General features: G+C 67.2%; 83 protein-coding genes and 5 pseudogenes. 57 read left to right on the top strand and 31 right to left on the bottom strand.

Translation table 11 applies throughout. From position 1 onward, the window contains the following. Positions 1–198 precede the first annotated feature (198 nt). Entirely contained in the window at positions 199–2,496 is a 2,298-nt protein-coding gene (locus ACILR9_RS23435) for an ATP-dependent helicase (RefSeq protein WP_395712375.1), read from the bottom strand. Between the two features lie 205 nt (positions 2,497–2,701). On the opposite strand from ACILR9_RS23435, the gene ACILR9_RS23430 reads away from it, so the two are divergent. The 3 genes from ACILR9_RS23430 to ACILR9_RS23420 all read left to right on the top strand — a co-directional run bounded on the left by ACILR9_RS23430 (position 2,702) and on the right by ACILR9_RS23420 (position 5,254). Beyond that, positions 2,702–3,643, top strand: coding sequence for a S1C family serine protease (locus tag ACILR9_RS23430; protein WP_395712374.1), 942 nt, complete (start codon positions 2,702–2,704; stop codon positions 3,641–3,643). Positions 3,644–3,675: 32 nt separating this feature from the next. Then, a complete protein-coding gene (locus ACILR9_RS23425) occupies positions 3,676–4,632 on the top strand; it encodes an MBL fold metallo-hydrolase (protein WP_395712373.1) in 957 nt (318 codons plus the stop codon). A 139-nt stretch (positions 4,633–4,771) separates the two neighbouring features. After that, complete coding sequence (locus ACILR9_RS23420) at positions 4,772–5,254, top strand: GNAT family N-acetyltransferase (RefSeq protein ID WP_395712372.1); 483 nt, start codon at positions 4,772–4,774, stop codon at positions 5,252–5,254. Positions 5,255–5,438: 184 nt separating this feature from the next. Here ACILR9_RS23420 and ACILR9_RS23415 read toward each other — a convergent pair whose 3' ends face one another. From ACILR9_RS23415 to ACILR9_RS23395, 5 genes are all read right to left on the bottom strand, one after another. Continuing rightward, positions 5,439–5,951, bottom strand: coding sequence for a thioesterase family protein (locus tag ACILR9_RS23415; RefSeq protein WP_395712371.1), 513 nt, complete (start codon positions 5,949–5,951; stop codon positions 5,439–5,441). A gap of 3 nt (positions 5,952–5,954) precedes the next feature. Further along, the gene (locus ACILR9_RS23410; protein WP_395712370.1) at positions 5,955–6,470 is read right to left on the bottom strand and encodes a thioesterase family protein; all 516 of its coding nucleotides are present in this window, start codon (positions 6,468–6,470) and stop codon (positions 5,955–5,957) included. Between the two features lie 105 nt (positions 6,471–6,575). Beyond that, a complete protein-coding gene (locus ACILR9_RS23405) occupies positions 6,576–7,787 on the bottom strand; it encodes an MFS transporter (RefSeq protein WP_395712369.1) in 1,212 nt (403 codons plus the stop codon). 139 nt (positions 7,788–7,926) lie between these two features. After that, positions 7,927–8,298, bottom strand: a complete 372-nt coding sequence (locus ACILR9_RS23400) for a DUF4406 domain-containing protein (protein ID WP_395712368.1) — start codon at positions 8,296–8,298, stop codon at positions 7,927–7,929. Beyond that, positions 8,295–9,008, bottom strand: coding sequence for an alpha/beta fold hydrolase (locus ACILR9_RS23395; RefSeq protein WP_395712367.1), 714 nt, complete (start codon positions 9,006–9,008; stop codon positions 8,295–8,297). The genes ACILR9_RS23400 and ACILR9_RS23395 overlap by 4 nt, the downstream gene beginning before the upstream one ends. A 335-nt stretch (positions 9,009–9,343) precedes the next feature. Between ACILR9_RS23395 and ACILR9_RS23390 the strand changes: the two genes are divergently transcribed. Further along, a complete protein-coding gene (locus ACILR9_RS23390) occupies positions 9,344–12,700 on the top strand; it encodes a Calx-beta domain-containing protein (RefSeq protein WP_395712366.1) in 3,357 nt (1,118 codons plus the stop codon). Between the two features lie 31 nt (positions 12,701–12,731). Here ACILR9_RS23390 and ACILR9_RS23385 read toward each other — a convergent pair whose 3' ends face one another. Continuing rightward, complete coding sequence (locus tag ACILR9_RS23385; protein ID WP_395712365.1) at positions 12,732–13,310, bottom strand: HdeD family acid-resistance protein; 579 nt, start codon at positions 13,308–13,310, stop codon at positions 12,732–12,734. Positions 13,311–13,416: 106 nt separating this feature from the next. Between ACILR9_RS23385 and ACILR9_RS23380 the strand changes: the two genes are divergently transcribed. From ACILR9_RS23380 to ACILR9_RS23350, 7 genes are all read left to right on the top strand, one after another. After that, positions 13,417–14,280: an NUDIX hydrolase gene (locus ACILR9_RS23380; protein ID WP_395712364.1), complete on the top strand. Its 864-nt coding sequence runs from the start codon at positions 13,417–13,419 to the stop codon at positions 14,278–14,280. A 126-nt stretch (positions 14,281–14,406) separates the two neighbouring features. Next, complete coding sequence (locus tag ACILR9_RS23375; RefSeq protein WP_395712363.1) at positions 14,407–15,849, top strand: hydroxymethylglutaryl-CoA synthase family protein; 1,443 nt, start codon at positions 14,407–14,409, stop codon at positions 15,847–15,849. A gap of 99 nt (positions 15,850–15,948) precedes the next feature. After that, complete coding sequence (locus ACILR9_RS23370) at positions 15,949–17,148, top strand: acetyl-CoA acetyltransferase (RefSeq protein ID WP_395712362.1); 1,200 nt, start codon at positions 15,949–15,951, stop codon at positions 17,146–17,148. A gap of 168 nt (positions 17,149–17,316) precedes the next feature. After that, positions 17,317–17,778: a MaoC family dehydratase N-terminal domain-containing protein gene (locus ACILR9_RS23365; protein ID WP_395712361.1), complete on the top strand. Its 462-nt coding sequence runs from the start codon at positions 17,317–17,319 to the stop codon at positions 17,776–17,778. Between the two features lie 11 nt (positions 17,779–17,789). Continuing rightward, a complete protein-coding gene (locus tag ACILR9_RS23360; RefSeq protein ID WP_395712360.1) occupies positions 17,790–18,212 on the top strand; it encodes a MaoC family dehydratase in 423 nt (140 codons plus the stop codon). Positions 18,213–18,370: 158 nt separating this feature from the next. Then, a complete protein-coding gene (locus tag ACILR9_RS23355) occupies positions 18,371–19,195 on the top strand; it encodes an SDR family NAD(P)-dependent oxidoreductase (protein ID WP_395712359.1) in 825 nt (274 codons plus the stop codon). Positions 19,196–19,584: 389 nt separating this feature from the next. Then, positions 19,585–20,796, top strand: a complete 1,212-nt coding sequence (locus tag ACILR9_RS23350) for an FAD-dependent oxidoreductase (RefSeq protein ID WP_395712358.1) — start codon at positions 19,585–19,587, stop codon at positions 20,794–20,796. On the opposite strand, the gene ACILR9_RS23345 is transcribed toward ACILR9_RS23350, so the two are convergent. Next, entirely contained in the window at positions 20,793–21,647 is an 855-nt protein-coding gene (locus ACILR9_RS23345; protein ID WP_395712357.1) for an AraC family transcriptional regulator, read from the bottom strand. The genes ACILR9_RS23350 and ACILR9_RS23345 overlap by 4 nt on opposite strands. 29 nt (positions 21,648–21,676) lie before the next feature. Between ACILR9_RS23345 and ACILR9_RS23340 the strand changes: the two genes are divergently transcribed. Next, positions 21,677–22,105 carry a DUF2000 family protein gene (locus ACILR9_RS23340; RefSeq protein ID WP_395712356.1) on the top strand — a complete coding sequence of 143 codons (429 nt, stop codon included), beginning with the start codon at positions 21,677–21,679 and terminating at the stop codon, positions 22,103–22,105. Here ACILR9_RS23340 and ACILR9_RS23335 read toward each other — a convergent pair. The 6 genes from ACILR9_RS23335 to ACILR9_RS23310 all read right to left on the bottom strand — a co-directional run bounded on the left by ACILR9_RS23335 (position 22,089) and on the right by ACILR9_RS23310 (position 29,109). Continuing rightward, positions 22,089–23,309: an MFS transporter gene (locus ACILR9_RS23335; RefSeq protein ID WP_395712380.1), complete on the bottom strand. Its 1,221-nt coding sequence runs from the start codon at positions 23,307–23,309 to the stop codon at positions 22,089–22,091. The genes ACILR9_RS23340 and ACILR9_RS23335 overlap by 17 nt on opposite strands. 20 nt (positions 23,310–23,329) lie before the next feature. Then, positions 23,330–23,692, bottom strand: a complete 363-nt coding sequence (locus ACILR9_RS23330; RefSeq protein ID WP_395712355.1) for a nuclear transport factor 2 family protein — start codon at positions 23,690–23,692, stop codon at positions 23,330–23,332. Positions 23,693–23,764: 72 nt separating this feature from the next. Beyond that, on the bottom strand, positions 23,765–25,579 hold the full coding sequence (locus tag ACILR9_RS23325; protein ID WP_395712354.1) for a patatin-like phospholipase family protein: 1,815 nt from the start codon (positions 25,577–25,579) through the stop codon (positions 23,765–23,767). A 183-nt stretch (positions 25,580–25,762) separates the two neighbouring features. Next, complete coding sequence (locus ACILR9_RS23320) at positions 25,763–26,851, bottom strand: M14 family metallopeptidase (RefSeq protein WP_395712353.1); 1,089 nt, start codon at positions 26,849–26,851, stop codon at positions 25,763–25,765. A 216-nt stretch (positions 26,852–27,067) separates the two neighbouring features. Then, complete coding sequence (locus ACILR9_RS23315) at positions 27,068–27,595, bottom strand: adenine phosphoribosyltransferase (RefSeq protein WP_395712352.1); 528 nt, start codon at positions 27,593–27,595, stop codon at positions 27,068–27,070. Positions 27,596–27,651: 56 nt separating this feature from the next. Further along, positions 27,652–29,109, bottom strand: coding sequence for an amidase (locus ACILR9_RS23310; protein ID WP_395712351.1), 1,458 nt, complete (start codon positions 29,107–29,109; stop codon positions 27,652–27,654). Between the two features lie 254 nt (positions 29,110–29,363). Between ACILR9_RS23310 and ACILR9_RS23305 the strand changes: the two genes are divergently transcribed. Together ACILR9_RS23305 and ACILR9_RS23300 are read left to right on the top strand one after the other, a co-directional pair. Beyond that, positions 29,364–29,798 carry a cupin domain-containing protein gene (locus ACILR9_RS23305; RefSeq protein WP_395712350.1) on the top strand — a complete coding sequence of 145 codons (435 nt, stop codon included), beginning with the start codon at positions 29,364–29,366 and terminating at the stop codon, positions 29,796–29,798. Next, positions 29,768–30,148: a cupin domain-containing protein gene (locus tag ACILR9_RS23300; protein WP_395712379.1), complete on the top strand. Its 381-nt coding sequence runs from the start codon at positions 29,768–29,770 to the stop codon at positions 30,146–30,148. Before ACILR9_RS23305 ends, ACILR9_RS23300 begins: the two co-directional genes overlap by 31 nt. Before the next feature lie 122 nt (positions 30,149–30,270). On the opposite strand, the gene hrpB is transcribed toward ACILR9_RS23300, so the two are convergent. The 4 genes and pseudogenes from hrpB to ACILR9_RS23280 all read right to left on the bottom strand — a co-directional run. Beyond that, the gene (gene hrpB / locus ACILR9_RS23295) at positions 30,271–32,793 is read right to left on the bottom strand and encodes an ATP-dependent helicase HrpB (protein WP_395712349.1); all 2,523 of its coding nucleotides are present in this window, start codon (positions 32,791–32,793) and stop codon (positions 30,271–30,273) included. Between the two features lie 305 nt (positions 32,794–33,098). After that, positions 33,099–33,344: a hypothetical protein gene (locus ACILR9_RS23290; protein WP_395712348.1), complete on the bottom strand. Its 246-nt coding sequence runs from the start codon at positions 33,342–33,344 to the stop codon at positions 33,099–33,101. 250 nt (positions 33,345–33,594) lie between these two features. Further along, positions 33,595–33,999, bottom strand: a complete 405-nt coding sequence (locus tag ACILR9_RS23285; RefSeq protein WP_395712347.1) for an amidohydrolase family protein — start codon at positions 33,997–33,999, stop codon at positions 33,595–33,597. Positions 34,000–34,072: 73 nt separating this feature from the next. Then, positions 34,073–34,420, bottom strand: a pseudogene (locus ACILR9_RS23280) (amidohydrolase family protein); the annotation flags it as partial. Between the two features lie 499 nt (positions 34,421–34,919). Between ACILR9_RS23280 and ACILR9_RS23275 the strand changes: the two are divergent. From ACILR9_RS23275 to ACILR9_RS23255, 5 genes and pseudogenes are all read left to right on the top strand, one after another. Next, positions 34,920–35,300, top strand: a complete 381-nt coding sequence (locus ACILR9_RS23275) for a hypothetical protein (RefSeq protein ID WP_395712346.1) — start codon at positions 34,920–34,922, stop codon at positions 35,298–35,300. A 121-nt stretch (positions 35,301–35,421) separates the two neighbouring features. Beyond that, positions 35,422–35,907 carry a Fic family protein gene (locus ACILR9_RS23270; protein ID WP_395712345.1) on the top strand — a complete coding sequence of 162 codons (486 nt, stop codon included), beginning with the start codon at positions 35,422–35,424 and terminating at the stop codon, positions 35,905–35,907. A 290-nt stretch (positions 35,908–36,197) separates the two neighbouring features. Beyond that, entirely contained in the window at positions 36,198–37,826 is a 1,629-nt protein-coding gene (locus tag ACILR9_RS23265; protein ID WP_395712344.1) for an ABC-F family ATP-binding cassette domain-containing protein, read from the top strand. 275 nt (positions 37,827–38,101) lie between these two features. After that, a complete protein-coding gene (locus tag ACILR9_RS23260; protein WP_395712343.1) occupies positions 38,102–38,359 on the top strand; it encodes a type II toxin-antitoxin system Phd/YefM family antitoxin in 258 nt (85 codons plus the stop codon). 343 nt (positions 38,360–38,702) lie between these two features. Further along, positions 38,703–38,852 (top strand): annotated as a pseudogene (locus ACILR9_RS23255) (IS630 family transposase); the annotation flags it as partial. Between the two features lie 23 nt (positions 38,853–38,875). On the opposite strand, the pseudogene ACILR9_RS23250 reads toward ACILR9_RS23255, so the two are convergent. Continuing rightward, positions 38,876–38,977 (bottom strand): annotated as a pseudogene (locus ACILR9_RS23250) (transposase); the annotation flags it as partial. 122 nt (positions 38,978–39,099) lie between these two features. On the opposite strand from ACILR9_RS23250, the gene ACILR9_RS23245 reads away from it, so the two are divergent. The 7 genes from ACILR9_RS23245 (at position 39,100) to ACILR9_RS23215 (ending at position 48,977) form a co-directional block, all read left to right on the top strand. Beyond that, positions 39,100–41,463, top strand: a complete 2,364-nt coding sequence (locus ACILR9_RS23245) for a S8 family serine peptidase (RefSeq protein ID WP_395712342.1) — start codon at positions 39,100–39,102, stop codon at positions 41,461–41,463. Between the two features lie 334 nt (positions 41,464–41,797). After that, entirely contained in the window at positions 41,798–42,787 is a 990-nt protein-coding gene (locus tag ACILR9_RS23240; protein WP_395712341.1) for a Bug family tripartite tricarboxylate transporter substrate binding protein, read from the top strand. A gap of 36 nt (positions 42,788–42,823) precedes the next feature. Then, the gene (locus ACILR9_RS23235) at positions 42,824–43,075 is read left to right on the top strand and encodes an AbrB/MazE/SpoVT family DNA-binding domain-containing protein (protein ID WP_395712340.1); all 252 of its coding nucleotides are present in this window, start codon (positions 42,824–42,826) and stop codon (positions 43,073–43,075) included. Between the two features lie 940 nt (positions 43,076–44,015). Beyond that, complete coding sequence (locus ACILR9_RS23230) at positions 44,016–44,438, top strand: EthD domain-containing protein (protein WP_395712339.1); 423 nt, start codon at positions 44,016–44,018, stop codon at positions 44,436–44,438. A gap of 2 nt (positions 44,439–44,440) precedes the next feature. Beyond that, positions 44,441–45,406, top strand: a complete 966-nt coding sequence (locus ACILR9_RS23225) for a Bug family tripartite tricarboxylate transporter substrate binding protein (RefSeq protein ID WP_395712338.1) — start codon at positions 44,441–44,443, stop codon at positions 45,404–45,406. Between the two features lie 131 nt (positions 45,407–45,537). Then, the gene (locus ACILR9_RS23220; RefSeq protein WP_395712337.1) at positions 45,538–47,277 is read left to right on the top strand and encodes a thiamine pyrophosphate-requiring protein; all 1,740 of its coding nucleotides are present in this window, start codon (positions 45,538–45,540) and stop codon (positions 47,275–47,277) included. A 194-nt stretch (positions 47,278–47,471) separates the two neighbouring features. Next, complete coding sequence (locus tag ACILR9_RS23215; RefSeq protein ID WP_395712336.1) at positions 47,472–48,977, top strand: flavin-containing monooxygenase; 1,506 nt, start codon at positions 47,472–47,474, stop codon at positions 48,975–48,977. Between the two features lie 36 nt (positions 48,978–49,013). On the opposite strand, the gene ACILR9_RS23210 is transcribed toward ACILR9_RS23215, so the two are convergent. Together ACILR9_RS23210 and ACILR9_RS23205 are read right to left on the bottom strand one after the other, a co-directional pair. Then, on the bottom strand, positions 49,014–49,478 hold the full coding sequence (locus ACILR9_RS23210) for an aromatic-ring-hydroxylating dioxygenase subunit beta (RefSeq protein ID WP_395712335.1): 465 nt from the start codon (positions 49,476–49,478) through the stop codon (positions 49,014–49,016). A 233-nt stretch (positions 49,479–49,711) separates the two neighbouring features. Further along, complete coding sequence (locus ACILR9_RS23205; RefSeq protein ID WP_395712334.1) at positions 49,712–50,986, bottom strand: aromatic ring-hydroxylating dioxygenase subunit alpha; 1,275 nt, start codon at positions 50,984–50,986, stop codon at positions 49,712–49,714. Between the two features lie 49 nt (positions 50,987–51,035). Between ACILR9_RS23205 and putA the strand changes: the two genes are divergently transcribed. From putA to ACILR9_RS23175, 6 genes are all read left to right on the top strand, one after another. Continuing rightward, positions 51,036–54,359 (top strand): bifunctional proline dehydrogenase/L-glutamate gamma-semialdehyde dehydrogenase PutA, encoded by a 3,324-nt coding sequence (gene putA / locus ACILR9_RS23200; protein WP_395712333.1) that lies wholly within the window; start codon positions 51,036–51,038, stop codon positions 54,357–54,359. Between the two features lie 132 nt (positions 54,360–54,491). Then, a complete protein-coding gene (locus ACILR9_RS23195) occupies positions 54,492–55,475 on the top strand; it encodes a TIM44-like domain-containing protein (protein WP_395712332.1) in 984 nt (327 codons plus the stop codon). A 313-nt stretch (positions 55,476–55,788) separates the two neighbouring features. Further along, positions 55,789–56,934 (top strand): hypothetical protein, encoded by a 1,146-nt coding sequence (locus tag ACILR9_RS23190; protein ID WP_395712331.1) that lies wholly within the window; start codon positions 55,789–55,791, stop codon positions 56,932–56,934. Positions 56,935–56,960: 26 nt separating this feature from the next. Beyond that, the gene (locus ACILR9_RS23185) at positions 56,961–59,573 is read left to right on the top strand and encodes a beta strand repeat-containing protein (RefSeq protein WP_395712330.1); all 2,613 of its coding nucleotides are present in this window, start codon (positions 56,961–56,963) and stop codon (positions 59,571–59,573) included. Between the two features lie 30 nt (positions 59,574–59,603). Beyond that, the gene (locus ACILR9_RS23180; RefSeq protein ID WP_395712329.1) at positions 59,604–66,593 is read left to right on the top strand and encodes a Calx-beta domain-containing protein; all 6,990 of its coding nucleotides are present in this window, start codon (positions 59,604–59,606) and stop codon (positions 66,591–66,593) included. A 51-nt stretch (positions 66,594–66,644) separates the two neighbouring features. After that, positions 66,645–67,889: an MFS transporter gene (locus ACILR9_RS23175; protein WP_395712328.1), complete on the top strand. Its 1,245-nt coding sequence runs from the start codon at positions 66,645–66,647 to the stop codon at positions 67,887–67,889. Between the two features lie 8 nt (positions 67,890–67,897). On the opposite strand, the gene ACILR9_RS23170 is transcribed toward ACILR9_RS23175, so the two are convergent. Further along, positions 67,898–68,950 carry an EF-hand domain-containing protein gene (locus ACILR9_RS23170; protein ID WP_395712327.1) on the bottom strand — a complete coding sequence of 351 codons (1,053 nt, stop codon included), beginning with the start codon at positions 68,948–68,950 and terminating at the stop codon, positions 67,898–67,900. Between the two features lie 125 nt (positions 68,951–69,075). On the opposite strand from ACILR9_RS23170, the gene ACILR9_RS23165 reads away from it, so the two are divergent. The 5 genes from ACILR9_RS23165 (at position 69,076) to ACILR9_RS23145 (ending at position 75,144) form a co-directional block, all read left to right on the top strand. After that, positions 69,076–69,222 carry a hypothetical protein gene (locus ACILR9_RS23165; protein WP_395712326.1) on the top strand — a complete coding sequence of 49 codons (147 nt, stop codon included), beginning with the start codon at positions 69,076–69,078 and terminating at the stop codon, positions 69,220–69,222. Between the two features lie 122 nt (positions 69,223–69,344). Further along, entirely contained in the window at positions 69,345–70,484 is a 1,140-nt protein-coding gene (locus ACILR9_RS23160; protein ID WP_395712325.1) for an acyl-CoA dehydrogenase family protein, read from the top strand. Positions 70,485–70,604: 120 nt separating this feature from the next. Beyond that, positions 70,605–71,816: an acetyl-CoA C-acetyltransferase gene (locus ACILR9_RS23155; protein ID WP_395712324.1), complete on the top strand. Its 1,212-nt coding sequence runs from the start codon at positions 70,605–70,607 to the stop codon at positions 71,814–71,816. A gap of 146 nt (positions 71,817–71,962) precedes the next feature. After that, positions 71,963–74,212 (top strand): 3-hydroxyacyl-CoA dehydrogenase NAD-binding domain-containing protein, encoded by a 2,250-nt coding sequence (locus tag ACILR9_RS23150; RefSeq protein ID WP_395712323.1) that lies wholly within the window; start codon positions 71,963–71,965, stop codon positions 74,210–74,212. A gap of 143 nt (positions 74,213–74,355) precedes the next feature. Beyond that, positions 74,356–75,144, top strand: a complete 789-nt coding sequence (locus ACILR9_RS23145; protein ID WP_395712322.1) for a 2-keto-4-pentenoate hydratase — start codon at positions 74,356–74,358, stop codon at positions 75,142–75,144. A 105-nt stretch (positions 75,145–75,249) separates the two neighbouring features. Here the strand turns inward: ACILR9_RS23145 and ACILR9_RS23140 are convergent, their stop codons facing one another. The 4 genes from ACILR9_RS23140 to ACILR9_RS23125 all read right to left on the bottom strand — a co-directional run bounded on the left by ACILR9_RS23140 (position 75,250) and on the right by ACILR9_RS23125 (position 78,872). Next, complete coding sequence (locus ACILR9_RS23140; RefSeq protein WP_395712321.1) at positions 75,250–76,227, bottom strand: NADPH:quinone oxidoreductase family protein; 978 nt, start codon at positions 76,225–76,227, stop codon at positions 75,250–75,252. A gap of 10 nt (positions 76,228–76,237) precedes the next feature. Then, positions 76,238–77,215, bottom strand: a complete 978-nt coding sequence (locus ACILR9_RS23135; protein WP_395712320.1) for a Bug family tripartite tricarboxylate transporter substrate binding protein — start codon at positions 77,213–77,215, stop codon at positions 76,238–76,240. Positions 77,216–77,454: 239 nt separating this feature from the next. Next, positions 77,455–77,928 carry a PaaI family thioesterase gene (locus tag ACILR9_RS23130; RefSeq protein ID WP_395712319.1) on the bottom strand — a complete coding sequence of 158 codons (474 nt, stop codon included), beginning with the start codon at positions 77,926–77,928 and terminating at the stop codon, positions 77,455–77,457. Positions 77,929–77,948: 20 nt separating this feature from the next. Continuing rightward, positions 77,949–78,872 carry an IclR family transcriptional regulator gene (locus ACILR9_RS23125; protein WP_395712318.1) on the bottom strand — a complete coding sequence of 308 codons (924 nt, stop codon included), beginning with the start codon at positions 78,870–78,872 and terminating at the stop codon, positions 77,949–77,951. A 265-nt stretch (positions 78,873–79,137) separates the two neighbouring features. Here ACILR9_RS23125 and ACILR9_RS23120 point away from each other — a divergent pair, with 265 nt between their 5' ends. Genes ACILR9_RS23120 through dxs form a run of 3 tightly spaced genes read left to right on the top strand, consistent with a single transcriptional unit; the run spans position 79,138 to position 82,266 of the window. Further along, positions 79,138–79,392 carry an exodeoxyribonuclease VII small subunit gene (locus ACILR9_RS23120; protein WP_395712317.1) on the top strand — a complete coding sequence of 85 codons (255 nt, stop codon included), beginning with the start codon at positions 79,138–79,140 and terminating at the stop codon, positions 79,390–79,392. 9 nt (positions 79,393–79,401) lie between these two features. Continuing rightward, entirely contained in the window at positions 79,402–80,313 is a 912-nt protein-coding gene (locus ACILR9_RS23115) for a polyprenyl synthetase family protein (RefSeq protein ID WP_395712316.1), read from the top strand. Positions 80,314–80,340: 27 nt separating this feature from the next. Continuing rightward, positions 80,341–82,266 (top strand): 1-deoxy-D-xylulose-5-phosphate synthase, encoded by a 1,926-nt coding sequence (gene dxs, locus ACILR9_RS23110; RefSeq protein WP_395712315.1) that lies wholly within the window; start codon positions 80,341–80,343, stop codon positions 82,264–82,266. Positions 82,267–82,445: 179 nt separating this feature from the next. Here dxs and ACILR9_RS23105 read toward each other — a convergent pair whose 3' ends face one another. Next, positions 82,446–83,108: a peroxiredoxin gene (locus ACILR9_RS23105; RefSeq protein WP_395712314.1), complete on the bottom strand. Its 663-nt coding sequence runs from the start codon at positions 83,106–83,108 to the stop codon at positions 82,446–82,448. Positions 83,109–83,193: 85 nt separating this feature from the next. Continuing rightward, a pseudogene (locus tag ACILR9_RS23100) lies at positions 83,194–83,409 on the bottom strand (UbiD family decarboxylase domain-containing protein); the annotation flags it as partial. A 155-nt stretch (positions 83,410–83,564) separates the two neighbouring features. Between ACILR9_RS23100 and ACILR9_RS23095 the strand changes: the two are divergent. Beyond that, positions 83,565–84,320 (top strand): TlyA family RNA methyltransferase, encoded by a 756-nt coding sequence (locus ACILR9_RS23095; protein ID WP_395712313.1) that lies wholly within the window; start codon positions 83,565–83,567, stop codon positions 84,318–84,320. Between the two features lie 283 nt (positions 84,321–84,603). Here ACILR9_RS23095 and ACILR9_RS23090 read toward each other — a convergent pair whose 3' ends face one another. Both ACILR9_RS23090 and ACILR9_RS23085 read right to left on the bottom strand, forming a co-directional pair. Next, a complete protein-coding gene (locus tag ACILR9_RS23090) occupies positions 84,604–85,578 on the bottom strand; it encodes a class I SAM-dependent methyltransferase (RefSeq protein ID WP_395712312.1) in 975 nt (324 codons plus the stop codon). After that, positions 85,575–86,627 (bottom strand): alcohol dehydrogenase, encoded by a 1,053-nt coding sequence (locus ACILR9_RS23085; protein ID WP_395712311.1) that lies wholly within the window; start codon positions 86,625–86,627, stop codon positions 85,575–85,577. The genes ACILR9_RS23090 and ACILR9_RS23085 overlap by 4 nt, the downstream gene beginning before the upstream one ends. Before the next feature lie 252 nt (positions 86,628–86,879). Here ACILR9_RS23085 and ACILR9_RS23080 point away from each other — a divergent pair, with 252 nt between their 5' ends. From ACILR9_RS23080 to ACILR9_RS23015, 14 genes and pseudogenes are all read left to right on the top strand, one after another. Further along, positions 86,880–88,046, top strand: coding sequence for an ABC transporter substrate-binding protein (locus ACILR9_RS23080; RefSeq protein ID WP_395712310.1), 1,167 nt, complete (start codon positions 86,880–86,882; stop codon positions 88,044–88,046). A 197-nt stretch (positions 88,047–88,243) separates the two neighbouring features. Continuing rightward, complete coding sequence (locus tag ACILR9_RS23075; RefSeq protein ID WP_395712309.1) at positions 88,244–89,098, top strand: branched-chain amino acid ABC transporter permease; 855 nt, start codon at positions 88,244–88,246, stop codon at positions 89,096–89,098. Continuing rightward, positions 89,095–90,066 carry a branched-chain amino acid ABC transporter permease gene (locus ACILR9_RS23070; RefSeq protein ID WP_395712308.1) on the top strand — a complete coding sequence of 324 codons (972 nt, stop codon included), beginning with the start codon at positions 89,095–89,097 and terminating at the stop codon, positions 90,064–90,066. Before ACILR9_RS23075 ends, ACILR9_RS23070 begins: the two co-directional genes overlap by 4 nt. Further along, entirely contained in the window at positions 90,063–90,815 is a 753-nt protein-coding gene (locus ACILR9_RS23065; RefSeq protein WP_395712307.1) for an ABC transporter ATP-binding protein, read from the top strand. Before ACILR9_RS23070 ends, ACILR9_RS23065 begins: the two co-directional genes overlap by 4 nt. Beyond that, a complete protein-coding gene (locus ACILR9_RS23060; protein ID WP_395712306.1) occupies positions 90,808–91,524 on the top strand; it encodes an ABC transporter ATP-binding protein in 717 nt (238 codons plus the stop codon). Before ACILR9_RS23065 ends, ACILR9_RS23060 begins: the two co-directional genes overlap by 8 nt. A gap of 286 nt (positions 91,525–91,810) precedes the next feature. After that, a complete protein-coding gene (locus tag ACILR9_RS23055) occupies positions 91,811–93,076 on the top strand; it encodes an amino acid ABC transporter substrate-binding protein (protein ID WP_395712305.1) in 1,266 nt (421 codons plus the stop codon). Positions 93,077–93,083: 7 nt separating this feature from the next. Continuing rightward, positions 93,084–93,356 (top strand): annotated as a pseudogene (locus tag ACILR9_RS23050) (ABC transporter permease subunit); the annotation flags it as partial. Positions 93,357–93,450: 94 nt separating this feature from the next. Beyond that, a complete protein-coding gene (locus ACILR9_RS23045) occupies positions 93,451–93,798 on the top strand; it encodes an ABC transporter permease subunit (protein WP_395712378.1) in 348 nt (115 codons plus the stop codon). After that, positions 93,795–95,549 carry an ABC transporter permease subunit gene (locus ACILR9_RS23040; protein WP_395712377.1) on the top strand — a complete coding sequence of 585 codons (1,755 nt, stop codon included), beginning with the start codon at positions 93,795–93,797 and terminating at the stop codon, positions 95,547–95,549. The genes ACILR9_RS23045 and ACILR9_RS23040 overlap by 4 nt, the downstream gene beginning before the upstream one ends. Continuing rightward, positions 95,542–96,246 carry an ABC transporter ATP-binding protein gene (locus ACILR9_RS23035; RefSeq protein WP_395712376.1) on the top strand — a complete coding sequence of 235 codons (705 nt, stop codon included), beginning with the start codon at positions 95,542–95,544 and terminating at the stop codon, positions 96,244–96,246. The genes ACILR9_RS23040 and ACILR9_RS23035 overlap by 8 nt, the downstream gene beginning before the upstream one ends. Positions 96,247–96,256: 10 nt before the next feature. After that, the gene (locus tag ACILR9_RS23030; RefSeq protein ID WP_395712304.1) at positions 96,257–97,024 is read left to right on the top strand and encodes an FCD domain-containing protein; all 768 of its coding nucleotides are present in this window, start codon (positions 96,257–96,259) and stop codon (positions 97,022–97,024) included. A gap of 49 nt (positions 97,025–97,073) precedes the next feature. Continuing rightward, positions 97,074–98,315, top strand: a complete 1,242-nt coding sequence (locus tag ACILR9_RS23025; protein ID WP_395712303.1) for a VOC family protein — start codon at positions 97,074–97,076, stop codon at positions 98,313–98,315. A gap of 191 nt (positions 98,316–98,506) precedes the next feature. Beyond that, on the top strand, positions 98,507–100,846 hold the full coding sequence (locus ACILR9_RS23020) for a xanthine dehydrogenase family protein molybdopterin-binding subunit (protein ID WP_395712302.1): 2,340 nt from the start codon (positions 98,507–98,509) through the stop codon (positions 100,844–100,846). Between the two features lie 251 nt (positions 100,847–101,097). Then, the gene (locus tag ACILR9_RS23015; RefSeq protein WP_395712301.1) at positions 101,098–101,961 is read left to right on the top strand and encodes a fumarylacetoacetate hydrolase family protein; all 864 of its coding nucleotides are present in this window, start codon (positions 101,098–101,100) and stop codon (positions 101,959–101,961) included. Between the two features lie 193 nt (positions 101,962–102,154). Here ACILR9_RS23015 and ACILR9_RS23010 read toward each other — a convergent pair whose 3' ends face one another. Beyond that, the gene (locus tag ACILR9_RS23010) at positions 102,155–103,102 is read right to left on the bottom strand and encodes a hypothetical protein (protein WP_395712300.1); all 948 of its coding nucleotides are present in this window, start codon (positions 103,100–103,102) and stop codon (positions 102,155–102,157) included. Between the two features lie 106 nt (positions 103,103–103,208). On the opposite strand from ACILR9_RS23010, the gene ACILR9_RS23005 reads away from it, so the two are divergent. Next, complete coding sequence (locus ACILR9_RS23005) at positions 103,209–103,538, top strand: carboxymuconolactone decarboxylase family protein (RefSeq protein WP_395712299.1); 330 nt, start codon at positions 103,209–103,211, stop codon at positions 103,536–103,538. Further along, complete coding sequence (locus ACILR9_RS23000; RefSeq protein WP_395712298.1) at positions 103,535–104,464, top strand: fumarylacetoacetate hydrolase family protein; 930 nt, start codon at positions 103,535–103,537, stop codon at positions 104,462–104,464. Before ACILR9_RS23005 ends, ACILR9_RS23000 begins: the two co-directional genes overlap by 4 nt. Positions 104,465–104,772: the final 308 nt, after the last annotated feature.

Here is a 104,772-nt window from a genome sequence, read left to right as displayed (position 1 = left end):
GTGATGACGTCGTGACCGGTCGGCCTCGCCTGCCGGTCACCTCGCTCGCTGCCGCCCGCACTGCGCCTACAGTCCATCACTGTAGATTTCTTCATGCCTCTAAAACCCACGCCTGAAAAAGCACAGTTGCTCCGTCGCCGGAGACGGCGACACCTCCCCAACAGAGTTGGGGAGGAACATGAGAAGTGATGACGCACCTCACGCCGCCTCGATGAAGCTGTCCAAGACCTTCTTGGAGCCGGCCTTCTCGAACTCGATGTCGAGCTTGTTGCCATCGACGGCGACGATGCGGCCGTAGCCGAACTTCTGGTGGAACACGCGCAGTCCGACGCTGAGCTCGGGCCGGTCGCCCTCGACGGCGCGGCGGTCGTCGAAGGTCTCGTCGCGCCAGCGGGTGCGCCGGCCGGCCGAGGTGACGCCGAGACTCTCGTAGTCGAAGCCGCTCGCCTGGTCGCGCAGGCCACCGTGATGGCCGGCCGAGTAGGTTGCGTAGAGACCGGCGTCGCTGCTCTCGGCGAGATGGCCGTTCGGCAGCTCGCGCAGGAAGCGCGAGGGCAGCGCGGCCTGCCACTGGTTGAAGACGCGCCGGTTGGCGGCGAACGACACGTAGGCCCGCTTGCGCGCCCGCGTCAGGCCGACATAAGCCAGTCGACGCTCCTCCTCCAGCCCGGCAATTCCCTTGTCGTCGAGCGCGCGCTGGTTGGGGAACAGGCCTTCCTCCCAGCCGGGCAGGAACACGGTATCGAACTCGAGGCCCTTGGCGGCATGCAGGGTCATGATGCTGACCATGTCGCTGCCCGATCGCTCGGCATTGTCGGTGAGCAGGGCGACGTGCTCCAGGAAGGCGGGCAGGGTATCGAATTCCTGCAGGGCGTTGACGAATTCCTTCAGATTTTCAAGCCGGCCTTCCGCCTCCGGCGAGCGGTCGAGCCGCAGCATGTCGGTGTAGCCCGACTCGTCGAGCATGCTCTCGACCACCTCGATGTGGCTGATGCCGTCGAGCATGGAGCGCCAGCGCTCGAAATTGCGCACCAGATCGCCCAGCACCTTGCGCGGCCGTGCCTTGAGTTCGTCTGTCTCGAGCGCCCGCCGCGCCGCCTCGAACAGCGACACTTTCTGGGCTCGCTGGACGATTCGCAGGACGCGCAGCGCGGAGTCGCCGAGGCCGCGGCGTGGCGTGTTGAAAATCCGCTCGAACGCCAGATCGTCGTCGTGCTGCACGGTCACCCGGCAGTAGGCCAGCGCATCGCGGATCTCGGCGCGCTCGTAGAAGCGCGGTCCGCCGATCACCCGGTAGGGCAGGCCGAGGGTGATGAATCGCTCCTCGAACTCGCGCGTCTGGAAGCCGGCGCGCACCAGGATGGCGATCTGGCCAAGCGCATGCTTGTCGCGCTGCAGGGCCTCGATCTCCTCGCCGATCGTGCGCGCCTCCTCGTCGCCGTCCCACACGCCGCGCAACGAGATACGCTCGCCCTCCTTGAGATCTGTCCACAGGGTTTTCCCGAGTCGGCCCTCATTATGCGAAATCAGGTGCGAGGCGGCGGCCAGGATATGCGGGGTCGAGCGGTAGTTGCGCTCCAGGCGGACGATCGTGGCGCCCGGGAAATCCTTCTCGAAGCGCAGGATGTTGCCGACCTCGGCGCCGCGCCAGCCGTAGATCGACTGGTCGTCGTCGCCCACGCAGCAGACGTCGGGCGTGCCCTGCGCCAGCAGCCGCAGCCACAGATACTGGGCCACGTTGGTGTCCTGGTACTCGTCGACCAGGATGTGGCGGAAGCGGCGATGGTAGACGGCCAGGATGTCGGGGTGTTGCTGCCACAAGGTCACGCAGTGCATCACCAGGTCGCCGAAATCGACGGCGTTCACCTCGGCGAGGCGCTGCTGGTACTGGCGATAGATCTCGACCGACTTGCCGTTGGCGAAATCGCCGGCATCGTCGCGCGCGACCTTGTCGGGCGGCAGCGCGCGATCCTTCCAGCGCTGGATGATGCCCGACAGGATGCGCGCCGGCCATTTCTTGTCATCTATCCCCTCGGCTTGCAGCAGCTGCTTGATCAGCCGCGTCTGGTCGTCGGTGTCGAGGATGGTGAAATTGCTCTTGAGCCCGACCAGCTCGGCGTGACGGCGCAGCACGCGCACGCCGACCGAATGGAAGGTGCCGAGCCACATGCCGTCGGCGACGCCGCCGATCAGGCCGGCGACCCGATCGAGCATCTCGCGCGCCGCCTTGTTGGTGAAGGTGACGGCCAGGATCTGCGCCGGCCGGGCGCGCCCGGTGATCAACAGATGGGCGATCCGGGTGGTGAGCACGCGCGTCTTGCCGGTGCCGGCACCCGCCAGCACCAGCAAAGGCCCGGCGTCGTGCGTCACCGCCAGCCGTTGCTGCTCGTTCAGGCCCTCCAGGTGGGCGGAGGGCACGACGGCGCGCCGCGCCGGCTGCGGGTCGGAGGGCACCGGATCGTCGGTGATTTCAAACGGATCGGCGGGGGGCGCCATGCAGCGTCATATAGCAATCGGGGCAGCATACGCCTATCTTGGATGGACGGGGACCCGGCATGTCTTCCCGCGGTGACCGGGCGATTCCGTCGCCGTTGGGATAGGCAAGTACAATTATGGGAGTCTGGCCATGGCCCGAGGGTTGAACGGTTCATCGAACGGTGCGGGTCATCATCCGACGGGCCGGGAAGCGGTCGAGGCGCGGATGCCCGGGGTATCCAACCTGCCGGCGCCGATTGCCGCCGCGCTGCCCGCCGTGGTCGGCCTGCGCACGACCATCCCCAAGGATCGCCGCTCTGCCCAGACGCTCGGCACCGAGCGCGAGGGCCACGGCATCCTGATCGACGATCAGGGCCTGATCGTCACCATCGGCTACCTGATCATGGAAGCCAGCACGGTGACGATCACCGACATCGAGGGCAACGAGTGGCCGGCCTACATCGTCGGCTACGATTACGAGAGCGGCTTCGGCCTGGTGCGGACCGAGCAGCCGATGGGCTTCCGGCCGATGCGCTTCGGCGACTCCGATGTCCTGGAGCTGCGCAGCGAGGCCTTCGTCGCCGGCCTCGGCGGCGAGAAGGCGACGCTCAAGGTCAAGGTCGCCGGCCGCCGCGAGTTCGCCGGCTACTGGGAGTATCTGCTCGAGAATGCGATCTTCACCGTGCCCGCCTATCCGCTGTGGGGCGGCTCGGCGCTGATCGGCCAGGACGGCACCCTGCTCGGCGTCGGCTCGCTGCTGGTCCAGGAGGCGTTGGGGCCGGGCGCGCCTGCCTTCCCCGGCAACATGTACGTGCCTATCAACCGCCTCAGGCCGATCTTCCAGGAACTGGTCGGCACCGGGCGCCTGGCGACACCGGCGCGTCCGTGGCTCGGCCTTATTACCCTCGAGCACATGGGCAACCTCGTGGTCGGCGGCATCTCCGATGGCGGGCCGGCCGACCGCGCCGGCCTGCAGCGCGGCGACATCCTGCAGGCACTGAATGGCGAGGTGCTCGACGACGTCGCCGACTTCTATCGCAAGCTGTGGGCCAGCGGACCGGCGGGCACGACGGTGACCCTGCGCATGGAGCGCGACAGTGACTCCTTCGACGTGACCGTCCGCACCGGTGACCGCGCGCGCTACTACCACAGGTTCGGCTCCGACTGAGGCTGCGGCCGGCCAACGGCGGGGAGAGTTCGATGGCAAGGCCTTTCGCTTCACAGGCGGACACGGCGGAGCGACGCGTCACGTTCAGCCGCGTGTCGGAGAATGCCTACGCGTTCACCGCCGACGGCGATCCCAATACCGGCGTGGTGGTCGGCGACGATTCAGTGATGGTGGTCGACGCGCAGGCGACGCCACGCACTGCCGAATCGGTGATCGAGCATGTGCGCAGCGTCACCGACAAGCCGATAAAGTACGTGGTGCTGTCGAACTACCATGCCCTGCGGGCATTGGGCGCTACCGCCTTTGCGCCACAGCATGTCATCAGCAGCGAGGCGACGCGTGACCTGATCGTCGAGCGCGGTGCGCAGGACTTCAAGTCGGAAGCCCAGCGCTTCCCCCGTCTGTTCAAGTCGATGGACACGATCCCAGGGCTCACTTGGCCCACCATCACCTTTCGCGATCGCATGACGATCTGGCTGGGCAAGCTGCAGGTCGACATCCTCCATGCCGGGCGCGGCCATACCAAGGGCGACACGATCGTCTGGCTGCCTGAGGAGCGCACCTTGTTCAGCGGCGACCTGGTCGAGGCCGGCGCCACGCCCTACGCCGGAGACGGCCATCTCAAGGACTGGCCGCGGACGCTCGCTCGATTGCGCGAGCTCGCGCCGCAGGCCCTGGTGCCGGGGCGCGGCGATCCGTTGATCGGCGAGGACGCGGTCGGGCAGGGAATAGGCGACACGGAGATGTTCCTGGCCGATCTCTACGGTGCCGCATCGGCCAGCGCCGAGGCGGGCGAGACGCTGAAGCAGGCTTACGACAAGGCGATGGGGCTGTTGCAGCCGCGCTACGGTAAATGGGCGATCTTCGAGCACGTCATGCCGTTCGACGTGTCGCGCGCCTACGACGAGGCCAAGGGCCTCGACCATCCGCGCATCTGGACGGTCGAGCGCGACCGCGAGGTCTGGACGGCGCTGGAGGCCGACGATTGACCTTGATCGAAACAGTAACGCTGTCATCCCGAGCGCTGCGAGGGACCTTTGAGGCCGCAACAAGGGTCCCTCGCTACGCTCGGGATGACAGAAGTGACGTCACAAATGAAATGCCTTATCCGTTACTGGTCGCAATCTCATGACGACCGACCTGATCGTGCGTCCGGCGACGGTCGACGACGTCGACCTGCTGCATCGTTTCTCCGTCGATCTCGCGACCTACGAGGACGAGCCCGACGCCGTGCGTTCAAGTCCGCAGACGCTGGCGCGCGACGGCTTTGGCGACAATCCGCAGTTCGCCGCCCTGGTCGCCGAGCGCGCCGGCAAGCCGCTGGGCTTCGCGCTTTACACCTTCAACTACTCGGTCTGGACCGCGGCACGCGGCGTCTTCATCGAGGACATCTGGGTCGTGCCCGAGGAGCGTCGAGGCGGCGTCGCCCGCGCCCTGATGGGTGCATTGGCGAAGGAGTGCGTCGCCAAGGGCTACAAGCGCATCGACCTCAATGTGCTCGACTGGAATCCGGCGCGCGGGTTTTACGAGCGCCTCGGCTTCAGGTGGATCCGCAACTGGCTGCCCTATCGGCTGAGCGGCGAGGCGCTCGAGGCGCTGGCGCAGGAGTAGGGGCGGATAGCTCCCTCTCGCCACCCATCCACCTCATCCTGAGGAGCGCCCGAAGGGCGCGTCTCGAAGGATGGGCACCAACGACGGTCTCCGTCGCGCATCCTTCGAGACGCTCGCCGCGCTCGCTCCTCAGGATGAGGACGTTGTTGATCGATGCAGGAGGGCTTGAAGCCGCCCGGCGCGCCTACTTCTTCAGCCCCATCACTCGGCCGGCGTTGGCCGGCCGGGGCAGATGCCGGTGCGCCTGCCACAGCGTCTCCAGCCGCTCGGCCACCGGGGCAGGCCATGGCGCCGAGCGGCGGCTCACGTAGTCGATGTTCATCACGATCGCCTCGTTGGTCGCGGCGAGGTAGCCCTGCTCGGCGTGGTACATGTCGTGATAGAGGTGGACGCGCTTGGCGTCGCGCGCCAGCAGTTGGGTGACGAAGCGCATCGGGGCGCCGCCGCGCATCTCGCGATCGTAGGTGACGTGCGTCTCGAGCACGAACGTCATGCCGAGCTTGCCGTCGACGTAGCGGCGACCCAGCCCCATGTTGCGCATGAAGGCACCTGACGCCTGGTCGAAGGCCGATACGTAGAAGGCGACGTTCATATGGCCGTTCCAGTCGACCCACTCGGGCAGCACGACCGAGCGGTGGATGTCGAGCGGCGCCCGCGTCACCAGCTCGGGAAGCTCATACGGCAAGGAATCGAGCATCGATCAGCTCTTGCGCTTGATGCCGATGACGCGGCCGGCTTGCGGCGGCACGGGCAGGTCCTTGTGGGCGGCGGCCAGCCTGTGCAGCCGCTCCATGGCGAAGTCGGGCCACGGCGCGGAACGGCGGGTGGCGTAGTCGATGTTCATCAGCATCAGCTCGTTGGTGGCGGCGAGGTAGCCTTCGGTGGCGTGATACATGGCGTGGATGACGTGCAGGCGCTTGGCGTCGTAGTCGAGGACCTGCGTCGTGATACGCAGCGGGTCGCCCTCCTTGACCTCGCGGTCGTAGGTGACATGTGCTTCGAGCACGAAGGTCATGCCGATCTTCTCGCGCGTGTACTCCCAGCTGCAGCCGAACTGGGCGAACAGCGCGTCGGTCGCCTTGTCGAAGGCGACGACGTAGAACCCGACATTCATGTGCCCGTTCCAGTCGATCCACTCGGGCAGGACGGTGGCGCGATGGATGTCGAGTGGGGCGCCGAGATCGAGATCGGGCACGGGATAGGGTGGCGATTTCATGCGGCGGACCGTAGCCAAGCGCCGACGAATCGCAAGGCCCAGGTTCATGCTCTTTCGGACCGCGAGCGGCTCGGTCATGGCCGGGAGCGCGCCACTCCGTGGCGCTCATAGAGATAGAGGACGCGACATCAGCTCGATCGCCAGCCAGCTCAGGATCGCGCAGACGAGCAACGCGTTGAAGGCGTTCTGCCAGCCGATCTGCTCGACGATCAGAGCGAACACGGTTGGCGAGAAGGCATTGACCAGCAGGATCGGCGTGGCGATCAGCCCGAGCACCGCGCCATAGCCCTTGGTGCCGAACAGGGCGAGGGGGACGGCGCCGCGCACGATCGTGATCACGCCCTGCGAGGCGCCGAGCAGCACGGTGAAGGCGACGAGCAGCACAAGCTCGCCATGAGCCAGCATGAGCAGCACCAGCGCCGCCGGCAGGACGCCGATCGCGATGCGAGCGACCGTCATCGCCTTGAGGTTCCTGGCGAAGAAGATCTCGACCAGGCGACCGGCAAACTGGCCATGGCCTTTCAGCGAGGCGACCCAAACCGCGACGGCGCCGGCCAATCCGGCCGCCTCGAGCAGGGGCACGAGCTGCAGGGAAACAACGCCGAACACGAAGCCGTTAAGCGACATGATGAGCGCGAACAGGGCGATGCCGATCACGCGCAGGCGTCCTTCCAGCGCCGGCGCGCTGTCCGGCGTGGCGGAGGCTTTGACGTCCGCGGCCGGCGCGACAGTCGTCTCGCGCCATGTCAGGCCAAGCCAGTTGAGCGGCAGGCAGACGACGAGGTTGACCGCTGCGAAGATCAGCAGCGTGTTGCGCCAGCCATAGGCGTCGTTGAGATAGTGGCCGATCACCCAGAATATGGTCGACGCGTAGGCGCCGTAGAGCGTGAGATAGGAGATGGCCGCGCGGCCGCGGCTCGGCACGACCTGTACCAGGGCGGCGAATGCCGCATCGTAGAGGCAGCAGCGCATCCCGATGCCGATCATGGCCCAGACGGCGATGTATGTCGCGACGGCGTGCACCTGCGACAATGCCAGCAGGCCCGACGACACGATGATCGTTCCGATCGACATGACGGTGCGCGCTCCCGCGCGGTCGATCAATCGGCCGACCCAGGTCGAGATCAGCCCCATCACCACCAAGGCGACGCTGAAGCCGAGAAAGATCGTGCCGGTGCTCCATCCGGTGTCGGCGCCGATCGGCTTGGCGAGCACGCCGAGACAATAGTAGCTCGTGCCCCAGGCGGTGATCTGGGTCAGCCCCAGCGCATTGACCGAGATGACCAGCGGATCGGTCCAGCGGCGCCGGCGAGGCAAGGCACGCTCTCTTTTCATCGGGCGGTTGGCATCCATTCCGAGTCGTCAGCTCGTGCCCTTCCGGACCGCGAGCGTCCCGCTCGCCCATACCTCTGGGGCGAGCGGGACGCTTGCGGTCGGGAAGAAACCGGCAGCTCATTCATCGCTGCCGCTCGGGAATTTCCGACAGATCGTGGAAGATGCGCCGGCCGAGCTTGCGACCGGTCGCGACCATGTCGTCGGCGCCGGTCGAGGAGCCGCCGATGCGCAGCACTGCATCGCACTTGCCGATCAGCTCGCGCGCCACGGGATGGAAGATCTCGTCGAACACCGCGTCGCCGATCGCCGTCGAGCCCGCGTGCTTCAGCAGCGGAAGGGCGAACCATTCGCCGAGCACCGGGAGATGGCCGCGGCGGAATACTGCCAGCGCCATGTCCTCCATGGCGTCGACGTTGCGCTGGATCAGCAGCGGGTCATCGTTGGTGCCGGAGCGGTAGGGGCCGGCCACCAGGATCATGAGCTGCTCGGTCATTGCGGGATCTCCAGCAGCTCGCGGGCGACCAGCTCGGGCGCCGAGATGATGCAATTGTGCCCGGCCGCGATCGGGCGATAGCGGATATGCGGCATCGCCTGCACCTTCTCGTGCATGCCGGCCGACACCGGATAGCGCGGGCTGGTGCAGGCGATATAGGTCATCGGCCGGCCGTTGCCGGCAGGGTTCACGAGGCGGATCGGCTTGGTGTAGCAGGCGACCGGATGGGGTGTGAGCTGGCGATGCGTCCACGCCGCCAACTCGGGATCGTCGATGATCAGGCTGCCGACGGGCGCGAACGGCAGAACCTCGGTGTCGTTCACCACCTTGACCAGGGTGCGACGCTTGTCGGCGATCGCGGCCGGGATGCGGCCGAAGATCGACTGGCCGTCCTGGGCAATGCCGCCATCGATGATCACGAGGTGGCCGATCCGCTCGGGAATGCGGTCGGTGACCAGCGACGCGATCAGGCTGCCGAAGCTGTGGCCCACCAGCACGATGTCGCGCAGGTCTTCATGTTCCAGGGTCGCGATGGTGTCGGCCGCGAACACGTCGTTGTCGAGCGCCGGCGAGAGTTCGTCGGCGCGCTCGCCGACGCCACGAAAAGGCAGGGCACGGGCATCGTGGCCGGCGGCGCTGAGCCGCTCCAGCACGAATTGCCACGACCACGCGCCCATCCAGGCGCCGGGAAGACAAACGTAGGTACGCATCGATGGTCGTCTTAGCACACGGGGAAACGTTCGGGCTCTTGCGGACCGCGAGCGTTTCGCTGCCTCGGAATCATGAGCGCGAGACGTTCGCGGTCCGCAAGAACGCCGAATGCGAATTCAGCCGTCAGGCTTTTGCCTGGAATTCGCCTTCAATTCCGCCCAGGTGCATAGTATAGAAGTCACTGTATGGCCTCGACCATGAAGTCGATGCCGACCGGGTGGGGAAATCAGGACAGGGAAGCGGACGCTTGCGGGTCCGTCGGGGCAGCGCGGCCTTTGGGAGGGCGAACGCGCGCGTGAACGGGTGTGGGCTGCCGATCTTGGGAGGCGATTGAATGGCGTCGAGTGTCAGTGTGTCAGTGGTGCCGGCGCAAGCGGTCCAGGCTGAAGGATTGGCCGGAACCAAGGCTTACAGCTTCACCGTCACTCGTGCGGGCGACCTCGGCGCCCTGCAGACTGTCCAATGGATCGTCGTTGGCGATGGCCCGCGCGGCGCCGACGGTACCGATTTCGGCGGATTCATGCCGGCCGGCACCGTCACCTTCACGCCCGGCGAGACCAGCAGGACGCTGACGATCCTGGCAACGGGCGACGGCGCTGTCGAGTTCGACGAGGATTTCAGCGTGACGCTGTACGGCCCGTCGACCGGTCTCGTGGTCGCTGTCGGCTCGGCGAGCGCCATCATCCAGAACGACGACACGCCGGTCGTGTCGATCGCCGCCGTCACGGCGACGATGGCCGAAGGCGATGCCGGCACCACGCCGCTGACCTTCGTCGTCAACCTCGATCAGGCCGCCGTCACGCCGCAGTCGGTCGTCTGGTCGGTGGGCGGCTCGGGTGCCCGTCCGACCGATGCATTCGACTTTGTCGGTCCGTTCGCCGCGGGCGTGGTGTCGTTCGCGCCAGGCGAGATCAGCCGGACGATCGTGGTCGCCGTGGCCGGGGATACCAGGGTCGAGTTCAACGAAGGATTCACCGTGACGCTGTCCGGCGCCTCAGCGGGCCTCGTGATCGGGACCGCGACGGCAAACGGCACGATCCTGAACGACGACAAGTCCCTGGTGTCGATCACGGCATTGTCGGCCAGCAAGCCGGAAGGCAGCAGCGGCATGACCGCGTTCACCTTCGAGGTCGCTCTCGATCGCCCGCCCGCATCGGGGCAGACGATCGACTGGAGCGTCGCCGGCGCGGGTTTCTATGCCGCCAATGCCGCTGATTTCGGCGGTACGTTGCCAGCCGGCAGCGTGAGCTTCGCAACAGGCGAAACCAGCAAGCTCGTGACCGTGATGGTGGCGGCCGACAGCGCCGTGGAGTTCGCCGAAGGCTTCGTCGTCACCCTGGCCAATGCGTCCCCGGGCCTGGCGATGGTCACCACGTCGGCGACCGGCACGATCCAGAACGACGACAAGGCCGTCGTCTCGGTCGCGGCACAGTCAGCCACGGTGGCGGAGGGGACCGACGTCTTCACGCCGTTCACGTTCCTGGTGTCTCTCGATCGGGCCGGCGTGACCGGCCAGACCGTCGGCTGGTCGGTCGTCGGCTCCGGCTCTCAGGCGGCGGATGCGATCGACTTCGGCGGCGTGCTGCCGTCCGGCTTCGTGTCGTTTGCGTCAGGCGAAACCAGCAAGCTCGTGACGGTGTGGGTGGCGAGCGACGGCGCCGTGGAGCATGGCGAAGGTTTCACGCTCACGCTGTCGACGGTGAGTTCGGATGTCGTGCTGGGCAACGCGACGGCCGGCGGGACCATTCTGAACGACGACAAGGCGGTGGTGTCGATCTCGGCCAGCGCGGCTGTCGGGCCCGAAGGCGATGATGGCGCGCGGTCCTTCGTCTTCACGGTGACCCTCGACCGCGCCGGCGTCGCAGCGCAGTCCGTCGATTGGACGGTGACGGGAACCGGCCCCCATGGGGCTGAAGCAGCCGATTTCGGCGGCGCTTTGCCTTCGGGCAGCGTGAGCTTCGCCCCGGGTGAAACCAGCAAGCTGGTGACGATCGCCGTGGCGGGCGACACGGCGGCGGAACCCGACGAGGACTTCGTCGTCACGCTTTCCAATGCGACGTCAGGCCTTTCTCTCGGCCAGTCTTCCGCATCGGGAACCATCGCCAACGACGACCGTCCCGTCGTGTCGATCGCCGCCCTGTCGACCGCGCAGGCCGAGGGCCAGAGCGGCACGACCGCCTTCACCTTCACGGTCTCGCTCGATCATGCGTCGTCGATCCAGCAGATGGTTGACTGGTGGGCGTTCGGCACCGGTGACCATCCGGCCGCCCTCGCCGATTTCGGCGGCGCGCTGCCGCAAGGCACGGTGACGTTCGCTGCCGGCGAGACCGGCAAGACGGTGACGGTGCTGGTGGCAGCCGACCGCACGATGGAGGCGGACGAGACCTTCACGATCGCGCTCGGCGCCACCTACGGTGGCCTGGCCATCGGCAGCGGCTCGACATCCGCCGTCATCGTCGATGACGACACTGCGAGCGTGTCGATCGCCGCGGCGAGCGCGCAGCACGCCGAAGGCAATGCCGGCGCGACGTCGTTCACCTTCACCCTGACGCTGACCGGCGACAGCTCGGTCGCGCACAGCGTCGCCTATGCGGTGACGGGCGCCGGCGGCCATCCGGTCAATGCCGCCGATTTCGCCGGCGGTGCGTTGCCGGTCGGCACGGTGAGCTTCGCCGTTGGCGAGACGACGAAGACGTTGGTCATCGAGATTGCCGGCGATCATGCCGCCGGCGCCGACGAAGGTTACAGCGTCATCCTGTCCAACCCGTCGACCAATCTGCGGATCGGCACCGGCACCGCGGGCTCGGTCGTCGTCAACGACGACATGGAGGCGCACGACGATGCCTATGTGGTCCTGCAGGGCCAGGCACTGCACATCGCGGCAACGGCCGGCGTGCTGACCAACGACGAGGGCTCGGTGCCGACAACGGCGGCGGTGCTCGCCGGCCCGGCGCACGGGACGCTGACACTCGCGGCCGATGGCAGCTTCGACTACACGCCCACCGCTGGCTTCGTCGGCATCGATGGCTTCACCTACCGCGCCACCGGCGCCAACGGCAGCGGCGACGCCGAGGTGGCCATCCACGTCACGCCACTGACGGGCGCGCAGACGCTGGGCGTGCTGGCGCTGACGCACGAGCAGCAGATCGGTGCGCTCTACACCGGCTTCCTCGGCCGCGGCGCCGACGCCGCCGGCTTCGACTACTGGCTCGACAGGAGCGACTCGATGTCGCTCGCCAGTATCGCCCGCTCGTTCGCCGCGAGTGACGAGGCCCAGGGGCTCCATCCGTTTCTCGCCCGCCCGCAGGGCGCCAGCGACGCCGAGATCGGAGCATTTCTCGGCAACGTCTACGACAACCTGTTCGGGCGCGCGCCGGACGAGACCGGTGCGGCCTACTGGACGAGCCAGATCAGGCAGGCGCTGCAGGCTGGCAAGGACGCGGGCGACGTCGTCATCAGCATCATCGGTGGTGCCCAGAACAGCACTGCCGGGCAGGACATCACGACCTTGATGAGCAAGGTCGCCGTCAACCTCGAGTACATGCAGGAGCAGGACGGGGCCGCGGCGCCGTGGTCGGCGGCGACCGATGCGACCTACGCGCGAGCACTGCTCGATGCCGTCACCGCCGATCCGCAGACCGTGCTGGTCGGCATCGCCAACGCCGACCACCCGCAGCTGACCGAGGGATGATCTTCCTCGCGGCGCATGAAGGAGGGGCCGCTCAGGCTCGCTTCTTTCTCAGCGCCATGCCGATGGTCAGCCAGCTCGACCCGATGAAGATCAGGTCGACGCCGAGGAAGATGCCCAGCGTGTACTCGGACGAGTAGGGCCACTTGGCGAAGATGATCAGGCCGAGCAGCAGGGTGACGATGCCCGACACCACGACCCAACCCCACGGCTTGCCGGCTTCGCGCATGTGCCAGGCCAGGAACATGCGGACGATGCCGCCGACCATCAGCGCGACGCCGAGGAACAGGGTGAGGATGGTCGCCGCCTTGAACGGGTCCAGGATGCAGATGACGCCGGCGCCGACATAGAGAAGGCCGAGGAGCAACCAGAAAGCGAACCTGCCCCAGGTCTTGACGCTGAAGGCGGCGATGATCTCCGCTGCGCCGCCCATGATCATCATGATGCCGATGACCAGCACCGCCGAGGCGGTGGCGGCGATCACGCTGCCCAGCGCGATCACGCCCGCGAGCATGAAGACGACGCCCAGCGCCACGATCCAACCCCACTTGGCACGCAGCGTGCGGATGCCCTCGCCCAGGTTGTGCGGGGAGGAGCTGTTCGCCATCGTCATGTCGTTCTCCTTCTCTGCGGAACGGCCCGATGAAGAATACACGCCATCGATGGCACTGTCGCGACGAGTATGGGAAAATGCGCCAAATCCAGTATCACAGGCAGAGATGACCGAACCGAAGAAGCAACCGCCGGTGCCCCGGCCCGCCACCACCGTGCTGCTGCTGCGTCCGTCGCGGCGCGGCGATGCCGCCGCGCCGCCCGAAGTCTTCATGGTGGTGCGCCATCAGCAGATCGACGCCTTTTCGGGTGCGCTGGTGTTCCCCGGCGGCAAGCTCGAGGATGCCGACGGCGATGCGCGGCTGCGCGCGCGCTCGACCGGCGCGGCGGCGCTCGGCGACGAGGAGCTGAAGTTCCGCATCGCAGGCATCCGCGAGGCGTTCGAGGAGTGCGGCATCCTGCTCGCCCACAAGCGCGGCCAAGGTCGGCGCGGCTCGAGCGCGCTGGTCACCGCCGCCGAGCTGGCGCCGATCGAGCAGCGCTGGCGCGACAAGCTTGCTAAGGACGAGGCCAGCATCGTCGACCTTGTCGAGGCCGAGGATCTCGAGCTGGCGACGGAGCTGATGACGCCCTACGCCCATTGGATCACGCCGGTGTTCGCCCCCAGGCGCTTCGATACCTGGTTTTTCGTCGCCGAGGCGCCGGCCGAGCAGGACGCCCTGCATGACGGTTCCGAATCGGTCGATTCGGTGTGGATCGGTGCGCAGGCGGCCATCGACGAGGCGGAAGCAGGCCGGCGCACGCTGGTTCATGCCACGCTGAAAAACCTCGAGCTGCTGGCCGAGGCGGATACCGTCGGCGCGGCGATCGCGCAGGCCAAGGCCCGCCGCATCGTCACGGTGCAGCCGTGGGTCGAGAGCCGCGACGGCAAGCGCTACATGCATCTGCCGCCGGATTCGGGCTACCGCAACGTGGTGCGCGAGATGCCCCCTCAGGCTGGCCCACAGCCGGTTCCGCAGGCCGGACGTTAATTCCACGTTGTTGGCTGTTATGCTCATTTGCGGCTCGCCCCGCCCGCCGGGGCGCGCTAAGAGCGCATACATAAACGCTCGTTCATGAGCCGGCGTCGGCGCCGGACAGCAGGAGGAAAGAGAAGAATGGTCGGAATCGTGGCCTATGGGGCCTATGTGCCGCGCCTGCGTCTCAATCGTCAGGCGGTGTACGACGCCAACAAGTGGTTCGCCGCCGGCCTGCGCGGCCTGGCCAAGGGCGAGCGGTCGATGGCCAATTGGGACGAGGATTCGATCACCATGGCGGTCGAGGCGTCGCGCGACTGCCTGACCAGCCACAAGGCCGAGGACGTCCGCAACCTCTACTTCGCCTCGACCACGCATCCCTTCAAGGATCGCCAGAATGCCGGCGTGATCGGCACGGCGCTGTCGATCGAGCAGAACCTGCTCGCGTCCGACGTCGGCGGCTCGCAGAAGGCCGGCACGTCGGCGCTGATCGCCGGCCTGAATGCCTCGAAGGGCGGCGCGCCCTCGCTGGTCGCCGCCGCCGACAAGCGGATGGCCCGCGTCGCCTCGGCCAGCGAGCTGAACTACGGCGACGGCGCCGCGGCGTTGCTGTGCGGCACCGAGAACGTCATTGCCAAGCTGGTCGGCCATCACTCGGTGTCGATGGACTTTGTCGACCATTTCCGCGGCGACGAGACCGACTTCGACTATGGCTGGGAAGAGCGCTGGATCCGCGACGAGGGCTACTCGAAGATCGTCCCGCCGGCGATCAAGGCGGCGCTCGCGGCCTGCAAGCTCAAGGGCAGCGACATCACCCACTTCATCATGCCGAGCCCGATGCCGGCGGTGCCGCGCCAGATGGCCAAGATCTGCGGCGTGGCCGACGGCGCGGTGCGTGACCTGTTGGGCGCGACGCTCGGTGATACCGGCTCGGCGCATGCGCTGGTCATGCTGGTCGATGCGCTGGAGACCGCCAAGCAAGGCGACAGGATCATGGTTGTCGCGTTCGGCCAGGGCGTCGACATCCTGGTGTTCGAGGTCACCGCCGAGAACGCCAAGCTGCCCAAGCGCAAGGGCCTGTCGGGCTGGATGGCGCGGCGCAAGGAAGAGAAGAACTACATGAAGTTCCTCGCTTTCAACGAGATGCTGCCGATCGAGAAGGGCATGCGCGCCGAGTTCGACAAGAAGACCGCGCTGTCGGTGCTGTGGCGCAAGCGCGACATGATCTACGGCCTGGTCGGCGGCAAGTGCAAGGTGTGCGGCACGGTGCAGTTCCCGCGCAGCCAGGTCTGCGTCAATCCCAACTGCCACGCCGTCGACAGCCAGGATCCGTACGCCATGGCCGGCCTGGAGGCGAACGTGATGTCGTTCACCGCCGACTCGCTCACCTACTCGCCGGACCCGCCGGCCTACTACGGCATGATCACGTTCCCCGAGGGCGGCCGCTTCATGGCCGACTTCACCGACAGCGACAAGGAACAGGTGAAAGTCGGCGCCAAGATGCGCATGACCTTCCGCATCCGCGACAACGACACCATGCGCGGCGGCTTCAAGCGCTACTTCTGGAAGGCGGCTCCGGTCTGATTCATCGCCGGGAACGCGCCACGGAGTGGCGCGCTCCCGGCAAAGAATGCGTTGATGTGATAGTCTGAAACCCTACCACCACCACCAAGGAGACCTGCAATGGCTCGTGGTATCAAGGACAAGGTTGCCATTCTCGGCATGGGTTGCTCGAAGTTCGGCGAACGCTGGGACAGCGGCGCCGAGGAGCTGATGCTCGAGGCGTACAAGGAGGCCATCGCCGACGCGGGGATCGACGCCAATCAGCTCAATGCTGCCTGGTTCTCGACCGCCATCGACGAGGTCCATGTCGGCAAGTCGGGCATCCCGATGTCGACCACGCTGCGTCTGCCCAACATCCCGGTGACGCATGTCGAGAACATGTGCGCCTCGGGCACCGAAGCATTCCGCGGCGCCTGCTATGCCGTTGCCTCGGGTGCGGCCGACATCGCCATCGCGCTCGGCGTCGAGAAGCTGAAGGACACCGGCTACGGCGGCCTGCCGGGCGGCCGTGGCGGCCCGCTGCAGGCGCTGTGGAGCGCCAACGGCACGGCGCCGGGCAACTTCGCCCAGCTCGCCACGGCCTACATGACGGCGCACGGCGTCGGCGCCGACGACCTCAAGCGGGCGATCGGCCACGTCTCGTGGAAGAGCCATCAGAACGGCGCCAAGAACCCCAAGGCGCATCTGCAGAAGGCCGTCGAGATGGACACCATCCTGAACGCGCCGATGATCGCCTCGCCGCTCGGCCTGTTCGACTGCTGCGGCGTGTCGGACGGTGCGGCCGCCGCCATCGTCACCACGCCCGAGATCGCCAAGGCGATGGGCAAGCAGAACATCGTGTCGGTCAAGGCGCTGCAGCTCTCGGTGTCGAACGGCTCCGAGTCGGGCCACAATTCGTGGGACGGCAGCTACTTCCACACCACGCGCATCGCCTCGAAGAAGGCCTATGAAGAGGCCGGCATCAAGAACCCGCGCAGCGAGGTCTCGATGTTCGAGGTGCACGACTGCTTCTCGGTCACCGAGCTGGTGACCATGGAAGACCTGCACATCTCCGAGACCGGCAAGGGCTGGAAGGACGTGCTCGACGGCTTCTACGATGCCGACGGCAAGATTCCGTGCCAGATCGACGGCGGCCTCAAGTGCTTCGGCCATCCGATCGGCGCCTCGGGCCTGCGCATGCTGTACGAGATGTACCTGCAGTTCCAGGGCCGCGCCGGCGCACGCCAGCTCAAGGATCCGAGGATCGGCATGACGCATAATCTCGGCGGCGCGCCGCGCGAGAACGTGTCGAGTGTCGCCATCGTCGGCCGCTACGAGTAGTCGCATACGAGGCGCTGTCATCCCGATGCCGTAGGCCGAGGGACCTTTCAGGCTCCAGGAAAGGTCCCTCGCTCCGCTCGGGATGACAAGAGGCTCACGGCATTCGCGCCCTCTCCCTTGAATGGGCGAGGGCGTTCCTTTCAGATTTCGAGGGAGAGGAAACGGGCAATGCAGCTCGACAGGAAAGTGATCGGCCACGAATTCGAGGCTTTCACCGCCACGGCAGAAGCCGGCAAGGTGAAGCTGTTCTGCAAGGCGATCGGCGAGGAGGATCCCATCTACACCGACGCGGCCGCGGCCAAGGCCGCCGGCTACAAGGCGGTGCCGGTGCCGCCGACCTTCCTGCAGGCACTGACCAACGATGATCCGGGGAAGGGCGGGCTGCTGCGCCTGCTCAACGTCGACATCGGCCTGATCCTGCACGGCGAGCAGCACTACGACTACTACGCCCCGGTCTACGTCGGCGACACCATCACCTGCCAGCAGAAGGTGACCGACCTCTACGACAAGAAGGGCGGCGCGCTGTGGTTCGTGGTCTCCGAGACATCGATGAAGGACCAGGCCGGCAAGCTGGTGGCCAAGGCGACCGGCATCACGGTCGTGCGCAATCCCGACGCCGGCAAGAAGTGACGGAGGAGAAGATGGTTGCCGTTCCCAAGTTCGACCAGGTGAAGGTGGGCGATCAGATCAAGCCGATCGTGCTGCCGCCGATCACCCGCCATCAGCTCGCCCTCTATTGCGGCGGCTCGGGCGATCACAACCCCATCCATGTCGACATCGACTTCGCCAAGAAGTTCGGCTTCAAGGACGTGTTCGCCCACGGCATGCTGTCGATGGGCTTCCTCGGCCGGCTGGTCACCAGCTACGCGCCGCGCGACCGTGTCCGCCGGCTCGGCACGCGCTTCACCTCCATCACCTGGGTGGGCGACGTGATCACCCTCAGCGGCAAGGTTACCGGCAAGCGCGAGGAGAATGGCGAGAAGCTGATCGACCTCGAGGTCAAGTGCACCAACCAGAACGGCCAGGACACGCTGCAGGGCCACGCCACGGTCGCGGCAAACTGATCCTCCCCAGCTTCGCTGGGGAGGTGTCGGCGTCTTACGCCGACGGAGGGGTCATGAGCAGCGTGACTGAGACTCATGACCCCTCCGTCCGCGATTACGCGGACACCTCCCCAACGCTGCGCGTTGGGGAGGGAGCAAGACAAAGAAGGAGAAGACGAATGGGTCAGATGGACGGCAAGGTGGCGATCGTCACCGGCTCGGGGCGCGGCATCGGCCGCGAGATCGCGCTGCGTCTGGTGCGCGACGGCGCCAAGGTGGTGATCAACGACATCGACGAGGCGCCTGCCAAGGAGACCATTGCCGACATCGAGAAGATGGGCGGCAAGGCGGTGGCCTGCAACGGCGATGTCGCAAAGCCCGATTTCGGCGATCGCATCATCAAGACTGCGGTCGACGCCTTCGGCGATTGCCACGTCGTGGTGAACAACGCCGGCTACACCTGGGACTCGGTCATCCAGAAGATGAGTGACGAGCAGTGGTACGCCATCCTCGACGTCCATCTGACGGCGCCGTTCCGCGTCCTGCGCGCGTTCCAGCAGCATTTCCGCCAGGCCGTCGAGAAGGAACGGTCGGCCGGCAAGCGCATCGTGCGCAAGGTCGTCAACATCTCCTCGACCTCGGGCGTCAACGGCAATGCCGGCCAGTCGAACTACTCGGCCGGCAAGGCGGGCATCATCGGCCTCACCAAGACGCTGGCCAAGGAGTTCGGCCGCTACGACGTGACGGTGAACGCCGTCGCCTTCGGCTACATCCAGACCCGCCTCACCAAGCCGCTGAGCCAGGGCGAGGAGGGCGAGATCGAGGTGCAGGGCCGCAAGGTCAAGATCGGCGTCCAGGGCGGCCGCATCGCCGCCATGAACCAGATGATCCCGCTCGGCCGCGGCGGCCTGCCCGAGGAGGCCGCCGGCTCGGTCTACCTGTTCTGCAGCCCCGACAGCGACTACGTCAGCGGCCAGTGCCTGGTGGTGAACGGCGGGTTGTAGTCGAGAGCGGGACCCAAGATTGAAACCGGAGAGGCGACCGAAAGGTCGCCTCTTTCGCTTGGTCAGCAGCCAGAACACCTCATGCTGAGAAGCGAGCGTCTCGAAGCACGGGCAAGACGCACCTTGTTCTGATTCCATCCCTCGAAGACGCCGCGCACTGCTTGGCTCCTCAGAGACTGTAAATGTCTTGAAGGCGCTCATTTCTGTCATCCTGAGCGCAGCGAAGGATCTCATCGCCAATTGCCAAAGTCTGATTTGATACTTCTGGCGGTGAGGTCCTTCGCTGCGCTCAGGACGACAGAAGAGCGGCCGTGCGGCCGCTCCGCGGGATGGGCGTTGTTGTTCGAGGCAGGGTGACAATACCGACGGAGTGTGCCGAGTTGGTTGCCATGACTCTGCGGATCGCTGTCATCGGCTGCGGTGTCGCCGGCCAGGCAGTCGCCACCTTGCTGGCCGATTCCGGCCATGCCGTCACGGTCTTCGAGCGCTTCGCCGAGCCGCGTCCGATTGGCGCCGGGCTGTTGCTGCAACCGACTGGCCTCGCCGTGCTGCGCGCGCTTGGCCTTGGCGAGCAGGCCATGGTGCGCGGCGCGCGCGTCGACGGGCTGGAGGGCAGGACCCATCGCGGGCGGGCGGTGCTCGAGCTCGCCTATGCCGACCTTCATCCCAAGGCGCACGGGCTCGGCATCCTGCGCAGCGTGCTGTTCGAGCTCCTGCATCAGCGCCTGCATCGCTCGTCGGCGCGCCTGCGGGTCGGCAGCGAGATCGCCGATGTCGTGCGCATAGGGGTGACCGCCTCGGTTGTGGATCGGAGCGGTGCGACGCACGGGCCGTTCGATCTGGTGATCGTCGCCGATGGCGCGCATTCATCACTGCGCCAGCGCCTGATGCCGGCTGCCCGCGCGCCGCTCTACCCTTGGGGTTGCATCTGGACCACGGTGCCGGACCTCGACGGCATCGGCGCGGCGCGTCAGCTGCGCCAACGCGTGCGCGGCACCACCGAGATGATGGGCCTGTTGCCGGTCGCCGATGGCCAGTTGACCCTGTACTGGAGCTTGCCGGTTGACCAACTTGCTCCCGGCCGGCCGATCAATCTCGCGGCGTGGCGCCGGACCGCGGCGGCGTTGTGGCCCGAAGCGGCCGCCATCGTCGATCATGCGGCGGCCGCCGATTCGTTCTCCCGGGCGACCTACCGCCATGTGGCGCTGCCGCGCTGGCACGATGGACCGGTCGTGTTCATCGGCGACGCCGCGCACGGCACCAGCCCGCAGCTCGGCCAGGGCGCCAACCTGGGCCTGCTCGATGCGTACACCCTGGCGCGGGCGATCGTCGAGACCGGAGATCTCACCTCGGCGCTGGCATCGTTCGCGTGCCGTCGCGATGGGCCCGTGCGCTTCTACCGCCAGGCCAGCCATCTGCTGACGCCGTTCTTTCAATCACGCTCCGGCGCGCTCGGGCTGTTGCGCGACGCCTTCATGGGCATATCGTGCCATCTTCCCGGGATGCGCGGGCTGATGGGCTCGACCCTGGCCGGCACGCGTCGCGGCTGGCTGTCGTCGGTCGCGCTCGATGGCGAGGGACGCTATCGCCTCGATGGTTAGCCGGCGCGCGACAGTGCTGCCCAGCGGCCAGGAGTCAGGCCGAAGCGGGCGACGAAGTGCCGGGTGAGATGGCTCTGGTCGGCGAAGCCGGTGGCTGCCGCGGTTTCCGACAGCGGCGTGCCGTGCGCGATCAGGGCGCGTGCCCGCGCCAGACGGCGACCGACCTGGAAGCGATGCGGCGAGGTGCCGGAGGCGAGCCGGAAGTGCCGCGCCAGGGCGAACCGATCGAGGCCGGTGATCTTCTCGAGCTCCTCGGACGCCACCGTGCGATGCGCCTCGGCGGCGAGGAACTCGCGGGCCCGCGCCATGGCGCGGCGAGCGGTCGGCGCGGCGCGCCGGACCTTGACGTGGTCGTCGCCGCGCGCTGCCAGGCGACCGGCCAGGCGCTCGACCACGGCATCGGCCGCGAGCGGCTCGAGCGCCTTGGGGAAGTCGGCGAAGGCTTCGCCCAGCAGGCCGGCCAGATCAGGATCTTGCGACACCACGGCCGGCACGAAGGGCGGGCTGGCGCCGTCGAGCGCGGCGCTCACCGAGGCCGGGTCGACGTAGAGCATCCGGTAGGCGAAGCCCTGGTCGACCCCGGCATGACCGTCATGGCTCTCGTCGGGATGGATGATCATCACCTGGCCGCCGCGGCTGGTCTGCAAGGCGCCGCGATAGTGGAACGACTGGGCGCCCCACAGGGTCAGGCCGATGGCATAGGTCTCGTGGCGATGCAGGTCGTAGGCATGGCCGCCGAAGCGCGCTGCCAGGCGCTGCAGCGCGGCGTGCGGCTCGTCGAAGCGGATCTGGTCGGCGGCGGGCGCAGATTTGCCTGGCCCTGATTTACCGGGCCCAGATTTACCGAGCATGCACAAACCTTCAAGACATCGTATCCACCATGCCCGATATGGTCGCGATGATCTACGAAACCAAGGCGGCGCTGATCCTGCGCCGCGACCTCGCAGCGTGGCAGATGGCCAATGTCGCAGCCTTCCTCGCCGGCGGCCTGGCCGGCACGCACGGCCACATGATGGGGGAGCCCTACCGTGATGCCAGCGGCCGGACCTACAGCGCCCTGATCCGCGAACCGGTCTTCGTGTTCGGCGCCACGCTGGAGGAGCTGCGGCGCACCCACCAGCGGGCGCTGTCGCGCGAGCTGGTGCCGGCGATCTACATCGCCGACATGTTCAGGACCGCCAACGACGACGACAACCGCGCCGCCGTGGCGGCAGCTGCACCCGATGCGCTCGACCTGGTCGGCCTTGGCGTCCATGGCCCGCGCAAGACGATCGACAAGGTGGTGAACAGCCTCAAGTTCCTGAGCTGACAGCTGCTTGCGAGCCGATGGGCGGGGGCCGGCGCGGCCGCATCAGCACCACCAGCGTGGCGGCGAGATTCAGCCCGATGCACAGCATCAGCGGCGCGCCGTAGCCGCCGGTCGCGTCGCGCAGCACACCGAGCACGCCGGGACCGAAGGCGTAGAGGACCTGCACGACGGCGGTCGACAGGGCGACGGTGGCGGGAAACTCGGCGGCCGGATACTCGCGCTGGATGATCAGCGGCGACAGCGTGATGTTGTTGCCGACCGAGAAGCCGTAGATCGCACAGGCGGCGTAGACCACGAACGGCGCCTGCGCCTGCGCCAGCACGGCGATGGCCGCGACCTGAACGAGGAAGCAGAGCGCCGAGGCGCGCCGCGGCTCGAGGCGGTCGATGACGAAGCCCAGCACGACGCGGCCGACCAGCGCGGCGATGGCGTTGATCGCGACGGCGAGCCCCGGATCGACCGCCGCGCCGGCCGAGGCCCGGCCGCTGATCAGGGGCACGAGGTGCGTGAGGAAGCCGACCTGCGAGGTCAGCACGAAGGCGAACGGGGCCGAGATGGTCCAGAAGTGCCAGTGGCGCATCGCTGTCAGGCCGGGGCGCCGGGCCGTCGCGCTGTGCGGCAGCAAGGGGCCGCGGCGCACGAACAGCACGACCAGGAGGCCGGCCAGGACGAGGCCGATGGCGACCAGCAGGCGCTCGGCATCGGCAAAGCCGATGCGGGGGATCAAGGCGAGCAGCGATGGCGCTACGACCAGACCGGCCACGGTGGCGCCGCTCAGCGCCAGATTGAGCGCCAGCCCGCGCTTGCGATCGAACCATTGGCCGAGCGTGGCGGCGATCGGCGCCACGCTGGTGGCGTTCCAGCCCGGCGCCATCAGGGCATAGAGGACCATCAGCTGCCAGGGGGCGGTGATCGACGGCAACAGGAGCAGGGAGAAGCCGGTGACGGCGAGGCCGCCCAGGAAGACCGCGCACGGCCCGAAACGCCCGATCGCCCAGGCGATGCGCGGCAGCAGAAACGCACCGAGCACATAGTGGCCGGTCACGATGGAGGAGATCAGACCGGTCGACCAGCCGTGTGCCTTCTGCAGCTCGACCAGATAGATGCCATGGGCATAGAAGCCGAAGCCCCAGGCGAACACGGCCGACACGAAACAGGCGACGACGACGCGCCAGGCCCTCGGCGTCGCGTCGACGCCCGGCATTGCCGACACGGAAACGGCGCTCAGAACCGGCTGACGTGGGCCGACACGCAGCGCCAGCCTTCGGGCCTCAGCTGCCAGTCGTCGGTATAGCGTCCCGCGCCGGTCGAGCCGTCGGGCTTCCGGTAGGTCGTGCGCGCATGGATGATGGCGAAGTCGCCGAGCAGGCGGATCTTCACGTCGTGCTCGCGGATGTCCTTCACCATCGAGCCGCGGCTGATCTGCGCCAGGAAGGCGGCGCGATCGATCAGCGTGCCGTCGGGGTTGGTGTTCAAGAAATCGTCGGCGAGGTGTGCATCGAACCACGTCACGTCGGCTTCTTCGACCGAGCGGATGTAGTTGCGGTTGAGATCGCGCAGGGTATCGAGATGCGCTGCCTGGGTCATGCCGTTGTTCCTCAATGCTTGCCCCTCGGGAAAGGTCCCTCGAGACGGCGGTTCTCTATCGTGGCCCCTCCTTCAGGCCACGAACAGCCGCGCCCCGGCGGGCGCGGCGCGCGCCTTGTCGAGCGCTTCCATCGTGGTGCGGTAGCCGACCTCGACGGCGGTGTCGAAGCTCGTCCAGTCGAGCAGGTCGATGTGGTTCATCGGCGGCACGATCAGCAGGTCGGCAGCGGCGCGGTCCTCGGCGGCGCGCGAGGCGCTGGCGACCAGGGCGGAGCGCAGCAGGATGCGCACGATCGACGGGATCGGCAGGGTCTCGTTGCGCTTCCACAGCATGCGGCGGAAGAACTGCCAGGCCGACCACGGCTCGCTGACGTCGGCGCCGGCGGCCAGCGCCCCGCCGGTGTCGATGTCGACGCCGATCGTCATGCCGCGGCCCTGGCGGCGCATGGCGCGCACCGGGAAATTGTCGATCACGCCGCCGTCGACATGGACCTCGCCCGCCTCGTTGAACGGCGGGATCACGCCCGGGATGGCGACCGAGGCGCGCAGCCGCCGCCATAACCTTCCCACCGTGTGGATGTCGGCGTTCGAGGTCGTAAGGTTGGCGGTGACGCAGTAGAAGGGCAGGACGAGGTCCTCGATCTCCTTGTCGCCGAAGGCGGTACGCAGCAGGCGGGTGACGTGCCGGCCGGTGAACAGGGAGATCAGCGGCAGCGTGTAGTCGCTCAGCGGATTGGTAGCGACGAAGGCGGCGCGGAAGCGCTGGGTCAATTCCTCGTCGGACCAGCGCGAGGCGACGCCGGCGGCGACGATCGCCCCCATGCTGGTGCCGCCGACCTGGTCGACCGGCACGCCCGACTGGCGCAGCGCCTTGATGACGCCGATATGGGTGAAGGCGCGCGCGCCGCCGCCCGCCATGACGACGCCGACCGAATGGCCGGTCAGCAGGCGGGCCAGGCGATCGATGTCGGCGGGGATGTCGAGCCGGACATGGTGATGCTGGCCATACAGGCCGCCGGCCAGGATCGGCGACGTCGATCCCGCTGCGGGGTCGCGACCCTCGTGCAGCAGCACCAACTCGCGCCGGCGATGAAACACCGCGCCGCTTTGCGCCGTCTCGATCTCGAACGGCAGGCGGGTCGGGGTGTCGTCGTCGGCCATGCGGACCACGACCAGGCAGTCGGCCTGGCGCAGGCAGAGCTCGGTCCACGGCGTCGCCGTCGGGTCGGCGCGATAGAGGACGAAGGACGATTCGGTCTCGCAGCGGGCGAACCATTCCGGCTCCTGGTCGACCGAATCGGGACCCAGCATCTGGACCTGGCTGCCGATGTGGCCGAGCGCGCTCGACAGCATGACGGCGAAGCGCGCCGATGGGACGTCATGTCCCGCCGGCAGGATGGCGAAGGTGCGCGGCGCACGGCGGCGCTTGGCCGGCCCCAGGGCGTTGCGCATGGCGACGCTGCGCATCAGCGTCGGCAGCACCTCCGGATGCAGGGTCGTCAGCCGGTCGAAGCTGGTGCGGCCGAGCCGCCAGACCTCGCTGTCGCGCAGGGCGGCGACGCTGCGCGTGCGCTGGGTGTGCGACAGCAGGGACATCTCGCCGACGATGTTGCCGGGCGGGATCTCCGCCATCAGGATCGGCTCCTCGGTGCTGTCGTCGTCCTCGTGGCGGAACACGCCGAGGCAGCCGCTGGCCACCACGTAGACGGCGTCGGCCGGCTCGCCCTGGCGGAATAGCGGGGCGCCGCCGGGCAGGCTGTTCAGGCTCATCTCGCGCTCGACAGCCGCCATGCTGTGCGAATCGAGATCGGCGAACAGGGGTGCGCGCTGCAGCGCGTGGCGGAGGCGGAGCCGCGCCGTGTCTTCGCTCGGCGCAAGCAGGCTCACCCGGCGCTCCTCATCGCCGGGAGCGCCAACTGCTCCTCCCCAGCTTCGCTGGGGAGGTGTCGCCGTCTTACGGCGACGGAGGGGTCATGAGCATCAGCACTGTTGCTCATGACCCCTCCGCCCCGTAGGACGGGGCACCTCCCCAGCTTTGCTGGGGAGGAGAGTAGGAGCGACGTCCGCAGCTCATGCATTGAGCCCCTCGAGCGCCCAGCCGATCGTCTGGTCGGCGCGCGTCCACACCATCTCGCGCCACTTGTCGCCGGATGGGAAGAAGCGCTCCTTGATGTCGGCCTTGATCTGCTTGCCGAGCGGCGAGGCGAGGTCGCCGCGCTGGTGCAGCCAATTGTCGGCGCGCACCGCGGTCAGCACCTCCGGCACGGTGTAGGTGCCGTATTCGATGGCGATCGACGTCACCTCGGCGTCGGGCAGCTCCTGCGGGAAGCAGTCGGTCATGACGCCGACCACCACCGCCGAGGTCGAGTTGCCGTTCTCGGGCGAGGTCATCTCGTCGCCGTACCAGGCGCGCGAGCGCCCGAAGGACTTGGCGTCGGGCGCGACGGCGCAGATCAGCTCGCCGTGGCCGAACGGCCCGAGCCCGGTGTGGAAGTCGATGACGCCGACCCGGCGCGCCCGCGACAGCTCCCGGCGGGCGATGGCGCGGATCGTGCGGTTGCTCCAGGTCGGTGCATGGCCGCCGAAGAACACGCCGTCGGGGTTGGTGTACTGGCCGGCGCTGATCGCGCCCTGCAGGCCGAAGGCGCCGTGCGCCTGGCTGTAGGAGTCGAACACGCGATTGGTCTCGGCGAGGCTCGCCTCGTTCCACTCCCTGGGCAGGATGGCCGCGGCCAATGCCTCGTAGCCCGTGTTCCTCGGGTAGGCCTTGTCGTGATCGACGAAATTGCGGTTGAGGTCGACATTGTCCTCGGTGACGCGCCGGCTCCAGGCGAAGCCGTAGGGATTGATGGCGTGGATCAGCAGGGCGCCGGTGTCGGCCGGCAGCTTGCCCGGCCCGCCGTTGCTCAGCCAGGCGATCTCGGCGCCCGAGCCGCAATGGCCCTCGACGCCATGCGTGCCGGCGATCAGCACCAGCATGTGCGGCGCGTCGGCCGGCCCGAAGCGCGCGGTGTCGAGATGGAGCAGCTCGCCGCCGGGCCCGCGTGCCCTGGGATTGAACCACGAGCGCAAGGCGCCGCCGGCCTCGGCCGCCGCCGCGCAGAACTTCGGACGCGCCTCGGAGTAGCTTTCGGAAAAACACGCTGAAATAGAGACCATCATTCCCTCCGCCTGCATGGTAGCACGAAGGCGATGATTACGTGGGAGCACGCGCTGCACTGCAGCACGCATCTCATGGCTGGGCGCGCGCCACTTTTGTGGCGCTCTTCTTGTCGATTGCACATCCCATGAGCGCCATCGGGAGGGCGCGCTCCCAGCCCATGACCCCTCCGTCGCGTGAGACGCGACACCTCCCCAGCGAAGCTGGGGAGGATTTTAGGAGTCGTATTGCAGCAGCGTCTCGACCGGCATCTTGAGGCGCTTGCGGCCTTCCAGGAAGGTGAGCTCGATCACGCAGGCCGCCGCCGGGACGATGCCGCCGACCTGCTCCAGCAGGGTCGCAGCTGCCGCCATCGTGCCGCCGGTCGCCAGAAGATCGTCGACCAGGACGACGCGCATGCCCCTGGTCACGGCGTCCTGCTGGATCTCGATCGTGTCGGTGCCGTATTCCAGGGCGTAGGTGTGGCGCACCGTGGTGCCGGGGAGCTTGCCCTGCTTGCGCAGCATCACGAAGCCGGTGCCGAGCGCCAGCGCGAGCGGCGCCGCCAGCAGGAAGCCGCGCGATTCGATGCCGGCCAGGATGTCGGGCTTGTGGACGCGCACCTGCTCGGCCATGCGCTCGATGGTGGCGTGCCAGGCCTGGGCGTGCGCCAGCAGGGTCGAGATGTCGTAGAACAGGATGCCGGGCTTGGGGAAATCCGGGATCGAACGGATGTGCTTCTTGAGATCGATGTCGTCGCTCATGATGGTTCCTGCGGTCCGCTGCATGCGCTCGGCCAAGGCCGTCCAGCCCTGGACTTTCAGCTATAGGCCGGCGGCGGCTCGAAGCCGCGATATTCCTTCTCCAGCAGCTTGGCGAAGGCGATGGTGGTGTGGTCGTCGTACTGGCGGCCGATGACCTGGACGCCGATCGGCAGGCCGTCGGCTGTCTGACCGATCGGCACGGCGGTCGAGGGCAGGTAGGCGACGCCCGAGTAGCCGGCCCAGAACACCTGGTCGACGACCGGCAGCTTCTTGTTGTTGATCGCGATCGTGCGCTCGTGCCGCGGATCGACGTGATCGTGCGGGAACGCTGCGCCCATCGAGATCGGGCAGATCATCACGTCGAAATCGTCGAAGAACGCCTCCCACGCCAGTCGGTAGCGATGGCGGCGCTCGTCGAGCCGCAGCCACGTGCGATGCGGCAGCGAGTTGCCGCGCTGCATCTGCGCGAAGTAGCTCTTGTCGCCGGCGGGCAGCGCGGCGGCATCGGCGGCCGCCTTGGCGAACGCCTCGTCGCTCAGCCGCGCCGAGGTCGCGCCGCGCAGCAGCTTTATGTAGGTGTCGAGCAGCTCGGCGGTATCGAACGCCGGCCGTGCCTTGTCGTCGACCGCGGCCTTCTTCTTCGCCAGGAAGTCCGCGAGCTTCTGGATCTCGCCCTGGATCGCGCGATCGACCTCGGCGTTGCGGTCGGTGCGCAGCACGGCGACGCGGAAATCGCGCAGCCGGCTCTTCTTCGGGCGCGGCAGCGAAAGCCTCCAGCCCCGCGCATCGATCTCGTCCGGGCCGGCCATGGCGTCGAGCGCGATCTCGAGATCCTCGGCGCCGCGCGCCAGCGGGCCGACCACGTTGATGTCCGGATAGGCCACGGTGTTGCCCAGGCGATGGCCCTTGGGGCTGACCACGCCCCAGGTCGGCTTGTGGCCCCACACGCCGCAATAATGCGCCGGATTGCGGATCGAGGCGCCGATGTCGCTGCCCGCCTCGATGCCGGTCAGGCCGGCGGCCAGCGCCGCGCCCGCGCCGCCTGACGAGCCGCCGGGCGAGCGCGACAGGTCCCACGGATTGTTGGTCTGGCCGTAGATTTCGTTGTAGCTCTGCCAGTCGGCCAGGTTCAGCGGCACGTTGGTCTTGCCGAACAGGGTGACGCCGGCATCGAGCATGCGCTGCACCACCAGCGCGTTGGTCTCGGCCACGGTGTCCTTGAACGCGGGATCGCCCCACGTCGTCGGGAAGCCCGCGACGTCGAACGATTCCTTGATCGTCATCGGCACGCCATGCAGCGGCCCGAGTTTCTTTCCGGCCTTGACCGCCCGGTCGGCCGCGCGGGCGCGCTTGCGCGCCCCTTCGATGTCGGTGGCGATCACCGCATTGAGCTCGGGATTGTAGGTCTCGACCCGCTTCAGATAGAGGTCGAGCAGCTCGAGGCAGCCGATCTTCTTCTTCCGGACCGCCGCGGCGAGCTGTTTGGCGGTCTGGAACGGCAGATCGAGCGGCATGGCGGGCTGGTCCAGACGGAAAACGGTGAGGAGACTAGCCCGTAGCATATCGCCGCCGCCTCTGCGAAGCGCGCCCCTCATTCTCCTCCTATGAAAATCGGGGCGGGTACCGCCCCGATTTTCTCAGCATCGTGGTGCGCGCCGGCGTGCTGGGGGTCTCCCCAGCGAAGCTGGGGAGGAGAAGAAGAGGCGAATCCGGTTGAAGGATGCCGGAGGCGAGCCCACAGTCGGGGCCCGACTGAAGGAGGAAGCCAATGCCGACTGCAGCAGCCGCCAAGTCCGCGCCCGCGACGTCCAACCAGAAGATCGGCCACGCCCGCGCCGCCGACCCGGTGCTGGTCAAGGGCCGCCGCGACTTCTTCAAGTATCGCGACCTCGAGGTCGACAAGGCCAGCGACGGCGCAATGCGCGCCCAGGTCATGTCGGCGAGCCAGGGCATGAGCCGCCCGACCGGCTGGCACTATCATGAGTGCGAGGGCCAGTTCGTCTACATGATGAAGGGCTGGGTCGACCTGCAGTTCGAGGACGGCCGCACCATCCGGGTCGAGGAGGGCGATTCGCTCTACATCCCGGGCTACCTGCGCCACAACGAGATCCGCACGTCCGACGCCATGGAGATCCTCGAGGTCTCCGTGCCGGGCAAGATGGGCACCACGCCCTGCGAGCCGCCGCCGGGCTTCAAGGACTGATCCGCCGCGGCAACCTGCTCGCGGCGCTGCCGCGCGCCGGTGATCAGGAGCAGGGGCAGGAACAGGAGCAATTCGACACGCTGGTCGAGTCGGACGGCGCGCGCATCGAGCGCATCGTCTCGACCGGCCAGGCGAGCCCCGCCGGCTTCTGGTACGACCAGCCCGACGATGAGTTCGTCGTGCTGCTCGCCGGCGCCGCCGTGCTGCGCTTCGAGGACGGCGACCAGCGCTTCGAGCTCAGGCCCGGCGACTGGCTGGAAATCCCCGCCCACGTCCGCCACCGCGTCGATTGGACCCAGGCCGATCCGCCGACGGTATGGCTCGCCGTCCATCGCGCACGCCGCTCGTGATCCTGCTCATGTCGTTCTCCTCCCCAGCTTCGCTGGGGAGACCCCCAGCACGCCAGCGCGCACCACGATGCTGAGAAAATCGGGGCGGTGCCCGCCCCGATTTTCATAGGAGGAAAATGAGTTTACCGCCCCCTTGGCTTCGCCCGCGCCGTCGGTTCGGCGACCAGCGGATCGTCGGGCCAGTAGTGGCGCGGGTAGCGGCCCTTCAGCTCGCCTTTGACGGCGCGGTAGCCGTTGGCCCAGAAGCTCGCGAGGTCGCGCGTCACCTGGACCGGCCGGCGGGCCGGCGATAGCAGGTGGATGGTGAGCGGCACCGCGCCGCCGGCGATGCGCGGCGTGTCCGTCAACCCGAACATCTCCTGCAGGCGCACGGCGAGCGTCGGCTCGCCGGCATCGTCGTAGGCGATCGGCACGCGCGAGCCGCTCGGCACCTCGACATGGGTCGGCGCCAGGCGGTCGAGCTCACGCTGGCGCTCCCACGGCACCAGCGTCCTGAGCGCGGCGTCGAGATCGAGGCGGGCGAGGTGATCGCGCCGCGACAGGCCGTCGAGGAAGGGCAGCAGCCAGTTTTCCAGCGACTCCGTCAGCGCGCCATCCGAGAGGTCGGGCCAGCTCGCATCCTGCCTTCGCAGGAACGCCACGCGCTGGCGCCACGTCGCGAGCTCGCCGGTCCACGGCAGGGCCGCCAGGCCGAGCTGGCGCACGCCGTCGAGCATCGCTCGCCGCACCGCCTCGGGCTCGGGCCGGGCCAGCGGCTTGTCCTCGAGCACCAGCGCGCCCAGCCGGCGCCGGCGGCGCGCCAGCACGGCGCCGTCGCGCTCGTTCCAGCGCACGATCTCCTCGGCCACGATGCGCTCGGCGTAGAGCTCCTCTATCTCGTCCAGCCCGATCGGCGCGGCGAGGAAGATGCGCGAGTCTTGCGCCGAGCCGTCGAGATCAGCGACCACCAGGAATTCCTCGGTCGCCATCGGATCGCCCTCGGGCAGCGCGGCGCCGCGCCCGCCCGACAGCAGGTAGCGTCCCGCCGCGCCCGGCCGCCGGCGGCCGATGCGGTCGGGATAGGCCAGCGCGAGCAGCGCCCCCGTCCTCGCGACATCGGGCCGCTCGTCGCGCCCCGCGCGCTCGCGGCCCCCCTGCCCGCGCCCCTCGCGCTCACGCCCCTCGCGCGGCATCAGGCGGCGCGCCGACTCCAAAATCAGCCGCAGCGCGCCGTCGCGCTTGCCCGCCAGCGCGATGTCGACGCGATGGCGCAAATCGACGTCGCGCTGGCCGGGCGGCAGGCGCAGGAAATCGCGTTCGCTGAGAATGGCGGCCAGCAGGGCGGCGACCCGCGCCTGGCCCATCGTCCGGCCATGCAGCACCAGATGGGCGAGCCGCGGATGCTGGCCGAGCCGTGCCATCGCCCGGCCATGCGGCGTGACCAGCCCGGCGCGATCGATCGCGCCCAAATCGGCTAGCAGGGCCTGCGCCGTCGCCAGGCTGGCGGCGGGCGGCGGCGTCAGCCAGGGCAGGGTGGCGGTGCTGGCGCCCCACACCGCGAGCTCGAGTGCCAGCGGCGCCAGGTCGGCGTCGAGGATCTCGGGCGGCGTGAAGGGCAGCAGCCCGCGCTGCGCCGCCTCGGTCCACAGGCGATAGCAGGCGCCCGGCTCTAGTCGGCCGGCGCGGCCGCGCCGCTGGTCGGCCGAGGCCTGGCTGACCCGCATTGTCTCCAGCCGCGTCATGCCGGACCGCGGCGCGAAGCGCGGCACCCGCATCTGGCCGCTGTCAATCACCACGCGCACGCCCTCGATGGTGAGGCTGGTCTCGGCGATCGAGGTCGCCAGCACGACCTTGCGCCGCCCGGCCGGCGATGGTGCGATGGCGCGATCCTGCTCGGCCGGCGACAGGTCGCCGTAGAGCGGCGCCACGTCCACGCCAGCGCCAAGATCGCCCAGCCGCTCCTCGACGCGGCGGATCTCGCCGACCCCGGGCAGGAACACCAGCACGCTGCCGGGCTGCTCGCCCAGTGCGCGCCGCACCGCCGACGCCACGACATCCTCGATCCGCCCGGCCGGATCGCGGTCGAGGTAGATCGTGTCTACGGGGAACATCCGGCCGGCGCTCTCGACCACCGGCGCCCCGCCCAGCCGCTCTGCCACCGGCCCGGGATCGAGGGTCGCCGACATGGCGATGACCCGCAGGTCCTCGCGCAGCGCCGCCTGCGCCTCGCGCACCAGGGCGAAGGAAAGGTCGGTCTCGAGGCCGCGCTCGTGCAGCTCGTCGAAGATCACGCAGCCGACGCCGTCGAGCGATGGGTCGTCCTGCAGCATGCGCAGGAACAGCCCGTCGGTGACGACCTCGATGCGCGTGCGCGCGCTGACCTTGGTGTCGAGCCTGACGCGGTAGCCGACGGTCTCGCCGACCGCCTCGCCCAGGGTCGCCGCCATGCGCCGCGCCGCCGCCCGCGCCGCCAGACGCCGCGGCTCCTGCATGATGATCTTGCCATTGCCAAGCCATGGCGCATCGAGCAGCGCCAGCGGCACCCGCGTGGTCTTGCCAGCGCCTGGCGGCGCCACCAGCACGGCGGCGTTGCGGCCGAGCAACGCCTCCTTCAGGCGCGGCAGGGCCTCGTCGACAGGAAGAGTGTCGACTGCAGCGGCGATCATTGAGCCCGCGAGCTGGTCAGTCGCCCCTCATTATCCTCCCCAGCTTCGCTGGGGAGGTGCCCCCGTAATCGGGGGCGGAGGGATCATGAGCCCCAGTCTCGTTGCTCATGACCCCTCCGTCCGCGAAAACGCGGACACCTCCCCAGCTTCGCTGAGGAGGAGAATGAGAGCGCCCCCTATGCGAATGCCCTGCGACGACGGGGGAGGGATTCGAGATGTGTCCACCCTCCTATGCCGACGCGGAGGGCGCGCCTGCGCGGCCGGCGCGTGGCCCGTCGAGACGAGAACATTGGTATCGACCGCAATCAACTGCCGCGCCCCGCGTAGGCACGGCCGAGGACCGCCTCCCAGGAGCCATTCCGCAAGCCGGGCGACAAGCCCTTTCCCTTGAAAGACGCCCGCCGCAACTTGAAGGGCGGGTTTTGCCTGGCCTCGGCGATCACCCGATTCAGGCCGCGCTCGATGAGGACCTCGAGCGTGGCGCCTTCCCGTGCCGCCAGCTTCCTTGCCTCCCTGAGCAGGGCCTCCGGGATATCGACCGTGGTCTTCATTGAGCCATCCCTATGGGTATCCGAGTTTGGGTACCACATTCGTCGTGCAAGGCCCACGAGAAGGCCGTCCGGCACGACCCCTGGGGCAGCGTGGCCGACCTCATTCCTCCTCCCCAGCTTTGCTGGGGAGGTGCCCCGTCATACGGGGCGGAGGGGTCATGAGCCACAGTCACGCTGCCCATGACCCCTCCGTCGCGTATGACGCGACACCTCCCCAGCTTGCTGGGGAGGAGAATGAGAAGCGGGCCGCTCAGTTGAGGCCGTAGAAGCCCATCGCTCCGCCCGCCATCACCTGGTGTCGCGTCTCCGGCGACACGCCTTCCAGGCGATTCAGCATCATCTTCGGCGCGCCGGGGAAGAAGCCGTCGGGGTGCGGGTAGTCGGTCGCCCACAGGATCTTGTGCGGCCCGATATAGTCGGCCAGCACGCTGATGCTGTTCTCGACCGGCTCGAACGAGATCCAGCAATTGCGCTGGAAGAGCTCGCTGGGCCGCGTCTTCAAGCCGCTGTCGTTGAAGCCCCGGTCGTCGAAATGGCGGTCCATGCGATCCAGCCAGGGCGCAATCCAGCCGCCGCCGGACTCGAGGAAGCCGATCCGGATCTTCGGATGGCGTTCGCAGACCCCGCCCCAGATCACGCTCATGCAGGCCAGCATCATCTCCATCGTATGCGAGATGATATGGCGCGCGCCGCGGCCTTCGAATACGGTCGACGCCGACGGTCGGCATGCCGCTGCTTGCCCCTTCGTGAAACCCGATCGAGAGATCGAGATCCTCCGCCGCCGCCCAGAACGGCGCGTAATCCGGATGGTGGATCATCTTCTCGTTGTACGGGTTCGGCCGGATGAAGCCGCCGCGCATGCCGAGCTCCTTGCGGGCGAAAATCATCTCCTTGATCGTCAGGTCGACATCCTGCAGCGGCAGCATGGCCACGCCGAACAGCCGATCGGGATAGGGCTTGCAGTAATCGGCGAGCCAGCGGTTGTAGGCGCGGCATGTCGCGGCCGCGAGCTTGGGATCGCCTATGGGCGCGATCTTCATTTTCCTCCCTGGCGAAGCTGGGGAGGTGCCCCCGTAATCGGGGGCGGAGGGGTCATCAGCCCCAGCCCCGCTCTGCTCATGACCCCACCGTCGCCGTAGGACCCTTCGACTTCGCTCAGGGCAGGCGGCGACACCTCCCCAGCGAAGCTGGGGAGGAGAACTGCAACACCAACGCGCATGCCGCCTTCGCCCATGAGGTCGTGCATCGCATGGCGCCTCCCTTGCGAGGCTAGACCCGGAGTGCTGCGCGCTATGTAACCTGGGTTACACAACCACCCGCTTCTTGCAGGGGCCGCGAGCCTCGGGAGCCGGGGCCGCTGCATCGACGGCAGGAGCGACCGCCCGAGGCGCCAACCTTGCCGAAGGAGCGCGTCATGCGCTCCCAGCGGAAGAGCTTGTTTCTTGTTAGTGGCGAACGGACTTGAGCCAGCCATTCCGCGGATGCGGCCACTGACGCCAATTCCCCATAATGACGTCATCACATGACGTCATTATCGGATATTGACATCAGGCACCGAAAGACTACATTGAGGTCATGGCCAGGAAGGCTTCCACATTCCGGATCGATCCGCCCGTCCAGCTGGCCCTGGAGAACCTCAGCCGCGTGCTGCGGCGTCCCATGAACCAGCTCGTCAACGAGGCCCTGCAAGACTACCTCGACCGGCGCAGCAGCGCCGCGGAGCAGACTCTCGAGCTGACCCTGGCGAGCCTTCGTGCCTACCGCCGGCGCGATCCGCATTTCAAGGATGCCATCGCTGCTGCCGTGGACGCAGAAGCCACCCTGGGCAGGGAAGATCCGGCCGAAGGCAAAGTCGTCATTGGAAAGCTGGTCGATGGGAAACTGACCGAAGCGCCGCCGGCCGAAGGCGTCAATCCGCTGCGAGCGGAACTCCGCCGCCTGTTGAATGCCTCCTGACTGGGACGATGACAGTCCCGAGCTCCGCGAGAAGCTCACGAAGCTTCTCGAGGCGGTCGAAACAGAGGCGCGACAACGGGTAAAGCCGACCTTCGAGGCGGCGCGACGCTGGCAGTCCGAAATGATGCGCGGCCTCGATGCCAAGGCCGACTACGTCGGCGCATTCCGCGGTGAACCAGGCCTCGAATGGGTTCAAGTCCGCGTCGGAGACATCTACGGCGTGGCATCGGACGAGGTCTCGAGTGCGCTCCACGATTTCGAACGGCGCCTGCAGTCAGCCGTGGCGCTTCTCGACGAAGCAGTTGCGCCGGGCAGCGAGCCCAACGCCGGTCAACTGGGCGCAATCATCGAGCTGTGCGCATGGGCGCACGCCGAGTGGGTGCGCATCCATCCGTTCGCGAACGGCAACGGTCGCACGGCCCGGCTATGGGCCAACAGCCTGGCGATGCGTTATGGCCTGCCGCCTTTCGTGCGGCTGCGCCCGAGGCCCGATGGCACCTACGGCATCGTCAGCCGCAAGGCCATGTTGGGGGACTGGGAGGCGACGGTGGCCCTGTTTGGTGAGTTGCTCGCCGACTTCCTCGAAGAGCCCGATCCCGACATCTAGAGCAGTTTTGCCTCGAAGGTGCGTTCACAATCCCAATCACCCGCCGTGGGAGCATCTGTCCCGGAGGCGGCAACCTTGCTGAAGGAGCGCGTCATGCGCTGGGAGCGCGTCACGCCGGCGGAGTAACCTCCGCCGGCGTGACGCTCATGGGATGTTTGATCGACAAGAAGTGCGCCATCGGTGTGGCGCGCTCCCAGCGAAAGAGGGGCGTGACGGCGACAAGCAGCCGCAACACCGAGGCCTCGGCCGTGATTTGAGTTGTCGCTTTTTTCGGCTACTAGCACGCCCCCATGATTCGTCTCGACAACATCAGCAAGCAGCACGGCCATCAGATCCTGTTCATCGACTCGTCGATGGGCCTCCAGAAGGGAGAGAAGGTGGGTCTCGTCGGACCCAATGGCGCCGGCAAGACGACGCTCTTCCGCATGATCGCCGGCGAAGACCGGCCCGACGACGGCCAGGTGACGATCGATCCCGGCATGACGATCGGCTATTTCAGCCAGGATGTCGGCGAGATGTCGGGCAAGAGCGCCGTCGCCGCGGTGATGGATGGCGTCGGGCCGGTGAGCGCGCTCGCCACCGAGATGGCCGAGCTCGAGGCCGCGATGGTCGATCCAGACCGGGCTGGCGACATGGACGCCATCGTTGCGCGCTATGGCGAGGTGCAGGGCCGCTTCGAGGAGCTCGACGGCTATGCCCTGGACGCCCGGGCGCGCGAGGTGCTCGCCGGCCTGAGCTTCAGCCAGGAACGCATGGACGGCGACGTCGGCCTGCTCTCCGGCGGCTGGAAGATGCGCGTGGCGCTCGCCCGCATCCTGCTGATGCGGCCCGACGGCATGCTGCTCGACGAGCCGAGCAACCATCTCGACCTCGAAAGCCTGATTTGGCTGGAGGATTTCCTGAAGAAGTACGACGGCGCGCTGCTGATGACCTCGCACGACCGCGAGTTCATGAACCGCATCGTCGGCAAGGTCGTGGAGATCGACGGCGGCTCGCTCATCACCTATTCGGGCAACTTCGATTTCTACGAGCAGCAGCGCGCGGTGGGCGAGCGCCAGCGCCAGGCGCAGTTCGAGCGCCAGCAGGCGATGCTCGCCAAGGAGATGAAGTTCATCGAGCGCTTCAAGGCGCGGGCGTCGCACGCCGCCCAGGTCCAGAGCCGGGTGAAGAAGCTCGACAAGATCGAGCGCGTGGAGCCGCCGCGGCGCCGCCAGTCCGTCCAGTTCGAGTTCCGTACGCCGCCGCGCTCGGGCGACGACGTGGCGAGCTTCCGGAACGTCCACAAGGGCTATGGCAGCCAGCCGGTTTATGCCGGGCTCGATTTCCGCATGCGCCGCAAGGAACGCTGGTGCGTCCTGGGCGCCAACGGTGCGGGCAAATCCACGCTGCTGAAGCTGGTGGCGGGCGCCACCGAGCCGGACGAGGGCACCGTGACCTTGGGCAGCAACGTCCGGATGGGCTACTTCGCCCAGCACTCCATGGACCTGCTGGACGGCGCCGATACGGTCTTCGAATCGCTGGATGAATCTTTCCCGCAGGCCGGGCAGGGGACGCTGCGCACGCTGGCCGGTTGCTTCGGCTTCTCCGGCGACGATGTCGAGAAGCCCTGCCGAGTGCTGTCCGGCGGCGAGAAGGCTCGCCTGGTCATGGCCAAGATGCTGTTCGACCCGCCGAACTTCCTGGTCCTCGACGAACCGACGAACCATCTCGACATGGCCACCAAGGAGATGCTGGTCGCCGCCCTGGCGGAGTTCGAGGGCACCATGCTGTTCGTCTCGCATGACCGCCACTTCCTGGCCGCGCTCTCGAATCGGGTGCTGGAGCTGACGCCCGACGGCGTTCATCAGTACGGCGGCGGCTACACGGAGTATGTGGCCCGGACGGGCCAGGAGGCGCCGGGGCTTCATCCGGGTGCCTAGCGGGGGTTGTGAAGCGGGCCGGCGGCTCGTGCCGCGCTGTGCTCGTTCGTCGTCCTGATGGGAGGCCGGAGGGCTATCTCGAGCACGGAGACAGACGACGCGGGAGCATGGTGCTCGTGAAGACCATTGGAGATAGTGAACAGGCGGCGTCGCCGACGACCGACATTTCATCGAAGCCACTTGGGGTGGCCAAACGGGATATGTAGAAACGTTTCTACAGGAAGGTGCGAAGGCGCATAGTCGGTGATAGATGGGCTTCGCTAGGAGGGAGGTCCGTGAGTATCACCACGATTTCGAGCCGAGAGTTCAATCAAGACGCCAGTGGAGCCAAGAAGGCGGCGGACAAGGGACCGGTGATCATAACTGATCGCGGACGCCCGGCCCATGTCCTGCTCAGCTTCGCGGACTACCAGAAGCTCACCGGCACACGACGAAGCCTGCTAGACGTCGTTGCTCAGAATCAAGACGACGACATTGATTTCGATCCACCGCGCATGGGTGATCGCATCTTTCGGCCAATAGATTTCGATTGATGTATCTGATCGATACGAATGTCTGGTCCGAGCTCCGCAACCGCGGCCGCGCTGACGCCAACGTCCGGACGTGGGCGCAGACGGTGAACGAGGCACAGTTGTGAATCCGCAGAGTGGGAGTGAACGGGAAGCATGGTAGGCCTGCCACCACGGCGGCATCCGTAACGGCCAAGGGAGCGCTGGAGCGCGCCATGAACTTTATCAGTCCTGCCCAACGCTGGCGCAATTTCAAGGAGCACTTGGCCTTGTTTCTCGGTGAAGCGATGCGGGCCGATGCGACGCACGCTGCCTGATTTCCGGCTCATCGGTCGATTCGTCTGGTCTCCCCCTCGAGGAGACCAGAATGAATATACGGTACCGGGTCGAGTTGAGCCAAGAAGAACGCGCCGAGCTTGGGGCGCTGCTGAGCGGCGGCAAGCACGCGGCACGCAAGCTCAAGCGGGCGCAGATCCTGCTGGCGGCCGATGCCGGAGTGGGCGACGAAGAGATCGCCAAGGCTTGATCCGGCGGCTGCTTCTTCCAGGCGTAGATCTGGTTGGGATGTACCTGATGACGCTGCGCCAAATCGGCCACCGTCGCCTGCTCACGCAGCGCCTCCAAGACGATCTTCGCCTTCAACGACGCATCGATGATCCTTCTTCATTGAGGCCATCGATCGGCCGATATCGGGCCGTGCGCCTTTCAATAGTTCACGGCTAGGATCGGGAGGTCGACAACCTCGATACGAAAGAGCTCCCGCCATGACGACCACGCCAAACGATCCGCTGTTCCCGTACCAGTGGTTTCTCGAGAACACGGGCCAACAGGGTGGCGCCATCGGAAGCGACGTCAATGTCCTGCCGGTCTGGGCCGACTACACCGGCAAGGGCGTGCGGGTCGCCATCGTCGATGACGGCGTGCAGCTTCTGCATCCCGATCTCGTCGCCAACATGGATCTGGCTGACAGCTGGGACACGGTAAACAACAAGCAAGGCGGCGATCCGGGCCTGGGCCAGAACCACGGCACGGCCGTGGCCGGCCTCGTCGGCGAGGTCGGCAACAACGGCATCGGCGGCAGCGGCGTCGCGCCGGATGCCACGCTCATCTCCTATCGCATGGCCTTTGGCCAGGGCTTCACCTTCGCGCAGCCGGTAACGGCCTTCACGCGGGCGCTGGCCGCGGACGCGGACATCGTGAACAACAGCTGGGGTGCCGATCTCGCCTTCCTGCAGAATGCCGCCAATCCGGCTTTGGCGCCGTTCTACGACGCCATGAACGCGCTCGGCTCGCAAGGCCGCGACGGCAATGGAACGATCGTCGTGTTCGCCAACGGCAACGGCGGCAGACCCAATTTCGACAGCATGCTCAACAACGTCCTGAATAGCAAATACGTGATCGCGGTGGCCGCGGTCGAGAACAACGGGCTGCAAGCTGTCTACAGCACCCCTGGCGCGAACCTTCTCGTCGCCGCTCCCGCCGGGCGCTCGACCGACCAGGCAAACGACCGGCCCGGAAACGGCGTGCTCACGACCGATCGCACGAGCACCGACGGCTACAACACCAATCCCGGCGTCGACGGCGACTATGCCTACAATTTCAATGGCACGTCGGCGGCATCCCCGATCGCGAGCGGCGTCGTCGCGCTTATGCTCGACGCGAACCCCGATCTTGGCTATCGCGACGTCCAGCAGATCCTGGCCCAGTCGGCCCGGTTCGTGGATCAGGGCGGAACGGCCTGGGTAACGACCGGCACTGAAGGCTGGAACGGAGGAGGTGCGCTGTTCTCCCGCCTCTACGGGTTCGGCGAGGTCAATGCGCACGCAGCGGTTCGACAGGCGGAGATCTACCCTTTCCTGCACGACGCCCCGCGTAACGACAGCAACGTGGCCCATGCCGCCACCAGCTATACGGGACTACCGCTCGATTTCGGCCCCAACGTTCCGGCCATCCTGAGGTTCACGCTGCCGGAAGGCATAGACCTCAATCACATCGATCTATCGGTGACCGCGACGATTCCCGACGTCGACGAGACGTCCATGGTGATGCGCTCGCCGTCCGGCACGGTGATCACGCTGTTCAGCCAGCCTCCGAATGCGGGCCTGCAGCCCTGGCCCGGAACGTTCACGCTCGGAACCAACGCCTTCTGGGGCGAGTCGAGCGCCGGCGAGTGGCTCCTTCTGGCCGTGGCGAGCCAGGATGGCCAGGGCGGCACCATTTCAGGGGTGACCCTGGACGTCTACGGCAACCTTCCGTCCACGGAGAAGGAATTCGTCTACACCGACGATTTCGCCTCGATCGTCACCGTCGACAGCTGGAGGGGCGCCCCGCCCGACCGTCTCGGACTGAGCGTTCAGCCCGACGAGGCGGCCGTCATCAATGCGGCGGCCGTGTCGAGTGACGTCGTGGTCGATCTCGCGAACCGAACCGCCGTGATCACCGGCGAGACGGTCGCCATCGCCGCCGGCACGCACGTGACCAAAATCTTCACCGGCGACGGCGACGACAGGCTGGTGGGCGACGCCAGCGCCAACCTTCTGTTCGCCGGCCGGGGCACCAACACGATCGACGGCGGCGCGGGCAGCGACACCGTGGTGTTCCTCGGCAGTCGTGCAGGCTACACCGCGACCTACGACGCCACCGGGTTGTTCGCCGCTTCCGCGCGCGAGGGCGGCACCAACGATGTCGCGACCCACGTCGAGAAGGCGCAGTTCACGGAAGGGACCGGCTACCTGCCGTCCATGAGCGATACCGGACTCGACATCGTCGCCCTCTACAGCGGCCTCATGGTCCGTGATCCGGATGCCGGCGGATACCGGTATTGGACGCTCGAAGCGGCGAACGGAGCCGGCGCGTCTTCGATCGGCGCGAACTTCCTCGCCTCGACGGAGTTCGCCAACGGCGCGGGCAAGCTCCAGAATGCCGCGTTCATCGAGCAGACCTACCAGCAATTGCTCGACCGCAACGCCGACGGTGGCGGACTGGCCTATTGGGATGCCGCCCTGACCAGCGGCGCCCTGACCCGCGCCGGCCTCGTGCTCTCGATCGCCCATTCCGAGGAATACGGGGCCAGCCAGCTTGGCCACGTCTTCGGCGTCCTCGACGCCCTCGGCAACCTCTGGGGCTGAGATGGTCGCCTGGCGAGACCCGGGGTCTTCAACCTCCTCCCCAGCGAAGCTGGGGAGGTGCCCCCGTAATCGGGGGCGGAGGGGTCATGGGCCACAGTCCCGCTGCTCATGACCCCTCCGTCGCCGTAAGACGGCGACACCTCCCCAGCGAAGCTGGGGAGGAGAATGAGAGAGCGCCCATATGCGAACACCCTCGGCTCTTGCCGGACGTGATCGATACCCGAATTGCGTTCCATCGGAGTTGAAACACCTGTCAATCATGCTTGACTGGCCTTGTGGCCAGTTGGCCGGCAACGCGCGCCATGCGCCCGGCATCCTTGGGAGGAAATGAGTCGTGTACCGTCGATCCTTTACGCAGGGCCTTGCGGCCCTTCCCTTGATGCTGGCCGGTGTGACCGCCGGCCGACCCGCGCAGGCGCAGGCGCGCTGGGCGCCCGACAAGCCGCTGCGCATCGTCGTTCCCTTCGCGCCGGGCGGCAGCACCGATGTCACCGCGCGCCTGATCGCCAGCGCGCTGGCCGAGCGACTGGGCCAGACCGTCGTGGTCGACAATCGCGCCGGCGCAGGCGGCAACATCGCTGCCGAGTTGGTCGCGCGGGCGGAGCCCGACGGCTATACGCTGATCCTGGCGACGAGCTCGACGCATGCGACCAATGCGGCGCTCTATAAAAAGATTCCGTTCAATCCGGTGCGCGACTTCACGCCGATCTCGCAGATCGCCTTCATTCCCAACCTGCTCGTCGTCAATCCCGAGCTGCCGGTGAACAGCGTCGCCGAGCTGGTGGCCTATGCGAAGGCGAAGCCAGGCCAGCTGAACTACGGCTCGGGCGGCGCCGGCACTTCCCTGCATCTTGCCGCCGCGGTCTTCGCCCACCGGGCCGGCATCGACATGGTGCACGTGCCCTATCGCGGCGGCGCGCCGGTCGCCGCCGACCTCCTCTCCGGCAAGCTGCAGCTGAGCTTCAGCCCGATGGTCGAGGTGCTGCAGCAGGTGAGGGCGGGCAAGCTGCGCGCGCTCGGCGTCACCACTGCGCGGCGCTCGGCTCTGATGCCGGACCTGCCGGCGATCGCGGAAGTGATCCCGGGCTACGAGGTGGCGCTGTGGAACGGCATCATGGGCCCGGCAGGACTGCCGGCCCCGGTGGTGGCCCGCCTCGCCGCGGAGCTCACCGCCATCATCGGCAGCCCGGAGATGCGCTCGCGTCTTGCCGAGCAGGGCTCGGATCCGGTGGGCAGCACACCCCAGGAATTCGCCGCCTTCGTCGCCGCCGAGCAGCCGAAATGGGCGGAGCTGGTACGCATCTCGGGCGCCACCGTCGATTAAACGCCCCAATACCTGACGCCATGGAGGCAGGCAGCCATGCGGATCACCGCCAAGGGCCAGGTCACCATCCCTCGGGACGTGCGAGAGCGCGCGGGCCTGATGCCGGGAACGGAGGTCGAGTTCGAGATCGAGGCCGGCGTCGTGCGCCTTGTAAAGGCGCGGACGGGTGGCCGCCGTGGGACGCGGGGGCAGGAGCTGGTCGAAAGCCTGCGCGGGCACGGCGACTTCAAGATGACGACCGATGAAATCATCGCGCTGATGCGCGGCCCTTCCGCCGACCAGGGCTGAACAGGCCAGACGCTCGTTTCGGTAACTGCCCTTGGCGATGAGATCCTTCGCTGCGCTCAGGTTGACAGAATGGATACCGGGTCGGTTCCAAATAATCCGATCATGCCCTGGGCGGTCATTGGGCGGATCGGGTCGACTGTCGGACGCGACTGTATTCCCGGGGCCGGGCCCTTCGACTCAATCGAGGCGAGTGCAATTGATTGCACGACGAGCCGCTGCACTTGATTGCACAACTTGATTGCACAGGCCTTTGGCTGCAGGAGCGCGCCAATTCGGCTGCCTTGCCTGCCGGCTTGCGCGGCGGCGTGATAGCACTCGCGGCGAAGCTGCGTGCCAACCGAAGGACACGACCGTGATTGCCGGCACCAATGCAAAGCAACATCCCGCCGACGCCGCGCCTCTGCGGCACGTCGGTGACGCGTCCCTGATGACAGAGGTCCCTGATGCGGTGACGCGACTGGCGCAGGAGTCCCGGCCGACGCTGCGCGGCGGGTCGAGAGAGCGTGGCATCACCGTGGTCCCCACCGCAAGACGCCGGCCCCGACCGCACTGCGCGGTCGCGACGGGTTTCTTGCGGTCGGTCCAACTCCTTGATTCAAAAGGCTTCGACCGCAACCGACCGCACCGACCGCAAGAAAAGGGGCGTGTCGCCTGGTCGGCGCGCAGGCGGCGCTTTCCATGCTCCCGACCGCAAGACGCCGGCCCCGAACGCAAAGTGCCGTCGCGACCGCTCGGTTGCGGTCGGCTAACTCCTTGATTCTAAAAGATCCGAACGCACCGAACGCACCGAACGCAAAAATGCAGGGCGATTCTTTTTGGCCGGCTCGGTTGGCGCCTGCCGGGCACGTCGAGCCGACGATTGGTTACGGTCCGCACCCGCTTTCGGCCTTGGCCGCGCTCGCCGGCCTCCTATGATGAATGACAAGAACGAGGAAACGCCGTGCTCAAACTGACCTTCTGCCTGCGCCGGCTGCCGGCCCTGACGGCGGCCGAGTTCCACGACTATTGGCTGAACAAGCACGGGCCGCTCGTGCGCCGCCTCCAGCCGGCGCTCGGCATGGTGCGCTATGTCCAGGTCCATCGCCTCGAAGATGCGCTCGAAGTCCCGCTGGGCGACGGCATGCGCAAGGCGCGCGGCGCGCCCGAGCCCTACGACGGCATCGCCGAGCTGTGGTGGGAGAGCGAGGAGACCTACCGGGCGGCGCGCCGCACGCCGGAGGCGCGCGAGGCCGGCCGGCTGCTGCTCGAGGACGAGGCCAAGTTCATCGACCTGGCGCGCTCGCCGCTGTGGCTCAATCGCGAGCACGAAATCCATCCCGGGGCCAGGGTCGGGACAGCGCCAGGCGCAGGGGCGGGGCAATGACCATGACCGTGCAGAGACGCTCCCTGCTCGGCGGGCTGGCCGGCGCTGTCCTCGCCCGGCCGGGGTTTGCCCAGGCTTGGCCGTCGCGGCCGATCCGGATGGCGGTCGGCTACTCGCCGGGTGGCGGCAACGACCTGATCGCCCGCATCGTCGCGGCACGGCTGCAGGAGTCATTGGGCCAGTCGGTGCTGGTCGACAACAAGCCGGGCGCGCAGTCGATCGTCGCCGCCGAGCTGGTCGCCAAGGCGCCGGCCGACGGCTACACCCTGCTGGTCGCGCCGAGCGGGCCGATGACCATCAATCCCGCGGTCTATGCCAAGCTGCCCTATGCGCCGGAGCGCGACTTCGCGCCGGTGTCGCTGCTCGCCGAGTTCCCGTTGCTGCTGGTGGTCGGCGCCGAGCAGCCGGTGAAGACGGTGCACGAGCTGGTCGAGTATGGCCGCGCCAATCCGGCGCTCGCCAACTATGCCTCGAGCGCCACGCCGTTCCAGCTCGCGTCGGAGCTGTTCAACCAGCGCACCAAGTCGAGGTTCCAGCACATCCCCTATCGCGGCAGCGGAGATGCCGTGCAGGCGGTCGCGGCCGGCCAGGTGCTGATGACGATCGCCGATTCCGGGCCGGTCGCCGGGCCGTTGAAGGCGGGCAAGCTGCGCGCGCTCGCCATCACCGCCGCCGAGCGCAACCCGGCGCTGCCCGACGTGCCGACCCTGAAGGAGGCGGGCATCGCCGACATGGAGATCGCGCTGTGGACCGGCATCGTCGCGCCCGCCGGCACGCCGGCCGAGGTCGTGGCGACGCTCAATCGCGCCATCCAGCAGGCGCTCGCGGTGCCTGAGGTCAAGACGGCGATGGCGGCGATCGCGGTCGAGCCGCGCGGCACCACGCCGGACGCCTATCGCGACCTGATCGCGCGCGACGCCGCGCGCTGGAAGGCGGTGGCGACCGCCGCCAACATCAAGCTCGAGTGAGGGCCTGCAGGGGAAGCAGTCGATCCAGAAATCGGTGTCATCCCGAGCGCAGCGAGGAACCTTTGTTGCGACCTCAAAGGTCCCTCGCTCCGCTCGGGATGACAGAAGTGCAATCAGGGAGTGAGCACGCCATGGACAGCAGCAGCGGCAACGAGGCCCGCCATTCGGCGGCGCACTACTTCCTCGAAGGCCTCGACGAGATCGGCTTCGACTACCTGTTCTGCAATTTCGGCACCGACCACGCGCCGATCATCGAGGCGATGGCGGCGTTCAAGCGCGACAGCCGCAAGATGCCGCAGACCATCCTGTGCCCGCACGAGATCACCGCGGTGCACATGGCGGCGGGCTACGCCATCGCCACCGGCCGCGGCCAGGGCGTGATGGTCCATGTCGATGCCGGCACCGCCAACTCGGCGATGGCGCTGCACAACATCTGCCGGGCGCGCCTGCCGGTGCTGCTGATGGCCGGCCGCGCGCCCTTCACCACGCGCGGCGAGCTTCTCGGCACCCGCGACACCTACGTGCATTTCGTGCAGGAGCCGTTCGACCAGGCGAGCCTGGTGCGGCCCTACACCAAGTGGGAATACAACCTGCCCTCGGGCGTGGTCGCCAAGGAGGCGCTGCGCCGCGCCCACACCATGATGATGAGCGACCCCAAGGGGCCGGTCTACATGACCTTCCCGCGCGAGACCCTGACCGAGCTGTGGTCGGAAGGCCAGATCCGCTCCTATCCCGCCGATCGCTTCGGTCCGGCCGGCGTCGGCGCCGTCGATCCGCAGTCGGTCGAGGTGATCGCCGACCGGCTGCTGGCGGCGGAGCGGCCGTTGCTGATCACCGCCTATGCCGGGCGCAATCACGCCTCGGTCGCGCTGCTCGACCAGCTGGCGCGCTTCGCCGGCATCCGCGTCGTCGAGTTCAGCCCGGTCTATGCCAGCCTGCCGGCCGACTCGCCGTGCCACGGCGGCTTCATGCCGGCCAAGGCGCTGGCCGAGGCCGATGTCGGGCTGCTGGTCGATGTCGACGTGCCGTGGATCCCCAAGGACATGCCGGACAATCCCTCGACCTGGTGGGCGCATGTCGACGTCGATGCCGAGAAGCGTGGCTTCCCGATGTGGACCTTCCCGGCCAACCTGCGCCTGCAGGGCGACAGCTCCCGCTTCTTCGCCGACCTGCTGGCCGCGCTGAAGGCGAAGGCCGGTGCCGGGTTCAAGATGCGCGCGGCGGGGCGCGTGGCAGCGCTTGCAGAGGAGGGGACGGCGCGCCGCGCGGCGGCCGCCAGACTCGCCGGCGATCCTGGCGTCGCCGGCGAGATCAACCCGCACTTCGTCTGCGCCGCGCTATCCAAGGCGCTGGGGCCGTCGGCCATCGTGATCAACGAGGCGATCCGCAACATCCCGGCGGTGCTGGCGCAGATGCCGCGCACCGAGCCCGGCAGCCTGGTCGGCCTGGCCGGCGCCGGCCTGGGCTTCGCCGCCAGCCTGGCGCTCGGCCTCAAGCTGGCGCTGCCCGATCGCGTCGTCGTGCCGATCATGGGCGACGGCACCTTCTATTTCTCCAACCCGCAATCGGTGCTGGCGGTGTCGCAGAAATACGGCCTGCCGATCTTCATGGTCGTGCTCGACAACTCGGGCTGGGGGGCGGTCAAGGAGGCGACCCTGCGCGTCTATCCGCAGGGCGAAGCCAGCGCCGCCCGCGACTACGGCGCCGCCTACGCGCCAGCCATGGACTTCGCCCTGATCGCCCAGGCCGCCGGCGCCCACGGCGAGCGCCTCTCCGATCCCGCCGACGCCGACGCCGCCATCGCCCGCTGCCTCGAGGCGGTGCGGGCAGGCCGCTCGGCCATCCTGCACGCCAAGGTCACGAAGATATGAGCCCCTGTTTTCCTCCCCAGCTCGCGGGGCTTCGCTGGGGAGGTGTCGCCGTATGGCGCCGACACCTTTCCCAAGCAAGGGCTTGGGAGGAGAAGAGTGTGTGGCCGCCCGCCGCGTTGATCTCGCGCAATGGCGCCCGTCGCAGGCGAGCGTTATCATGACGTTGCCGTCATTGTTTTGAGAGGCTGACCGCCATGCCTGATACCGCTGTCCTCCCCCAATCCCGTCCCGCCGCCACGACCGAGCATTTCGACGTCCTGATCGTCGGCGCCGGCATCTCCGGCGTGGGCGGCGCCTATCACCTGACGCAGCAATGCCCGGGCACCAGCTTCGTGGTGCTCGAGACGCAGGAGAGCTTCGGCGGCACCTGGCTCACGCATCGCTATCCCGGCATCCGCTCGGACAGCGACCTCTACACCTTCGGCTATCGCTTCAAGCCGTGGACCAGCGCGCCGATCGCGACCGCCCAGGAGATCCTGACCTACATGGGCGAGGTGATCGACGAGAACGACCTCGCGCGGCACATCCGCTACCGCCATCGCATCGAGTCGGCGCGCTGGTCGAGCGCCGACAATCGCTGGACGATCGAGGGCGTGCGCACCGACACCGGCGAGGCGTTCCGCCTCTCGGCGGCCTTCCTGTGGATGTGCCAGGGCTACTACCGGCATTCCGAGGGCTACACCCCGGAGTGGGAGGGCATGGCCGACTACAAGGGCCGCATCGTCCATCCGCAGACCTGGCCCGAGGACCTCGACTACAAGGGCAAGCAGGTCATCGTCATCGGCTCGGGCGCCACGGCGGCCACGGTGGTGCCGGCGATCGCCGGCGACTGCGCGCACGTCACGCTGCTGCAGCGCTCGCCGACCTATTTCATCCCGGCGCGCAACGCCAACGACCTGGCCGACCAGCTGCGCCAGCTCGAGGTCGACGAGACCTGGATCCACGAGATCGTGCGCCGGCGCATCCTGCGCGACCAGTCGGAGTTCACCCGGCGCTCGTTCGAGGAGCCGGACAAGGTGCGGGCCGAGCTGCTGGGCGGCGTGCGCGCCTATCTCGGGCCCGACTACGACATCAACACGCATTTCACGCCGAGCTACCGGCCATGGCGCCAGCGCATCGCCTACGTGCCGGACGGCGACCTGTTCCGCGGCATCCGCAGCGGCAAGGCCTCGGTGGTGACCGACGAGATCGACCGCTTCACCGAGAAAGGCATCCGCCTGAAGTCGGGCCGCGAGCTCGCGGCCGACATCATCGTCACCGCGACCGGCTTCCATCTCAACGTGCTGGGCGACATCGCCTTCGAGATCGACGGCAAGCCGCTCGATTTCGCCGAGACCGTGACCTATCGCGGCATGATGTTCACCGGCGTGCCCAACATGGTCTGGGTGTTCGGCTACTTCCGGGCCAGCTGGACGTTGCGCGCCGACCTCGTGGGGGACTTCGTCTGCCGCCTGCTCAACCACATGAAGGACAGGCAGGCCCGCCGCGTCGAGGTCGCGTTGCGGCCCGAGGACAAGGACATGCCGCTCTTGCCGTGGATCGACCCGGAGAACTTCAATCCCGGCTACCTGATGCGTGGCATGCACCTCTTGCCCAAGCGCGGCGACAAGCGCGAATGGCAGCACACCCAGGATTACTGGCGCGAGAAGAACGAGTTCCCCGCGATCGATCTCGACGACACGGCGTTCGTGTATGGGTGAACTCAGTCTCCTCCCCAGCGAAGCTGGGGAGGATGGCTAGAACGGAATCGCCACCAGCGTGTCGAAGCGGCCGCCGTCGCAGATCACGATGCGCTCGGCGAAGCGCAGCGCGCCTGTCGCGTCGGGCCTCACCTTGTCGCGGTAGCAGCCTGTCGCGAACAGGTCCATCGTGCCGTCGCGCATGATGCGCACGATCAGGAACGGCGTCTCGACCTCGGCCGCGCCGTCGGCCTCGCCCAGCACGACCGGCAGGCCGACGATATGGCGGTAGCGCTGGCGCTCGTAGATGTTGACCTTGCGCAGCGAGGCGATGCGATCCTGAAGCATGCCGCGCGACTCGGCGTAGATGATGCCGGACGGCAGGCCGCGCGCGACGTTGTCGGCCGTCGTCACCTTGTAGAGGCAGGGATCGTGGAACAGCTCGGGCCACGCCTCGAACTGCTCGCTGTCGATGACGCGCGCGTAGGCAGCGTTCAGCTCGACCAGCCGCGCAACGTCCATGGTGCTTCCTCTCGGCCTTCTTCTCGTTGCCCGTCTTTGGTAACCGGTCTTCTAGAACGGTACTTTATCGGATTGATCATGCTCTTGCGGACCGCGAGCGTTCCGCTCGCTCATGAGCATGATGAGGGCGCGTTCGGCTTCGCCGAGCCGCGCCAGGAGCGAGCGGGACGCTCGCGGTCCGCAAGAGCATGAACTTGATCCCTCGCTGTGCTTCCATTCGAAGCGATCACGCTCTAGTAGCCCATATGCCGGCGATAGGCCTTCCAGAAGCCGCGCACCGAGGCTTCGGTGGCGCGCGTCGCCTGGCTCTCCGCCTCGGCGCCGCCCATCTCGATCACCGAGACGTGGTCGGGCGCCGCCGCAGTGCCGCGCTGCACGAAGCCGCCGACGCAGCCGTCTTCCATCGAGATGAAGCCGGCCGGCCCCACCAGGTTCTGCTGGCGCAGGCGGCGGGCGAACATCTCCGCGCTGTCGTCCTCGAAGCCGAAGTAGGTCCACACCAGGTCCATCTTGTCGAGGCCGCGCGGCACGACATGGCGGACCGCCAGGCAATTGTGGATCTGCTGCAGGATGAAGCCCGGGAACACCGACAGGATCTGCAGCTGGATGTGGTCGCCGAACTCCTCGACCGACTCGAGCACGCGGCGATCGGCCAGCCCGAACTGGTCGTTGTCGCTGCGGATCTGCTGCTCCTTGTAGGCGCCGGCATTGGCGCCTTCGGGGATGGCGATGGTGTAGCTCGAATGGTTGCCGCCGTCGGGGCTCACCAGCACGCCGCCGCCCTGGGTCAGGCGCGAGATGCGGAAGGTCGCCAGGAAGGTGTGCAGGATGCTGGCGTGATAGGTGTCCTTGACGTTCTCGACGTAGAGCTTCCAGTTGTTGGGCAGCGGCTGGACGAAGCGGCCCATGACCCGGATCGGCCGGTTGAGCACGCGCTTGAGGCGGTCGACCACCTCGCTGCCGATATAGTCCTCGATCGGCGCGGTGTCGGGCGACAGGGTGGCGAACACCAGGCCGCACAGCGTGGTGGTGCGCAGCTTGCGCGGGCTGAAATTGTCGCGGCAGAAATCCTTGGGCATGCCGCCCACGCCGTTGATGCCGCGCTCGAAGGCGATGCCGCGCAGGTTGCCCGAGAGGTCGTAGCTCCAGGCGTGATAGACGCACTTGAAGTTGCTCTGGACGTTGCCGCCGTCGTCGAAGGCGATCAGCGCGCCGCGATGCGAGCAGCGGTTCTCGAAGCAGTTGATCTGGCCGTCGGGCCCGCGCACCACGATGACCGGCAGGGCGCCGACCTGGTTGGTGCGATAGTCGCCCCGGTTCGGGATATCGGCCTCGAGGCAGACGAAGTTCCACGTCGCACCCTCGAACAGGCGGCGCAGCTCGCGCTCGTAGTTGGCCTCGTCCTGGTAGACCCAGTAGGGCACGCGGGCGAGCGAGTCCTCGGGCCACGCCCCGCGTGGCGTCTGGCCCAGCGTCCCGGGAAATCCTTCGTCGTGCCGGATGTCCATGTGCCCTCCCGTCGTTGCCGCAATCCTAGCCGATCACGATATATCCGGCATGCCGTCTTTTCACGCCTTCGCCCAGTCGATCCAGCCGCAGGGCCCGTTGCGCGCCGCCATCACCGACGCCTGGCGGCGGCCTGAGACCGAGTGCGTGCCGCCGCTGCTCGAGCCGGCCAGCCTGCCGGCGGCGCGCTCGGCCAGGGCGCGTGCCCTGGCGGCCCGACTGGTCACCGCGCTTCGCAGCAAAACGCCGTCGGGCGGCGTCGAGGGGCTGATCCACGAATACGCCCTGTCGAGCCAGGAGGGCGTCGCCCTGATGTGCCTCGCCGAGGCGCTGCTGCGCATTCCCGACGACGACACGCGCGATGCGCTGATCCGCGACAAGATCGGCGACGGCGACTGGCGCGCCCATCTCGGCCACAGCCCGTCGCGCTCGCTGTCGGCGGCGCTGACCCGCCTGATCGGCAAGGGCGGCGAGCCGCTGATCCGCGGCGCCGTCACGCTCGCCATGCGCCTGATGGGCGAGCAGTTCGTCGCCGGCCAGACGATCGACGAGGCGCTCGACCGCAGCCGATCGCTGGAGCGCCAGGGCTTCCGTCATTCCTACGACATGCTGGGCGAGGCTGCGATCACGACGGAGCAGGCCGAGCATTACCTGGAAGCCTACCGCCGGGCCGTCCATGCCATCGGCACGGCCTCGGCCGGCCGCGGCATCTACGACGGGCCGGGCATCTCGATCAAGCTCTCGGCGCTGCACCCGCGCTACGGCCGCGCCCAGCGCGAGCGCGTGATGGCGGAGCTCTATCCGCGCTTCCGCGAGCTGGCGCTGCTGGCGCGCCGCTACGACATCGGCCTCAACGTCGACGCCGAGGAGGCCGACCGGCTCGACCTGTCGCTCGATCTGCTGGAGCGGCTCTGCTTCGAGCCGCAGCTCGAGGGCTGGAACGGCATCGGCTTCGTCGTGCAGGCCTATCAGAAGCGCGCGGTTTTCGTGATCGACTGGCTGATCGATCTCGGCCGGCGCAGCCGGCGCCGGCTGATGGTGCGGCTGGTCAAGGGCGCCTACTGGGACAGCGAGATCAAGCGCGCCCAGCTCGACGGGCTGGCGGGCTACCCGGTGTTCACGCGGCGCATCCACACCGACGTCTCGTACCTCGCCTGCGCCCGCCGCCTGCTGGCGGCGCCCGACGCCGCCTTCCCGCAATTCGCCACCCACAATGCGCTGACGCTGGCGACCCTCCACGCCATGGCCGGCGAGAACTATTATGCCGGCCAGTATGAGTTCCAGTGCCTGCACGGCATGGGCGAGCCGCTCTACGAGGAGGTCGTCGGGCCCGGGAAGCTCAACCGGCCGTGCCGCATCTATGCACCGGTCGGCACGCACGAGACTTTGCTGGCCTACCTGGTACGGCGGCTGCTGGAGAACGGCGCCAACACCTCGTTCGTCAACCAGATCGCCGACCCCGGTGTGACGCTGGAGACCTTGCTCGGCGATCCCGTCGAGCGGGCGCGCGCGCTCGAGCCGGTCGGCGCGCCGCATCCGAAGATCGCCTTGCCGCGCGATCTGTTCGGCGCGGAGCGGCGCAATTCGCGCGGCCTCGATCTCGCCAACGAGCAGGTGCTGGCAGGCCTGGCCGGTATGCTCCTGGCGCAAACGCCGGTCGACGCCACGGGGGAGGGCGCGGGACGGCCTGTCCTCAACCCGGCCGATCACCGCGATGTCGTGGGCAGCGTCGTCGATGCGACGCCGGCGACGGTCGACAATGCCTGCGCGCGCGCCGTGCCCTGGCAGGCGCCGCCTCCTGACCGGGCAGAGGTTCTGTGCCGCGCGGCCGATCTCCTCGAGGCGCGGATGGAGACGATGCTGGGCGTCATCGTGCGCGAGGCCGGCAAGACGCTCGGCAATGCCGTCGGCGAGGTACGCGAAGCGGTCGACTTCCTGCGCTACTACGCCGGCTGCGTCGCCGGCTTCGACAATGCCACGCACCAGCCGCTCGGCGTGGTCGCCTGCATCAGCCCGTGGAACTTCCCGCTGTCGATCTTCGTCGGCCAGATCGCCGGCGCGCTCGCGTCAGGCAATGCCGTGATCGCCAAGCCGGCCGAGGAGACGCCGCTGATCGCGGCGCGGGCAGTGGCGCTGCTGCACGAGGCTGGCGTGCCATCCACGGCGCTGCAGATCGTGCCGGGCGACGGCAAGGTCGGCGCCCATCTGGTCGGCAACGAAAGGGTGGCGGGTGTGATGTTCACCGGATCGACCGAGGCGGCGCAGTCGATCAACCGCACGCTTGCCGGCCGTCTCGCCGCCGACGGGCGGCCGCCGGTGCTGATCGCCGAGACCGGCGGCCAGAACGTCCTGGTCGCCGACTCCTCGGCGCTGCCCGAGCAGCTGGTCGTGGACGTGCTGGCATCGGCCTTCGACTCGGCAGGCCAGCGCTGCTCGGCGCTGCGCGTGCTCTGCCTGCAGGAGGACATCGCCGACCGGGTGATGCCGATGCTGAAGGGGGCGATGGAAGAGCTGGCCGTCGGCAATCCCGATCGCCTCTCGGTCGATGTCGGACCGGTGATCAGCGACGAGGCGCGGCGCCGCCTCGACGATCACATCGCGCGGATGCGGCAGGCCGGCCACGCGGTGTTCCAGGTGCCGCTCGGTGAGGAGACAAGCCACGGCACCTTCGTGCCGCCCACCCTGATCGAGATCGACGCGATCGCCGATCTGCCGGGCGAGGTGTTCGGGCCGGTGCTGCACGTGCTGCGCTACCGCCGCGAGAACATGGAGACGGTGGTGCGGGACGTGAACCGCACCGGCTTCGGCCTGACCTTCGGCGTGCACAGCCGCATCGACGAGACCATCGAGCGCGCGACCGACGCCTCGACGGCCGGCAACCAGTACGTCAACCGCAACATGATCGGGGCGGTGGTGGGCGTGCAGCCGTTCGGCGGACACGGCCTGTCGGGAACCGGGCCCAAGGCCGGCGGGCCGCTCTACGTCCACCGCCTGCTGGCGCGGCGGCCGGTGATCGAGCCGACCGGCGGCGAGCTCGCCGGCCCGGTCGGCGAGCGCAACAGCTACGCGCTGAAGCCCAAGGGGTTGGTGCTGTGCGTCGCGGCCGGTCCGCAGGCGCTGGCTGCGCAACACGCGCTGGTACGGGCAATCGGCAATCGCATCGCGACCGACGAAGGGGTGGATATCGCAGCGGCGCTGTTCGCCGGCAGCGCCGCCGACCTGCTGGCGCTCAATCGTCGCCTGGCCGATCGGCCCGGCCGCATCGTGCCGGTCTTCGTCGAACCCTATCCGCGCGAATTCCTGGTCGACGAGGTTTCTCTCAGCATCAACACGGCGGCGGCGGGCGGCAACGCGAGCCTGATGGCGATCGGGTGAGGATCGATGAAATTCCTATGAAATCCACACTTGAGGGCCGGTTGGCCGGTAAGATAGGGACCAGGGCCTTGAACGGCCCCGGCTCCCGCCTAACATGACGGGCGTCAATTGTTTCAACAGGGATGCAAAACAATGAAATCTCTTCGCTGGCTTGCCGTGATCGCCGCCCTGGTGGTCGTGGCGCCGACCCTGGCCGAGGCGCGCGCCGGTGGCGGCACGAGCTCGGGCAGCCGCGGCAGCAAGACCGACCAGGCGCCCGCCCCGACGCAGACCGCGCCGCAATCCAAGCCTGTGGAGCGGAGCAAGACCGAGCCGCAGCAGGCGCAGAAGCCGGGCGGGGCTGCCGCAACGCCCGCGCCCCAGGCCGGCGGGTTCATGTCGCGCAACCCGTTCCTGTCCGGCCTGATGGGCGGCATGATCGGCGCCGGCCTGATCGGCATGCTGTTCGGTGGCGGTTTTGGCGGCGGCCTCGCCGGTGCGGCCGGCATGCTCGGCCTGCTCCTGCAGGTCGCGCTGATCGGCGGCCTGGGCTACCTCGCCTATCGGCTGTATCGCGGCTGGAGCGCCAACCGGACGCAAGCGGCACCGGCTGGTGGTCCGGCCTACGCGCTGGCCGGCAACACGCCGCCCCGGCCCGTGGACGCGCCGCCGCTCGCCCGCTCGGGCCTTTCCGGCGCGATGGGCGGTTCCGCCGCGATGGCGGGCGCGCCGCAGGTCGCCATCGGTCCGGATGACTACCAGGCGTTCGAGACTCTCCTCGCCGGGATCCAGGCCGCCTACAGCAAGGCCGACCTGGCCGCGTTGCGCGGCTTCGCGACGCCGGAGATGGTCGGCTACTTCTCCGAGGAGCTCTCCAGCAATGCGAGCCAAGGCGTCGAGAACAAGGTCGAGGCGGTGAAGCTCGAGCAGGGCGACCTGTCGGAGGCGTGGCGCGAAGGCAACCTCGAATACGCTACCGTCGCGATGCGCTTCAGCATGATCGACATCACCCGCCGGATCACCGATGGCACCATCGTCGCCGGCAACGACAAGGTCCGCACCGAGGCCACCGAAGTCTGGACCTTCCTGCGCAGCTGCGGCGGCAAGTGGCTGCTGTCGGCGATCCAGCAGACCTGAGATCCTGCTAACCTGACGAGCGTTCTTGCAGCGGCTGGCCGGTGCGGATCGGCCAGCCATTCCTGACCGACAAAGGTCCCTCGCTGCGCTCGGGATGACACCTCATTTCCTCCCCAGCGAAGCTGGGGAGGAGATAACGGCACCTAGGAAGTCGCAGGCTCCGGGCATAGCGAGCTTGGGAGCAGTGGTCCTCATTCCGCCCCACGCTCGCGCCACCGTTGTGAACCAGTTGTGAACCGACCGTAGACAGAATTCCTGGCCCTCCACGCCCGTTGCTACCGTTCAGCTTGGGTGCGACGCGTGGGGTGGGAAAATGAAGACCTATTTCTGGGGTGCGCCGCCCGGCGCACCGGGCGAATTCGACGACGCGAACGACTGGTTCAATGCGGAGTCGCAGACCTTTGGCAACGGTATTCCCGGTACCTCCGACATCGTGAATGTCGTTGGTGCCGTTCCGATTCCGCCGGCGCCTCCTGTCGACATCGTGATTCCGTCGGGAGAGGAAAGAGCGATCTCGCAACTCAGGGTCCTGTTCCAGTCGGTCGACGAGGACTTCGTCTGGATCGAGGGCAGCCTGAGGGTTCTCGACGAGATATTCTTCGAGAAAGACCGCGGCAACCTGAGGTTCAAGGGAACCGTCACGCTCGACGGCGTGGCCGACGATCCCGACACGGAGAACGTCAACGAAGGCGGCGCGCTCGATGGCGCCACCATGGATGTCGACTATCTGCACATCGGCGGTGCGCTGGTCACGTCGGCCCGCAACGTGGTCAGCGTCGACAACGACGGGATGCTTCGTGTCGTCAACGCCGCCCAAGTGACCTCGCGAAATCTGGAAGTGCTGGGGACTGGCGGCCTCGCCGTCTTGGGCGGTGGCACTGTCGATGTCGCGGGACCTGTCGTCATCGAGCAGAGCGCAGGCGCTCCTCCCGTGTCGGTCGACGGCCAGGGCAGCAGGCTGGTGGTTCACGGCACCAGCGGCTACGGCCTCGACATCTCCGGCCTGGGCAGCCTCTCGATCACGACGGGCGGCACGGTCGACGTGACCGGGAAGACGGTGCTCCATTCAGGCAGCGGGCCGGTACTGGTCGACGGAGCATTCAGCAGCCTCGTGGTCAAAGGCAGCTACGGACTCGATATCTCCGGCTTGGGAAGCCTGAAGATCACGAACGGCGGTACGGCGGATGTGTCCGGGAAGGTGGCAATCAAGCAGGACACGTTCGCTCCAGCTGTCTCTGTCGACGGGCCAGGCAGCGCCCTGCTGGTCGGCGATGGCCTCGCACTCGACGGCTACCTGTTCGTTACCCGAGGCGCCAGTGGACGGGCCGACGGCGTCACCATCAATTCCACGAGCATCGCCAGCCTGGTCGTCGGCGACCTCACGGGCCAAGGCGTCACTTCCTTGGTCACTGCCAACACCGTGACTCTGGGCGACGGTCAGGGGGATCGGGATTCCTGACGGCGCTGCCCAATGGGCAGGTTCGCGTGAAGCAAAGCCTGACGCTCCTCAACCCGATCACCGATGCGTCGACGTTCTCCGGCGCGCTGGGGACCACAGGCGACGGCTGGATCGAGATCGGCCCGCACACTCTGGACACCCCCGATGTCCAGCCCAATACGATCCAGGTCAATCCGGGCGGTATTTCCTTGGGGCTGGTCGGCCACGGAATGGTCGACACCGGGACGTTCCGGAATGACGGGCTCGTTGGAGCGCTGGACGGTCTCCTGCTTATCGACGCGGATGTAACCGGCAAAGGGATATTCGGCGTTGCCACCAATTCCACGCTGGAGATCGACGGCAACGTCGATTCCACGGTGACCATCGCGCTCGGCGGCTCGTTCAGCACGCTCACATTGGATGTGCACGACAAGTTCGACGGCAAGATCGCCTCGATCGACCTCACTGACACGATCAGGCTGAGGCATGATTTTGGAGAAACCGTCAAGTGGGCTGCCATTCTGGTCATTGCCGATACCGAGGTCGAGCCGGATGAGGGGTTCCTGGTCAGCCTTGCCGCGCCTTCGGCGGGCCTTGCGATCGGGGTCGGTTCGGTAAGCGGCAGCATCGTGAACGACGACGCCACCGTTTCGATTGCCGCGCTGTCGGCCGCGAGAGCAGAGGGCAATGCCGGGCCGACTGCCTTTACCTTCATCCTGGCGCTGCGCGGCGATACCTCGGTCGCCCACAGTTTCACCTATGCGGTGAGCGGCTTGGGCCCGGTCCAGGCGACCGGCAGCGACTTTGCGGGCGGCACGCTGCCGACCGGAACGGTGACATTCGCGTCGGGCGAGTCAGCAAGGACCATCACCGTCGACGTGCTGGGCGACACGACGGTCGAGGCCGACGAAGGGTTCACGGTGACCTTGTCGAATCGGTCGGCTGGGTTGGCGATCGGTCAGGCAGCGGCCGCGGGCACGATCCAGAACGACGACGGGGCGGTGGTGTCGATTGTCGCACTATCGGCCGCAATGGCGGAGGAGGACAGCGGCACGACCTCGTTCACCTTCACGATCAGCCTCGATCAGGCATCGACGACGAGCCAGACTGCGGATTGGGCGGTGACAGGATCGGGGGAGGCAGCCGCAGATGCTGTCGACTTCGGCGGCACATTCCCCTCGGGCACGGTGAGCTTTGCGGCCGGCGAGACGACGAAGACCGTCACCGTTTCGGTGACCGGCGACACGGCCGCTGAGCTCAACGAGGACTTCGCGGTCACCCTGTCGAACCTGTCGTTTGGTCTGCTGCCCGGAACTGCGGCGGCGACCGGGACGATCCAGAACGACGACAGGCCGGCGGTCTCGATCACGGGCGGCGCGGCGACGCAGCTCGAGGGGAACAGCGGGGCGACGGCATACGATTTCACGGTCAGCCTCGATCGCGCCGGCATCACCAGCCAATCGGTGAGCTGGGCGGTGACCGGGACAGGCGCCAACCCGGCAAACGCGGCCGATTTCGGTGGCACGCTGCCGTCGGGGTCGCTGACCTTTGTGGCGGGTGAAACGAGCAAGGTCATAACGCTGAACGTCTCGGGCGACTCCGTCGTCGAGTTCGACGAGGCGTTCGGGCTGACCCTCTCGAGCCCGTCGTCGGGCGTCGATTTGGGCCCGGCAACGCGGATAGGCTCGATTGTCAACGACGACCGCTCCACGGTGTCGATCGCGGCTCTGTCCGCGGTCAAGGCGGAAGGCAGCATCGGCACGACGGCAAGCACCTTCACCATCAGCCTGAGTCAGGGCGGCGTCACGGCCCAGACCGTCAGCTGGGCAGTGGCGGGCTCGGGCACCAATCCGGCCGGTGCCACGGATTTCGCGGGCGGGGTGCTGCCCGGCGGAGTCGTGGCCTTTGCGCCGGGCGAGACCAGCAAGGTCGTGACGGTGAACGTCGCCGGCGATACCACGCTGGAGCCCGACGAGGGCTACGGCGTCACCTTGTCGAACCTCTCGGCCGGGCTGGTGGCGGGCGTCGCCTCGGCGACCGGCACGATCCAGAACGACGACGTCGCGGTCGCGGTGGCGGCCCACAACGATGCCTACGTCGTGCTGCGCGGCGAGTCGCTGACGGCGACGGCGAGTGTGCTGTCGAACGACGTCGCGGCTACGACGGCGACGCTGCTGTCGGGGCCGGCGCACGGCTCGCTGCAGCTCGCCGGCAACGGGACCTTCACCTACGCGCCTGCGGCAGGGTTCGTCGGAATCGATTCGTTCGCGTATCGGGCGGGCAACGGCGGCAGCACGGACGACGGCCAGGTGTACGTCTACAACAACCTGTTCAACCGGTCGTCCGACGCGGGCGGGCTGGCCTACTGGACGGATCAGGTCAAGCAGACCCTGCAGGCCGGGCAGTTCGTCGGCTCGATCCTGGTCAACATCATGGGCGGAGCGCAGGACACGGCGGCCGGAAAGGACATCACCACGCTGATAGGCAAGGTGGCGGTGAGCCTTGCGTTCGTGCGCGAGCAGGAGGAGCATGACACGGCGTGGGCGGGGGCCAGCGACATTGCGGCGGCGACGACATTGCTGCAGGCCGTGACGGCTGATCCGCAAAGCGTGCTGGTGGGGGTGCGAAACGCCGAGACCGTGATCGAGGCGCACGCCTGACGGCACTTCGCTCGTTTGGGGGAAGGCGCCATGGCCTGGACGGACACTCTCGGCAACGCCCAGATCAAGGTGCTGGCCATCCAGGCAGTGGCCGACAATGTGGTGAGCTATCAGGAGATGTTGACCATCCTCGATACCGCCGCCACGGGCGGTATCTCGGCGACCGACTACGACGACCTCAAGGCCGTCTACACGAACAGCACGGCGCTGTTCGCCAGCGACTACGTGAAATCGATCTCCTACAGCGTCATCTATACCAATCCGGCCAACGCCAAGTGGTGGGGCGGCGCCCAGCAGATCTCGAACGTGGCGCCGCTCGGCAACATATCTGCCGGGATGTCGGAGCAGAACGCCGATCGCCTGGTCGCCAAGTGGTTTCTCGGCACCGACCTGCCGATGCCGGTCGTGGGCGGCGACACCGCCAACAGCAAGGCATCCTCCGGCGTCTTCAACTACGCCACGGAGACCGGCCCCCTGTTCGTGAGCGGCGCCGCGCCGTCCGACATCAACCAAGGCAACGCCGGCGATTGCTATCTCGTCGCCAGCCTGGGGGCGATCGCCGACGTCGATCCCACGCTGATCGTCAGCGCCTTCATCGACAACGGCAACGGCACCTGGGGTGTCCGCTTCTATCTGAACGGTGCGCCGGCCTACGTGACGGTCAACCAGAGCGTGCCGGTCAAGCCCAACAACCAGGTCGCCGTGGCGAGCAACGCCGCGCACAGCCTGACCGGCGAGTCGTGGGTCACGCTGTTCGAGAAGGCCTACGTGCAGCTCAATGCCCAGGCCAATATCGACAACGCCGACAACTGGAGCGGGGAGGCGAGCTACCAGGCGATCGAAGGCGGCTGGGCCAACCCGATCCGCCAGATCGCCAATCTCGGCTACACCTACTATTCCGCCTACTACACGGGGATTCCCGACGACTTCAAGACGGCGGAGCACACCTCGACCAATCCGCTGACCTACAAGCAGACCATCATCGACGCCCTCAACCAGGGTGCGGTGGGCTGGCTCGGATCCTTCGGCAATACCTACGAGGCCGGCACCGGCAAGCAGAACCTGGTCGCGGGTCATGCCTTCATGATCCTGGGCTACGACGCTGCCACCGACAAATTCACCATCCGCAATCCCTGGGGCGGCTCCGGCGGCAGCTACAACGTCGAGTTCAAGGCTTCGCTCGGCGATTTCTGGAACTCGACCGTCAAGGGCGTGGTGGCGATCTCCGATCCCGTGACGGTGGCGCCGACCTTCGGCTACACGCTCGCCTCGAGCACGACAAATGCGTCGCCGGTCACCGAGGGGCAGGCGGTCACCTTCACGGTGACGCGCAGCGGCACGGGTGCAGCCTCGACGGTCTACGTGTCGACCGCCGCCGTCAGTGCCGGCACTGCGGACTATGCCGGCGTCGACAAGGTCAGGGTGGATTTCGCGGCCTATGAGACGGCCAAGACGGTGAAGATCGACACCTACGTCGACAACCTCACCGAGGGCACCGAGACGTTTCGGCTGGACCTTTTCAAGGCAGCGACGGACACGGCCAGCGCCGCCAGCGCCACCGGCCACATCAAGGATGCCGCCGTCGCGAACTACAGCTACAGCATTGCGTCGAGCGCCCCGACCGCGGGCAACGCCGTCACCGAAGGGACGCCCGTCGTGTTCACCGTCACGCGCAGCGGCAGCGGCAGCGCCTCGACGGTTTATCTCAGCACGTCATTCGGCACCGCCGACGTCAACGACATACAGGGCCTCACGAAGGCGGCGCTGACCTTCGCGGCCTACGAGACCACCAAGACGGTCAGCGTGGCGACGCTGCAGGACAGCGTGGCGGAAGGGGCGGAGTCCTTTCATCTCGACCTTTACGAGAACCTGGCGACCGGCGCCAAGTCGGCATCGGCCGACGGCTTCGTCAAGGATGCCGTCCAGCCGTACTACGGCTACACCGTCAAATCGTCGGCCGGCAGCTTCGCCGACGGTGTGCTCGAGGGTGGCCAGGTCACCTTCACGATCACCCGCAGCGGCAGCGGCACCAAGTCGGAGGTGTTCGTCGCAACCGCACCCGGATCGGCAGGCAATGCCGATTACGTCGCCCTGGCGCCGCAGCCGGTGAGCTTCTCGGCCAACCAGACGGTTGCGACCGTGACCGTGCAGACCAACGAGGATTGGTGGCTCGAGACCGACGAGTACTTCACGCTCAATCTCTTTCTCAATGCCACCGACGGCTTCCATGCCACCTACGGCGCTGCCTTCATCAAGGACAAGCCCAAGGTCGACTACAACTATGCGATCACCAACTCCTCCGAAGGCATTCCCGCGGTCGAGGGAACCGAGGTAACCTTCACCATCACGCGTGACGGCAGCGGCACGGCCTCCACGGTCTATCTCGGCACGGCCTCGGGGACGGCCGACGGCAGCGACTACCAGATACTCGAGAGACAGGCGCTCACCTTCGCCGCCTACGAGACAAGCAAGACAATCAAGGTCGCCACCCTGACCGATTCGCTGACCGAAGGGACGGAATATTTCTGGCTCAATCTCTACCGCAACCTGTCGGACAGCAGCTACTCGGCCTTCAGCAAGGCATCGATCACGGACGCGGTAGCCGCCGACTACAGCTACACCATCGCAAGCAGCGCGCCCTCCGGGACGCCAGTGAGCGAAGGCGGCGCGGTCACCTTCACGATCACGCGCAGCGGCAGCGGCACGGCGTCGACCGTCTATCTTGCCACGTCGCCGGGAACCGCCGACGGCAGCGACTACCGGGCGCTCGACAAGGTCGCCCTGACGTTCGCCGCCTACGAGACGACCAAGACCGTCGCGGTCGACACCTACACCGATGGCATGACCGAGGGCTCGGAGTATTTCTGGCTCGACCTGTTCAAGACCTACGGCGACAGCACCTATTCGGCGTTCAGCAGCGCCTACATCGCCGACGCGGCCGTCACCGAGTACGATTACACGGTCACCAGCAGCGCGCCGTTTGGATCGCCGGTCGGCGAGGGCGGCTCGATCACCTTCACGATCACGCGCAGCGGCAGCGGCAGCGGCACGGCGTCGACTGTCTATGTCGGCACCGAGGCGGGAACTGCCAGCGCCGGTGGCGGGGACTACGAGGGCGTGACCGGCGTGGCGGTGAACTTCGCCGCCTACGAGACCACCAAGACGTTCACGGTCAGCACCTACACCGACGGGATCACGGAAGGCACCGAGTATTTCTGGCTCAACCTCTATCAGAGCTACGCCGATGCCATCGACTTCAACTGGTTCGGCTATGCCTCGGCCTACATCACCGATGCCGTGACAGCGAGCTACGGCTACACGGTCGGCAGCAATGCGCCTCCCGGATCGCCGGTGAGCGAGGGCGGCACGATCACTTTCACCATAACGCGCGACGGCAGCGGCAGCGCCTCGACCGTCTATCTCAGCACGACGCCGGGAACGGCCGGCAACAGCGACTATCGGGCGCTCGACAAGCTCGCGCTCACCTTTGCCGCCAACGAGACGACCAAGACGGTCAGCGTTGCCACCTACACCGACGGCGTTACGGAGGGCGAGGAGTATTTCTGGCTCGACCTGTACAAGAACTACAGCGACAGCACCTACACCACCTACGGCAGCGGCTCGATCGTCGACGCCGCAGTGGCCAACTACACCTACGTCGTCACCAGCAACGCGCCGGAGAACTCGCCGGTCGGCGAAGGCGGCAGCGTCACCTTCACCATCACGCGCAGCGGTACAGGCTCGGCTTCGACCATCTATGTCAGCACACCGAACGGCAGCGCCGGCGACAGCGACTATCAGGAGATCTTCGCCCAGGCGGTGACCTTCGGTGCCGGCGAGACGGTCAAGACGGTCACCGTAGCGACCTATACAGACAGCATTGCCGAGAGCACGGAATATTTCTGGTTCGATCTCTATCGCAGCTACGCCGATGCGCTCGACATAGACTGGTTCGCCTATGCGTCCGGCTACATCGCCGACGCCGCCGTCGCCGACTACAGCTACAGCGTGACGAGCAGCACAACCTCGGGATCACCGGTCGTCGAGGGCGGCAAAATCACCTTCACCATCACGCGCAGCGGCACGGGCAGTGCGTCGACCATCTATGTCGGCACGGAAGCCGGTACGGCCGATTCCGATGACGGCGACTATCAGGCGCTGGCCGGTGTTGCGGTGAATTTCGGCGCCAACGAGACAACCAGGACGGTCACGGTTTCGACCTACAGCGATGGGTTCGTCGAAGGTGCCGAGTATTTCTGGTTCAATCTGTACAAGACCTACGCCGACGCCCTGGCATTCAACTGGTTCGACTACGCGTCAGCCGATGTCGTCGACACCGCGGTGGGCGGCTATGTCTACACGGTGAGCAGCGGCGCGCCGCAAGGCTCGCCCGTCGTCGAAGGCGGCGGCATAACCTTCACGATCGTGCGCAGCGGCACCGGCAGCGCCTCGACGATCTATGTCGGGACGGAGGCCGGCACGGCGAGCGCCGGGGCCGGCGACTACTCGGGAGTCACGGGCCTTGCCGTCAATTTCGGTGCCAACGAGACCACCAAGACCGTCACCATCGGCACTTTCGCCGATGGCCTCTTCGAAGGCAGCGAGTATTTCTTTCTCAATCTCTACGAGTCGCTCGCCGATGCCCAGGCCTTCGACTGGTTCGACTACGGCACCGCCTATATCGTCGATTCTTTCGGCTCGACGATCGAGGACGTCGCTGCCGGGGTCGGCATTCCGCCGGACGCCGAACCAGGGGTCAAGGTCGGGTCGCCGACAGTCAGCGTCACGTCGTTTCCCGGCCATTCCACCGGCGCCTTCGCTAACGACTTCGCGTTCGCGGCGGTCGCCGGAGACGGATCGGTCGTCACCTGGGGCAATAGCCAGAACGGCGGCGACAGCAGTACCGTCGCGAGCCAGCTGCACGACGTGGCCGAGATCGCGTCCAACTCGTTCGCCTTCGCCGCCTTGCGGCGCGATGGGTCGGTCGTAACCTGGGGCAACCAGAACCTGGGCGGCAACAGCGCCTCGGTCGCGACTGCGATCAACGGCAAAGTCGACGTCGCTGGCCTGTTCTCGACGGCGACGGCCTTTGCCGCGCTGAGAGGCGACGGATCGGTGGTGACCTGGGGCGATCCCGGCAACGGCGGCGACAGTGTCGCCGTCGCTGGCAAGCTCGACGGAACCATCGACGTCACCGAGATATTCTCGGGCCTGTCGGCCTTCGCCGCGTTGCGGGCCGATGGCTCCGTGGTGACCTGGGGCGGTCTCGGCGGCGACAGCAGCGCCGTCGCCACCCAGCTCGACGGGACGGTGGACGTAGTGAGGATCGCCGCGACGGGGGCGGCCTTCGCGGCGGTGCGCGTCGATGGGTCGGTGGTGACCTGGGGCAACGCCAACGACGGCGGCAACAGCAATGCGGTCGCGTCGGCGCTCGCCGGCACGGTCGACGTGCTCGGCATCTCGGCGACGACCTCGGCGTTCGCCGCCGTCCGGGCCGACGGCTCCGTGGTCACCTGGGGCGATCCCAACAACGGCGGCAACAGCACGCTCGTGGCCTCGGCGCTCGGCGGTGCGGTCGATGTCGTCGGCATCACTTCCACCAACACCGCCTTTGCCGCACGGCGGGCGGACGGGTCGGTGGTGACCTGGGGCGATGCAAGCGGCGGAGGCTCGAGCGAGGCGGTGGCGGCCCAGCTCACCGGGACCATCGCGGTCACGAAGATCTACGCCAACAGTTCCGCTTTCGCGGCGCTCCGGGCCGACGGGTCGGTGGTGACCTGGGGCTATGGACCCTATGGCGGCGATCACAGCGCAGTCGCAGCCGGGCTTCACGACGTCGTCAGCATCGCCGCTACCGAGCATGCCTTTGCCGCGCTGAGGTCTGACGGCTCGGTCGCCACCTGGGGCGGCTTCCTGGGCGGTGGCAACGACAGCGACGTCCAGTCGAAGCTCGACGGGTCGATCGACGTCGTGCAGCTCTACGCGACCAGCGTCGCCTTCGCGGCGCTCCGGGCCGACGGGTCGCTGGTGACGTGGGGCGACCAGCAGTTCGGCGGGAACAGCGGCGGTGTTGCCTCGAAGCTGACGTCGATCGCGCAGCTCGCCGACGGCAGCCCGGTCGAGACCGATATTCCGGTCACGACGCACGACGACGCGTTCATCGTGCTGCAGGGGAAGTCACTGGCGGCGTCGGCCGGCGTGCTGTCGAACGACGATGGGGCGACGACTGCCACGCTGCTGGTCGACGCCGGTCACGGCACCGTGCAGCTCGCGGCCGACGGCGTTGTCGGCTACACGCCGGCCGCCGGCTTCGCGGGCATCGACTCGTTCACCTATCACGCGACCGGTGGCAGTGGCGCGGGCGACGGCCAGGCGCTGCTCTACGTCGTGCCGGTCCAGGTCGGGCAGGCGACGACGCTCAACCTGCTGGCGCTCAATGCCGAGGAGCAGATCGCCTCGACCTATGTCGCCTTCTTCGGCCGCGCCGCCGATGCCGGCGGATTCGGGTTCTGGGTCGGCGAGTTCACCCGGCTCCTGCCGGTGCAGGGGCCCGCGGCCCTGTTCGCCAACATCGCGAGCTCGTTCGGCATCAGCGCCGAGGCCAAGGCGCTCTATCCGTTCCTGGCCAATCCGTTCGGTGCGACCGATGGTCAGATCAGCGCCTTCCTCGACAGCGTCTACAACAACCTCTTCAACCGCTCGTCCGACGCAGGCGGGCTGGCCTACTGGACAGGGCAGATCAAGCAGACGCTGCAGGCCGGCCAGTTCGTGGGCTCGGTCTTGATCAACATCATGAGCGGGGCGCAGGACACCGCGGCAGGCAAGGACATCACCACGCTGATGGGCAAGGTGGCGGTGAGCCTCGAGTACGTCCACGAGCAGCAGGCGCACCACACGAGTTGGGCGGGAGCGAGCGACATCGCGGCGGCGACGGCGCTGCTGGACCCGGTTGCAGCCGAGCCGCAAAGCGTGCTGACTGGAATCCGGAATGCCGAGGTCCTGATCGCCGGGCATGCCTGATCGGACGCTGCGAGGACGGAGCACGATGACGATCTACCGGACCATTCGGCCTTGAGCGGCCGTACCCGCGTGGTCGTCGCGGCGGCCGCCGGCAACATCATCGAATGGTACGACTTCGCCATCTATGGCTATTTCGCCATCTCGATCGGGCGGACGTTCTTTCCGCTCGGCGACCCGGTGGCCCAGGTCATGGCGGCCTTCGGCGTATTTGCCGCGGGCTACCTGATGCGACCCTTGGGCGCTGTCCTGACAGGGATCATCGCCGACCGACGCGGCAGGCTCCGGGCGCTCAGCATTTCCGCCGCCACGATGGCCGTCCCGACATTCGTGGTCGGCCTGCTGCCCGGCTACGACGTGCTGGGCGAGGCCGCGCCGATTGTGTTGATCCTCTGCCGCATGGTTCAGGGATTGGCGGCCGGCGGGGAATGCACGACATCGTTCACGTTCCTGATCGAGAATGCGCCGCCCCATCGCCGCGGGCTGTTCGGATCGGTCGCGATCGCCAGCAACAACCTCGGCATGCTCCTGGGATCGGCATCTGGCGCGGCGTTGGCGAGCTTTCTCACGGTCGAGGCCCTGCACGACTGGGGCTGGCGCATGCCGTTCCTGCTTACCCTGGCGCTGGGTGTGGTGGGCTATCTGCTGCGCCGGTCCCTTGCGGAGACCGGTCTGCCGGTACATTCAGGCCATGTGCCGATCGGCCGGCTGTTCCTCCTTCACCGGCGTCTGATCGTGCAGCTGTGCGGCCTGGCTGCCTTCGCCTCGGTGAGCTACTACCTGATGTTCCTCTACGTCGTCAGCTGGCTGCAGATGGTCGATGGCCTGCCGCCGCAGACCGCACTGACGGTCAATACCGAGAGCTTCGTCGTCCTGATCCTGGCGACGCTGAGCGCGGGCTGGCTCAGCGATCGCGTCGGCCGCAAGCCGATGCTGCTCGCCGGCATGATCACCGGCTTCGTGCTGGCGGTGCCGCTGCTGTGGCTCATGCATCACCCCGCCACGGTTTTGCTGTTGCTTGGCCAGCTGGGGTTCGTGCTGATCATCAGCTGCGCCGTCGGCGTGCAGCCGGCGATGATGGTCGAATCGACACCGCGCGAGGTCCGCTGCACGGCGATCGCGCTGGCCTTCAATCTGAGTTATGGCGTCCTGGGCGGATTGAGCCCGCTGGCCGCCGCCTGGCTGATCCATCGCAGCGGGCTCGATCTCAGCCCGGCCTTCATGATCATGGGCGCGTCGGTCGTGGCCCTTATCGCCGTGCTGTCGCTCAGGGAGCCGCATCGGCAGGCGCCGCTGTAGGCCTGCGCCTATCGCGTTCCCTGCGGCAGGCCTGGCGCGAGGCCGGGCGCCGGTTGCGGCTGGCCCCCCCGCGGTGGCTGGGCCGGCGCCGGACGCTGCTGCTGCTGTTGCGGCGGCGCCGGCGGCTGCAGCGTTTGCAGGAAGGCCTTCACCTTCTCGGTCTCCCGCTCCTGCGCCTTCTTGCCTTCCTCCTCGTTGAGGAAGCGGTCCTTGTTGAGGTCGCTCTCGAGGAACTGGCGCAGGGCGTAAGCCGTCAGCTCGACGCGGCTCAGCACCCCATCCTTGTCGGTGTCGATCTCCTGGAACTTGCGGATGATGATCTTGCGACGGATATCCATGGGCAGCAGCCCCTGCGCCTCCTTGCCATCGGCAGGGCCGGCGAGCACCAGGTACTCCTGCTGCGAGATTCGCCCGTTGTGGTCCTTGTCGATCTGGTCCGCATCGCGCAGGTGAATGTCCATCAGGTCGTTGAGCGCGGTGAGCCCTTCGCGGCGCCGGGCCTCGATCTGCTGGCGCTCGGCCGATTGGCGTGCCAGCGCACGCTGCACGATCAGGCGAACTTCCGGCTCGGTCAGGCGATTGTCGCGATCCGTGTCGTACTGATTGAACTCGGAATGGACCAGGACCTCCGCCTCGGCCCGTTCGACGAAGCCACTGCGATCGGTGTCGAGGTTCTGGAACTCCACCCGCGCACGGTTGCGCCGCTCCTCGACCGTCGGCCCGCCGGGCGCGTCGACCGAGTAGGGCGGCTCGGCCACCTTGCTGTATTCCTCGAGCGACAGCTTGTTGTCCTTGTTGCTGTCGAGCTCCTCGAACGACTTCATGCGATAGGCCAGGAACTGCGCCCGGGTGATCTCGCCATTCTTGTCGACGTCGGCCTCGGCGAACCACGAGGGCAAGGGAACCGCCGCCGGCGCGTTGCCGGCCTGAGGCGGCCGGCTCGGTTGGGCAGGCGGCGTGGCGGGGCGGCTGGCTGGCCAGCCTTGGGTAGGGGGTGTCTGGGCGAAGGTGGAGGTCGCGAGCGCGAGACTTGAAACCAGAACGGTAGAGAGAAGTCGCATCAAATTAGTTCCGCAGTGCCCCAGAGTATCGGATGACAACGCCCAGTGCGTCGCACGCTGCACTGCATTCCCTCCTTGGGCTGCAATCGCGTCGAAACGGTGGCGCCGCACCAGTGTAGCCGGTCTTGTCGCGGCGTGCCTGTCGATTAAAGTTCACCGCTCACCCCGAAAGCCAGGTCTGCACGCCCGAGCAGTCGAGGGAGCGGGTCGGCTTCCTGTCCAACCTGCGGCGCGACTGCCGCTTCGTGGTGGTTTTCGACCAGCAGCCCTGACCGGCTGGTCTCAGTTGACGTTTACGTAAAGGTAACCTACATCGCCAGCGCTGGCGGAGCAGCCGCCGGCGGCTCAAAGTCTCGCTGAGAAGACCCTCGAAATCCGATCGGAGGAAAGCCGAGTGACCGCGCTGGCTGCCCATTACACCCCCGAACACCAGATGTTCCGCGACACCTGCCGGCGCTTCTTCGACAAGGAGGTCGTGCCCTTCCACATGAGGTGGGAGGAGGAGGGCATCGTGCCGCGCGAGCTGTGGCGCAAGGCCGGCGAGCAGGGGCTTCTGGGCATGACCATGCCCGAGGCCTATGGCGGCGCCGGGGCCGACTTCCTCTACAGCGCCATCCTGATCGAGGAGCAGGGCCGCGCGCTTGCCTCGGGGCCGGCCTTCTCGCTGCACAACGACATCGTGGTGCCCTACCTGCTGCATTACGGCAGCGAGGAGCAGAAGCAGAAATGGATCCCCAAGGCCTGCTCGGGCGAGCTGGTCACCGCCATCGCCATGACCGAGCCGGGCACCGGCTCCGACCTGCAGTCGGTCAAGACCAACGCGGTGATGGACGGCAATCACTGGGTGATCAACGGCTCCAAGACCTTCATCAGCAACGGTCAGCTCGCCGACCTGGTGGTGGTCGTCGCCAAGACCGATCCCAAGCTCGGCGCCAAAGGTACCTCGCTGATCGTGGTCGAGACCACTACGCCCGGCTTCAAGCGCGGCCGCAATCTCGAGAAGATCGGCATGAAGGCGCAGGACACGTCGGAGCTGTTCTTCGACAACGTCCGCGTGCCGGCCGATCATCTGCTGGGCGGCTCCGGCATGGGCTTCATCCAGCTGATGCAGCAGCTGCCGCAGGAGCGACTGGTCATCGCCATCCAGGCGATCGCCGCGATCGAGGCGGCGATGGCGCACACCATCGCCTACGTCAAGGAACGCAAGGCGTTCGGCAAGCAGATCATCGATTTCCAGAACACCCGCTTCAAGCTGGCCGAGCTCAAGACCAAGGCCCACGTCGCGCGGGTGTTCGTCGACGACTGCATCGCCCGCCATCTCGAGGGCAAGCTCGACGTCGCCACTGCCGCCATGGCCAAGTACTGGACTACCGACCTGCAGTGCGAGGTGGTCGACCAGTGCCTGCAGTTCCACGGCGGCTACGGCTACATGTGGGAATTCCCCATCGCGCGCCTCTACGCCGACGCGCGCGTGCAGAAGATCTACGGCGGCACCAACGAGATCATGAAGGAACTGATCGGACGGACGCTTTAGGCAACGACGGAGTGAACAGGCCCACTGTCATCCTGAGCGAAGCGAAGGATCTCATGCCGATGGCAAGCGGCGATGAGGTCCTTCGCTACGCTCAGGACGACGAGAGATAGGAGAACGACCATGACCGATGCATATATCTACGACGCCGTCCGCACGCCGCGCGGCAAGGGCCGTAAGGACGGATCGCTGCATGAGGTGACTCCGGTCCGGCTGGCCGTCACCGCGTTGCAGGCGATTCGCGACCGCAACAAGCTCGACACCCATCTGGTCGATGACGTGGTGCTGGGCTGCGTCATGCCGATCGGCGAGCAGGGCGCCGACATCGCGCGTACCGCCGCCGTGATGGCGGGCTACGCCGAATCGGTGTCGGGCGTGCAGGTCAACCGCTTCTGCGCCTCCGGCCTCGAAGCGACCAACATGGCGGCGGCGCAGGTCATGTCTGGCCAGAGCGAGGCGGCGATCGGCGGCGGTGTCGAATCGATGTCGCGCGTGCCGATGGGCTCCGATGGCGGCGCCTGGGCGATCGATCCGGCGGTGGCGCTGCCGATGTATTTCGTGCCGCAGGGCATCTCGGCTGACCTGATCGCGACCAAGTACGGCCTGAGTCGCGACGACGTCGACGCCTATGCCGTCGAATCGCAGAAGCGCGCCAAGCACGCCTGGGACAACGGCTACTTCAAGAAGTCGATCGTGCCGGTGAAGGACCAGAACGGCGTGCAGCTGCTGGCGCACGACGAGCTGATGCGGCCCACCACCACCATGCAGACGCTGGCGGCACTGGAGCCCAGCTTCAAGATGCAGGGCGAGATGATGCCGGGCTTCGACGCCGTGGCGCAGCAGCGCTACCCCGAGGTCGAGAAGGTGACGCACGTCCACCATGCCGGTAACTCGTCGGGTATCGTCGACGGCGCCGCCGCCATCCTGCTCGGCACCAAGGAGTTCGGCGAGAAGGCTGGCCTCAAGCCGCGCGCGCGCATCCGCTCCTTCGCCTCGATCGGCTCGGAGCCGGCGATCATGCTGACCGGCCCGGCCCCGGCCTCGGAGAAGGCGCTGAAGCGCGCCGGCATGACCGTGAAGGACATCGACCTGTGGGAGCTCAACGAGGCCTTCGCCGCGGTCGTCCTGCGCTACCTGCAGATCCTGAAGATGCCGCACGACAAGATCAACGTGAACGGCGGCGCCATCGCCATGGGCCATCCGCTGGGCGCCACCGGCGCCATGATCCTGGGCACGCTGCTCGACGAGCTCGAGCGGCGTAACCTCTCGACCGGCCTCGCCACGCTGTGCGTCGGCGGCGGCATGGGCACCGCCACCATCATCGAGCGGGTGTAGCGCCCTCGGATGCCCGCCCTTCGAGACGCGACCCTGCGGGTCGCTCCTCAGGGTGAGGAATCTGGGTTGCCATAACCCTCACCCTGAGGAGCGAGCAAAGCGAGCGTCTCGAAGGGTGGGCCACACGAAGAATTTCGGAGACGGATATGATCACCTACAACGTCGACAGTGACGGCATCGCCACCCTCACCTGGGACATGCCGAACCGCACGATGAACGTGCTGAACGAGGCGTCGATCACCGCCTATGCCGGCGCGCTCGACACCGCGCTCAAGGACGACAAGGTCAAGGGCATCATCGTCACCTCGGGCAAGGCCGACTTCATTGCCGGCGCCGACCTCGAGATGCTGCTGGCCACCGACACCTCGGATGCCGCCAAGCTGATGGACCAGTTCAGCCAGCTGCAGCGGCTGTTCCGTCAGCAGGAGACCGGCGGCAAGCCGATCGTCGCGGCGATAAACGGCACGGCCCTGGGCGGTGGCTTCGAGATCTGCCTCGCCTGCCACCATCGCATCGCCGCGGCCAACCCGAAGGCCAAGGTCGGCCAGCCCGAGGTCAAGATCGGCCTGCTGCCGGGCGGCGGCGGCACCCAGCGCATCCCGCGCCTGATCGGCGTGATGAATGCCGCGCCGATCCTGCTCGAAGGCAAGGATCTCACGGTCGATGCCGCCAAGGGCCTGGGCCTGATCCACGAGGTCGTCCCGCCGGGCGAGCTCCTGGCCAAGGCGAAGGCCTGGCTGACCGCGCCGGCCGGCGAGCAGGTCGTGCCCGAGTATGCCGGCAAGGGCGCCAAGCCGATCGACGGCCGCGCCGTGCAGCCGTGGGACCGCAAGGGCTTCAAGACGCCGGGCTTTCCCGGCGGCCAGGTGTGGAGCCCCGTGGGCGTGCAGACCTTCATCGGCGGCTCGGCGATGATCCGCGCCAAGACCAACGGCGTCTATCCGGCGCCCAAGGCGATCATGAGCTGCGTCTATGAAGGCCTGCAGCTGCCTTTCGACTCGGCGCTCAAGGTCGAGACCCGCTACTTCGTCTCGCTGCTGCGTGACCCGGTCGCCAAGAGCATGATCCGCACGCTGTTCTTTGGCCTGCAGGAAGCCAACAAGCTGGTGCGCCGGCCCAAAGGCGTGCCGAAGCAGGAGTACAAGAAGATCGGCATTCTCGGCGCCGGGCTGATGGGCTCGGGCATCGCCACCGTGGCGGTGCAGGCGGGCCTCGATATCGTCCTGGTCGATCGCGACCAGACGGCAGCCGACAAGGGCAAGGCGCACATCGCCGACGAGCTCGGCAAGCTGGTGAAGCGCGGCCGTCTCACCAAGGAACAGTGCGACGGCATGCTGGCCCGCGTTCACGCCACGCCGGATTTCGGCGCGCTGGCCGGGTGCCAGATCGCGATCGAGGCGGTGTTCGAGAACCGCGAGGTCAAGGCCGAGGCGACGAAGAAGGCCGAGGCGGCGCTCGGCGCCGACGCGGTGTTCGCCTCCAACACCTCGACCCTGCCGATCACCGGGCTCGCCGAAGCCTCGGTGCGGCCGGCACATTTCATCGGCCTGCATTTCTTCTCGCCGGTCGAGAAGATGCCGCTGGTCGAGATCATCGTCGGCAAGAAGACCTCGCCCGAGACTCTCGCCCGTGCCATGGACTTCGTGCAGAGGATCCGCAAGACGCCGATCGTGGTGAACGACAGCCGCGGCTTCTTCACCAGCCGCGTCTGCGGCGCCTTCATCAGCGAAGGTCATCGCCTGCTGAAGGAAGGTGTGCCGGCGGCAATGATCGAGAACTGCGCTCGCTACGCCGGCATGCCGGTCGGTCCGCTGGCGCTGAACGACGAGGTCGCCATCGATCTTTCCTGGAAGATCATGGACCAGACGCGGCGCGATGCCGAGGCCGCCGGCGAGAAGTTCGAAGGCGCCGGCACCGAGGACATCCTCGAGCTGATGGTGAAGAAGCTCGAGCGCTTCGGCCGCAAGAACGGCAAGGGCTTCTACGAATATCCGACCGACGGCAAGAAGCGGCTGTGGCTCGAGCTGCAGAAGTATTTCCCGGCCGATCCCAAGCTGCTCTACGGCGAGGGCGAGGAGAAGCGCGCCAAGGAGGACGAGATCAAGAAGCGCCTGCTCTACGTGCAGGCGGTCGACACGGTGCGCTGTCTCGAGGCCAACGTGCTGACCAATCCGCAGGATGGCGATGTCGGCTCGATCATGGGGCTGGGCTTCGCGCCGCAGACCGGCGGCGCGGTGAGCCTGATCGACCAGGTCGGGGTGAAGCAGTTCGTCGCCGAATGCGATGCGTTCGCCCAGAAGTACGGCCCGCAATTTGCGGTTCCCAAGCTGCTGCGCGACATGGCGGACAAGGGACAGAGCTTCTACGGCAACTACCATCCGGCCAAGGCGGCGTAACGCGCACCCTGTCATCCCGAGGCCATGGGCCGAGGGACCTTTCAGGCACCAGCAAAGGTCCCTCTTGCTGCGCTCGGGATGACAGCCATTTCTTAGTCGGCGTTTGTGCGCCACAATCCCTCCGATCGAATTCGGAGGGAAAAATGGACGCCAAGGAAGTCGCGGCACTCGCTGATCGCATCGCCGAGGGCCGGCGCAGCCGCAAGCCGATGGACATCGCCAGTGCCACGGCGAACCTGTCCGAAGCCGATTCCTACAAGGTGCAGTTCGCCGTGCACGATCGGCTGACCGCAAACGGCAGTGATCGCATGGCCGGCTGGAAGGTGGCGTTGACGCTCCCCTCGCAGTACGAACCCATGAAGCTCTCGGGCCCGGTCTTCGCCGGCATCTATCAGAGCGGCGTGCGCCCGAGCGGGGCGGTCTTCGAGAAGGGCTGGCCGATCAAGGCTGGCATCGAATGCGAGATGGTGGCGCGCCTGGCCAAGGATGTGCCGGCCGGCCAGCGCTACACTGCCGACTCGATCAAGCCGTTCGTCGGCAATCTCTATTGCGGCTCCGAGGTGGTCGAGAACCGCTACACCGATGTCGCCAGGCTGAACGGCCCGGGCCGCATCGCCGACGACGTGCTGCAAGCCGCCTGCATCATCGGCACGGAGATCAAGGGCTGGCAGTCGCTCGACTTTGCCGCCGTCAAGGGCCGTTCCGAGTTCGACGGCAAGGAGATCGGGGCCGGGCCGGGCACCAACGTGATGGGGGGCGCGCTGATCTCGCTCGCCTGGCTCGCCAACAAGCTGATCGAGCACGGCAAGCACCTCAAGGCGGGCGACGTCGTGCTGACCGGTTCGGTCCATCCGCCGGTCTTCCTGCCGGGCCCGGGTGTTGCAAAGACGGAGTTCGTCGGCCTGGGTGGCGCGAGCATCACGGTCAAGTAGCGGTTACCGCTGACAGATCGGGAAGGGCCGCCTGACACGCCACGCTCCGCGTGGCTCCTCAGGGTGAGGTCATTCTTTGGTGCTTCGATCGAACAAGATCACGCTCTAGCGCGGCGCGATGACGATCTTGCCGACCACCTCGCGGTTGGCCAGCGATCGCAGCGCCGCCGCCGCATCGGCGAGCGGATAGATCCGGTCGATCGGCGCCTTGAGCTTGCCGGTCTCGAACCAGGACAGCAGGCGGCGGAACTCGGCGTGTCCGCGCTCCGGCTCGCGCCGCATGTAGTCGCCATAGAACACCCCGATGGCGTCGCAGCCTTTCAGGAGCAGCAGGTTGGCCGGCAATCTCGGGATCTCGCCGGCGGTGAAGCCGACCACGAGAAAGCGACCGCGCCAGGCGGTCGAGCGCAGCGCCGGCTCGCTCATTGCGCCGCCTACCGTGTCGTAGACGACGTCGACGCCCTTGCCGTCGGTGAAGGCAGCGATCGCCTCGCGCAGGTTGCCGGTCGAATAGTTGACGACGGCATCGGCGCCGGCTGCAGCGACCTTTGCCAGCTTGGCGTCGCTGCCGCCGGCCGCCAGCACCCGCGCGCCCAGCAGCTTGGCCAGCTGTACCGCCGCCATGCCGACGCCACCGGTGGCGCCCAGCACCAGCACGCTCTCGCCCGGGACCAGCCGTGCGCGGTCGGCGAGGGCGTGCAGCGACGTGCCGTAGGCCGAGCCGATCACCGCGCCGGTGGTGAAATCGATCGCCGGCGGCAGGGGCACCAGCCGGACCGCCGGGACCACGACTTCGTCAGCGAAGCCACCGTTGCCCACCGAGCAGCGCACACGGTCGCCGACGGCGGTCCCGGACACGCCCGGGCCGACCTCGACGACAACGCCCGCGACTTCGCCGCCCGGCGCGAACGGGAAGTCGGGCTTGAACTGGTACTTGCCTTGCAGCACCAGCAGGTCGGGAAAGTTGACGCCGCTCGCGTGCACCTCGATGCGCACTTGGCCGGGCCGCAGGGGCGGGGAGGGCAGATCCTCCAGGACGAGGCTTTCGGGTGGGCCGAAGGCCCGGCAGATCATGGCTTTCAAGTCGGCTTCCTCATTCGGGCTCGATGCCGGCATCCTTGATGGCGGCGCCCCAGACCACGTACTGGTCGTTGACGAACTTGGCGAACGGTTCCTTCGCGTCGCCGGTCGGCTCGAAGCCGAAATCGAGGATGCGCGTCGTGATGTCGGGCATGCGCACCACGCGACTGATCTCGGAGGCCAGCCTGTCGACGATCGACCTCGGCGTTGCCGCCGGCGCGAAGGCGCCGGCCCAACCGGTAAGGCCGCCGAGAGGAAATCCCGCTTCGTCGAACGTCGGGGTGTCGGGAAAGCGCACGGGTCGGCGGCTGCCGCAGACGGCGACCATCCTGATCTTGCCCGGATGTTGCGACATGGCACCGGCCGAGCCGAACACGGCGGCGACCTGGCCGGCCAGGAGATCGGTGATCGCCGGAGCCTCGCCCTTGTACGGCACGTGGACGATGTTCATCCCGGCGCTGCGCTTCAGGTACTCGCCGATGATGTGGCCGCTGGAAGCGACGCCGTACGAGCCGTACGACAACTTGCCGGGCCGCTCCTTGACCAGCGCGACGAACTCGGCGAGCGTCCTGGCGCCCAGCGACTCGGCGATGCCCAGCGCCGGCGGCAGGTCGGCGAGCTGCGTGATCGGCGTCAGCTCGCCGAGCGTATAGGGCGGGCTCTTCTGCAACCGGATGCTCTGCACGACGCTGCTGATGGCAAACAGGATCGTGTGGCCGTCCGGTTCCGCCTTGGCGACCGCTGCAGCGCCGATCATGCCGGTCGCGCCCGGCCGGTTCTCGACGACGATCGGCTGGCCCAGTGAGGCGGACAGCTTCTCGCCGATCAGCCGCGTCATCGCATCGACATTGCCGCCCGCCGCCAGCGGCACGACGATTCGAATCGGCTTCGTCGGGTAGGGTTTCTCCGTCTGTGCCGAGGCGACAAGCGGCGCGCCCGCTACGCAAGCGCCGCCGAGCAGCGCCCGATTCACAAAATACCGTCTACGCATTCCTCCTCCGTTGCCGCCGGACGTTTCGCCGGCTTGGCCTTGTTCGCACACCTCGCGACAGAATGGCGGGCTTCGGAAGCTGGAGTCAATTAACTAACAGGTGTTAGATTAATCGGAGACGGAGTATTCCTGTCGTCCTGAGCGTCGCGAAGGACCTCATCGCCGTTTGCCACGGAGTATTTTGGGGCTTCCGGCGATGAGATCCTTCGCGACGCTCAGGATGACAATGAGGGCGGAGTTCAATCCGCGGCCTTGTCGAGGAAGGTCAGCGTGCCGTCGCTGCGCTCACCCTTGAGATAGCGGAAGGTCCCGCTGCCGGTGGCGATCAGGTCGCTTTTCTGGTCGTAGATCTCGGTCTCGGCGGCGAAGGTGCTCTGGCTGGTCGAAGGGCGCCAGGCGCCGAAGATCGTCAGCGTATCGCCGTCGCGCGCCGCCTTGATGAACTGCGTGGTGAAGGCGAGCGTCACGCTGGGACGGCGCGCCGTCGCCGTGTCGTTGAACGTGCAGGCGAACCCGCTCGCCGAGTCGAGCAGGGTCATCAGGACGCCGCCATGCAGCAGGCCGTTGGCGTTGCAAAGCTCAGGCCTGACGACAAGCTTCATCTCCACGAAACCCGGGCGCCAGGACACCACCTCATGCCCGATCAGCCCGTTGAAGCCGCGGAACTCGTGCGCGGCGACCGGCCGGGCATCGGCCGGTCGTTGGATCGGCATGTCGAAGGTCGCGCGATGGCCTAACGGCGGACCATTGCCGACAGCGGCGGACGCTGCCCGTTGGTGATCGGCCGCATCGCTGCGGGCGCCGGCGTCGCCGGCTGGGCGGCCATGCCGGTGCGGATGTCGCGTGCCACCTTGACCAGGCGCGGGCCCCAATCGGCCTCCAGCCGGTCGCGGCTGATCTGGTAGATCGGCGCCGAGGCATTGATGGCGTAGGCGGCCGTGCCGTCGGAATTGCGCAGCGGTGCGCCGACGCCGCACAGCTCGGGCAGCCATTCGCCCCAGGTGACGCAGAAGCCGCGGTCGGTCAGTTCCTTGAACGAGCGCTCGAGACCGGTCTTGACCTTGGTCCAATCGTCGCGCCAGCGCCGGCGAATGGCGTCGAGCTGCTTGTTGCGCTCGGCCTCGGGCAGCGAGAACAGGTAGGCGCGGCCGATCGCCGTCGTCGCCATCGGCACCCGTGTGCCGACGTCGTGGGTGATCGCCACGACCGACGGTCCGCGGCAGGCTTCGAGATAGATCATCGAATGACGGTCGCGGCCGCCCAGCGCGGTCGAGGCATTGAGGGCGTGCGCGATCTGCTCGAGCGGCTGGCGCGAGGCGCGGCGCACATCCATGCTCGAGATCGCGGCATAGCCCAGCGCCAGCACCGAGGCGCCGAGCTCGTACTTGCGGAAGCGGCGGATGTAGTTGAGGTAGCCCAGCTCGGTCAGGGTATGGGTGAGGCGCGCGACCGTCGGCTTGGGCAGGCCGGTGCGATGGGCGATCTCCTGGTTGCCGAGCATCCCTTCGCCGGCATGGAAGGCGCGCAGAATGTCGAGCCCGCGGGCGAGCGCGGTGACGAACTGGCGGTCCTTGCCGGTCGAGCCCTCGGCAAGCCCGTTCTCGACCGAGCTTTGGAAGGCGGCGGTTCGCGTGACCAGATGACTGACGTTGCCCATTGCGTTTTTCTCCTATGAATGGCCGTTTATTTCGTTGCGAGGCGAAACGTGCCACCGCCTCGCGAATGCCGCAATGCGCGAACGAAGGTTTTGACCTGCGAACGTGCAAAGCCGCCATGTCACAGCTGCGTGAATCGTCGTCGAACAGCGGAATTCGCCGATGAAACAGGGGTTATTCGATGAGTTGTCGTAGGGTCCACAGCCGGCGTCTGGCCCAGACGGGGGCGGACGGCTACGATTGATGAACACCCCCCGAGAGGCAATATTGGCCAAAGAAACTACGCTGCCCAAGGAAATAACCACCCTGTCGTTCGAGGATGCCCTGAAGGAGCTGGAAGCGATCGTGCAGCAGCTCGAGCGCGGCCAGGTCAAGCTCGACGAGGCCATCACTGCCTACGAGCGCGGGGCCCTTCTCAAGCGCCACTGCGAGCAGAAGCTTGCCGAAGCCAAGATGAAGGTGGAGAAGATCGTCTTTGCGGCCGACGGATCGGTCAGCAGCCAACCCACCGATCTTCAGTAAGCCGTACCCATGCCCCTGTCGTCACATCGCCGGTTCGACGCCGCGCTGGAGTTTGCTGCGCAGTCGGTCGAGCGCACCATGGAGCGGCTGCTGCCCAAGGGAGAAGCTGGAGAATCGCGCGTATTCGAAGCCATGCGCTATTCCAGCCTCAATGGCGGCAAGCGCCTGCGCGCTTTCTTCGTCCTGGCGGGCGCCACGCTGTTCAGGGTATCGGCCCTGTCGGCCCTGCGCACGGCCAGCGCCATCGAGTTCGTGCATGCCTATTCGCTCGTCCATGACGACCTGCCGGCCATGGACGACGACGACCTGCGACGCGGCAAACCCTCTTGTCACAAGCAGTTCGACGAGGCGACCGCCATTCTGGCCGGTGACGCCCTGCAGGCCCTGGCCTTCGAGGTGCTGGCCCATGAGGACACGCACGGCGATCCGTCGGTGCGTGCCTATCTGGTCAGCGAGCTCGCCAAGGCGGCCGGTGCCCACGGCATGGTGGGCGGCCAGATGCTCGACATGCTGGCCGAGAGCCAGGAGGCCGGGGAAATGTCCATCGGCGCCATTACCCGTCTGCAGCGCCTCAAGACCGGCGCCCTGATCTCGTTTTCCTGCACGTCAGGGGCGATCCTGGGGAAGGCGAGCGAGCCCATGCGCGGGGCGCTGGCCGCCTATGCGCACGATCTGGGCCTCGCCTTCCAGATTGTCGACGATCTGCTGGACATCGAGGGCGACGCTGCCCAACTGGGGAAGACGCCGGGCAAGGATGCGGCGGCGGGCAAGGCCACCTTCGTGTCCATTCTGGGCCAGGAGCGCGCCCGCGCCCAAGCGAACCTGCTGGCACACCAGGCAGCGCAGCATCTCGAGCCGTTCGGTGATGCAGCAGACCTCCTGAAGCAGGCCGCTGAATTCGTTGTCGCACGGCGGGCATAGGGCCGCCCTCGGGAGTATGATGCGTCTATGACAAGGCAGAGCACGACGCCACTTCTCGATACTGTCGACACGCCGGCCGACATCCGTCGCCTGCGCGCCGATCAGCTGCGGCAGCTGGCCGATGAGCTGCGTCAGGAGACGATCTCCGCCGTTTCCGTCACCGGCGGCCATTTGGGCGCAGGCCTGGGCGTGGTCGAGCTCACGGTGGCGCTGCACCATGTGTTCGATACACCCAACGACCGGCTGATCTGGGACGTCGGCCATCAGGCCTATCCGCACAAGATCGTGACCGGCCGGCGCAGCCGCATCCGCACCCTGCGCCAGGAGGGCGGACTGTCGGGTTTCACCCGACGCAGCGAGAGCGAATACGATGCGTTCGGCGCCGCCCATTCCTCGACCTCGATCTCGGCCGGTCTGGGCATGGCCGTTGCGCGCGATCTCGCCGGCGGCAAGAACCATGTGGTCGCCGTGATCGGCGATGGCGCGATGAGCGCCGGCATGGCCTACGAGGCGATGAACAATGCTGGTGCATTGCGCAGCCGGCTGATCGTCGTCCTGAACGACAACGACATGTCGATCGCCCCGCCGGTCGGCGCGCTGTCAGGCCATCTCTCGCGCCTGCTGTCGGGGCGACCCTATGTCACCCTGCGCAATCTCGGCCGTACCTTTGCCGAGGCGCTGCCGCGGCCGCTCGAGATGGCGGCGCGACGCGCCGAGGAGTTCGCACGCGGCTTCGTGGCCGGCGGCACGCTGTTCGACGAGCTGGGCTTCTACTATGTCGGCCCGGTCGACGGGCACAATCTCGACCATCTGCTGCCGGTGCTGAAGAATGCCCGCGACAGCCGGCTCGACAAGCCGATCCTGGTTCATGTCGTGACCAAGAAGGGCAAGGGCTATCCGCCGGCCGAGGCGAGCGACGACAAGTACCATGGCGTCGTCAAGTTCGACGTCATCACCGGCAAGCAGTCCAAGCCGGTCGCCAACGCGCCGCAATACACCGCGGTCTTCGCCAAGGCGCTGATGGCCGAGGCCGAGGCGGATCGCCGGATCGTCGCCATCACCGCCGCCATGCCGTCGGGCACTGGGCTCGACAAGTTCGCCGAGCGCTTCCCCGAGCGCAGCTTCGATGTCGGCATCGCCGAACAGCATGGCGTCACCTTCGCCGCGGGCCTCGCCTGCGAAGGCTTCAAGCCGTTCGCTGCGATCTACTCGACCTTCCTGCAGCGCGCCTTCGACCAGGTGGTGCACGACGTCGCCATCCAGAAGCTTCCGGTGCGCTTCGCCATCGACCGCGCCGGCCTCGTCGGCGCCGACGGCGCCACCCATGCCGGCTCGTACGATGTCGGCTATCTCGGCGCGTTGCCCGATTTCGTCGTGATGGCGGCGGCCGACGAGCTTGAGTTGATGCACATGGTCGCCACCGCGGCGCAGATCGACGATCGGCCGAGCGCCTTCCGCTATCCGCGCGGCGAGGGCGTCGGCATCGAGCTGCCGGCCCGCGGCACGCCGCTCGAGATCGGCAAGGGCCGCATCGTCCGCGAGGGCACCAAGATCGCCCTACTGAATTTCGGCGCACGCCTGCGCGAATGCCATGTTGCGGCCGAGGATCTCGCTGCCAAAGGGCTCAGCACGACCGTTGCCGATGCGCGCTTCGCCAAGCCGCTCGACACCGACCTCGTGCGCCGCCTCGCGCGCGAGCACGAGGTCCTGATCACGATCGAGGAGGGCGCGATCGGCGGCTTCGCCGGCCAGGTGCTGCAGTATCTCGCGACGGCCGGCCTGCTCGATAGTGGCCTGAAGATCCGGCCGATGATCCTGCCCGACCGCTTCATCGACCACGCCGCCCCGGCCAAGCAGTACGAATGGGCCGGCCTCAACGCCCCGCAGATCGTCGCGACCGCCCTCGAGGCGCTGGGTCGCGACGTGCGGTCGATCCGGCGGCCGAGCGCCTGATCCTTTTCCTCCCCAGCTCCGCTGGGGAGGTGTCACCGTCATACGGCGACGGAAGGGTCGAGAGCCATAGTCGCGATGCCCATGACCCCTCCGTCCGCCTCGGCATTTTGGCCGCAAGGCGGCCAAAAGCCTTGGACGCGGACACCTCCCCAGCGAAGCTGGGAAGGTGGGATTGGAGATCAATCCTTCGGCTGCGGGACGATGCGCAGGTAGGGCTTCGGCGCCTTCCAGCCGTTGGGATACTTGGTCTTCGCGGCTTCGTCGGAGACGGCCGGGACGATGATCACGTCCTCGCCGCGCTTCCAGTTGACCGGCGTGGCCACCTGGTGCTTGGCGGTGAGCTGGCACGATTCGAGGAGGCGCAGCACCTCGTCGAAGTTGCGGCCCGAGCTCATCGGATAGGTCAGCATCGCCTTGATCTTCTTGTCCGGGCCGATGATGAACACCGAGCGCACGGTGGCGTTGTCGGCGGCGGTGCGGCCTTCCGAGGTCGTGCCGGCGCCTTCCGGCAGCATGTCGTAGGCGGTCGCGACCTTGAGCTCCGGATCGCCGATCATCGGATAGGTGACGGCGTGGCCCTGCGTCTCCTCGATATCCTTGGCCCACTTGGAATGATTGGACACCGGGTCGACCGACAGGCCGAGGATCTTGGTGTTACGCTTGTCGAACTCGGGCTTGAGGCTGGCCATGTAGCCGAGCTCGGTGGTGCAGACCGGCGTGAAATCCTTCGGATGGGAGAACAGAATCGCCCAGCCATCGCCGATCCATTTGTGGAACTCGATCGGTCCCTGGGTCGTCTCGGCCTTGAAATCCGGTGCCGTCGAATTGATGCGAAGCGTCATGGTGAAACCCCCTCTCGCTGTCTTTCCACCGGGGAAAAGTCGTCATTCCGGGCCCTTTGGTCAAGCCTTGGAAGAAGCCGCCGATGGAGGCCGCCTCGTCGACGCCGTCGCGCAGCGGCATGCCGGCGATGAACGGGATCTCCGGATCGTGGCCGATCGACAGCGCGAAGGGCATGTCCTTCCTGCTCCACCTCGCACAGCTCGCCGAGCGCTCGCACTGCCGCGATGTGCTCGCGCGGGCAGTGATAATGAATCGGCCGGTCCGCCTTCTGTTCTCCCCCGCCGCGCCCGTGTTAAGCACTCCGCATGGCGGGGATCAATGCGGGAGCAGCTCATGGAGCGAGTGCGGCCAATCCTCAACCAAGTCGGTGTCATCGGCTGTGACCCCGACGCAACTCTGATGAGCCCGATATCGGCTGCGCGCAGGGCGCCACCGTTGCAGGTCTAGGAAAAGCCATGGCCAAGACCCGCCTCGACATCGCGCTGGTCGAGCGTGGCCTCGCCGAGACGCGGGCCGCGGCGCAACGCCTGATCATGGCGGGACTGGTCTTTTCCGGTGACCGACGGCTCGACAAGGCGGGCCACGCCATGGCGGCCGACGTGCCGATCGAAGTACGTGGGCAGCCCCATCCCTATGTGTCACGCGGCGGCCTGAAGCTCGCACGGGGACTCGATCATTTCGCGATTCCCGTCGCCGACCGTGTCGCTCTCGATGTCGGCGCCTCGACCGGGGGCTTTACCGACTGCCTGCTGCAGCGTGGCGTCGCAAAGGTCTATGCCGTCGACGTCGGCACCAACCAGCTCGCCTGGAAGCTCCGCACCGACCCGCGCGTGGTGTCGATGGAGAAGACAAATATCCGTGACGTGACGCGGGCGGACGTGCCGGAGCCGATCGACCTGATCGTCTGTGACGCGTCCTTCATCAGCCTGCGCACGGCGCTCCCCGCGGCGCTGGCGTTGGCGGCGTCGGGCGCCCACCTCGTGGCGCTGATCAAGCCGCAGTTCGAGGTCGGCAGGGGCAGGGTGGGCAAGGGCGGCATCGTGCGCGAGCCCGGGCTGCACGCCGAAGTCTGCGCGACGATCGAAGCGTGGCTCGCAGCGCAACACGGCTGGCGGGTCCTTGGCCTCACCGACAGCCCGATAGAAGGCGCCGACGGCAACCGGGAGTTTTTGATCGCGGGGGTGCTGGAGGGAGAGCGAGGCGACTCATAGCTGGGAGCGCGCCACGGAGTGGCGCTCATGGGATGTGGGATCGACGAGATGAGCGCCACAGGAGTGGCGCTCATCTCATTCTCCTCCCCAGCAAAGCTGGGGAGGTGTCGGCGTCTTCGCCGACGGAGGGGTCAAGGGCACAGGAGGGGTTGCTCATGACCCCTCCGTCCGCGATTACGCGGACACCTCCCCAGCAAAGCTGGGGAGGAGAATGAGATGAACGCCACGCCGGCGGAGGCTACTCCGCCTTAAGTGGCGCGCTCCCGGGCATGAATGACGTCCGCTACTTCACCGCGACGCTCACCCTGAACTTGTTGTTGTCGGCGAGGCGCGTGACCGTCGCGAAATGGGAGGCAAGCACGGCGTCGTAGGGCAGGCCGCGATTGGCGACGACGAAGAAACGCCCGCCAGATCGCAGCGCCCGGGCTGCTGCAGCGATGATCTCCTGGCCCAGCTTCGGATCGGCCGCGCGGCCGGCATGGAAGGGGGGATTGCAGACGATGGCGTCGTAGGTCGCGGGCGCGGCCTCGGTGGCCAGGTCGAGCCAGTGAACGCTCGCCCGCGGATTCGTTACGTTTGCGCGGGCCGCCTCCACCGCGCGGTGTTCGGCGTCGATCAGGTCTATTGTGGTAACAGCAGGTGCGCGCGCCAGGATCTCGCGGCCGAGATAACCCCAGCCGCAGCCGAAATCGGCGACGCAGCCGGACAGATCATCGGGAAGATGACTGGCGAGCAGGGCGGAGCCGCCATCGATCCTATCCCAGCTGAAAATGCCCGGCTGGCTCACCCAGGAGCCGTCTGCGACCGGCCGCAAGCCCCCAAGTTCAGTCCAATACTCGGGCGGCAAACGATCGCCGCGCGTCAGCCAGAAAACGCGGCAGTGGAACTTCGACAGCGATCCTGCCAGGCCGAAGATCTTTCCGGCCTGCCTCTCCAGGCTCGCCGCACCATCGTCGTTGGCGCCGGCGCAGACCAGCGTTCCGCCCTCGCCGAGCAACGTCCAGCCGCGCGCGATGTTAGCGAAGTTCTCTTCCTTGTGCTTGGTGAGCAGGATCTGGCCAAGCTGATAGCCATCACCCTCGAGGCGCGGCACGACCGACCATCCCATGCGCTTCAGCCGGAGATATTCCGGGCGGAAGGACTGCTCGGCGTCACTGTCGCGGAAGGGCGATGGTTCGGCGCGCAGGAAGAACGCCCGCTGGGGGGCGAGCGCTCCGGTCTCGAAGGCGTAGGCAAGCGCCCGGCCGGCCTGGCTCACGGAACCAGGACGGCGCGTCCCATGATCAGGCCCTTGCGCAGTTCCTGCAGCGTGGCGTCGGCGTCGTCGAGCTTGCGCTTGATGATCGGCACGGGCGTCACCTTGCCGGAGGTCACGAGGTCCATCATCTCCTTCATCTCCGCCGGGCTGCCGGTCACCGAGCCGACGATCTGGCAGCCGGTGAAGGCGAACATCGGCAGCGGAATGGTGAATGTTCCGCCGAACAGGCCGACAATGACCAGCCTGCCACCGCGACCGAGAGCGCGCAGGCCGAACTGCGCCGACGATTCGGCGCCGACGAAGTCGATCGCCGCGCCCACGCCCGTGCCGCCGGTCAAATCCATCACCTGCTTGCGGGCATCCTTCTCGCGCGGATCGATGGCGGCGACGGCGCCGTTCTCCAGCGCGAGCTTGCGCTTGTTCTCGTCGATGTCGGCAACGATCGGCTCGCGGCCGAGCACCGACTTGGCGAAGCGCACGCCCATCAGCCCGACGCCGCCGGCGCCGATCACCAGGATCGGTTTGCCGCCGTCCTGGCCGACTGCCTTCTTGACCGCTCCGAACGCGGTGATGCCCGAGCAGGCATAGAGGCAGGCGAGCTCGACCGGCAGGTTGCCGTAGGGGTAGAGGTACTTGGCGTGCGGCACCACGACGTGGTCGGCATAGCCGCCGTCCTTGTTGACGCCGAGCGCCCGCGGCGTCGGGCAGAGATGCTCGATGGCGTTCTGGCAGTACCAGCAGGTGCCGCAGCCTATCCACGGGTAGACCACGGCGTTGTCGCCGACCTTGGCGCCCTTGGAATCGGGCCCGACGGCGACCACCTCGCCGACGATCTCGTGACCCATGGTGCGCGGCGGATTCATCGTCTTCTGGGTCGAGATCTTGTTGCCGCCGCCCATGTCGAAATAACCTTCCCACAGATGGACGTCGCTGTGGCAGACGCCGGCGGCTGTGATGCGCACCAGCACCTCGGTGCCTTGGGGAGCGGGATTGGCTTCCTCGACCCTCTCCAGCGGCTTGCCGAACTCGACGACCTTGTAGCTCTTCATGGGCGTGCTCCCGTAACGTCAGGGGCCGAGCATAGAGCATGCCCCGGCCGATTGTGCCAGACGGCTGTTCATTTCTCCTCTCGGTACGGGCCGAGAGCGTTGCCGAAGGTCGGTGAGACGGGAGTACACATGGTCGCTACGCAAGGAGTGTCGACTCTCAAGCAGCGAAGCTGCGGACGCGAGCGAGCTGAGTACCGCCCTGTCGCGAAAGCTGGTACCTAGGGCGGAAGGGATTGTTTGGGGAGGAAACGAATGCTGAGACGCGTTCTTGTCGCTGCTGCGGGTTTCGCGCTTCTTTCCTCGGCGGCTTTGGCTCAGGACACCGTGAAGATCGGCCTCATCCTGCCGATGACCGGGCAGCAGGCCTCGACCGGCAAGCAGATCGATGGGGCGGTGAAGCTCTACCAGGCGGTGAACGGCACGACCGTCGCCGGCAAGAAGGTCGAGGTCATCCTGAAGGACGACACCGGCGTGGCCGACATCGCCAAGCGACTGGCGCAGGAGCTCGTGGTCAACGACAAGGTATCGATCCTGGCGGGCTTCGGCCTGACTCCGATCGCGCTCGCCGTGGCGCCGATCGCGACCCAGGCCAAGGTGCCGGAGGTCGTCATGGCGGCCGGCACATCGTCGATCACCGAGGCCTCGCCCTTTGTCGTGCGGACCAGCTTCACGCTCGCCCAGTCGTCCGTGCCGATGGCCGAATGGGCGGTCAAGAACGGCATCAAGAAGGTCGTCACCCTGGTCACCGATTTCGGGCCGGGCATCGATGCCGAGAAGTCGTTCGGCGACAAGTTCAAGGCCGACGGCGGTACGATTCTCGAGAACCTGCGCGTGCCGTTGCGCAATCCCGATTTCTCACCGTTCCTGCAAAAGGCAGCCGACGCCAAGCCCGATGCCATGTTCGTGTTCGTGCCGTCGGGCGCCGGTGCGCAGTTCGTCAAGCAGTTCGTCGAGCGTGGTCTCGACAAGTCGGGCATCAAGCTGATCGCCACCGGCGACGTGACGGACGATGATCAGCTCAACGGCATGGGCGACGTGGTTATCGGCGTGATCAACACGCACAATTATTCCGCGGCGCACGACAGCCCGGCCAACAAGGCCTATGTCGAGGCCTTCAAGAAGGCCAACGGCGGCCTGCGGCCCAACTTCATGTCGGTCGGCGGCTATGACGGCATGCACCTGATCTACGAGGCGCTGAAGAAGACCGGCGGCGCGACCGACGGCTCCAAGCTGGTCGAGGCGATGAAAGGCCTGGCCTGGGAAAGCCCGCGCGGTCCGATCTCGATCGACCCCGAGACGCGCGACATCATCCAGAACATCTATGTCCGCAAGGTCGATAAGCTGAACGGCGAACTCTACAACGTCGAGTTTGCGACCATCCCCAACGTCAAGGACCCGGTGAAGGCCTCGAAGAAGTGAGGGCGCAAAGCACGCGCTATCATTCTTTTCCTCCCCCGTCATACGGGGGAGATGCCCCCGTCAGGGGGCGAAGGGGGAAGGCCTCAGTCGCGGCAAATGAGTTTTCGACGTCGGAATCGGATAGACCTCGCTTGAGGCCTTCCCCCTCCGCCCCTTCGGGGCACCTCCCCCGTCAGACGGGCGAGGCAAGATAGGTTATGGCCACCATCCTGTTCGATGGCGTGGCGTACGGCATGCTGTTGTTCGTGCTGGCGTGCGGGCTTGCGGTGACGCTGGGGCTGATGAATTTCGTCAACCTGGCGCATGGCGCGTTCGCCATGGCTGGCGGGTACGTGACGGTGATCCTGATGGATCGGTGGGGGCTGCCGTTCCTCGCCTGTCTGCCGCTTGCATTCCTCGCCGCGGCGGCGATCGGGCTGGTGCTGGAGCGCACGCTCTATGTCCACATGTACGGACGCTCTCATCTCGATCAGGTGCTGTTCTCGATCGGCCTCGTCTTCATGGCGGTGGCGGCGGTCGATTGGGCGATGGGTTCCAGCCAGCAGAACGTGAAGATCCCGGGCTGGCTGCAGGGCCGGCGCGAGGTCCTCGGCGTGCAGGTGGGTCTCTATCGTTCCTTCATCATCGTCCTGTGCAGTCTGCTGGCGATCGGCTTGCAGCTTGCGCTCATCCATACGCGGTTCGGCAGCCGGCTGCGCGCGGCAGTCGACGATGCCCGCGTGGCGCGCGGCCTCGGCATCCCGGTCGGCAGCGTTTTCGCCGTGACCTTCGCCGTCGGCTCGGGCCTCGCCGGGCTGGGCGGTGCGCTCGGCGTCGAGATCCTGGGGCTCGACCCGAACTTCCCGCTGCGCTTCATGATCTACTTCCTGATCGTGGTCACGGTGGGCGGCACGTCGGGCATCGTGGGCCCGTTCGTTGCCTCGCTGCTGCTTGGGATCGCCGATGTCGCGGGCAAGTACTACGTGCCCTCGCTCGGCGCCTTCATGACCTATCTGGTGATGATCGTCGTGCTGGTGCTGCGCCCGCATGGCCTGTTCGCGCGGCCGCGGTGACGACGGCGGCGCAAGCTCTCGCCCGCCGGGCGCGTTGGCGATGGCCGGAGTTTGTCTTCTGGCTCGCCGCCTTCGGTGCCCTGCTGTTGCCTTCGGGCAAATACCTGATCCTGAACGAGATCGCGATCCTGGCGCTGTTCGCCCTCTCGCTCGATCTGATCCTCGGATACGCCGGCATCGTGTCGCTGGGCCATGCCGCCTTCTTCGGCGCCGGCGCCTACGCGGCCGGTCTGCTCGCCAAGCACCTCACCGGCGATCCGCTGGCGGGCCTGGCGCTCGCCATCGTCGTTGCCACGATCCTGGGCTTCCTCACCAGCTTTCTCGTGCTGCGCGGCAGTGACCTGACGCGTCTCATGGTGACGCTGGGGGTCGCCCTGCTGCTGGGTGAGGTCGCCAACGCCCTGCCGCGTTACACGGGCGGCGCCGACGGCCTGCAGGGCGTCGTCATGGGGCCGCTGCTCGGCCATTTCGAGTTCGACCTGTTCGGCCGCACGGCCTATGCCTACAGCCTGACGGTCCTGTTCGTGCTGACGCTGCTGGCCCGCCGCATCGTCCACTCGCCGTTCGGCTTGTCGCTGATGTCGGTCCGGCGCAATCCGCTGCGCGCGGCGGCGCTCGGCGTGCCGGTGAATTCGCGACTGGTCGCGGTCTACACGCTGGCGGCCGCCTACGCCGGCGCCGCCGGCGCACTGCTCGCCCAGACCACCGCGTTCGTGTCGCTCGACGTGTTCGAGTTCCATCGCTCTGCCGATCTGCTGCTGGTGCTGATCATCGGCGGCGCCGGTTGGCTTTATGGCGGCGTCGCAGGCGCCGTGATCTACAAGATGCTGCAGGACACCATCGCGAGCCTGACGCCGGAATACTGGCAATTCTGGATCGGCTTGTTCCTGGTGGCTTTCGTGATGATCGGCCGTCAGCGCCTGGTTGGCGGTCTCTACCGGCTTCTTGCCGTGGCGCGGCGGCGATGAGCGTCGTCCTTGAAACCCGCGACCTCGCCAAGCGCTTCGGCGGCCTGCTGGCGACCAACGACGTGTCGTTCCGGCTCGAGCGCGGCGCCCGGCAGGCGCTGATCGGGCCGAACGGCGCCGGCAAGACGACCTTTGTCAATCTGCTGACCGGCGTGCTGCCGCCGACCAGCGGACAGGTGCTGCTGCTGGGCGAGGACGTGACGCGGCTCGACCCTGCAGGGCGGGTGCGGCGCGGCCTGGTGCGGACCTTCCAGATCAACCAGCTGTTCGCCGACCTGACGCCGCTCGAGACCCTCGCGTTGGCGATCGGCGAACGGCTGGGGCAGGGCCGGGACTGGCGACGGCGCGTCGGCGCGATCGACCCGGTGGCCGAGGAGGTGATGCGCGTCGCCGAGCGCTTCGGCATCGCTGACGTGCTCGACCGGCGCACCGACACGCTGCCCTATGGCAAGCAGCGCCTGCTCGAGATCGCCGCGTCCTTCGCCTGCGCCCCCCAGGTCCTGCTGCTCGACGAGCCAGCCGCCGGCGTGCCGGAAGCCGAGCGCCGCGATATCCTCGATGCCATCGCCGCGTTGCCGGACGACGTCTCGGTGCTGCTGATCGAGCACGACATGGACCTGGTGTTCAGCTTCGCGAAGCGGATCTCCGTTCTCGTCGACGGTGCGCTGTTCATGGAAGGCGCGCCGGACGTCGTCGCCAACGACTCGCGCGTGCGCGCCGTCTATCTCGGCGAGCGCAGCGATGACTGAGCTGCTGGCGGTCGACGGGTTGTCTTCGGGGTACGGTCGTGCCGTCGTGCTGGCCGACGTGTCGTTTGGGCTCGCCGAAGGCGAGGCGCTGGCGGTTCTGGGGCGCAACGGCGTCGGCAAGACGACCCTGATCGACAGCCTGGTCGGCGTCACGCGCCGCTTCAGCGGCTCGATCCGGCTCGGCGGTCGCGAGATCGCGCAGCAGACGCCGGAGGCGCGTGCGGCACTCGGCATCGGCTGGGTGCCGCAGGAGCGCAACATCTTTCGCTCGCTCAGCGTCGCGGAGAACATCACCGCGGTGGCGCGCTCCGGCCGGTGGAACAGCGAGCGCGTGTTCGCCCTGTTTCCGCGCCTGCGCGAGCGGCGTCGCCAGGGTGGCGGCTCGCTGTCCGGCGGCGAGCAGCAGATGCTGGCGATCGGCCGCGCCCTCGCCACCAATCCGCGCCTGCTGCTGCTCGACGAGCCGACCGAGGGTCTCGCCCCGATCATTGTCCAGGAAGTGCTGGCCGCCCTCGGCCGCCTGCTGCGCGAGGAGGGGCTCTCCGCCATCATCGTCGAGCAGCACGCGCGGAAGGTGCTGCCGATCACCGATCGCGCGCTGATCCTCGATCGTGGCCGCATCGTTCATCAGGGCAGCAGCGCCGCGCTGTTGGCCGACGCCGCGCCGCTCGAGCGATTCCTCGGCGTCTCAGTCCGTCCTCCCCAGTAGTCGAGCAGCGCCTTTCACTCTCCTCCCCAGCTTCGCTGGGGAGGTGCCCCGTCATACGGGGCGGAGGGGTCATGAGCGTCAGTGGTGGTGCTCATGACCCCTTGTCGCCTAGGCATTTTGGCCGCAGAGCGGCCAAAAGCCCTTAGACGGCGACACCTCCCCGGGAGGAAAGACTTATGATCTTCGAAAGTTTCGAAACTTTCGAAAATTCGTTTACATGCTGGTTTCGATATCCCAAGATCACGCCACGGACGCCCGCAAGAACGGCGCCGTGGTGGAGGGAACGATGGAATATCGGACTGGTGTGTGGAGCCAGATAGGTGTGTCGAGCCAGACGGATGTGTGGCGCCGCCGGCGCGTGTTGACGGGTTTGGCAGGTGCAGGCTTTGCGGCAACTGTGGGCGCGCCGGCGATCGTGCGCGCGGCGCCGTCGGGCAAGCCGGTGCGGGTCGGTGGCACGCTGTCGCTGACGGGTTTCCTGGCGCAGACCGCGGTCATCCACAAGATCGCCGCGGAGATGATGGTCGAGGACATCAACAGCCGGAACGGCTTTCTCGGGCGGCCCGTCGAGTACGTGCTGCTCGACGACCAGTCCAAGCCCGACGTCGCACGCAGCCTCTATGAGAAGCTGATCACTGTCGACAAGGTCGACCTGATCCAGGGTCCGTACGCCACGGCGCCGATCCTGGCCGCGATGGGCGTCGCCCAGCGCTATGGCAAGGTGATGATCCAGAGCAGCATGGGCATCCCCAAGCTGCAGACCTACGACATGGCGTTTCCGGCGACGCCGTTCGGACCCGAGCCGGACAAGACCTATCCCAACGTTCTCCTCGACATGATGGCGAGCTTTCCGACGCCGCCCAAGACCATCGTCGTGCTGACCTCGAAATTCCCGTCGGCGCAGTTCATGGCGCAGGGCATGCGTGACCAATCCGAGAAGCGGGGCGTCAAGGTCCTGCTCTATCTCGAGTACGAGTCAGGGAACCGCGATTTCGGCGCCATCGCCGCGCGCGTCAAGGAAGCCAACGCCGACTTCCTGTGGGTCGGCTCGCTCGGCCTCGAGAGCAACCAGTTGCTGGAAGCGTTGCGCAAGCTCGACTACACGCCGAAGAACCACTTCCATCTCTATCCGGCGCCGGGTCCGCTGGCGTTGTCTCCCGACGGCGACAAGGCCCTGTGCTCGACCTTCCTCGAGCCGGACGAGCCGTTCATGAGCCGGCCGGGAATGAAGAAGTTCGCCGCCCAGTACAACGAGCGGGCGACCAAGGCCAACCTGCCGTACACGATCATCGATGCGCAGGCCTGCGGGATGATCTCGGAATGGCAGATCCTCGAAGCCGGCGTGAACGGCGCCAACAGCCTCGACGACAAGGCGATCGCTGCTTGGCTGAAGAAGAACCGGGTCGACACGATCTACGGCACGGTTCAGTTCGACGGGCCGTTCAATCACGGCACCGCCCTGCAACTGGTCAAGCAGGTCCAGAACAAGGCCTGGAAGGTCGTCTGGCCCAAGGAATTCGCGGCGCCGGGCGTGAAGCTGATCGCGTCCTGACGCGGGGATGCCCAGCGCGACGCTCCTCGGCCAGGCCCTGATCTCCGGCGTGCTGGCTGGCGGCATGTATGGCCTGCTGGCGCTCGGGCTCAGCCTGAGCTGGGGGCTGTTGCGGCTGGTCAATCTCAGCCACTTTGCGCTCGCCTTCCTCGCGGCGTACCTGACCTACGAGCTCGGTACCAACTATCACGTGGCACCGTGGTGGTCGGCGGCGATGGTGGTGCCGGCGATGTTCGCCATCGGCCTGGCGCAGCACTGGCTGTTCGACAAGTTCCGGGTGAACGAGCTCGCCTCGCTGCTGATCACCTTCAGCTTCGCCATCATCCTCGAGGTGGCGATCCAGCTCTACTGGAAAGACCTATGTCGGCAAGGCGCTGCGCGCTGCCGCCGAGGACGCCGACATCGCCGCCGCCTACGGCGTCGATCACAAGAAGCTCGCCTACCTGCTGTCGGGCCTGGGTGCCGCCTATGCCGGCATCTCCGGCACGTTCATCGCCCTGATCGCCACCCTGGCGCCGGCACAGATCTGGACCTGGCTCGGCGTCGTGTTCGCGGTCGTGATCATTGGCCGGCTCGGCAATCCGCTGGGCGCTCTGTTTGCCGGGATGCTGATTGGCGCCAGCGAGTCGCTGGCCATGGCCGTTTTCAGCCCGGCCTGGGCGCCAGTCGTGTCGTTCTCGGTGCTGATCGCCATCCTGTTGTGGAATCCGGAATGGGCATGAGCGCCGACCAGGGTGTGCCGCGACTGGCGGCCGGTTTCGCCGTCGTGCTGTTCGCGCTGCTCCCGACGGCCGGGCTGCCGGCGTTCTACGACTCGTTTTTCTACCTGGTGTTCTTCTGGATCTCGCTGGCGACGAGCTGGGCGCTGCTGAGCGGCTTTGCCGGCTATTTCAGCCTCGGCCACGCGGCGTTCTTCGGCGTCGGCACATATACGACGGCGACGCTCACCACCCAGTTCGGCACGCCGTTCCTGATCACCGTGCCGATCGCGGCGGCGATGGCGGCGCTGCTGGGTGTCGGCATCGGCGCCGTCGTCTTCAGGCTGCGGCGGCTGCGCGGCGAGCTGTTCGCCCTGCTGACGCTCGCCGTTACCTTCGTGGTCGCCACCATCATCCTCAACACGCCGATCGACGGCGGGGCCGGCGTGTTCATGAGCGCCGTGCCGTTGCCGCACATCCTGCCGACGGCGACCGGCACGATCTACATGCTGGGCTTCATCATGTGTGTGCTGACGCTCAGCGTCACCTGGTGGGTCGTCCATTCGCGCCTCGGCATGGGCCTGTTCGCCATCCACGATGACGAGGACGTCGCGGACGCCAAGGGCGTGCCGACCTTCCGCTACAAGCTCACCGCCTTCGCCTTGTCGGCCGGCATCGCCGGCGCGGTGGGCGGCATCCACGCGATGTATGTCGGATTCCTGACCGTGGCCGGCACGTTCGAGCTCACGGTGCCGCTTTACGTCGTGCTGATGAGCGTCCTGGGCGGCGCGCGGCACTGGCTTGGTCCGGCAGTCGGCGCGACCGCCATCACGACGCTGCTCTACGCCTTCATCAGCGGCGGCGAGGCGATGGTGGGTCGGGCCATTGTCGGCCTGATCCTGATCGTCGCCATCCTGTGGCTGCCCGACGGCGTCTTGCCGGCGATCCAGCAGTGGCTGAAGCGGCGGCGCCCGCTCGCGCGGCGGGAGGCGCTCCGGGCCGCGGTCGTTCCGGTCGTGCCGGCCGTGGCGCCGGCGATCAGGGAACGCCCGTTGCTCGAGGTGCGCGGCGTCACCAAGCGCTTCGGCGGCCTGCAGGCCCTGGGCGGCGTCGATCTCGAGGTGCGCGAAGGCGAGATCATGGGTTTGGTCGGCCCCAACGGATCGGGCAAGACCACGCTGATCAACGCCATCTCGGGCTTTTATCCCTTGACCAGCGGCAGCATCCGCGTCGATGGCGTCGAGATCGGGCAGACGCCGGCACACGAGATCGCCCGGCGCGGCGTGGCGCGCACCTATCAGATCCCACGCCCGTTCGCCAACATGAGCGTGCTCGACAACGTCGCCCTGTGCGCGACCTTCGGCGCGCCAGCTTTGAGCCGCGCCGAGATCCGCGACGAGGCCATGCATTGGATCGCCTTCACCGGGCTCGATGGCAAGGAGGAGGCGCTGCCGGCCGGCTTGAACCTGCACGAGCGCAAGTTCCTCGAGCTCGCGCGCGCGCTTGCGGCGCGGCCCAAGCTGCTGCTGCTCGACGAGGTGCTGTCGGGGCTCAATCCCGCAGAGATCGACAATGCGATCCGGCTGGTGCGCGCCATCCGGGCCCAGGGGGCGACCATCGTGTTCGTCGAGCACCTGATGCGCGCCGTCGTCGAGCTGTCGGATCGGGTCGCCGTGCTGAACGAGGGCAAGCTGTTCGCCTTGGGGGCGCCGCGCGACGTGATGCGCGATCCGCGCGTCGTCAGCATCTATCTCGGCAAAGCCTATGCTGCTTGAAGCGCGCAACCTCCATATCGGCTACGGCGACGCGCCGGCGATCTGGGACGTCTCGCTCGACGTCGATGCCGGCGAGATCGTGTCGGTGATCGGTCCCAACGGCGCCGGCAAGACGACCTTGATCAACGCGATGGCGGGCCTTCTGCGCTGCCGCCGGGGCTCGCTGAGCTTCGACGGCGCCGACATGACTCGCGTGCGCGCGCACGACTATTGCGGCCACGGTATCGCCCTGGTGCCCGAGGGGCGCCGGCTGTTCGTCAAGATGTCGGTCGAGGAGAACCTCGAGCTCGGCTGCTACCTGCCGGCGGCGCGCCGCCATCGCGCCCAGTCGCTCGAGCGGGTGTTCACGCTGTTTCCCATCCTGCGCGACAAGCGCCAGCAGCCGGCCGGCGAGCTGTCGGGCGGCCAGCAGCAGATGGTGGCGATCGGCCGGGCCCTGATGGCGCGGCCGCGCATCGTGCTGTTCGACGAGCCGTCGCTCGGCCTGGCGCCGACCATCGTCGACGACATGTTCGACATCATCACGCGCGTGCGCGCCGAGGGCGCCGCCGTGCTGCTGGTCGAGCAGAACGTGCTGAAGGCGCTCGAGGTCGCCGACCGCGCCTACGTGCTGGAGCAGGGCCGGATCGTCACCAGCGGCCTGCCCGACGCGCTGCTGAAGCAGCCGCATATCCGCGAAGCCTATCTCGGCGTATGAGGTCCCGACCATGGCCAGGATCCTGAAGATGCCCTTCGATATCACCAGCCGCGTCGCCGCCACGACGGCGCCGCAGGACGTGCTGGCCGAGGATGCGGCGACGTTCGACGTGTTGCGTCGCATGCGCGAGGACATCCTCTGCTGCGTCCTGAAACCCAATCAGCGTCTGCGCTTCGGCGAGCTGCGCCAGCGTTACGACACGTCGGTGGGCACGCTGCGCGAAGCGCTGTCGCATCTGGTGTCGGAGGGGCTGGCGCGCACCGAGGCCGGGCGCGGCTTCAGCGTGGCGCCGATCTCGCTGGCCGACTTCCTCGACCTGTCGGAGCTGCGCGTCTATCTCGAGACGCGTACCCTGGCCGACGCCATCCGTCATGGCACCGACGCCTGGGAGGCCGAGATCGTCAGCGCCTATTTCCTGCTGTCCAAGCTCAAGGCACCGCGGATCGACGACCCGGTCGCGGCCAAACGAGAATGGGGAAAGCGGCACAAGCGCTTCCATGATTCGCTGGTGGCGACCTGCACCTCGCCGTGGTCGCTGCATTTCCGCAGCGAGCTGTTCGACCAGGCGCAACGCTATCACTGGCTGAAGGTCATTCACGCGCGCTCGAAGCGCCCGGACGAGCATCTCGAACTACGTGACGCCGCGCTGGCGCGCGACGTCGACCTGGCCTGCCGCCTGATCGAGAATCACATCCGCACCACGGTCGAGCAGGTCGCGTCCGAGGTGCCGGGACTGACGATGGATGCCGGGCGCACCGGCAGGAGACGAAAGGCGTGATTCCTCCCTAGCGTCTTCGCTGGGGAGGGGAATGAGAAGGAGAACGACGATGGACACGATCCAGAAGACAGAACCGGGCACCGCGAGCTACGACATCGGCGGCGTGCGCTACCCGCAGCCGTTCAAGATCCGGCGGCTCGGCCATTTCGGCTTCAACATCGCCGATCTCGATGCCGGCATCGATTTCTATGCCGGGCTGCTGGGCTTTCGCATCACAGATACGCGCGACCTGAAGAAGATCCCGGGCCGCGAGGAACTGGCCAGGCGGCTCGATGACGGCCGCATCGTCTTCATGAGCCACAACTCCGACCATCACGCCTTCCTGCTGGCCCACAAGTCGCTGGGCGCGATCTTCGGCGACGATGCGGTGTCCAAGGACATCACGGTGAACCAGATCACCTGGCAGGTCGGCACCATGGAAGAAGTGTTCGCCGCGGCCGATTATTTCCGCGACAAGGATGTCGAGATCCGCCGCGTCGGCCGCGATATGCCGGGGAGCAACTGGCACACCTACATTCGCGATCCGGACGGCCACACGGTCGAGCTCTATTACGGCATGGAGCAGATCGGCTGGGACGGTCGCAGCAAGCCGGAGGCGCTCTACTATCGTGCCTTCCGCGAGCGGCCGGACCTGCCGCAGATGTCGGAGGAGCAGGAGGTGCGCGAGGCGATCGCCAAGGGCATCGACATCGATGCCGGCAACGTCATCCATGATCGCGGCGAGCAGGATTACGTGGTCGCCGGCGTGCGGCTCAAGCGGCCGTTCAAGATCGTCAATATCGGGCCGATGAGCCTGTTCGTGTCGGACGTCGCCGCCTCCGAGGAGTTCTACACCCGAATGATGGGCTTCGTGCGCACCGAGGTCGTGACGTGGCGCGGCCATCGCTGCGTGTTCTTGCGCAACGGCGGGGAGCATCACAGCCTGTCGCTGTTTCCCAAGGCGCTGCGGGCCGAGCTGGGGCTCAATCCGAACACGACGGTTGCCACCATGGGCATGCAGGTCGGCAGCTATCGCCAGCTGCGCGATGCGGTGTCGTTCCTGAAGGGCAAGGGGGCGCAGTTCGCGGACGTGATCCCGGCCGAGCTCTATCCCGGGGTCGATTACGCCGCCCATGTCATCGATCCGGCAGGTCATTGCCTGATGCTGTATTACTACATGGAGCGGGTCGGCTGGGACGGCCGGCCGCGTCCGGCCAGCGAGCGCCGCAAGGTCGGCAAGGACTGGCCGGAAAGTCTGGAGCCGATGTCGGACACCTACGCCGACCCGGCCTTCATGGGCCCGCTGGGGTGAAAATTTGATCTCCTCCCCAGCTTCGCTGGGGAGGTGTCAGCGTCTTACGCTGACGGAGGGGTCATGAGTCACGGTCACGCTGCTCATGACCCCTCCGTCGCCGTAAGACGGCGACACCTCCCCAGCTTCGCTAGGGAGGGAGAGATGATTGGGCTGATATGTTTGCGGTAGCCGCGGAGAGCAGGAAAATCATGAGCAAGTACGGTATCGGTCAGCCGGTTTTGCGTTTCGAGGATCCGCGGCTGTTGCGCGGCCAGGGCCGCTTCATCAACGACGTAAATGTCTACGGCCAGGCGCATGCGGTGTTCGTGCGCTCGCCGCACGCCCACGCCCACATCCGCTCGATCGATATCGAGGACGCGAAGAACGCCCCCGGCGTGGTCGCCGTGTTCACCGGTCACGATGTCAGGGCCGACGGGCTCGGCATGCCCAAGGCCAACATGCCGCGCAAGCGGCCCGACGGGAAGCCGATGTACGCGCCGCAGCGGCCGCCGCTGGTCACCGACCGGGTGCGCTATGTCGGCGACCCGGTGGTCATGGTGATCGCCGACACCCTGGCGCAGGCCAAGGATGCCGCCGATCTGATCGTCATCGACTACGATCCGATCCCGTCGGTGACGCTGACCGAGGACACGGTGAAGCCCGGGGCGCCTGCGGTGTGGGACGACTGCCCCGACAACATCTCCAACAGCGTCGAGCGCGGCAACAAGGCGGCGACCGAGGAGGCGATCAAGTCGGCCGCCAAGGTGATCAAGCGGCGCTATGTCATCACCCGCGTGCATGCCCAGTACATGGAGCCGCGCGGCACGCTCGGCACCTACGATCCGGGCGAAGATCGCATGACGCTCTATGCCGACGTGCAGTATCCCCATCGCGTGCGCAACATGCTGGCGCAGAACGTGTTCAAGGTGCCCGAGAGCAAGATGCGGGTGATCGCCCAGGATGTTGGCGGCGGCTTCGGCACCAAGGGCTGGCAGTATGTCGAGCATCGGCTGACGCTGTGGGCGGCGCGCAAGCTGCTGCGGCCGGTGAAATGGACCTGCGAGCGCAGCGAGGCGGTGATGGCCGACGAGCACGGCCGCGACAATGTCGGCGAGATCGAGCTGGCGCTCGACAAGGACAACAGGTTCGTGGCCCTGCGCCTCAACATGCTGGCCAATATCGGCGCCTATGTCGGGTCGGATCGCAACCTGCTGTCGCCGTTCGGCATGATCGGCACGGTGCTGGGCGTCTACCTGATCCCCAAGGCCTACATCAACGTGGTCGGCGTGCTCTCCAACACCAACCCGACGGCGCCCTACCGCGGCGCCGGGCGGCCGGAGGCGATCTACCTGATCGAGCGGCTGATCGACGATGCGGCACGCGAGCTCGGGGTCGACCGCGTCGAGCTGCGGCGCAAGAACATGCTGCCCGAATCGGCGCTGCCGTATCAGAGCCCGGTCGGGCCGTACTACGATTGCGGCGCGTTCGAGCAGAACATGGACATGGCATTGAAGCTCGCCGACGTGGCGGGCTACGCCGCGCGCGCTGCCGAGTCCAAGGCGCGCGGCAAGCTGCGCGGCCTCGGCATCGTCAACGCCATCGAGCAGGCGGCCGGCACGGCACAGCCGGAATATGCCGAGATCCGCTTCAACCCCAGCGGCACGGCGGCGCTGCTGATGGGTACCAAGGCCCAGGGGCAGGGCCACGAGACGATGTTCAAGCAGATCCTGAACGAGCGGCTGGGCATCGATCCGGCCGACGTGCAGTTCATCGATGGCGATACCGATCGGGTGGCCTTCGGCATGGGCACCAACGGCTCGCGCTCGACGGTGCTGGGCGGCTCGGCGTTGTTCGAGGCGGCCGGCAAGGTGATCGAGAAGGGCAAGAAGCTCGCCGGCCACCTGCTCGAGGCGGGCGAGCAGGACATCGAGTTCGCCGAAGGCGTGTTCAAGGTCGCCGGCACCGACAGGTCGGTGACGCTGAAGCAGGTGGCGATGGCGGCGTTCAACCCGATGCGCTGGCCGAAAGGCGGTGGCTTCGAGGGCGGACTGTACGAGAACGCGACCTATCTCGGCCAGAAAGATACTTATCCCAACGGCTGCCACATCTGCGAGGTCGAGGTCGATCCCGAGACCGGCGCGGTCCATCTCGACCGCTACTGCGTGGTCGACGATGTCGGTACGGTGATGAATCCGATCGGGCTGAAGGGCCAAATCCATGGTGGCGTCGCCCAGGGCGTCGGCCAGATCCTGAGCGAGCAGGTGGTGTGGGACCGCGAGAGCGGCCAGCTCCTGACCGCGAGCTTCCTCGACTACGCCATGCCGCGCGCCGACACGATGTGCAGCATGGAGATCAAGAGCAATCCGGTGCCGACCAAGTTCAATCCGCTGGGCGCCAAGGGCGCCGGCGAGGCGGGCACGGTCGGCGCCATGCCGGTCGTGATGAACGCCGTCATCGACGCCCTGGCGCCGCTCGGCGTCAAGGACGTCGCCATGCCGGCGACGGCGCACAACGTGTGGCGCGCCATCGAGCAGGCGAGGGCCGGGTAAGGGCGTGGCACGCCACTCAACCTCCTCCCCAGCTTCGCTGGGGAGGTGTCCGCGTCCAAGGCGTTTGGCCGCTCTGCGGCCAAAAGCCGATGCGGACGGAGGGGTCGAGAGCCACAGTCTCGCTGCTCATGACCCCTCCGTCGCCGTAAGACGGCGACACCTCCCCAGCTACGCTGGGGAGGAGAGGATTGGCGCGCTCCCAGCCGTGACGACCGACCTTGCGACAAGCTTTTAAAAAGGGGAGTGATCGAATGAGTGTTCTGGACGGGCCGCGGCGGGAAGTTCGTCGCGTCATGAAGGGCGGCAGCGAATACTGGGTCGAGTTCAAGGACGGCAGGATCCACTTCGCCGACGGGCGTACGGCCGACGAGAAGGACGTCGTCCATCTGCCGCCGTGCACGCCGACCAAGATAATCTGCGTGCACGTGAACTACATCTCGCGCTACTTCGAGTTCAACAACACGCGCGTCCCGCCCAAAACGCCGACCTACTTCCAAAAGCCCTTGACGGCGCTGAACGCCCATCACGGCGAGCTGGTGCGGCCGCAGGGCTACAGGTACGTCAATTACGAGGGCGAGATGGCGGTGGTGTTCGGCCGCATCACCAAGAACGTGACCGCCGAGGAGGCGTGGGATTGCATCGCCGGCTTCGCGCCGGCCAACGATTTCGGCTGTCACGATTTCCGCGACACCGATGCCGGCTCCATGCTGCGGGTGAAGGGCATGGACGGCTTCTGTCCGATCGGGCCTGGCCTGGTGTCGGGCGTCGACGTGCGCCAGTCTACCTTGCGCAGCTACAAGAACGGCAAGATGGTGCAGGAAGGCGCCATCAGCGAGCAGATCTTCGACTGCGGCTACCTGATCGCCGACCTCGCGCGCCACATGACGTTCCTGCCGGGCGATATTCTTCTGACTGGCACGCCGGCCAACTCGCGGCCGCTCGAGGTCGGCGACACGATCGAGATCGAGGTGAGCGGGGTCGGGCGCCTGTCCAACAAGGTCGTCGAGGCGCCGGCGCCGCGCGCCAAAACCGGTTTCCCCGCGAGCCCCGACAGCGAGGGCGTCCGCCGCGTCGCGCTCGGCAACGAGGAGCGCCTGCCGGACAAGTTCAAGTAGTCATTCTCCTCCCCGGCTGCGCTGGGGAGGTGCCCCCGTAGTCGGGGGCGGAGGGGTCATGAGTCATATGATGCGGACTGGGGGTATCTCGCCCGCTCATGCTCCTGAGCGGGCGAAATCCCCTCGGTCGCATGACCCCTCCGTCGCCGTGGGACGGCGACACCTCCCCAGCGAAGCTGGGGAGGGATGTGAACTACGGACTCGCATGCCCCATGAACCGCTCCGGCGGGCGCTCGCCCCATTGCGACTGGAGGCCTTCCTCGGCGCTGATCAGGTTGCCGCCGTTGGCGGCGTTCAGGCGGTCGGTGTCGGCCCAGCGCTCGTGCACGCGGCCCCACGGATCGGACCAGTAGTCGTAGACTTGGCTGCCCAGCAGATGGCGACCGATGCCCCACATGTGGTCGTATTTGCCCAGCCGCTTGATGTACTCGTGGTCCTGGAACACGGCGTCGATGTCCTGCGCCTCGTAGGAGACGTGGTTAAGCCCGGTCTTCTGGTTGTGCACGCAGAACAGCACGTGATGGTCGACATAGTCATCGCCGCGGTCGAGGCGGCTGAACGCGCCGATCACGTTCTCCTTGTCGCCGGCATAGACGTCGTCGGAGCGGATCATGCCCAGGGTCTCGCGGAACCACGCCGTGGTCTCCTTGACCCTGGGCGTCGCCAGCACGCCATGGCCGATGCGCTGGATGGTGGTCGGCGACTTGGTGAGGCGCATCACCCGGCCGGCCCGGCGATGCGGATCGCTGCCGGTGTTGACAAGGTCCCGCTCGACCTTGATCGGCGCGACCGATTGCATGCCGGCAATGATTTCGACCTGGTAGCCGTTGGGCTCGGTGAGGCGCACCCGCTTGCCGCCGCCCGGCTCGTTGAGGGTCTCGATGCCCGAGGCGCCGGGCAGCCTGGCCAGCCGCTTGAGGTCGTCCTCGTCAGGCGTGTGATAGGCGAAGCCGATGAACCTGGTGCCGCCCTTGTGGGCGACATGCAGATGGTGGTGGGAATCGGCGCCCCGCATGTAAAGCGCATCCGGTGTGCGCTCGGCGCGGACCAGGCCGAAATGGGTGAGGAATTCCTCCATTGCATCGAGATCAGGCGCCTCCATGCGCGGGAAGGCGAAGTCTGCGACCTTGATGACCGTCATCATTTCCTCCGACAATTCTGCGGAAGGCTAGCCCTTCGACCATCCGTTGAATAGCCCTCAGACCGCCCGTTGAAGCCTTGGATAACCGTTGAAAAGGAGAGAGAGAATGTCGAACCCGCCGCAAAATCCGCGCGATCGTCTGCGCGCCTTCGCCCCCAAGCTGATCGATCTCACCGACAATGTGCTGTTCGGCGACGTGTGGGAGCGGCCCGGGCTCTCGAAGCGGGATCGCAGCCTGATCACCTGCGCGGCGCTGGTGGCGCTCGGCCGGACCGAGCAGCAGACTGGCCATTTCACCCGCGCAATCAACAATGGCGTGAAGAAGGAGGAGCTGATCGAGCTGATCACCCATCTGGCATTCTATTCAGGATGGCCAACCGCCATGTCGGCGGCCAACGTGGCCAAGCAAGTGTTTGACGAGGGAGAGAAGAAGTGAAGCTTTGCTATTTCAACGACTATCGCCTGGGCGTCATCGTCGGCGACGGTGTCGTCGACGTGACCGACGCCGTGAAGGACATCCCGCATCTCGATGCGCGCGACCTGATCATCGGCCTGATCGCCAGGTGGGACGCTTACAAGGACAAGGTGGCGAAGGCCGCCCAGGCCACCACCGCGGTGCCGCTGAAGGGCGTGAAGTTGCGCCCGCCGGTGCCGCGGCCCGGCAACATCGTCTGCATGGCGGTCAACTACATGGAGGACGGCACGCTGAAGGAGAAACCGCAGATCAATGCCTTCCACAAGGCGGCGACCGCGGTGATCGGCGATGGCGACACCATGGTGCTGCCCGACGTGCCGGCTTCGATCTTCGAGGGCGAGGCCGAGCTGGCGCTGATCATCGGCAGGCCGGCGACGCGGGTGTCGCAGGCCGACGCCATGAAGCACATCTTCGGCTACACCTGCTTCATCGACGGCTCGGCGCGCGGCCTGCCGCCACCGGGCAACGTGTTCTTCCAGATGAAGTCGCGCGACACCTTCGCGCCGATCGGCCCGTGCATCGTCACCGCCGACGAGATCGCCGATCCGCAGAACCTCAACATCACGCTCACCAACAACGGCGTGGTCATGCAGAAGTTCAACACCTCGGACATGGCCCACAACATCCCGCGCTGCATCGAATGGGCGAGCTCGATCCACACCCTGCAGCCCGGCGACATCCTGGCCACCGGCACCAACCACCGCGGCCTCAACTCCTTCATGGACGGCGACAAGATCGAGCTGACCGTCGAGAAGGTCGGCACCTTGCGTTTCAACGTGAAGGACGAGCTCAAGCGCACCTGGGCCCGCACCACGCGCCTGCAGCACAAGGAGAAGGGCGCCGAGGGCGCCCACACGCCGCAGCTCACCGGCAAGTACGCGAAGTAAATCATTCTCCTCCCCAGCGAAGCTGGGGAGGTGGCGCCGTCTTCGGCGTCGGAGGGGTCATGAGTCACGTGAGGGGGCCTATGACCCCTCCGTCCGCATCGGCGGGGGGGGGGGCGGGGGGGGGAGGGGCGGGGGGGGGGGGCTCTCCCGCGCCGGGCGGGGGGGGGGGGTGGTGGGGGTCGACGCGGGTGTGCGCCCCCGCCGCCCCCCAACGCCGATGCGGACGGAGGGGTCAGAGGCCCCCTCACGTGACTCATGACCCCTCCGACGCCGAAGACGGCGCCACCTCCCCAGCTTCGCTGGGGAGG

Origin of the sequence: Reyranella sp. (assembly GCF_044224635.1) — a bacterium.
Lineage (GTDB): Bacteria > Pseudomonadota > Alphaproteobacteria > Reyranellales > Reyranellaceae > Reyranella.
This window is presented reverse-complemented; position numbering and strand designations above follow the sequence as displayed.

Coding starts and splice junctions, on each gene's coding strand:
- ACILR9_RS23420 (WP_395712372.1), top strand. CDS start 4,772: ATGACGACCGACCTGATCGTGCGTCCGGCGACGGTCGACGACGTCGAC.
- ACILR9_RS23390 (WP_395712366.1), top strand. CDS start 9,344: ATGGCGTCGAGTGTCAGTGTGTCAGTGGTGCCGGCGCAAGCGGTCCAG.
- ACILR9_RS23015 (WP_395712301.1), top strand. CDS start 101,098: ATGAGTGTTCTGGACGGGCCGCGGCGGGAAGTTCGTCGCGTCATGAAG.
- ACILR9_RS23195 (WP_395712332.1), top strand. CDS start 54,492: ATGAAATCTCTTCGCTGGCTTGCCGTGATCGCCGCCCTGGTGGTCGTG.
- ACILR9_RS23335 (WP_395712380.1), bottom strand. CDS start 23,309: ATGCCGGGCGTCGACGCGACGCCGAGGGCCTGGCGCGTCGTCGTCGCC.
- ACILR9_RS23095 (WP_395712313.1), top strand. CDS start 83,565: ATGGCCAAGACCCGCCTCGACATCGCGCTGGTCGAGCGTGGCCTCGCC.
- ACILR9_RS23305 (WP_395712350.1), top strand. CDS start 29,364: ATGCCGACTGCAGCAGCCGCCAAGTCCGCGCCCGCGACGTCCAACCAG.
- ACILR9_RS23215 (WP_395712336.1), top strand. CDS start 47,472: ATGCCTGATACCGCTGTCCTCCCCCAATCCCGTCCCGCCGCCACGACC.
- ACILR9_RS23210 (WP_395712335.1), bottom strand. CDS start 49,478: ATGGACGTTGCGCGGCTGGTCGAGCTGAACGCTGCCTACGCGCGCGTC.
- ACILR9_RS23065 (WP_395712307.1), top strand. CDS start 90,063: ATGAGCGTCGTCCTTGAAACCCGCGACCTCGCCAAGCGCTTCGGCGGC.
- ACILR9_RS23055 (WP_395712305.1), top strand. CDS start 91,811: ATGGAATATCGGACTGGTGTGTGGAGCCAGATAGGTGTGTCGAGCCAG.
- ACILR9_RS23040 (WP_395712377.1), top strand. CDS start 93,795: ATGAGCGCCGACCAGGGTGTGCCGCGACTGGCGGCCGGTTTCGCCGTC.
- ACILR9_RS23290 (WP_395712348.1), bottom strand. CDS start 33,344: ATGAAGACCACGGTCGATATCCCGGAGGCCCTGCTCAGGGAGGCAAGG.
- ACILR9_RS23365 (WP_395712361.1), top strand. CDS start 17,317: ATGCAGCTCGACAGGAAAGTGATCGGCCACGAATTCGAGGCTTTCACC.
- ACILR9_RS23135 (WP_395712320.1), bottom strand. CDS start 77,215: ATGCGTAGACGGTATTTTGTGAATCGGGCGCTGCTCGGCGGCGCTTGC.
- ACILR9_RS23355 (WP_395712359.1), top strand. CDS start 18,371: ATGGGTCAGATGGACGGCAAGGTGGCGATCGTCACCGGCTCGGGGCGC.
- ACILR9_RS23410 (WP_395712370.1), bottom strand. CDS start 6,470: ATGAAATCGCCACCCTATCCCGTGCCCGATCTCGATCTCGGCGCCCCA.
- ACILR9_RS23395 (WP_395712367.1), bottom strand. CDS start 9,008: ATGCGTACCTACGTTTGTCTTCCCGGCGCCTGGATGGGCGCGTGGTCG.
- ACILR9_RS23220 (WP_395712337.1), top strand. CDS start 45,538: ATGGACAGCAGCAGCGGCAACGAGGCCCGCCATTCGGCGGCGCACTAC.
- ACILR9_RS23385 (WP_395712365.1), bottom strand. CDS start 13,310: ATGACGATGGCGAACAGCTCCTCCCCGCACAACCTGGGCGAGGGCATC.
- ACILR9_RS23190 (WP_395712331.1), top strand. CDS start 55,789: ATGAAGACCTATTTCTGGGGTGCGCCGCCCGGCGCACCGGGCGAATTC.
- ACILR9_RS23225 (WP_395712338.1), top strand. CDS start 44,441: ATGACCGTGCAGAGACGCTCCCTGCTCGGCGGGCTGGCCGGCGCTGTC.
- ACILR9_RS23275 (WP_395712346.1), top strand. CDS start 34,920: ATGGCCAGGAAGGCTTCCACATTCCGGATCGATCCGCCCGTCCAGCTG.
- hrpB (WP_395712349.1), bottom strand. CDS start 32,793: ATGATCGCCGCTGCAGTCGACACTCTTCCTGTCGACGAGGCCCTGCCG.
- ACILR9_RS23350 (WP_395712358.1), top strand. CDS start 19,585: ATGACTCTGCGGATCGCTGTCATCGGCTGCGGTGTCGCCGGCCAGGCA.
- ACILR9_RS23360 (WP_395712360.1), top strand. CDS start 17,790: ATGGTTGCCGTTCCCAAGTTCGACCAGGTGAAGGTGGGCGATCAGATC.
- ACILR9_RS23025 (WP_395712303.1), top strand. CDS start 97,074: ATGGACACGATCCAGAAGACAGAACCGGGCACCGCGAGCTACGACATC.
- ACILR9_RS23170 (WP_395712327.1), bottom strand. CDS start 68,950: ATGCGACTTCTCTCTACCGTTCTGGTTTCAAGTCTCGCGCTCGCGACC.
- ACILR9_RS23205 (WP_395712334.1), bottom strand. CDS start 50,986: ATGGACATCCGGCACGACGAAGGATTTCCCGGGACGCTGGGCCAGACG.
- ACILR9_RS23145 (WP_395712322.1), top strand. CDS start 74,356: ATGGACGCCAAGGAAGTCGCGGCACTCGCTGATCGCATCGCCGAGGGC.
- ACILR9_RS23245 (WP_395712342.1), top strand. CDS start 39,100: ATGACGACCACGCCAAACGATCCGCTGTTCCCGTACCAGTGGTTTCTC.
- dxs (WP_395712315.1), top strand. CDS start 80,341: ATGACAAGGCAGAGCACGACGCCACTTCTCGATACTGTCGACACGCCG.
- putA (WP_395712333.1), top strand. CDS start 51,036: ATGCCGTCTTTTCACGCCTTCGCCCAGTCGATCCAGCCGCAGGGCCCG.
- ACILR9_RS23400 (WP_395712368.1), bottom strand. CDS start 8,298: ATGACCGAGCAGCTCATGATCCTGGTGGCCGGCCCCTACCGCTCCGGC.
- ACILR9_RS23435 (WP_395712375.1), bottom strand. CDS start 2,496: ATGGCGCCCCCCGCCGATCCGTTTGAAATCACCGACGATCCGGTGCCC.
- ACILR9_RS23345 (WP_395712357.1), bottom strand. CDS start 21,647: ATGCTCGGTAAATCTGGGCCCGGTAAATCAGGGCCAGGCAAATCTGCG.
- ACILR9_RS23340 (WP_395712356.1), top strand. CDS start 21,677: ATGCCCGATATGGTCGCGATGATCTACGAAACCAAGGCGGCGCTGATC.
- ACILR9_RS23155 (WP_395712324.1), top strand. CDS start 70,605: ATGACCGATGCATATATCTACGACGCCGTCCGCACGCCGCGCGGCAAG.
- ACILR9_RS23425 (WP_395712373.1), top strand. CDS start 3,676: ATGGCAAGGCCTTTCGCTTCACAGGCGGACACGGCGGAGCGACGCGTC.
- ACILR9_RS23375 (WP_395712363.1), top strand. CDS start 14,407: ATGGTCGGAATCGTGGCCTATGGGGCCTATGTGCCGCGCCTGCGTCTC.
- ACILR9_RS23115 (WP_395712316.1), top strand. CDS start 79,402: ATGCCCCTGTCGTCACATCGCCGGTTCGACGCCGCGCTGGAGTTTGCT.
- ACILR9_RS23105 (WP_395712314.1), bottom strand. CDS start 83,108: ATGACGCTTCGCATCAATTCGACGGCACCGGATTTCAAGGCCGAGACG.
- ACILR9_RS23315 (WP_395712352.1), bottom strand. CDS start 27,595: ATGAGCGACGACATCGATCTCAAGAAGCACATCCGTTCGATCCCGGAT.
- ACILR9_RS23180 (WP_395712329.1), top strand. CDS start 59,604: ATGGCCTGGACGGACACTCTCGGCAACGCCCAGATCAAGGTGCTGGCC.
- ACILR9_RS23125 (WP_395712318.1), bottom strand. CDS start 78,872: ATGGGCAACGTCAGTCATCTGGTCACGCGAACCGCCGCCTTCCAAAGC.
- ACILR9_RS23005 (WP_395712299.1), top strand. CDS start 103,209: ATGTCGAACCCGCCGCAAAATCCGCGCGATCGTCTGCGCGCCTTCGCC.
- ACILR9_RS23265 (WP_395712344.1), top strand. CDS start 36,198: ATGATTCGTCTCGACAACATCAGCAAGCAGCACGGCCATCAGATCCTG.
- ACILR9_RS23020 (WP_395712302.1), top strand. CDS start 98,507: ATGAGCAAGTACGGTATCGGTCAGCCGGTTTTGCGTTTCGAGGATCCG.
- ACILR9_RS23060 (WP_395712306.1), top strand. CDS start 90,808: ATGACTGAGCTGCTGGCGGTCGACGGGTTGTCTTCGGGGTACGGTCGT.
- ACILR9_RS23285 (WP_395712347.1), bottom strand. CDS start 33,999: ATGCTGGCCTGCATGAGCGTGATCTGGGGCGGGGTCTGCGAACGCCAT.
- ACILR9_RS23130 (WP_395712319.1), bottom strand. CDS start 77,928: ATGCCGATCCAACGACCGGCCGATGCCCGGCCGGTCGCCGCGCACGAG.
- ACILR9_RS23085 (WP_395712311.1), bottom strand. CDS start 86,627: ATGAAGAGCTACAAGGTCGTCGAGTTCGGCAAGCCGCTGGAGAGGGTC.
- ACILR9_RS23235 (WP_395712340.1), top strand. CDS start 42,824: ATGCGGATCACCGCCAAGGGCCAGGTCACCATCCCTCGGGACGTGCGA.
- ACILR9_RS23380 (WP_395712364.1), top strand. CDS start 13,417: ATGACCGAACCGAAGAAGCAACCGCCGGTGCCCCGGCCCGCCACCACC.
- ACILR9_RS23370 (WP_395712362.1), top strand. CDS start 15,949: ATGGCTCGTGGTATCAAGGACAAGGTTGCCATTCTCGGCATGGGTTGC.
- ACILR9_RS23150 (WP_395712323.1), top strand. CDS start 71,963: ATGATCACCTACAACGTCGACAGTGACGGCATCGCCACCCTCACCTGG.
- ACILR9_RS23080 (WP_395712310.1), top strand. CDS start 86,880: ATGCTGAGACGCGTTCTTGTCGCTGCTGCGGGTTTCGCGCTTCTTTCC.
- ACILR9_RS23430 (WP_395712374.1), top strand. CDS start 2,702: ATGCCCGGGGTATCCAACCTGCCGGCGCCGATTGCCGCCGCGCTGCCC.
- ACILR9_RS23075 (WP_395712309.1), top strand. CDS start 88,244: ATGGCCACCATCCTGTTCGATGGCGTGGCGTACGGCATGCTGTTGTTC.
- ACILR9_RS23310 (WP_395712351.1), bottom strand. CDS start 29,109: ATGCCGCTCGATCTGCCGTTCCAGACCGCCAAACAGCTCGCCGCGGCG.
- ACILR9_RS23010 (WP_395712300.1), bottom strand. CDS start 103,102: ATGACGGTCATCAAGGTCGCAGACTTCGCCTTCCCGCGCATGGAGGCG.
- ACILR9_RS23320 (WP_395712353.1), bottom strand. CDS start 26,851: ATGGTCTCTATTTCAGCGTGTTTTTCCGAAAGCTACTCCGAGGCGCGT.
- ACILR9_RS23030 (WP_395712304.1), top strand. CDS start 96,257: ATGGCCAGGATCCTGAAGATGCCCTTCGATATCACCAGCCGCGTCGCC.
- ACILR9_RS23330 (WP_395712355.1), bottom strand. CDS start 23,692: ATGACCCAGGCAGCGCATCTCGATACCCTGCGCGATCTCAACCGCAAC.
- ACILR9_RS23270 (WP_395712345.1), top strand. CDS start 35,422: ATGATGCGCGGCCTCGATGCCAAGGCCGACTACGTCGGCGCATTCCGC.
- ACILR9_RS23415 (WP_395712371.1), bottom strand. CDS start 5,951: ATGCTCGATTCCTTGCCGTATGAGCTTCCCGAGCTGGTGACGCGGGCG.